The following is a 114,997-nucleotide window of genomic DNA, read 5'->3' as shown; positions in this document are numbered from 1 at the left end:
CAGACGCGAGTTCGAGTCGAGCGGGTCCACAGCCGGGTAAATACCAAGCTCGGAAATCGCACGGCTAAGAACGGTCGTTGCGTCAAGGTGGGCAAAGGTCGTGGCAGGTGCCGGGTCGGTCAAGTCGTCCGCAGGCACGTAAACGGCCTGAATGGACGTGATAGACCCCTGCTTGGTCGAGGTAATGCGCTCCTGCATGGCACCCATGTCGGTGGCCAGCGTCGGCTGATAACCCACGGCAGACGGGATACGACCCAACAGCGCCGACACCTCGGACCCTGCTTGTGTAAAGCGGAAGATGTTGTCCACAAAGAACAACACGTCCGACCCGGACTGATCGCGGAACTGCTCGGCCAGCGTCAGGCCGGTCAGGGCCACACGCGCACGCGCCCCCGGAGGCTCGTTCATCTGACCATAGACAAGGGCCACTTGGCTTTCTTCCAGATTATCGGGCTTGATCACGTTGGATTCGATCATCTCGTGATACAGGTCGTTCCCTTCACGGGTCCGCTCACCCACACCGGCAAACACCGAATAGCCCGAGTGCACCTTGGCGATGTTGTTGATCAGTTCCATGATGAGAACCGTCTTGCCCACACCGGCACCGCCGAAGAGGCCAATTTTGCCGCCCTTGGCATAGGGGGCAAGAAGGTCAACAACCTTGATCCCCGTCACGAGGATTTCAGAGGCGGTCGACTGCTCGGAAAACTCCGGCGCAGGCTGGTGGATAGAGCGGTATTCCGTGGCCTTGATCGGCGCGCCCTCGTCCACCGGCTCACCGATGACGTTCAGGATGCGGCCCAAGGTTGCGTTGCCCACCGGCACCGAAATCGGCGCACCGGTATCGCTCACGGCCTGACCGCGCACGAGGCCTTCGGTCGCGTCCATCGCGATGGTGCGCACGGTGTTCTCGCCCAGATGCTGCGCCACTTCGAGGATCAGCTTCTTGCCGTGGTTGTCGGTCTGCAGCGCGTTCAGAATGGCTGGCAGATCGCCGTCAAATTGAACGTCCACAACGGCGCCAATGACCTGCGTCACCTTGCCTTTTGCATTTGCCATGTTTCGTCTCCGGTTCTCTTACAGCGCTTCCGCGCCGGAAATGATTTCAATTAGCTCGTTGGTGATCACGGCCTGACGCGAACGGTTGTATTCAATCGTCAACCTGTCGATCATATCGCCAGCGTTGCGCGTCGCATTGTCCATCGCGGACATACGCGCACCCTGCTCAGAGGCACCATTTTCCAACAGCGCGGCAAAGATCGCGGTCGCCACCCCACGCGGCAAGAGATCGGCAAGGATCGCCTGCTCGTCGGGCTCGTAATCATAGAAGCTGTCGGTATCGACCTTGCCCGCCGTGGTGTCCACGTCGAACGGGATCACCTGCTGCATGCTCGGGATCTGGCTGACCACGTTCTCGAACCGCGAAAAGAAAATCTTCGCGACATCGAACTCGCCCCCGTCGAACCGCTTGAGCACTTCGGCCGCGATGCCTTGGGCATCGGCATACCCAAGGCGCTTGACCTCGCTCATGTCGACGTGACCCACGGAATATTGACCAAAGTCGCGCTTCATCGCGTCACGCCCCTTCTTGCCAACGGTCAAGATCTTGACCGTCTTGCCCTTGGCCAGCAACTCGGCGGCATGGGTTTTGGCCAGCTTGGCGATGTTCGCGTTGAAGCCACCGCAAAGGCCCCTCTCGGCAGTCATCACCACCAAGAGATGCACCTTGTCCTCACCCGTGCCCGCCAAAAGACGCGGCGCATTGGCCGCATCCCCGACAGAGGCCGCAAGCTTGCCCATTACCGCGTTGAAACGCTCGGTATAAGGGCGGGCCTGCTCGGCAGCATCCTGAGCGCGGCGAAGTTTCGCCGCGGCAACCATCTGCATGGCCTTGGTGATCTTGCGGGTCGATTTGACCGACGCGATCCTGTTTTTCAGGTCCTTGAGATTCGGCATTGCCTTATCTCCCCCTTATGCGAAGTCAGCGGCGAATTCGTCCAGCGCAGCTTTGATACGGTCCTCGGCCTCACCCTTGATCTTGGGGTCTTCCTTGGTGATGTATGCCAGCAGATCGGCATGTTTGCCGCGCAGGTGCTTGAGCAGACCTTGCTCATAGCGGCCCACTTGGCTCACCGGGATCTTGTCCAGATAACCCTTGGTGCCCGCATAGATCACACAGACGATCTCGGCATTGGTCAGCGGCGAATACTGCGGCTGCTTCATCAACTCGGTCAGACGCGCACCACGGTTCAGCAACTGCTGCGTTGCCGCGTCAAGGTCGGACCCGAACTGAGCAAAGGCCGCCATCTCGCGATACTGCGCCAGTTCCAGTTTCACCGGACCCGCGACCGACTTCATCGCATTGGTCTGAGCAGAAGAGCCCACACGCGACACCGACAGACCGGTGTTCACAGCCGGACGGATACCCTGATAGAACAGTTCCGTCTCAAGGAAGATCTGGCCGTCGGTGATCGAGATCACGTTGGTCGGAATAAACGCCGACACGTCGCCACCTTGGGTTTCAATGATCGGCAGCGCGGTAAGCGAGCCCGAACCATTGTCACTGTTCAGCTTGGCCGAACGCTCCAGCAGACGGGAGTGAAGATAGAACACGTCCCCCGGATAGGCTTCACGACCGGGCGGACGACGCAGCAAGAGCGACATCTGGCGATAGGCCACGGCCTGCTTGGAAAGGTCATCATACACGATCAGCGCGTGACGGCCATTGTCGCGGAAATGCTCGGCCATCGCGGTTGCGGAATAGGGTGCCAGGAACTGCATCGGCGCGGGGTCCGACGCGGTGGCGGCCACGACGATCGAATACTTGATCGCGCCGCTTTCTTCGAGCTTCTTCACCAGCTGCGCCACGGTCGAGCGCTTCTGGCCCACAGCGACGTAAACGCAATAGAGCTTCTTGCTCTCGTCGTCGCCCGCCGCTTCGTTATAGATCTTTTGGTTCAGGATCGCGTCCAGCGCCACGGCAGTCTTGCCGGTCTGACGGTCACCAATGATCAGCTCGCGCTGACCGCGACCGATCGGGATCATGGCGTCCACGGATTTGAGGCCAGTCGCCATCGGCTCATGCACCGATTTACGCGGGATAATGCCGGGGGCTTTGACGTCAGCCAGACCGCGGCTCTTGGTTTTGATCGGGCCCTTGCCATCCAGCGGGTTGCCCAGACCGTCCACAACGCGGCCCAACAGCTCGTCGCCAATCGGCACGTCCACGATGGACTTGGTGCGCTTGACGGTGTCGCCTTCCTTGATGTCACGGTCCGACCCGAAGATCACGACACCGACGTTGTCACTCTCAAGGTTCAGCGCCATGCCCATGATCGAGCCCGGAAACTCGACAAGCTCGCCAGCCTGAACATTGTCCAGCCCGTGAACCCGTGCGATCCCGTCACCCACCGAGAGAACCCGGCCGATCTCTGCAACTTCGGCGTCTTGGCCAAAGTTCTTGATCTGGTCCTTCAGGATCGCAGAAATCTCTGCTGCTTGGATACCCATTTATCCGACCTCTTTCATTGAATTCTGGAGGGAATCGAGCTTGGAGCGGATCGACGTGTCGATCATCTTCGAGCCCATCTTGACGACTAGACCGCCGATGAGGCTTTCATCAACGGTCGCATTGATCTTGACATCCTTGCCCACGCGCGCCTTCAGCGCTTTGGCCAGCTTGTCGGACTGCGCCTTGGTCAGCGCCTTGGCACTGGTGACGTCGGCGCTTACTTCGCCCTTGTCTTCGGCAATCATAGCGTTGAGCTGCGTAATCAGTTGCGGCAGCACAAACAGCCGCCGCTTCTGGCCCATCAGCGCCAGACCATTCTGCAGCTCGGGCAGCAGCTTCATCTTGGCCGCCACGGCGGACATCGCAGCACCCTGCACATCCCGGCTCAGAACCGGCGAGGCGATCATCGCACGCAGGTCGTCGCTGTCATTCAGCGCCTGTGCCAGATCAGTGAGATTGCTTTCGAGTTTGGCCAAGCCTTTGGCCTCTCTCACAAGCTCGAATATCGCAGTGGCATAGCGCGCGGCAATGCCAGTAGAGATCGAAGCTGGTTCGGACACGTCCACCCTTCCGATAATCTGGCCCCGGTTGGTCAGGCGTGACGCGGGGTCACATCCGGGGACGTTGGCATAGGTTGCGCCCAACGACGCACCCAAATTCGGCTGCGGTGTAGCAGAGCCTTCCCAAGCGGGCAAGCCGCTTGAAAACTATTGTATACTAATGAATACAGCGCAATTTCAAAGACTTAAATCAGGTGCGACCTATTGCGCGCATTTTAATCTTCAAAAAGTTTCACTTTTTACTACGAAATGGCGATTCCCCTCACGAATGCCCCGCCCAAAGCATGGTCAAGCGTTAACGCTATCAGTGTTTTTGAGAGGCGTCGCGCGATTTTTGCGCCATCGGCCAAACGCCGCCAAGGCCGCAATAGGGCCCTTAGCCCAGCGGCGAGACGCCAACCAAATGCGGATGCGCCGCCAAAAGCGCGGCGTATAGAAACAGGCCCAAGATGCCCCGCACCAGCGCCACGCCTCCGCTCTGCGGTGCCATTCCCGCCCGCCGCCGGGCATGGTCCAGCCGCAGCCATTCTGCCCCCATGATCCGCCGCTTGCGCCGGTCGATCAGCACCGCCCCCAAGATGGCAAAGCCTGCGAAACTGCCAAACAGGATCACATGCGCCAGATCCCCATTGGCGAGCAAATGCCCCAAGGCCCAAAGCGCCAGCGCCACCAGCATCGGATGCCGCGTCACCCGCACAATCCCCGGCCGCTCGGGATCGAACCGCGCGTTGTTCGCCCCGCCAAAGGAAAACGGATTGGGCCTGCCAATGGCCAGCGCCAGAATTATGCAGACCGCCAGCATCACGCCCAGCGTCACGTAACCTTGCCACGGCGCCCAATCCCAGAGCGGCACAAACGGCGCGCGCCCCGCCGCACCAATGACCCATGCCAAGACGCCCAGTGACAAAAGCGAATAGCCAAGGGTGAATCCCCTCGGCCCCAACCGCTCCACCAGCCATGCCTTGACCTTGGGGCGCACCGGCACCGAATGGCTCAGGAAAAACCCGCCAAACGCCGCGATGAATTCCGCCCAGCCCATCACGCCGCCGGGATCGTCTTTGCCGGTTTCTGTCGCAGCATCAGCGGCCCGTACAGCACCGCAAACCCGCCAAAGGCCCCGATCCACGCGGCACCCGACAGCGCATGCAACATACCCGCCTCCGCAGGCAAAACCCCCGCCGCCAGTCGTGCCAGCACAGATACCACCAGCGCGAGGTAAATCGCCACCGTGCCGCCCCCTGCCGTCAATGGCCGACCCGTATGGCCCAGTGTCGCCCGCGTCATCACCGCCAGCGTCATCAGCCCTGCCGCCCCGGCCATCCACAGGTGTTGCACCGCAGCCATGCCGAATATACCCGAACTCAGCCCCTCAAGCCCAATGGCCAACGCCCCCAGCGGCACAAACGCATAGGCCAGATGCAAAACCCAAACCAACGGCTCTGCCCCGGTGCGATCCCCTGCCCAGCGCGCCAGACGCATCGCGTGGCATGCACCGACCACCACCAGCGCCCCGCCCGTGGCCAATCCATCAGGCCGGGCGACCCACATCCCCAGCGCCCCCAACAGCAGCAAGAGCGCCAGCTTGTCGAACCGCTGCATCGGCGGCACGGGCAGCCGCCCAGGCCCCCGCCGCGCCAGCCAGTTGCGCGTGAACGACGGAATGATCCGCCCGCCAATGACCGCGATCATCATCACCACCGCCGCCAGCCCCACCCGCAGCCCATAGCCCTGCGCGGCATAATTGCCCCGCGCCGCCTCCCAATGAAACAGGCCATTGCCCAGCGCAAAGACCGCCAGCATCACCAGCACAATCAGATTGCGCCAGTTCTTGCCCGCCACGATCTCGCGCAGCATGAATGCGCCCAGAACAACCGGCATCGCCAGATCCATCAGCGCCACCGCCATAGGTGGCACCCCGGCAGACACTAGGACCGCCACGCGCCCCAACAGCCACAGCGCCGCCAAACTCGCCAGCGGCCAGCCGACAATGGGCAAACGCCCCGTCCAATTCGGCACCGCCGTCAGCATGAATCCGGCAATCACCGCCGCCAGATAGCCAAAGAGAAACTCATGCGCATGCCAACTCACCGGGTCAAAGCCTGTCGGCAGGCTCAGCGCCCCCGTCAGCATCAGCACCCAAAGCGCCATGATCCCCGCCGCCCAGAGGCCCGCCCCTAGGAAAAAGGGCCGAAACCCGAAACTCAGGACCGCAGGCCCGCGCCAGCTCCGCATTTGTTCCGCCGTGCTCGTCATCTCTTGTTCCTTTCGGCCCCAAGGCCCGTGTCCGTCACGACCATGTCGAGCGGAATGTCATGCGGCTGCGGATAGATGGTCTCGATCTGCGCCGAGCTCAGCGCAATGCCGATGCTCACCGGGCGTGGGTCAAGCGCCGCCAGCGTGCGATCGAAATAGCCGCCGCCATAGCCCAGCCGGTAACACTCCGCCGTCCAGCCAATCATCGGCGCAAGGGTGATCTCGGGCGTCACCTGCTCCGCCTCGGGCGGCGGCACTGGGATATTCCAATCGCCCCGCACCATCTTGGTCTCTGGCGTCCAGCGACGAAAGACCAGCGGCGCGGCCTTGACCTCGACGATGGGCAACGCAATCCGCACCCCGCTTGAATGCCACTCCGCCATCAGATCACGCAGATCCGGCTCGCCTTTGATGGGCCAGTAGCAGGACAGCACCTTGCCCCGCGCCCCGTTGAACCTCTCTTGCACCACCGTGCGCAGATGATCCGCCAAGCTCCGCCCAACCTCTTGCCGCGCCGTAACACTCAAGGCATCGCGCAAGCGTCTGAGACGCTGACGCTCGGCCTTGCGCCACCGCGCGACATCGCGCGCCTGCGCCGGATCGGTGACAAGAGGGTCGAAATAGGCTGGGTCCACCTCCCCCGCCATACAGGGTGGTGAGGCATATGTGCCCGGCTTCGAGGTATCGGACATATCGCGGTCCTTTCCGTGGTCCGGGACGGGCACGCGGCACCAATCCCGCTTTGCATTCTCGTCTAGCCCTGCTAATAGGTATTGTAAATACCGATTAAAGCGGAACGCCAGCGACCATGCGCCTCACCTCCTTTACCGATTTCGGCCTGCGGATGCTCATGCGGATGGCCAGCGCCCCCGACCGCGCCTTTTCCAGTGCCGAGTTGGCAGCCGAGTTTGACCTCTCGCGCCACCACCTCGCCAAGATCATGCAACGGCTGTCACGGGCTGGCCTGATCGACACAAAGCGTGGCGGCGGCGGCGGTGCGATCCTCGCCCGCCCTCCATCAGAGATTCGTTTGGGGGATGTGATCCGCCACCTCGAATCCGGTCAGGCACTTGTGGTCTGCTTTGGGGCAGATGCGAGTGAATGTTCCCTCGACGGGCGCTGCCGACTCAAGGCGCGTTTGAAGGCGGCAGAGCGCGCCTTTCTCGACGATCTCGATCGCAGCACATTAGCCGACATCGCACTCGACCAGCGGCCACCGATTGCGGATGCCGCGACCTTACATAATCAACCCTGATTCCTTAAGGTCTGTAAGGTCTTAGACCGGCTTGGCCTCTGGCTGCGGGTTCAGCACCGACAGCGGTTTGCGCACTTTGTCCCGCAACCCCGGACCGCTTGGGGCCTGCACCCGTTTGGTGGCCTCAACCATCAGCACCCCGCCCGACACTACGACCGATAGCTTGCCCCCCATCCGCTCCCACATGCCCGCCGTCTTGCGCCAGAACGGGCGCTCTGACGGTGGCTGATAAAGAGCCGTCGCATGGCGCTCGGGCAAAAAGTTCTGCGATTTCAATTGGCTTTCCAGCTGCGTCTGGCTGTAGGGCCGCCCAAATCCAAACGGCGTGCGATCCGATCGCGACCACAGACCAGCCCGGTTCGGCACAATAAACAGCGCCGACCCTCCCGGACCCAAGACCCGCCAGCATTCCTCCAGCACCGCGCCCGGCTGCTCCGAAGTCTCCAGCCCATGCACAACCAAGAGCTTGTCGACATGCCCCGTTTCCACAGGCCAAAACGTCTCTTCACAAAGCACCGAGATGTTCGGCATCCCCTGCGGCCATCCGATAACCCCTTGAGGTGCGGGCATTAATCCAATCACCCGACGCGCATCGGCAAGATAGGGGCGCAGAAACGGCACAGCGAATCCATAGCCCACCACGGTCTGGCCTTGTGCCTCGGGCCAGAACTCCGCAACCTGCGCGCGCAAGGTTTTCTGCACCGCGCGCCCCAATGTGCTGCGGTAGTAAAAATTTCGCAGGTCTTGAACGTCCAGATGCATTGCAGCCCGGCCAAAGATCAGTCACTCTCGACCCTAACACTAACCGGCAATCGGGAAAATACCATGGTTTTGCAAATCCTTACTGTTCCCTGCCTGGCCGACAACTATGCCTATCTCGCGCATGATCCGGCCACGGGGGTGACCGCGGTGATCGACGTGCCAGAGGCCGAACCGATCCTGCAAGCCCTTGATAAAAAAGGTTGGTCCGCCTCTTTGGTGCTGCTTACCCACCACCACGCCGACCATGTTCAGGGCCTTGATGCGTTGCGCGCGCGGCATTCCGTATCGGTGATCGGTGCCGCCGCTGACGCACACCGCCTGCCCCCCCTTGATCATCGCGTCACCGAAGGCGACCTGATCAAGATCGGATCGGAAGAGGGGCGCGTCCTCGATGTCTCTGGCCACACGCTCGGACATATCGCGTTTCACTTCCCCACAAGCGCCGTGGTCTTCACCGCCGACAGCCTGATGGCCATGGGCTGCGGGCGCGTATTCGAAGGCACAATGCCGCAAATGTTTGAAAGCCTTGGGAAACTTGCCAATCTCCCGCCTGAGACGCTGGTTTGTTCCGGTCACGAATACACGCAAAGCAACGCGAAATTCGCACTGACCGTTGACCCCGACAACCCCGCCCTTATATCAAGGGTCAAAGAGATCAGCGCCGCCCGCGCCGCAGGTCGGCCCACTGTCCCCTCAACCCTGGCCGAGGAATTGGCCACTAACCCGTTTCTGCGCGCTGAAAACGCGAGCGTGCAGGCACATTTGGGCATGTCCGGTCGCGCTCCGGTTGATGTCTTTGCCGAAATCCGCGCCCGCAAGGACCGTTTCTGAGCGGGGCGTGATGAAAACAACGCTGGTCACACGAAATGTGAGCCAGTTTGATGAAATAATCCTTGAAGACTGGCCACTATCGACCAAACTTTAAGATTATGAGGCCAAGGTTAGTGGGCAGCCCGCCCCGGCCAAGATCAGAAGGAGCACGACCGTGCCTTCATTCTCGAACACGCTCGAACAGGCAATCCATGCGGCATTGGCTCTTGCCAATGCACGTCAGCACGAATTCGCGACACTCGAGCACCTTCTGCTCGCCCTTGTCGACGAACCCGACGCCGCCCGCGTCTTGAAGGCGTGTAGCGTCAATACAGAGGAATTGCGCACCACTCTGGTGGAATTCATCGATGATGACCTCGCCAATCTGGTGACTGACATCGAAGGGTCAGAGGCGGTGCCAACGGCGGCATTCCAGCGCGTGATCCAGCGCGCGGCAATCCATGTCCAATCTTCGGGCCGCACCGAAGTGACCGGGGCCAACGTGCTCGTCGCGATCTTTGCAGAGCGCGAGTCGAACGCCGCCTATTTCCTGCAAGAACAGGATATGACGCGGTATGATGCGGTGAATTTCATCGCCCATGGCGTGGCCAAGGACCCGGCCTATGGCGAATCTCGCCCCGTTACCGGCGCTTCCAGCCAAGAGGGTGATGGTGCCGCCAAATCGACAGAAACCGATGCGGTCGAGGCGGGCGACTCGGCGCTTGCGAAATACTGTGTCGACCTCAACGAAAAGGCCCGCAAGGGTGACATCGACCCACTGATCGGCCGCGATGCGGAGGTTGAGCGCTGCATTCAGGTGCTCTGCCGCCGCCGCAAGAACAACCCGCTTTTGGTGGGTGATCCTGGCGTAGGCAAAACCGCCATCGCCGAAGGCTTGGCGCATAAGATCGTGCAGGGGGAAACCCCGCGCGTCCTGTCGCGCACCACGATCTATTCGCTTGATATGGGTGCCCTGCTCGCGGGCACACGTTATCGGGGCGATTTCGAAGAGCGCCTCAAAGCGGTCGTGACCGAGCTTGAGAAACACCCCGATGCGGTTCTGTTTATCGACGAGATTCACACAGTGATCGGGGCTGGTGCCACCTCGGGTGGGGCGATGGATGCCTCAAACCTCCTGAAGCCTGCCTTGCAGGGCGGCAAACTGCGTTGCATGGGCTCAACCACCTACAAGGAGTTCCGCCAGCATTTCGAAAAGGATCGCGCGCTTGCCCGCCGGTTCCAGAAAATCGACGTGGCAGAACCGACGGTTGAGGATGCGGTCAAGATCCTTAAAGGTCTCAAACCGTATTTCGAGGATCACCACAGTGTGAAATATACCAATGAGGCGATCCGCTCTGCGGTCGACCTCTCGGCGCGCTACATCAATGATCGCAAACTGCCCGACAAGGCTATCGACGTGATTGACGAGGCCGGAGCCGCCCAGCATTTGCTGGCAGCCTCCAAGCGGCGCAAGAGTATCGGGGTCAAGGAAATCGAAGAGGTGGTGGCCAAGATCGCCCGTATTCCACCGAAAAACGTATCCAAGAACGATGCCGAAGTTCTCAAGGACCTTGAAGGCACGCTCAAGCGTGTGGTTTTTGGCCAGGACGCAGCTATCGAGGCACTCAGCTCTGCGATCAAACTGGCACGTGCTGGCCTGCGCGAGCCGGAAAAACCGATTGGCAACTACTTGTTTGCCGGCCCAACTGGCGTGGGCAAAACCGAGGTGGCCAAGCAATTGGCCGATACCCTGGGCGTGGAACTCTTGCGGTTCGATATGTCGGAATACATGGAGAAACACGCGGTTTCGCGCCTGATCGGGGCACCTCCGGGCTATGTCGGCTTTGATCAAGGCGGCCTGCTGACCGACGGTGTCGATCAACATCCGCATTGCGTTCTCTTGCTCGACGAGATCGAAAAGGCACATCCCGATGTCTTCAACATCCTGTTGCAGGTGATGGACCACGGCACGCTGACCGATCACAATGGCCGCAAGGTGGACTTCCGCAATGTGGTTCTGATCATGACCTCGAACGCAGGGGCTGCAGAACAGGCGAAATCCGCCATCGGCTTTGGCCGTGACCGGCGCGAGGGCGAGGATACAGCCGCCATCGAGCGCACGTTTACGCCCGAATTCCGCAATCGCCTGGATGCTGTTATCTCGTTCGGCGCACTGCCGAAGTCGGTGATCCTCAAAGTGGTCGAGAAATTCGTGTTGCAGCTTGAGGCCCAGTTGATGGATCGCGATGTGACCATCGAACTGACACAGGCGGCGGCGGAATGGCTGGCGGACAAAGGGTATGACGACAAGATGGGCGCACGCCCCTTGGCCCGTGTCATTCAGGAGCACATCAAGAAGCCGCTGGCCGAGGAGCTACTGTTTGGCAAGCTTCTCAAGGGCGGTGTGGTGACCGTTGGAGTCAAAGACAACAAGATCGACCTCGTGGTCGAAGGCCCTGTGACGCGCCGCCTTACCGGCAAGAAAAAGCCACCCTTGCTGACCGCCGAATGACGGCTAGGCTTGGAACGGCAGTTGCGATCCTGACACTGGCGGTGGCCCTTCCGGCCACCGCCCAACCACCCAAGTTGAGCCTGCCGCTAGACTGCGACATCGGGCGAACGTGCTATATTGAAGATTACGTTGATACCGATCCGGGACCCGGCCAACGTGACTACACCTGTGGCATCAAAAGCCGGGATGATCATCGCGGCATTGATTTCATGCTTTTATCCTTCGACGACATGGAGGCAGGCGTCAATGTGCTGGCGGCCGCCTCGGGCACCGTTGCCGCCACGCGCGACGGCATGGCCGACACCCCTGTGACAGCCGAAACCCGCGATGCCATCCGAGGGCAGGAATGCGGCAATGCGGTGCGCGTTGATCATGGCGACGGCTGGCAAACGCTCTATTGCCACATGAAACAAGGCTCTCTCAGCGTTCGTAAAGGCGACATGGTAAAGGCAGGAGATGTGCTGGGTCAGGTGGGTCTTAGCGGGTTAACCAATGCCCCCCATGTGCATTTGGGTGTCTTGCGGGACGGGCAGATTGTCGATCCCTTTGCGCCCGACGCGCGTGATACTTGCGGTGCGCCCCTCGATCAGAGCCTGTGGGAAATCGCGCTGCCCTATGATCCCGCCGGGCTGTTCACCGCCGGCTTCTCGACCGCTGTACCAGAGTTTGAGGCGGTGCGCTCTGGCGCTGCGCGTGCCAGCACCGCGCAACCCGATCAGCCAATAGTCCTTTATGGCCATGTCTTTTATGCGCAACCGGGCGACCTTTTAACTCTGACCGCAGAGGGACCGCAGGGCGAGATTTTCACCCACGAGATCACGCTCGACGCCCCGCAAGCCCAACTCTTTCGTGCCTTTGGGCGCAAGGCGCCGGAGGGCGGATGGGAGCCGGGCGATTATCGTGGCTATGTGCGCCTGACGCGCGGCGAGACGATTCTTGCAGTTCGGCACGCTGATATCACCATCGCACCCTAACGCGCAGGTTATCGGGTTGTCAGCTTCAACTCGATGCGCCGGTTTTGTGCCCGAGCGGCGGGCGTATCCTCTGGATTGACAGGCTGAAACTCGCCATAGCCATTGGCCGAGAGCCGCCCTGCCGGAAAACCAAGAGCCCCCGTAAGGTAACGTACAACCGAAAGCGCGCGCGCTTGGCTTAGCGCCCAGTTATCGGCAAACCGCGCGCCCTCGATGATCGGCACATTATCCGTATGCCCATCGACCTGAAGCACCCAGTCGATCCCCTCGGGAATATCTCCAATCACATTGCGCAGGATGCCTGCAACCTTGGCAATCTCGCTTTGCCCTGCGGCTGACAAATCCGCCTCACCCGGAGCAAAGAGCACCTCGGACGAGAACACGAACCGGTCGCCTACGATTTGAACGCCCTGCTGCTGACCCAACACATCACGCAGGCGGCCAAAGAATTCCGAGCGGTATTTTTCCAGATCCTCTTTCTCGGCTTCCAGAAGACGTGCGCGCTCTTCTTCCGCGATCCGCCGCCGCCGCTCTTCGGCGGCCACACGGGCGAGGGCGGTGTTCAACTCATTGCCAAGCGACTGCAACTGCACTTCGGTCTCCGCCTCACGGGCCTTGGATTCGTCCAACAGCGCCTGAAGACCTGAAAGTTGTTGGCGCAGGGCGGCCACCTGCTGATTGAGCAAAGCCTGCTGCTTTTGTGCCTCGGTGGCCTGCGCCGCCTCTTCGGATAGCTTCGAGCGCGCCTCGGCCAATAGCGCAGCGCGTGTTTCGGCCTCAGTCATCTGCGTGGCAGCGGCAGCTTCGGCGGCGCGTTGCGCGGCAAGGGCGGCCACCAATTGATCCCGCACAGCCTGCGCCTCTTGCGCGCTTTGCGCCGCCACATCGCGGGTCTCGTCCAACTCGCCACGCAGCCGCGCGATATCCGCCTCTTGTGCTGCGGCACCCTGCTCCGCATCCAAGAGCGCCTGTGCCAATTGGCTGTTCAAATCCGCCCGCGCCGTTTCCGCCGCCGCAAGTAGCGTCAGCGTTTCCTCGGCGCGCTTGCGTTGTTCTTCCAGTGCCAGCGTCATCGCGGTCAGTTCCGCATCCGCCTCTGTTAAACGCGCACGCAGAGCTTCGGCTGCAGCGGCCTCAGCCAAACGCGCCTGTTCTTCGGCGCTCAACCTCTGTTCAAGAACAGCCTGCGTCTGAGCCGCATCGGCGTTGCGCTGCCGCAGGTCCGCCGCGAGCGCCTCAAGCGCCTCACGCCGGGCGGCAGCTAGGCGCGCGGCCTCTGCCTGAGCATCCACCTCGTCGCGCAAGCCCGCAAGAGCCAGTTGCAACTGCTCTTGCTCGCTCAGCAACTCTGCCCGCGCGGTCTCAAGATCGGAGATACGCCCCTGTGCAGTCTCGCGTTCCGCCAAAAGGCCCGCGACCTGTTCCTCAAAGCTGGCAATGCGCCCCTGCGCCACTCGCAGCGCTTCGGCCTGTGCAGCCTCTCGGGTGCGGGCGTCGTCAAGCGTTGCGGTCAAGGTGCCAACCCGGCTTTCCAACCCCGCGCTGCGATCCTGTTCCAGTCCAAGCGCCAGCGACAGCGCCGCCACCTCCGCCGAGAGCGCATCAAGTTTTGTCGCTTGGCCGCTGATTTCCTCGCGCAGGACGAATTGCACCATCATGAAGATCGTGAGCACAAACATCAGCACCAGCAAGAGGCCAGTCATGGCATCGACAAAACCTGGCCAAATCGACGATTGCAACCGCGCGCCACTGCGCCGCGAGAGGGCCATGCTCAGCCCTCCTCAGCCTGATCCGGATCGGAGCGTGGCACGACCGGGCGTGTCGGACGCGGCGTAGTCGCCGGGCGCGCCTGCCCCAGAACCCGCGTCAGGGCCGCCAGATCGGTGCGCAATTCGGTCATGGTTTCCTGTCGTCCGGCGCTGATTTCTTCAAGAATACGCAGCATCTGCACATCGATTGACCGAAGTCGCATCCGGCTTTCCGCATCAATCCCCTCATGTGGGGTCGTTTCGCGCGCCTCAAGTGTGGCAATCAATCGTTCCTGCCCCTCAGCCAGACGCAAAAGTGCCAATTGCACGGGGTTCTGATCGCTCATCCGATGGGTCAGACGCTCGATGGAATCCGCCAAAACCCCAAGTTTCTGATCGACCATCGCGCGGCTCATGTCTGACTGACTGAGCATGGATTGCAGCGCATCCATCTGCTCGGCCATGTGATCGAGCAGATGCGTCACAGCGCCACCGCCCCCGTCACCACCCTCGCCGTCACTACTGGCAAAACCCACCCGCGTGATCGTGGACATCCATTCCTCAAGCTCGCGGTAGAACCGATTTTGCCCGTGCCCGGCAAATAGCTCCAGCAACCCCACCACCAGCGATCCAGCAAGCCCCAGAAGCGACGAGGAAAAGGCCACACCCATGCCACCCAATTGCGCCTCAAGACCGCTCATTAAGCGATTGAAAACGGCAATGCCTTCTTCTCCCTCTTGCGGGGCAAGGCTGCGGATCGTGTCGACAACAGCAGGCACCGTTGTCGCCAAGCCATAAAACGTGCCCAAAAGTCCCAGGAAAATCAAGAGGCTGACGATGTAGCGGGTGATCTCGCGCGCCTCGTCGATCCGTTGCGCGACCGAGTCTAGGATCGAGCGTGCCGAGGTAGAGGCGATCTGCATCCGCTTGCCACGCGAGCGCAGCAATGTGGCCAAGGGCGCCAGCATCGAGGGCGGCTGCGTCATCTCATGCCCGGGCAGTTGCGCAGCAAAGCCATCGATCCAGCGGGCAGAACCGATCAGTTGTAGCACCTGCCAAAAGGTGGCGATCACCCCCAGCACGAAGACAAAGAAAATGAACCCGTTGAGCCAGAGATTGGCCTCGAACACCGGCAGCACTCTGGGAAGCGCCAGGAAAGCACCAAGAGCGGTTAGCCCGAGCACCACCAGCATCAAAAATATCTGGCGGTAGGGATATGAAAACTGCGGCTCGACCTCACGGTCCGGCTGGTCCATCTGGACGCTCCCGACACTTGGATTTCTTGGCCCAACCCTACGCGGCTTGAACGCCTAAGCCAAGGATTTATCCACAGATATGGCGTACCCGCCGCACCAGCCAGTCTAGCTCTTTGTCATGGATGCCCAACTGGCGCAAATGATCGGCAGTGTTGTAGAGATATTCGGTATTGGGGCCGCGCCCCCCCACCGCGCGGGCGATGATGCCCGCCTGCTCCTCAAGATCAAGGCCGCCGCAATACTGGACGTGATCAGGGTCGATCACATAGGTCACAGCCTCGACCCGGCGCCCATCGGTTAGATCAATCTCCAGCATCCGCTCCAGATAGGCCGAGGAAATCAGCTCGCGTTCGCGCAAATAGGCCAGCACGTCTTCGGCCTCTGCTGGATCGGCCCGGAGCGCGACCCCCTGACAGAGCGCGCCGGGGCTGGCATCGAGCGCCAGCACCAGACCGGGCAGGTCATCGGTTCCACGATGGTGAATGCTGCGCATACAAAAGCTGCGATGATAATCAGGCAGACGGGCAATCACGCGCTCTACCGCGTCAAAGCCGGGGTTCCACACCAACGATCCGTATCCGAAAACCCACATCGCCTTTGCCTCTGTTCCTTGCGTCCTACCCCCTATAAACAGCTCTTGATAGGCATGAAAGGGGCGCGCATCATGAGATTTCTGCTTGCCGTGATCGTGATCGCCGCATCGGGCTGGTCCGGTTATTGGTTTATCGGGCAAAGCGGGTTGAACCGTGGATTTGCCGCTTGGTTCGAATCCCGGCGCGCCGACGGTTGGGTTGCCGAAGCCTCGGACATTGCGGTGCAGGGGTTTCCAAACCGCTTTGACACGGGCTTCACGGACCTTGTGCTCGCCGATCCCGAGACGGGGCTGGCGTGGGAGGCGGAGTTCTTTCAGATCCTGGCGCTCAGCTATCAGCCAAATCATCTGATCGCTGTTTGGCCAGATCAGCAGTTGATCGCCACACCACAGGAGAAGTTCTTGGTCGAGAGCGAGGATATGCGCGCCAGCCTGCGGATTGCGCCCGACACGCGTTTGGCCCCGGAACGCGCCACGCTGACGGCGGAATTCCTGCAAATCACCCCCGAGGCCCGGCCGGACGAGGCGACCGCTCTGACCAGTCTGACATTGGCTGCCGAACGCCAACAAGAGACAGAGTACCGTCTGGGCCTATCGGCCGAAGGTCTGACGCTCGCCGCACCCTGGCAGGCGCGACTTGATCCGCAAGGCCGCCTGCCCCGCCAGATTTCCGGGCTGCATGCGGATTTGACGGTGCGTTTTGACCGGGTCTGGGACCGCAGCGCGGTTGAGGATGCCCGGCCACAGCCGACCGAGATCAAAGTAAAGCTGGCGGATGCCAAATGGGGACAGTTGCATCTGCAGGCGGCAGGTGAGGTGACAGTAACGCCTGAAGGCTGGCCAGAGGGCGAGATCACGCTCAAGGCGCGCAACTGGCGCGACATGCTGCGCATCGCCGCTGAAACCGGTGCGGTGCCTGAGAGCATGCTTGGGACGCTGGAAAACGGATTTTCCCTTATGGCGCAAATGTCGGGCAATCCCGAAACGCTGGATGTACCGCTGACGTTTCGCAACGGTCGTATCCAGCTTGGCCCTATCCCGATAGGCCCTGCGCCAGTTCTGCGACTGAGATAGGATCAAACGCCGTCGCGCAGAGCAACAAACGCGGGCCAAGCATCCGGGTCCGCCACGGTCTTATCCCGGCAGAAGGGATTGCAAAAGCCAAAGATCCGGCCTTCGCTTTCCATGAGGTCGGTCACCGGATCGCCGGAATAAGGGCAAGCCATGTTCTCAGGCGTGCCCTCGGCCACAGCGCGTGCCGGTCGCGGCACCGGCCCGGGCCAAGGCACTGTGGCATAGGGTTTGGCATAGCGGGCAAGCGTCGCACCGCGCACCAGCCCCATCGCCCGCCAACGGCGGAACGCGGGGTCGGCCAGATGAGCGGCGACATAGGCACGGGCATCTTCGGACACCGAAAGGCCGTAGCCCGCAATCCGTGCTGCCACTGGGGCAAAGAACGCATCTGCCGCACTATAATCACCACAAAGCCAAGGGCCGGTCGGCGCGCAGGTGGCGCGGGCGTGCTGCCATAAGGTTTCGATCCGCGCCAGATCAGCCAGCACCGCCGCCGAAGGTGTCACGCCGGAATAGGCAGTGCGCAGGTTCATCGGGCAGTCGCCGCGCAGCGCGCCAAAGCCCGCGTGCATTTCGGCTACAAGCGTTCGCGCCGTGGCGCGGGCACGCGCATCCTTGGGCCATATCCCCGCCTCGGGATGGCGGCTGGCCAGTTCCTCGGCCATGGCGAAACTGTCTGACACCGCCACACCTTCGGGGGTGACCAGCACAGGCACTGTGCGCGCCGGGGCCAGATCCGCCAATTGCTGCGCCACGCTTGCTTCGGCATCAAAATCGAGCAAGCGCACGCGATACGGCACTCCAAAGCGCGCCAGCAAGAGCCACCCGCGCAGGGACCAAGAGGAATAGGCGTAATCGCCAAGGATGAGATCATAGGTCATGGCGCGATGCTATCTCTGGCTGTGGCTGGTTCCTAGCGCGATTTTGTGCGTCTCGACATCACGGATGATGATTGATCACCTCTGCGCGCCAGCCCCCATTAAGCCAGTGCAGCTCCGTCACTGAAAGGTTGTCGATCCGATGCCCAAATGCTTCATAGGCCGTGACGCCAAGCGCCGCTTGGACTTGGGTCAGGATTGCGCCCATATGAGCCACGGCTACGATGTCGCGCCCCGGATAGGCCATGCGCAGCCGCTCTGCGGCCCGAGAGACACGCGCCGATACCTCATGCCAGCTTTCGCCTCCGGGCGCGCGGATATCGCCCGGTTGCTCCCAGAAGGCGCGCAAAAGGGGTTGGTCGGGCACCGTGTCAAAGGCCTGTAACTCCCAGGCACCAAAGTGGATTTCGCGCAGGTCAGCATCATCGGGCAGCCTTTCACGCCCACCTGAAATGGCGTCAGCGGTTGTGCGCGCACGGCTCAGGTCCGACGAAATCACTATGGCATTGCTGGGCAAATGCGAAGCCACCCGTGCCAGCCGCGCCGCATCGCTCAAATCTGCAGGGATATCCGACCAACCTACCATGGATTTGGCATGGGTGGGGCCGTGGCGCACCCAGAAAAAGCGGCTCAAGGCAGCGTGCCCTTGAGCACCTGCGGCAGGCCCGCAATAACATGCACCACCAGTTCAGACCGCGCTGCCAAAACCTGATTGACCCGCCCCTGCGCGTCGCGGAATCGGCGGGCAAGCGCGTTATCCGGAACGACCGACAGGCCCACCTCGTTCGAGACCATAACAACCGGCGCAACACAGGCATCCAGCGCCGCGAGAAGCGCCGATTGAGCCGCCTCAAGATCATGTTCCGCCAAGAGGTGATTGCTGAGCCACATCGTGATACAATCGAGCAACACGATATCGTCCGCCGCCGCCTGTTGAAGCGCGGGCGCCAGATCAAGTGGCGCCTCGATCGTGCGCCAATCCGGGCCGCGCATCACCCGATGACGCACCAACTTGGCCTGCATTTCGTCGTCAAAGGCCTGTGCCGTCGCAAGATAAACGCGGTTACGGCCCGTGCCGGTGACAAGCGCCTCGGCAAAGCCCGACTTGCCCGAAGCGGCCCCACCTAGAACAAGGCTCAGTCGTGGATGGTTCGACACGCGCACTCCTTTTTTTAATCCGGTCACGCCTGCGCTGCGTAGCACTTTGCGACAAGAGGAAAAAGGGCGCAACGAAGTCACGCCGCCGATAGGGGGAAATCCGATGCCACTCGACGCACCGCAGCAAAGGTCCATGTCTCGCACCGCCATGAAAGCGGAAATGCTGGATGCCGAAACCGAATTGGCGCTCGCCTACGCCTGGCGCGATCAGCGCGACGAAGAGGCTTTGCATCGCCTCATCAACGCCTACATGCGGCTCGCGATTTCCATGGCGTCGAAATTCCGCCGCTACGGTGCGCCGATGAATGACCTCATCCAAGAGGCTGGCCTCGGCTTGATGAAGGCTGCTGACAAATTTGACCCTGATCGCGGCGTACGCTTTTCGACCTATGCGGTCTGGTGGATCAAGGCCAGCATTCAGGACTATGTGATGCGCAATTGGTCGATGGTGCGCACCGGATCAACCTCATCGCAAAAGTCGTTGTTTTTCAATATGCGCCGGGTGCAAGCGCGGCTGGAACGTGAGGCGCTTGCCAGTGGCGAGCAGCTTGACGGCTATCAATTGCGCGAAATGATTGCGCATGAGGTGGGTGTTCCGCTGCGCGATGTTGAGATGATGGAAGGTCGGCTCTCGGGGTCTGATTTTTCATTGAACGCAACGCAATCGTCAGAGGATGAAGGCCGCCAGTGGATCGACACGCTTGAGGATGACGGCGCGCGCGGTGATGAGATCGTGGAACGCGACCACGACATGCATGCCCTGCGCACATGGTTGGCCGATGCGCTGTCTCGATTGAACGACCGCGAACGCTTTATCGTGCGCGAACGCAAGCTGCGCGATGATCCACGCACCCTCGAAAGCCTTGGTGAGGAATTGAACCTTAGCAAAGAGCGCGTGCGACAGCTTGAGGCAGCAGCCTTCCAGAAAATGCGCAAACATCTTGAAAAGCATGGGGGCGAGGTGCAAAACCTGCTCGCATGATCCTGCGCGCGCTTGCTCTCTTTACTGGCCTCTTGATAGCCGGACCCGCCCTATCGCAGGATGTGGCGATCTTGGGCGAGGTGCATGACAACCCCGCGCATCATGCCGAACAGGCAGCGCGGGTGCTTGAAATGCAACCCAAGGCAATCGTGTTCGAGATGCTGACCGCAGAGCAGGCATCAAAGGTGACACCCGAGCTGCGCGGGGATCAAGCAAAATTGGCCGAAGCCCTTGCATGGGATGAAAGCGGCTGGCCCGATTTTGCCATGTATTATCCCATCTTCCGCGCCGCACCAGAGGCGCGGATCTATGGCGCGCAGGTCCCTCGTGAGGCCGCAAGATCGGCGCTGTCCACCGGGCCTGCCGCCTCTTTTGGCCCAGAGGCCGCACGCTACGGCCTTGACCGCGACCTGCCCCCAGAGGAACAGACCGCGCGGGAAACACTCCAGATGGAGGCGCATTGCAACGCCCTGCCCCCAGAGATGCTGCCCGGTATGGTTGCCATCCAACGCCTGCGCGATGCGGTTTTAGCCCGTACAACGATAGAGGCGCTCGAGGCAACCGGCGGCCCAGTGGCGGTGATCACCGGCAATGGCCACGCTCGCCGCGATTGGGGCGTGCCCGCCTATCTGACCAAGGTCGCGCCCGATCTTGACATCTGGGTTTTGGGCCAAACCGAAGATGACAGCCCGCTTGACGGTGGGTTTGACATGGTCACAAGCGCGCCTGCGGTCGAGCGGCCCGATCCCTGCGCGGCCTTTCAGTGATCTGCCGCACCCTTGCGCGGCCCCTGCCCCGGCCCTAGTGTCAGGGCACATGTCACAGGGAACCCCCATGCTCGGCTCGAAACGCATTCTTTTGATCATCGGCGGCGGTATCGCGGCCTACAAGACGCTTGACCTCATCCGGCGTCTGCGCGAACGCGGGGCCATGGTAACGCCGGTGCTGACGCGCGCCGGAGCGGAATTCGTGACACCTTTGTCAGTCTCGGCCTTGGCTGGGCGCAAAGTCTTCTCAGACCTGTTCGACCTCACCGATGAGGCAGAGATGGGCCATATCCAACTTAGCCGCTCTGCCGATCTGATCGTGGTGGCCCCGGCCACCGCTGACCTCATGGCCAAAATGGCGACGGGGCGGGCGGATGATCTTGCCTCGACGGTTCTACTCGCCACGGATACGCCCGTGCTGATTGCCCCTGCAATGAACGTGCGGATGTGGCAACACCCTGCCACAGAGCGCAATATCGCCACGCTCAAAGGGGATGGCATTGCCTTTGTTGGCCCCAATGCGGGCGATATGGCCTGCGGTGAGCACGGTCCGGGCCGCATGGCCGAAGTGCCGGAAATCCTAAGCGCTATCGAGACAGCGCTTGGCATCGGCCTCTTGCGCGGACGCCGCGTGCTTGTAACCTCCGGCCCCACGCATGAGCCCATCGACCCGGTGCGTTATATCGCCAACCGCTCGTCAGGGGCGCAGGGCACGGCAATTGCCGGCGCGTTGGCCGCGCTCGGGGCGCAGGTGATCTTTGTCACTGGCCCAAGCACGGTGCCGCCACCCGATGGGGTAACAGTGATCCGCGTCGAGACAGCGCAAGAGATGCTAGCGGCGGTTGAACAGGCCCTGCCGGTCGACGCCGCTATTTGTGCCGCTGCTGTCGCGGATTGGCGCGTGACCAGTGCCAGCGAGAGCAAAATCAAGAAAACCAAGGGCGGTCTGCCGGTGCTGGAATTTGCCGAGAACCCCGACATTCTGGCGACGCTCAGTCAAAGAGCGGAAAGCAGACCTCGGCTGGTCGTGGGCTTTGCCGCGGAAACCGATGACGTCATCGACAACGCCACCGCCAAACGGGTGCGCAAAGACTGTGATTGGATCGTCGCCAATGATGTGCGCCCCTCTACGGGCATCATGGGCGGCACCGAGAATGCCGTGACGCTGATCACCGCAGACGGGGCCGAGGAATGGCCGCGCATGGGAAAGCATCAGGTGGCAGAGTTGCTGGCTGCTCGGATTGCAACGGTGCTGACCTGAAATCATGCGTATTTTCAAAACGATGAAGAGGGGCCCATGCTGACCGTCGCGGTTCAATGGGAGGAGGGCGCCGACCGGGCCCTTGGCCTGCCTACCTATGAAACCGCCGGCGCGGCGGGGGCCGATCTGCGCGCGAATTTCCCGGATCGCGGGGCAGTTACCCTTGCACCCGGCGCGCGGGTGCTGGTGCCCACGGGGCTGCGACTGGCCATTCCAACGGGGTATGAGGTGCAGCTGCGGCCCCGCTCTGGCCTTGCCCTGAAACACGGGATCACACTCCCCAATAGCCCCGGCACCATCGACAGCGATTATCGCGGGCCGTTGGGCGTGATTGTACTGAATGCCGGAACAGAAGCCTTTGAAATCACACATGGAATGCGGATCGCTCAGATGGTGGTGGCCCCTGTTCTGCAGGCGCGGTTTGACCTGGTCGAAACGCTTGAGCCGACAGCGCGCGGCGCGGGTGGGTTCGGCTCGACGGGGGTTGAGTGATGCTGTTGGTGGGGGTCATGGCGGCGGTGCTCTGGGGCATCGGTGCTGCATTGGGAACACCGCGGCGGCTTCGGTGGGGGATGATCGCAGGGCTATGGGCGGGGGTCGTTCTGGCGCATTTCGTACTGCCTGCTGGCCACCCGCTACGCATGGCCACGGGAGAGAGCCCGGCGCTCTGGCTGATGATCGGCGGGGCGGTGGCAATCGGGCTGGTGTACCGCCAAGGATTGCGGCGCTTGCGCGCCCGCTCAGTGCGGGGCGAAACACCACCAAATGCAGCTAAGCCCTTGTTTTCAGAGACAGAGCTTGGACGCTATGCGCGTCACATCGTGCTCAGGGAAATTGGTGGGCCGGGGCAAAAATCGCTCAAACAGGCCCGCGTTCTGGTGATTGGCGCGGGCGGTCTTGGCTCTCCGGCGCTGCTCTATCTGGCGGCGGCGGGTGTGGGCACCATTGGGGTCATCGACGATGACACGGTAGACAATTCCAACTTGCAGCGGCAGGTGATCCACCGCGATGCAGACATTGGTCTACCCAAAGTGCAATCGGCCATGGCGGCGATGCAGGCGCAAAATCCGCATGTCGTGGTGCGCCCATATCAGCGGCGGCTAACGCCCGAGATTGCCGCAGACCTCTTTGCGGACTATGATCTGATCCTTGACGGAACTGACAATTTCACCACGCGCTACCTCGCCAATGCAGCTGCGGTCAAGACATCTAAGCCACTGATTTCCGGCGCTTTGTCGCAATGGGAAGGACAGTTGAGCGTGTTCGATCCGGCCAATGGCACCCCCTGCTATCAATGCATTTTCCCAGAGGCCCCTGCCCCCGGTCTTGCCCCCTCTTGTTCTGAGGCGGGCGTATTGGGGCCCCTGCCCGGCGTAGTCGGTGCGATGATGGCAGCAGAGGCTATCAAGGTGATCACCGGCGCGGGGCAGGCGCTGCGCGGCGAGATGCTGATCTATGACGCGCTTTATGGCGAAAGCCGCAAGATCGGGCTAAGCCGCCGAGAAAATTGCCCCATATGTGGGGGAAGAGGAGAGAAGAATGACCAACATGTTGCTGGCTGATTGGAATACGGCGTTTGATCTCGCCCCGTTCGATGCGATTTCAGACGCGGATTTTGCGCCCGCGTTCGACACCGCCCTCGCCCAAGCGCGCACCGAGGTGATGGCCATCGCGGAAAACTCGGCCCCTCCCAGCTTTGCCAATACGATTGAGGCGCTAGAAGCGTCAGGAAAGGGATTGGACCGCGTGCTGTCGGTGTTTTACACATTGGCGGGCGCGGACAGCAATCCCAAGCGGCAGGAATTGCAGCGCGAATTTGCCCCAAAGCTCGCAGCTTATTCGTCGGAACTCTATGGAAAAAAAGCGCTTTTTTCGCGGATTGAGAGCCTTTGGGCGGCGCGGGATACGCTCGATCTGACACCGGAAGAAGCGCGTTTGCTGATGCTGACCCACCGGGGATTTCGCCGCTCTGGCGCGGCATTGACCGGGGATGAAGAAGCCCGGATGCGCCAAATCATGGCGCGGTTGGCGGAATTGGGAACCGCCTTCACGCAGAACCTTCTGGCGGATGAGGTCGGGTGGCATATGGAATTGTCGGAGGCGGATCTGGAGGGATTGCCCGACTTTCTGGTCGATGCCGCCCGTTTGGCGGGGCGTGAAAAGGGGTTAGAGCAGCCGGTGATCACCTTGTCCCGGTCGTTGATCGTGCCGTTCCTGCAATTTTCGCCGCGCCGCGACTTGCGGAAAAAGGCATATGAATCATGGGTTTCGCGCGGTGCCATGGGCGGTGAGACCGACAATCGCGAGGTGGCCACCGAGATTTTGCGCCTGCGCGCAGAGCGGGCCGCGTTGTTGGGCTATGAAAGCTTTGCCGCCTACAAGCTGGAAACCGAGATGGCCAAGACGCCGGAGGCGGTGCGCGACCTGTTGATGGCGGTTTGGGAACCGGCCAAGGCGCAGGTGAAACGGGACGCGGCGCGGCTTACGGAAATGATGCAAGCCGATGGAATCAATGGAGAATTAGAGCCGTGGGATTGGCGTTACTATGCCGAGAAACGGCGGCAGGCCGAGCATGATCTGGAGGAGGCGGCGCTCAAACCCTATCTGTCGCTGGAGGGGATGATCGCGGCGGCGTTTGGCTGTGCCAATCGGCTATTCGGGTTGGAGTTTCGCGCGCTGGATGTGGCCCTCTACCACCCCGATTGTCGGGCTTGGGAGGTGACGCGCAATGGCAGCCATGTAGCTGTTTTCATTGGAGATTACTTTGCGCGCGGGTCCAAGAGATCGGGCGCTTGGTGTTCTGCGATGCGCGGTCAGGCTAAGCGGCCAGCGGTTCAGGGCCCGGTGGTGATCAATGTGTGCAACTTCGCAAAGGGTGATCCGGCGCTTTTGAGTTATGACGATGCGCGCACGCTCTTTCACGAGTTTGGGCATGCGCTGCACCAGATGCTGTCAGATGTAAATTATGAAAGCATTTCAGGGACTTCCGTGGCTCGGGACTTTGTTGAACTGCCCTCACAGCTCTATGAGCATTGGCTGGAAGTGCCCGAGGTGCTGGAGCGCTATGCGACGCATGTGACGACGGGCGAGGCTATGCCTCGGGAATTGTTGGAGAAATTGCTGAAGGCGGCGAATTTTGATCAAGGGTTTCAGACGGTGGAATATGTCGCCTCTGCCCTTGTCGATCTGGCCTTTCATGAGGGCGAAGCGCCCGCCGACATCATGACCAAGCAATTGGAAATATTGGATAATCTTGGAATGCCAAGAGCCATAACCATGCGCCATGCCAGCCCGCATTTCGCGCATGTGTTCTCTGGGGATGGCTATTCCAGCGGCTATTACAGCTATATGTGGTCCGAGGTGATGGATGCGGATGCCTTTGCCAGTTTCGAGGAAGCGGGCGGGGCGTTTGATGTGGAGCGGGCCAAGGCCTTGGAATCGCACATTCTTTCGCGCGGCGGGTCAGAAGATGCTGAAACGCTCTATCTAAAATTCCGCGGGCGTATGCCGGGGGTGGCGGCGCTGCTCAAAGGACGCGGGCTTGCGGCGTGAGCGGTGTAAGCTCTGTAAGGTTTGACAGGTGATTATGTAAGGTCAAAGCGGGGATTGGGGGCGCTGCCCCCGTCCCGGATAAAATCCGGGACTCCCCCGAGGTATTTCGGGCCAGATGAACCCCGGTTTTAGATCGTCTGATCGTAGTCGCCCACGCCGGGCTCGGTGCGGATGACGGCATCAAGATCGGCGAAGATGGCGCGCATTTCGGCGTCGCTCACGCTGCTTTCGCAGACGACAACAAGGTTGGGCGTGTTGGAGGAGGCGCGCACAAGGCCCCAAGAGCCGTTATCGAGAATGACGCGGGCGCCATTGACGGTCACGACCTCTTTGATGGTGCGCCCGGCGAGCGGTTCGCCTGCGGCATGGCGCGCGACAAGGCGCGCGACGATGCGATCCAGTACGGCGTATTTCTCGGTATCGGCGCAATAGGGCGACATGGTCGGGGTCGAGTAGGTCACGGGCAGCGCGCGGCGCAGGTCGGACATCGACATATCTGGGTTGCGGTCCATCAGTTTACAAATCTCGACGGCGACGCGCATGCCGCAATCGTAGCCGCGCCCGATGGGTTCGGCGAGAAAGTAATGGCCGGACTTCTCAAAGCCTGCGAGCGCGCCCAATTGCTTGACCCGGCGTTTCATATGGCTATGGCCGGTTTTCCAGTAATCGGCGGTGACGCCGTTCTTTATGAGTTCAGGGTCAGACGCAAAAAGGCCGGTGGATTTCACATCGGCCACGAAAGTGGCGTTGGGGTAAATCTTGGACAGGTCGCGCGCCATGATGACGCCCACCTTGTCGGCAAAGATTTCCTCGCCCTCGTCATCCACAACGCCGCAGCGGTCGCCGTCGCCATCAAAGCCAAGCGCGAAATCGGCCCCCGTGGCGCGCACGGTTTCGGCCATGTCATGCAGCATTTCCATGGCTTCGGGATTGGGATTGTAATGCGGAAAGGTGTAATCGAGCGTGTTGTGGGAGGGGATCACCTCGACCCCCAAGCGTTCGAACAATTCAGGCGCAAAGGCGGAGGCGGTGCCGTTGCCGGTGGCGCAGACGACGCGGAGTTTGCGGGTCATGCGGAAATCACCCACGAGATCGTCAAGATAGGCCTCGCGCACGCCGGGGACAAAGTCGTATGCGCCGCCGGGGCGCGGCTCGCCGCGACCCTCAAGCACGATATCGCGCAGTTCGGCCATTTCATCCGGGCCATGGGTTAGCGGGCGGTCAAAGCCCATCTTGACCCCGGTCCAGCCGTTTGGATTATGCGAGGCGGTGACCATGGCGACGGCGGGCACATCGAGGTGGAATTGCGCAAAATAGGCCATGGGCGAAAGGCAGGGGCCGATATCCTTGACCTGAATTCCGGCCTGCATAAGGCCAAGGATCAGCGCGTTCTTGATCGAAAGCGAGTAGTCACGATAGTCATTGCCAACCGCGATCACCGGCGAAATGCCGCGCGCGTGCATTTGCGTGCCAAGACCGAGACCAAGCGCGGTAATGCCCGGCAGATTGATCTGGTCGGGATATTTCCAACGCGCGTCATATTCGCGAAAGCCGGTAGGGGCGATCATCGGGTCGCGCAGAAATTCCCACGTGTTTGGCGTGACGGTTGGCAAGGGTTTGGTCATGAAAGCACTTTGTCGGTCAGAGGTGGATCGGATTGGCCTTGGCCAGACGGTCGAACTGCATCAGCGTGTCGATGAGGGCTGACATTTGCGTGAGCGGGATCATGTTGGGCCCATCAGAGGGCGCGTTATCCGGGTCTTCGTGGGTTTCGATGAACACACAGGCCACGCCCAAGGCGACCGCCGCGCGGGCCATGACGGGGGCGAATTCGCGCTGCCCGCCGCTGCTGCCGCCGCGCCCGCCGGGCTGTTGCACCGAATGGGTGGCATCCATCACCACCGGATAGCCGGTTGCGGCCATCTGCGGCAGGCTGCGCATATCGGCGACAAGCGTGTTATAGCCAAAAGACGTGCCGCGTTCGGTCAGTAGGATGCGGGTGTTGCCGGTGCTTTCGATCTTGGAGATGACATTGGGCATGTCCCAAGGGGCGAGAAATTGGCCCTTTTTCACATTGATCACCGCGCCGGTTTCGCCCGCTGCGATCAAAAGATCGGTCTGGCGGCAGAGAAAGGCGGGGATTTGCAGCACATCGGCCACCTCGGCCACCGGCGCGCATTGGTCGGCGGTGTGGATATCGGTCAGCACCGGCAGGCCAAGCGTATCCTTGACCGATTGCAGCACTTTGAGACCTTCATCGACCCCAAGACCGCGCTTGCCCGAAAGCGAGGTGCGGTTCGCCTTGTCAAAGCTGCCCTTGAAGATCAGCCCCGCGCCGTGGGCGGCGCAGGCCTCTTGCAGGGTGCCCGCGATCATCTGGGCGTGATCGGCGGATTCGAGCTGGCAAGGCCCGGCGATGAGGGTCAGGGGGCGGTCATTGCCGATGGCCCACCCGTTGAGGTCGATATGTTTCATATCAGGAAGACACCTGTTCACGCAGAATGGACGCTGTAAGCGAGATGAGCAGGTAGATACCAGAAAAGATCAGGAAGGCCAGTATCGTATTCTCAAAGGCGCGCGGATAGGAGGAATCTTGCGATGCGAGGGGCCGCACGCTGACTGTCAGATAGCGAACCTGCTTGTTGGCCTCGATCTCGGATTGGCGTTTCGCCTCGAGTGCGGATTGCAGCACGAGATCGGCGGTGGCGAGGTCGGCCTGTGCCATCTGAATGGCGGCAGTTTTGGAGGCGAGCGAGCTTTCGCCGGCGGTGGCCTCGGTCAGGCGGCTTTTCTGGCGGGCAAGTTCGGCGCTGAGAATCTCGATCTCGCTCTGGAGTGCCTCGACGCGCGCGGGATTTGGGCGGGCGTTGTTGAGCTGGATATTAAGCGCCAGTTCCTTTTCCTGAAGCTGGAGTTCGACAGTGTTCACGAGGCTGCGGATACTGGCAATCTCGCCCTCGGGATCGAGGATGCTGCCCTCTTGCAGGGCCACCAGCATTTGCTGAGCGGCGCGGCGGTCGGCCTTGGCCTGCTCGAGGCTGTCGGCGGCGGTGCTGACCGCATCGTCGCGTTTCTGGCGGCTGAGGTCGTCCACCCGTTCTTCGGCATATTTTATGAGCCGTTCCGAGAACGTGGCGCTGAGGGTTGGATCGGCGGTCGAAACCTCCATCCGGATGACACCTTCGGTCGGGTCGTACCCGAGTTTCACGTATTTGCGGTAGAGTTTATAGGCGGTTTCGTGGCTGGCATCGGGATCAAGCCGTTGGAGCGGGTCGATCAAGGGATCGCTGAAATGCGCGCGAAAGCCGAGTTCCTCGTCAAGGCGCAGCATGGCGTCTTTGGATTCCAGATATTCTTGGGTTGCGATGGCATCCTGACCTGTGGCGAATTGGCTGGGGATGAGGCCACCAAGACCACCGCCCGTGCTGCTGCCGCCATCCGCCGAGAGGATCAGAAAGGCGGATTTGGTCGCATACATCGGCGTGGCGATCACGTAGAAATAATAGCCAACCACGATGGTTGGCAGCAGAACAAACGCCGCAAGGCGCGAGAAGAGCAACAAAAGGCGACGGCGGCGGCGGCGGCCAATATCGCGCTGAATCTCTTGAATTTCCTTGGCGCGGCGGTCGGCCGGGCTGACCTCGGTCGAGGGGAGGGTTTGGCGCGCGACGGGCACGGTTTGCGGCAATTGCACCCGGCCTTCGGGCGGGGGTGTGGCCGCAGAGGTGCGAGCGGTGGGCGGCGGCGGTGGCGGGGTGGCGCCCCCATCGCTGGCCACAAGTTCGAGGATATTGGCGCGCTGGAACGGGTCGATGCCGCGCGCGCGCAAGAGCCGCACGGCGTCGAAATCCGATGTCGGGGCAAGCCCGTATTTTTGCGCCAGACGCCGGGCCATGCGCAATTCGCGCCCAGTCAGACCCTCGCGGCGGATATCGTCGATATTCTGGCTGGTCGCGGTTTCGCGCGCCGAAGATACCAGCCCCTCCTGCAGGGGTGGGGGTGTCTCTGCGACGGGTGCCGCAGGGGCTGCGTCAGCGGAGGTGGCAACGCGCGGCGCGAGGGGATCGGCAGTCCGGCGGATGCGGAATTTTCTAGCCTTGGGTTTCGTAGTCATAAAGCTCTTTTGCCTCTTCCAAGGTGTCGAACATATACAGTTTACCGCCCATCAGCACTGCGGCGGACCGGGCGAATTTCTCCAACACCTTGGGATCGTGCGAGACGATGATCACGGTGGTGGTGCGCAGGCGTTCCTGAAGGATATCGCCAGCTTTGCGGTTGAACTCGACATCGGTCGAGCCGGGCATGCCCTCGTCGATCAGATAGATATCGAAATCGAGGGCCAGCATGAGCGCGAAGCTGAACCGCGCGCGCATGCCCGAAGAATAGGTGCCGAGCGGTTGGTCGAAATATTCGCCCAAGCCACAGAGCCAGCGGCAATACGCCTCGATGTAATCAGGATCGAGACCGTAGAGCCGCGCGATATAGCGCGAGTTATCCAGCGCCGAGAGGCGATTGATAACGCCCCCCATGAAGCCCAGAGGAAAGGAGATGCGGCAGCCACGACGGATCACACCCTCGTCCGGTTTTTCCAGCCCAGCCATCATGTTGATCAGCGTCGTCTTGCCGGTGCCATTGGGCGCGAGGATCCCAAGGCTATGGCCAAGCTCAACGCGGAACGACACCCGGTCGAGGATGACTTTGCGCTGTGTGCCTGTCCAAAAGGACTTGCTGACGTTCTCAAACTCGAGCATTCAATCGCCCCGGTAAACCTGCTCTCCCCGACTATAACGGGATAGTCTTAAGGTCGGCTTAGCCTGCTTTTTATTATTATTGCCGATCTGGGAACAATTTGCCACGGCAACAAGGCAAGATTGTGATCAAATGCCAAGATTTCATGGCAATTTCCGGACAGGCGTTGCGAGTGGGTGACGCCGCGCGCATCAAGCGACGGGTCAAGAGGTCTCGGAGATTGCCCCAGCCGCCGCGCTGCGCTAGGGACGGAACCAGGACGCAGCACGAGTAAGACCCATGAGCCGGATTTGCCATATCGAGTTGGACGATGCCAACCTTCCGCCGCCCACGCCCGAAATCGAGCAGGAGCGTAAGGTGGCGATGTATGACCTTATTGAGGAAAACAGTTTTGCGCTGCCCATGCGCGAAGACCGGGCTGTGCCCGAGGGGCCCTATCGACTGGGGCTGGCGATCCGCGAGAAGCGGCTGGTGTTTGACATCCGCACTGACACGGACGAACCCGCAGCCGAGTTTCATCTGTCGCTGAGCCCGTTTCGGCAAGTGGTCAAGGATTACTGGGCCATCTGCGAAAGCTATTTCGACGCGGTCAAGAACATGCCCCCCAGCCAGATCGAAACGATCGACATGGCCCGGCGCGGGATTCACAACGAGGGCGCGCGGGTGTTGGCCGAACGCTTGGAGGGCAAGGCCGAGATCGACAACGACACCGCGCGGCGCCTGTTTACGCTGATCTGCGTGCTGCATTTCGGGGGCTGACGAATGCACGAACCGCTGCCGCAGTCGGTGCTGTTCTGTTGCGATCACAACGCTGTCCGCTCGCCCATGGCCGAGGGGATCATGAAAAAGTTCTATGGCTCTGAGACCTATGTGCAATCGGTCGGCGTCAAGAATGACATGGAGATCGACGGGTTCAGTATCGCTGTCTGCCGCGAGATGGGGGTGGAGCTAGAGCGGCACCGCAGCCGCAGCTTTGACCAGATGGAGCAATGGGGCGACGATCTATCGTCGTTTGACCTGATTGTGGCACTTAGCCCGGCCAGCCAGCGGCGGGCGCTGGAACTGACACGTTTTTTTCATCTCGATGTCGTTTATTGGCCGATCATGGACCCGACCGGCCTTGCACAGACGCGCGAGGCGCGGTTGGATAGCTATCGTCAGACCCGAGACCAGATCATCGGGCATTTGCAAGACCGTTGGGGACCCCCCCGGGAGGATTTATGAACGAGACCGTCAAAGCCTATTTCGATGCCTTCAACCGGGGCGATGTGCCCGCGATGCTGGCCTGTCTGAGCGATGATGTGCGCCATCATGTGAACGAGGGGCAGGTGCGGACGGGCAAGGACCTGTTTCGTGACTTTTGCGACCATATGAGCCGGTGTTACCGCGAAGAGTTGACCGATATGGTGATCTTTGACGCCAAGGGCGGCACACGGGCGGCGGCGGAATTCGTGGTCAATGGCACCTATCTGGAAACCGATGCGGGCCTGCCAGAGGCACACGGCCAGACCTATATCCTGCCCGCCGGGTCGTTTTTCACGCTCAAGGATGGGCTGATCACCCGCGTCGTGACCTATTACAACCTTGCAGATTGGGTGAAACAGGTTTCGGCATGATCCGGGTCGCGCGGCTGACGGGGGCGGCGCTGAGTGAGGCGCTGCCGGATGTGGCGCGCCTGCGGATCGAGGTGTTTCGCGCCTACCCCTATCTCTATGACGGCGATGCCGCCTATGAAGAGCGGTATTTGCAGGTTTACCGCGACAGTGCCGATGCCATTCTGGTGGGGGCCTATGAGGGCGACCGGCTGATTGGTGCCGCCACGGGCGCGCCGATGGAAGATCATGCAGGCGATTTCGGCGCGGCCTTTGCCGAGAGCGGCATCGCCTTGGAACGGATCTTTTACTGCGCCGAAAGCGTGCTATTGCCCAGCTATCGCGGGCAGGGCATTGGCCATCGGTTTTTCGATCTGCGAGAGGCGCAGGCGCGAGAGTTGGGGCGCGAATATGCGGCGTTCTGTTCGGTTGTGCGGCCCAAGGATCATCCGGCGCGTCCCGAGGGATATCAGCCGCTTGACGCTTTTTGGCGCAAACGGGGCTATGCCCCGCTGTCAGGAGCGATTGCCACATTCAACTGGCGGGAGATTGGCGCAGAAAGCGAGAGCGCGCATGATCTGCAAGTCTGGATGCGCGCGCTCTGAGCCCGCCGCATCTGCGGCCATGGGATTTGCGCCACGCTTGGCGGAAAAAGCGAAAGTTTCGCTGGTCATTCCACGGATTGCTTTGCTACTCAGAACGTGCCGGGGGGCGCAGAATGGGGAACGTGACGGATGACACGGATTTTCACCATCGCCCTTGGCGTGAGCCTGAGCGCGATACTGAGCCTGACGGCCCTGACCACAAGTGCCGCGGCGCAATCCGAGGGGCGTCAACGTCTGGGCTATGGCCTGCTGTTCACCAATGACGTTCTGGGCGACACGGATGATCGTTGGCGCACGGGCTCTATCACGTCGAGCCGGGTTTGGGGGCCGACATGGCAGGGCCAAGCGCCTTCGGGCATCGGACAGCTGCTGGAATTCCGGTTTCACGGCGAGGTTATCGCGCCCGAAAACCTGAGCCGCCCCGCCGCGCTGGATCGGCCCTATGTGGGCGCGCTTGGCTTTGGCCTGCATACGCATTTTCAGAGAGCACAGGTGGATTACGCGCTTGGGGCGGATCTGATCGTGACCGGGCCGCAGACGCAGCTTGATGATTTTCAAGACTTTTTGCACGGCTTTCTGGGCGGGCGCGACGTTGGCAACCGGGTTAGGCGGAATCAGATCGACGATGGGATCCGCCCTTCGGGTGTGTTTGAGGCGAGCCGTGAGTTCGAGCTTGGGTTCGCGCGGCTGCGCCCCTTTGCCGAGGCGCGGCTTGGGGTTGAGGATCTGATCCGGGCCGGGGCAGACATCACCTTTGGTGACATTGGGCGCGGCGAATTGCTGGTGCGGGATGCCGTGACCGGCCATCGTTACCGCGTGGTGCGCACCGAACAGGCGGGCACGGCGTTTCTTTTGGGCGCGGATATCGCCTATGTCGATGACAGTGATTACCTGCCCGCGCGCAGCGGTGTTACCCTGACCGAGGATCGCACCCGCGTACGGGCGGGCATCCATTGGGAAAACCACAACGGCGCGTCGCTATTCTATGGCATGACATGGCTGAGCGAGGAATTCGACGAGCAGCGCGAAGGCCAATTTCTGGGCGCTGTGCAGTTCCGGCTTCGGTTTTGACAAAAATGCAATCAAGGGCTTTTCAGACTGATTCGCCTTTGCTACCTTAACGATAATAATAAGCGATAAAAAAAAGAAACGAAGAGGCAGGCAGTCAGGGTTATGGGGACGGGCTTTCGAGGCACGTTCGTTATTTCCTGGTCGCAAACAGAACTGGATGGGATGTCGACTGCACCGGTGCAGTCGCTTTCGGTAGGACAAACATGGTCCTGGCGGGGCGATGCGGTGCGGGTCGACGGGCCAAATCAACTGTTGCGCCTGGAAGGGGCGAATGGGGAAACCGTGAACCGCAAACGTGCGGCACGGATGGTGCGGCGTCTGGTGGGCGCGGCGATGAACAACACGCGCGAATTGATCCCGGCGGAGATGGAAGAACCGCTGATGGATCTGGGCTTTGTCGTTACCGACGGCACGCGCAGTTACACGGTCACGATCATCGAAGTGGGCAGCGAGGCGGCACCGCTTTTGATGTTTCATGACGAGATTCCGCCGCGAGGGCGCGAGATGTGGATCGTGCATCACTCGCTTGAGGGGATGCGCGGGGCGTCAACCGGACCGGCAAGCGGGGGGGTGATCTGTTTCACCCCCGGCACGCGGATCGAGACGCCCGAGGGCCCGCGTCTTGTCGAGGAGTTGCGCGAGGGCGACCACGTGCAGACCCGCGACAATGGGGCCGAGGAAATCCAATGGATCGGCAGTCGCCGGATGAGCGGCGCGCGGCTTTTTGCCATGCCCAAGCTACGGCCGATCCGGTTGCGGGCCGGCGCGCTTGGGATTGGGCGGCCGGATGCCGAATTGCTGGTCAGCCCCGAGCACCGGATGCTGGTGCGGGGCGATGTGGCGCGCGCGCTTTTCAACACGCCCGAGGTGCTGGTGATGGCACGGGACCTGATCAACAATGACACGGTGGCGGTCGATCTGGCATCGCGCGAGGTGACCTATATCCATCTGCTTTTACCCCGCCATCAGATCATCTGGGCCAATGGCGTGGAAACCGAGAGCTTTCATCCCGCGAGCACGGCGCTGTCGACCTTGGATGAAGGTGACCGCGCGCGGCTATTGGCGATCAATCCCAATCTCGAATATGAGCCCAACCATTATGGGGGCTATGCCCGGCGCTGTCTGAGCGGATCGGAGGCGGCGATCCTTGCGCATGAGGCGGCCTGAGGGGCGGGGGCGCTGCCCCCGGACCCCCGAGGTATTTTTGGCCAGATGAACGCGCGGGCGCAGCTTTGGCTGCGTTCCGACCTTTACCCCGGGCATGGGTGGTTTATGACGGGCAATAGCTCAAGCCTGAACCGGAGATCCCGACGTGACCCCCAAAACTGTCCCTGATGTCATCTTTCATACCCGCGTGCGCAATCCGGCGCTGGAGGGCGACAACCCGTTTGAATGGAAGGATGTGAGCACTGCCGATATTTTTGCAGGCAAGCGTGTGGTTGTCTTTGGCCTGCCCGGCGCGTTCACGCCCGCCTGTTCCGAAAGCCACCTGCCCGGCTATGAGCGGCTCTATGACGATTTTCTGGCCGCGGGGATTGACCGGGTGATCTGCACTGCGGTCAACGATGCCTTTGTCATGTTTCAATGGGGCAAGGCGCAGGGGATCGAAAAGACCATGATGCTGCCGGATGGCAATGGCGATTTCGCCGCAGGCCTTGGCATGTTGGTCGATCGCTCGCGGCAGGGGATGGGCAAGCGCAGCTGGCGCTATTCCATGCTGGTGGAGGATGGCAGCATCACCGCGCTTTTTGCCGAGCCGGGGTTGCAGGACAATCCGGCGGGCGTGCCGGTCAAGCTGTCGGATGCCGAGACGCTGTTGGCGCATATCCGGCAGGCGGGGTGAGGCGGGCTTTGGACGCGCAAGACCCCTGTTGACACCCGCTGGGGCGCCTGTATAAGCGCGGCTTCATTGGTGTTGGTGGACCCTGCAAGGGGAGACCTGTCGGCTGACCGGAACGTGCCGGGACGCAGAGGACAACGCCCTTCGATTCAAGTGAAGGAGATCAGCCGTGACCAAACGCACGTCTGCCAAGTACAAAATTGACCGCCGGATGGGTGAAAACATCTGGGGCCGCCCGAAATCCCCCGTCAACAAGCGTGAATATGGCCCCGGCCAGCACGGTCAGCGCCGCAAGGCAAAGATTTCTGACTTTGGCCTGCAGCTGCGCGCCAAGCAGAAACTGAAGGGCTATTACGGCGACCTGACCGAAAAGCAGTTCCGTCGCATCTATGCCGAGGCCGAGCGTCTTAAGGGCGACACCGGCGAGAACCTGATCGGCCTTCTGGAGCGTCGTCTGGATGCCGTGGTTTACCGCGCCAAATTCGTTGTGACCATGTTTGCTGCGCGCCAGTTCGTGAACCATGGCCATGTCACCGTGAATGGCCAGCGGGTCAACATCCCTTCCTACCGTGTGAAAGAGGGCGATGTGATCGAAGTTCGCGACCGTTCCAAGCAGATGACTGTTCTGCTTGAGGCCGTGCAACTGGCCGAGCGCGATGTGCCCGATTACATCGAGGCGGATCATTCCAAGATGAAGGCCACCTTTGTCCGTCAGCCCGGCCTGTCGGATGTGCCTTATCCGGTGATGATGGAACCGAACCTCGTGATCGAATTCTACGCGCAGAACTAAGCGTTCTGAAATTCAGCGAAGAGGCCGCGACGGGGAACCGCCGCGGCCTTTTTCTTTTGGTGCTGGTCAAGCCGGGGCACCAAAGCTAGAACCTCTGACGACAGACGGGGAATGACATGACCAAGATCACGCCGCAGCCGGGCATCATGGAAATCGCGCTTTACAAGAGCGGGGAGGCCGTGATCGCGGGCAAATCCGAGACGCTGAAACTCTCGGCGAATGAGAGCCCCTATGGGGCCTCGGACAAGGCCAAGGCGGCCTTTGCCCGCTCTGCCGCGACGTTGCACCGCTATCCCGGCACCGACCATGCCGACTTGCGCGCCGCGATTGCCGAGGTGCATGGGCTGGACCCCGCGCGCGTGATCTGTGGCGTGGGATCGGATGAGGTGTTGCAATTCGTGGCCCAAGCCTATGCCGGGACGGGCGACGAGGTGATCCATACCGAGCACGGCTTTGCCATGTATCCCATTCTGGCGCATGCGGTTGGTGCCACGCCGGTCTGTGTGGCCGAGCGGGACCGTGTGGTGGATGTGGACGCGATCCTGAGCGCCTGCACGGCGCGGACGCGGATTGTCTTTATCGCCAATCCCGGCAATCCCACGGGCACGATCCTGCCCGAGGCGGAGTTGGCGCGGTTGGCAGAGGGCCTGCCCGAGAGCGCCATTCTGGTGCTGGACGGGGCCTATACCGAGTTTGCCGATGGGTATGACGGTGGTGTGGCCCTTGTTGAGGCGCGCGAGAATGTCATCATGACGCGCACCTTTTCCAAGGCCTATGGTCTGGGCGGGCTGCGGATCGGTTGGGGCTATGCGCAGGGGGCGATGATCGAAGTGCTGAACCGTATCCGGCAGCCCTTTAACCTGTCGCCCACGCAATTGGCAACCGCAGAGGCGGCGATGCGCGATCAGGAGTGGTTGACCAAAGTGGTCAGCGACACCGCGCGCAATCGCGCATGGTTGACCGAGGCGCTGCGAGAAACCGGCGTCGAGGTGGACGAGAGCCATGCCAATTTCGTATTGGCGCGGTTTGGGTCCGAAGACGAGGCGGCGGCCTGTGATGCGGCCTTGCGCGCCGATGGGATCATCGTGCGCCGGGTGGGCGGCTATGGCTTTCCCAATGGGTTGCGGATCACGGTGGGCGAGGAATCCGCCTGTCGCCGGGTGGCGCATGTCATTGGCCTGTTCAAGGGGGTTCGCTGATGGCGCATATCTATGACCGGGTGGCGCTGATCGGTCTGGGGCTGATTGCATCGTCGATGGCGCATGCGATGCGCCGCGCGGGCGTTGTGGGCGAGATCACCGGCTATGCGCGCTCTGACCAGACGCGGGAGGTGGCGCGCGAGATCGGGCTGTGTGATCGCGTCTGCGAGAGCGCGGCAGAGGCGGCGACGGGTGCCGATCTGGTGGTGCTTTGCGTGCCGGTGGGCGCGATGGGGGCGGTGGCCGCTGACATCGCGGGGGCGCTCAAGCCCGGTGCCACGGTCAGCGATGTGGGATCGGTGAAGAAGGCGGTGATCGAGGCGGTAGCGCCCCATATCCCGGCTGGCGTGCATTTCGTGCCTGCGCATCCCTTGGCAGGGACCGAGCATTCGGGGCCGCGCGCGGGCTTTGCCGAGCTGTTCGACAATCGCTGGTGCCTGATTGTGCCGCAGGCGGGCAGTGACCGGGCGGCGGTGGAGCGGCTGGAGGCGTTCTGGCAGGCGCTTGGATCGAACACCGATGAGATGGACGCCGAGCATCACGATCTGGTTCTGGCTGTGACAAGCCATGCGCCGCATCTGATTGCCTATACGATGGTCGGCGTGGCCGACGATTTGCGCCGCGTGACGGACAGTGAAGTTATCAAGTATTCCGCTGCCGGTTTTCGGGATTTCACCCGGATCGCCGCGTCTGATCCGACCATGTGGCGCGATGTATTTCTCAACAACAAGGAGGCGACATTGGAAATTCTGGGCCGCTTTACCGAGGAGTTGTTTGCGCTGCAACGCGCCATTCGCATTGGCGACGGGGCGCATCTGCATGCCTATTTCACCCGCACCCGCGCCATTCGGCGGGGCATCATCGAAGCCGGGCAGGACACCGCCGCGCCGGATTTTGGCCGGGTCAAGAAGGCATGAGGCGGGCGGTTCTGGGCATGGCGATGGGGCTCAGCCTGATCGCCTCGGGTTGCGGGCGCAGCGACAATGACGAGGTCAGCCGGGGCGGCGGGCTTTGTGGTGATCCGGGGCTGATCGGGTCTGTCTCGGGGTTCAAACCTCATGAGGTGAATGGCTGTGGCATCGAGCGCGCGGTGCGGCTTGAATCTGTGCATGGCGTGCGGCTGAGCCAAGCGGCGACGCTGGATTGCCCGACGGCGCGGGCGTTGGGAAAATGGGTGGACCGGAGCGCCAAGCCGGCGGTCGGGCGCATGGGCGGCGGTTTGACGGGGCTACAGGTGCCCGCGCATTACGTCTGCCGCACGCGCAACAGCCAGCCCGGCGCACGCATTTCTGAACATGGGCGCGGAAAGGCTATCGACGTATCGGCGTTGCTGCTGAAGGATGGCACGGAAATTTCGGTGTTGCGGGATTGGAATAGCGGACATAAGGGCCGCATTCTCAAGCGCGTGCATGGCGAGGCCTGCGGAACATTCGGCACGGTGCTGGGGCCGAATTCGGACCGGCACCATCTGGACCATCTGCATTTCGACACGGCCAAACATGGCAACGGGCCCTATTGCCGGTAACGGTCAGGTAAGGATTACGCGTGCGGTGCGGCGGCGCAACAAGAGCGCATCCTTGATCCGGCCTTTGAGACCCCGCGGCGGCAATATCTCGCGATCCTGTTCGAACACTGCGCCATTGAGCGTGGGGTCATACCAGAGCGCAAGCGCGGCCCCCCAGCGCGCCGCCTGCGCCGGGTCAAGACCATGGGGCACGCCCATGCGGGTGGCGAGCATGCCGGGCATCCAGTCGGTCAGGACAATCCCCGGAAAGCGGTCGGCAAGATCCGCCACCAGCGCGCGCGTCAGGATGCGCCCTGCCCCTTTGGACACCGCATAGGCCGAGGAGGCGGGCAAAGGCCACAGATCGGCAAAGGTCGAGACGTTGAGGATGCGGCCAAAGCCGGTCTCGACCATGCTGTCCAAGGCAAGCCGGGTAGAGGCCATGGTGCCACCCAGATTGATCGCCATGGTTTGCGCGAAACTCTCGGGTGTTTCATCCAGAAAATCACGGCGCGGATAGATGGCGGCGTTGTTGATCAGCAATGTCACCGGCGCGATTTGGATGATCTGGGCAAAGGCCGCGCGCAGCGCCTGCGGGTCTGCGACATCGGCGATGAGGGGCGTGATCCGACCGCTTGGGTCCATCGCGGCGGTCTCGGCAATCCCCTCGGGCGCGCGGCCAAGGGCCACGACGCGCTGACCGCGTGCCGCGAGTTCGAGCGCCAGAGCGCGCCCTAGCCCGCCGCCTGCGCCGGTGACAACCGCCATGCCATCCGAGAGCCTCATATCTCTGCCTTTCTACGCTGCGCGATCCCCTCGGCCACGCGCAACGCGTTGGCGGCGATGGTCAGGCTTGGGTTGACCCCCATAGACGAGGGCATGAAGGACGCATCCACGACATAGAGATTGTCCACCCCATGCGCACGGCACTCGGGGTCAAGAACGCTGGTCGCGGGATCGGTGCCGTAGCGCAGCGTGCCGCAGGGATGACCAAAGTTCAACTCTGGCGTATGGGTGAGAAAGAGCCGCCGATGCCCGCGCAGCCCCGCGCGCAGGGCGCGACGAAAGGCGCGGCGGCGGCTGAGCAATTCGGGGTGAAGCGTATAGCTGATGTCGATGGCATCGGGGGCTGTGTGGTCATAGGTGACGCGGTTCTCGGGGTATCCCAGATCCTCCATCAGCCCGACAAAGACCTGCGCCCGCCCAAGGATGCGCGCCGCGAGCGCCGCAGGCAGGCGGGTGAGGTGGCGCAAGGGACGGATGTGGCGTAGCGCGGAGCGGTCGAACATGCCGTTCAAAGTATGCACAATCTCGCCATAGCCCGCCGCGATGCCCATGGCCTGCACCGTGCCAAAGCGCTGCCCGTCGCGGTGGTAGAAGTCGCGGAGCGAGATCGTTTTGGTCGGGCCGGATTGAGGCGTACCGCGCGGCGGCCAGAGGGCAAAAATCTCGTTGAGGTGGAACATGAGGTTGCGGCCCACGAGGCCCGAGCCATTGGCGCAGCCGTCGGGCCAGACCTCGGAGGCGGAGGCCAGAAGCAAGCGGGGCGAGCCAAGCGCGCCTGCGGCCAACACGATCCGGGGGGCGGTGAGCGTGAAGGTTTCGCCGTCGCGTGTAACCTCGATATGAGTGACGGTGTGGGCCGTGCCGCAGAGGCGGCGCACGGTGCAACGATCGAGAAGAGCCGCGTTGCCAGTGGCAAGGGCCGGTTCCACCCCGGCAGAGCGGCCATCCATCTTGCAGGGTTTGGGGCATTTGACGCCCAGACACTCATGGCAATCGGCCAGGTGGCGGATCGCGGAATGGAGGCGGTAGGGATGCAGCCCCGCCGATTGCAGGCTGCGCATGAGCGCGGCATCCGTGGCAGAGAAGAGCGGCGGGCGGTGCAGGGGCATGACCGGCTCCGGCGAGAGCGGATCGGGATCGCCGCAGATATGCAGTAGGGTTTCAGCCTCGGCATACCAATCGCGCATCGCGTCAAAACCGCCGGGCCAGCCGCCGGTGGGGTGCGGGCGGGTCTCTGTCGCCTCTAGATCATGGCGCTCGGGGCGTTCCAGCGTGGCGGCGTAGAACACCGAGGACCCGCCCACCCCGGCCCCGATGGGACCGAAGAATTCCGATGCGCGGCCATTGATCTGTGCGCGGATAGGCCCCGGCCAATAGCCCCGCAATTGGCGGGCGGTGGGATCGAAGATTTCGGGATTGAGCCCCTGACGCTCGGATCGGTGGCCTTGGGGCCCCTTTTCGACGAAAAGCACCTTGAGGCCGCGTTCGGCCAGCCTGCGCCCGATCAGGCCGCCACCCATGCCGGTGCCGATAACGATCACGTCCCATTTGCCCTCTTGGATCGCGGCGGTCATTGCGGGGCCTCGAAAACGGGGGCGAACAGATCGCTGAGCGCGATGGCGGCGCGGTTGGTGAGGTGGTTGTTGTCGAAATAGAACGCTTGGCCCGCCTGCATCACGCCGCAGGTGCGGGCATCGCAGAGGCGCTGCCACGGGTCAATGAGGGTGATCGCGCCAGACTGCGCCAAGGCCATCAGCGGCGTCTCGGCATGGGCGGCGCGCGCAAGGGCCGTGGCGCGGGGCACGGTGAGGCGGGTTGTGTCGTCCACGCCCATGCGGCCATGCACGAGCGCGCGGGCCACGGCGCGGGAATCGTACTCTGGCACCTCGGGCGGTTGGCGCAGGATGTGGATACGGGGGAATTGCGGGGCGAGTTCAGCAAGGGTCCGGGTGAGGGCGGCATTGAAAAGCGTGTGTTGCGGGCCTTGGGGCAAGAGGCTGCCCGGTTCGGGCGTGAGGGTGATGCGGTTGTGGGCGTCCAGCCCGACGCCCTGCCCTTCGGCGTAATAGGACCAGCGGCCTATCAGAAGCAGGGTGTGCAAGCTCTCAATTTGGGCCAAACCACTGCGGATGGTCTGATTGGCGCGGGTGCAGGCGGCATCCTGCGCCGGGGTGGCGGCGGTTTCCGTCTTGGCCACGTCAAAGAGCGGCGGGCAGCCCGCGTGCCACAGGATCAGCGCGGGGCGATTGGCGGCGAAGGCGGCGGCCTCTAGCCCCTCTTTCATGGCGCGCAGGTGGCTATCGCCCCAGATCAGCACTTGCGGTGGCCCATCGGGGCCGATGGGGCAGGTTTCAACGCCCGCGAGCGGGCCGGTGGCGGGGATGGTGCAGCGTGACCAGTCCTGATTGAAATCACCAGAGGCGGCGATATGCGTGCGCAATTCGGGGGCAAAGCGCGTGGGCAATCCATCACCGCGCCAAAGGAGCAGGCCCACCGCCAAGAGAGCCAGCGACGCGAGCGCCGTGCCCGAGACAAGCGCGCGGGTGCCACCCTGTGTCTGGCGCACGGGGCGTTCAACATAGCGCCACGAGAGGAAGGAAAGGGCAAAGGCGAGCGCAAGCCAAAGGGCCGCTTCGATCGGGCCGGAGTAGCCATCGCGCCAATAGGACGAGAGAACGAAAACCGGCCAATGCCAGAGATAGAGCGAATAGGAGATGAGGCCGATGAAAACCGGCGCAGGGTGCATCAGCGCGCGGTTGACGGGGTTGGTATCGCGGCCATTCCCGAGGATGAGCAGCGTGCCTGCGACGGGCAAGAGCGCTTGCCAGCCGGGGAATCCCTCGGCCCGGATCAGGGTAATGCTGGCGAGGATCAGCGCCAGACCAGCCCAGGAAAGCGCGGGGTGAAGGGCGAAACGCCAGCCTCGTTCTTGGCCCGCGATGGCCAGCAAGACGCCCGCCAGCAATTCCCACGCGCGGAAGGGAAAGAGGTAAAACGCCGCCGTGGGCGAGCGCGGCGTGAGCCAGAGGCAAGCGGCGAGCGAGAGCACGGCGAGGACCGCAAGGATCGTCGGCAGGGCGGGCCGCCAGCGGGCGAGGGCCAAAAGAAGGAACGGCAGAACGATGTAGAACTGTTCCTCAACCGCCAGCGACCATGTGTGCAACAGCGGCTTTTCCTCGGACGCGCCGTCGAAATAGCCCGCTTCGCGGTAGAAATGGATGTTGGAGAGATAGACGGTGGCGGCGATGAGGGACTTGCCGAATTCACGGTATTCGAACGGCAAAAGAATGAGCCAGCCCATCACCAATGTGGCCGCCGCCATGGCGAAATAGGCAGGGGCCAAGCGGCGCAGGCGGCGCAGGTAAAAGCGGGCAAGGCGGATGCGGCCCGTTTCCCTCAGGTCCGACCAGAGGATGCCACCGATCAGAAAGCCAGAGATGACAAAGAAGATATCGACCCCGACAAAGCCGCCGGGGATGCCCGGCATCCCGAAGTGATAGAGCACGACCGACAGCACCGCGATGGCGCGCAGCCCGTCGATTTCGGGGCGATAGGCGGCGGCGCTCATGCGGCAAAGACCTCTGGCAACGGGGCCTTGGCCAGCAGGGCATCATAGACGGCGCGAACTTGGCCGGCCTTGGCGGCCCACGTGGCCTGTTCCAGCACCCAAGCGCGGCCCGCCTGCCCCATGGCGGCGAGGGCGGCGCGGTCTTGGGAGAGGTTTTGCAGGGCCGCGGCAAAGCCTGCGATGATCTCGGCCCGGCTGCCCAAGGGCACCTTGACCCCGCGCGATGCGGTGACCAATTCGCCGGGGCCTGCGTAATCGACGATCAGGGGCGGCACGGCCAGGGCCATCGCCTCGAGCACCACGCCGCCGCCGAATTCGCGGATCGAGGGAAAGGCGAAGAGATGACAGGTGGCCAGCACGTCCTGCACATGGGCATGTTCGAGCCAGCCGTGAAAGGTGATGTGCGCGGCCACGCCCAAGGCGTCGGCCTGCGCGCACAAGGCGGGCATCATGGGCCCGTCACCCACCAGATCAAGATGCAGGCGCCCCGCGCGCAGCAGAGGGGCTGCAGCCTCGATCAACATATCGGGGCCTTTGTAGGGCACCAGCCGCCCAACGAAAGCCGCGCGCAGGGGACCATCGGGTGTCGGTGTGGCGATGCGGGAAAAGCGGGCCGGGTCGATGGCGTTTTCGGGCAGATAGACGGTTTTGGCGCGGGCAAAACCGGGCAATTCGCCCATCGTGTGGCGTGAGCCTGCGAGGATCGCAGCGGCGTGGCGCAGGGTCGCGGTGCGGCCCGGCAGCGCCTTGTAGGCGCTGCGCAGATAGCTGAGGTATTCACGCTCGCGCCGCCGCTCGGCGTCAAAGCCTGCAGGCCATGGCACGCCGCCATTGAGCGGCCCAAGGACGAAGGGCACACCCGCGCGGGCGCATTTGCCAGAAAGGGACGAGGAAATCGTCGGGCTGAGGGGGGTGATGCGGTGGACGATGTCATAGCGCCCGGCGCGGATCGCCTCGCCGAACTGTCGCCAGACCAGATGCTCGAACCATGGATAGCTGAGGGCGTTGATCAGTTGCAGCGTGGTCCAGCCCTTGCCCTGCCCCATGCGCAACCGCTCGCCCAAGGCCCAGAGCGGGCGCGCGAGCGCTTCGGAGTCGATGGCGGTGAAATCCACGCCTTCGGTCAGCCCCGCGCGCAAAAACGCATCGCGGTTGCGGATTTGGGTGACGATATGCACCTCGGCCACCTCGCGCAGGGCGGTGGCCAGTGACCAGCCGACCAGCGGCACGCTGACCCATTCGGGATTGGCGGCCTCGGCGATGGCCAGCACGCGGGGGCGGGTCATGGGGCCTGTCTCACATGATCGGGCGCCAGCCCAGAGGGCGGCGGCGGGATGTCTCGGGGCGCTGATGGCGCGCGGCCTCGGCCAGCCCAAGCACGGCCCCGGCAAAGAGCCATGTAAGCGGCGTGAGCGTGGCATTGGGCAGCATGTCAATCAGGTTGATCGCCAGCAAAAGCGCGACGGGGCCAATCAGGCGCATATGCGCGGCATCGCCCAGACGGCGGGCATAGACCCAAAGCATCAGGACCGGCAGGGCTACAAGGCCGAATTCGGCCAGATATCCGACCCATCCGAAGATGCCGATCAGGATGATCCAGCGCCCGTCAGTTACGGTTTCGATCACGCCGGTGATGGGATTGAGGATATGGTTGCGCCCCCAGCTGCCCCAGCCCAAAAGCGGCTTTTCCAGAGCGCGCTCCATCAGGATATCCTCGTTATCCAAGCGGAAGCGCAGCGAATTGGCGCGGTCGGGATCGACCTTGGCGGCCTGTTCAAGAATCCAGTCGACCGGGATCAGGCCTGCGCCCTTGAGCACCGGATAGGCAATCGCCACCACCGCCATGACCCCTGCGATGCGGATTTGCATCCGCGTGGGCAGGAAGAGTGCCAGCGGTGCCAGGTAGACGCCATACATGAGCGAGCCCAGCGATTTGCAAAGCACCAGCACAGCCCCAAGGTAGAGCGCCGCCAAAAGATAGAAGATGCGCCGCCGCACATCGGCCTCGCGCGCCAGAGCGATGGCGCAGGTTATGGCCATGACAGTGAAAAAGGCAACCCAGAGACCGTGATACATGAAAACGATGGGGCGGAACCCGCCCGAGCGCATCATCTGTTCGAAACTGTGTTGGAAATAGCCGTAGATCCAGATGTTAAGCTGCGGTGAAAGGCGCACCTCAAGAAGCATCGGCAGGGAATAGATCAGCCCGCCCAGCATCAGCGCCATGACCAATTCGCGCAAGCCTTTGGGCGTGGCCAGATGCTGCCGGGCCAAAAGAAACGGCAAGAGCAGGATGGATTGCAAAAGGACAAGGGCCACCATGTCCTTGAGGCCCAGTGCGGGCAGGCCGATGCGCCCGTAGAACACCGGTTCGCCATTAGTAAGGACCGTGGCAATGGGGCTGAAGATGAAGAGCGCGATGAGGACGCGGGCAGGCAAGCTCTGCGGCAAGAGCGGCGCGCGGGACTTGGCGTGGATGAGGCAAATGACGAAAGTGGCAACGCTGGGCAGCGATTCCTTGGTCAGGGGCGGCATGAGCGGGAAATCAAAGGCGGCAGGCGGCGGCGGCAGGAACATATAGGCCCCCAAGAGGGACCAGATCAGCGCGCGCTCAATGGGCCAGCGCCGGAACATCACCAGCGTGATCAGCGGCCAAGCGGCCAGCATCAGATAGGCCAAGGCATTGGGCATGACGCGCCGGGCACCTCTTTGACTGTTTCGCCAGTCTTGCCGCAGGGCGCGGCGCGGCCCGGAAAGGCCGGATGGCAGGGTCAGCCTAAGTGCCAAGACCCCTAAATTTCAACAAATTCAAACCGTCGGATCGGGATTTTGGCCGCAAGGTGCATCAATGTGCCAGTCCGGGGCAGATTGTCCCGTGCGCGAGGATCTCCGCACAGGCCATGGGCGCAAGCGCCTAGCAGCCCGTTCCAGTCAGCACCACGCGGAACGTACAGAGCATCACCCGCAGATCGGTCCAGAAAGACAGATCCCGCAAGTATTTCCGATCGAATTCCGAGCGTTCGGCAAAGCTGCTCTCGTTCCGCACGGAAATCTGCCAAAAGCCTGTGATACCGGGGCGCAGCGCGTAATAGTCGCGGCCGGGATAGAGCGGCGTTTGGCAGGGCATCATCGGGCGCGGGCCGACGATGGACATATCCCCAATCAGCACGTTCCAAAGCTGCGGCAACTCGTCAAGCGAGCTTTTGCGGATGAGGCGACCGATGCGGGTGATGCGCGGATCATGGCGCAGCTTTTGATGCTCGTCCCATTCCAGCCGGCGCGCAGGATTGGCGGCAAGATAGCTTTCAAGCTGAGCATCGGCGTTCAGCACCATGCTGCGCAGCTTCCACATCCGGAAGATGCGGCCATTCTTGCCAACCCGGTTCTGCGCGTAAAAGGGCGAGGCCCCATCGCGCGCAATCAAGACGCTGAGCACAGCCACGACCAAGATCACGGCCGGAGCCGCAAGCAGGACGATGACGATGTCCAGAACGCGTTTAAAAAAATTTCCGTAGACCTGAATCGATTTCAATCCGACAGCCGGATTTTGAATCAAATTCGCGTCCTCTCGGTGCAAAGGCACCGAAACCGATCGCAAAGACATGGCAGCACTCCCCAGAATCTCGAAACCCCAAAACCGTTTACACACACTCTGCCCGGCCCGTTGTCACGGGATGCGCCGGTCGTCTGGCACGTCTCCGCAATTATGTCCGAAAGATGGCGTAACTGTCGCCAGAGTTCGGCAGGCTTAGGCACACGTAATGCGTCACTTTTCGCATATGACTTCGGTCGGGCAACTTACCCCAAGGATACAACCGGCCAATGCCCCCACTGCCTGTCGTTTCCAGATTTACTAAGTATTAAGCTAACTTAAACGTTGATGCACCGTGCCCAGAACCAAGTCAATAACCCCAAAAAAATACAACTTAGGGGTGTTTTACCCTTCCAACACTTCCGTTCAAAAGCGACAGGCCATCCGGTAACAGCCCTTGTTTTGCCGCAATGCGCCTGAGCCAATTTGTCCGTCTGCGACCAGATCACGCCACATTTTCACCACAAACTGTCCCGCCAAATGGTCATCAGATCACCGGTCACATGCGGGGCAGCACGCCGAATTGTATCGCCTCTCGAAACAACCACTCGATACCCGGCGCATTGCCTATGGGATAGGGGGAAAAATAACGTATTGGTTGCCAAGTCCGGGAAGCGACGCAGCGTAATGTTGCGCCTTGGGAAACAGGGCAAGGGCCGGGGCGCAAACCAAGGCGCGCGCACGCTGCGCCAGCAAGTGCGACGCAGGTTTGCCACAATTCGGACACGTTTAAGGAGAGCTGGACAGTATCCTTTTGCGGGCTAAAACAGCCGCGCGGCGGGAAATTGCGGCGAATCACTCGGCCCGAACGGGGCAAAACCGCTGGAATCCGCATTAAAATGCCGCCCGGCAGGACCGGACGGCGATTGTGGCAGAATTAGGACCTAGGGTCAGGCGCGCACGAGCGCCTCATAGGCCTGAGAAACGTCGCGCGTCATCGCGCCCACTTCAAAGGTGTAATCGCCGATCTGACCCACGGGCGTCACCTCGGCGGCAGAGCCGGTCAGCCAGCACTGTTCAAACCCTTCGAGTTCCTCGGGCATGATATGGCGCTCATGCACCTTGATCTGGCGATCCTTGAGCATACCGATCACGGTCTGGCGCGTGAGACCATTAAGGATGGCATCCGCCAGCGGCGTATGCACTTCGCCATCCTTGACGAAAAAGATATTGGCCCCCGTCGCCTCGGCCACATAGCCGCGATAGTCGAGGAACATGGCATCCGAACAGCCCTTGGCCTCGGCGGCATGTTTGGACATGGTGCAGATCATATAGAGACCGGCGGCCTTGGCGGCGACGGGAATGGTCTCGGGGCTGGGGCGCTTCCATTTGGCGATGTCGAGCTTGGCGCCCTTCATTTTGGCGTCGCCATAATAGTTGCCCCATTCCCACGCGGTCACGGCCATGCGGATCGGGTTGCGCGCGGCGGCAACGCCCATATCGGGGCCAGCCCCCCGGAACGCGACAACGCGCACATAGGCATCGGTCAGGTTATTGGCCTCGAGCACGGCGCGTTTGGCGGCCTCGATCTCGTCCACCGTATAGGGGATCGCCATATCCATCAGCTCGCCGGATTTCAGCAGGCGTTCGGAATGGGCACGGCTTTTGAAGACTTTGCCGCCATAGCAGCGCTCGCCCTCAAAGACGGAGCTGGCATAATGCAGCGCGTGTGTCAGGATATGCACATTGGCATCCCGCCACTCCACCATTTTGCCATCCATCCAGATTTTGCCGTCCCGATCGTCATAGCCAGACATTTCCGCTTCCTCTTCACCATGTTTGCATTTATTGCGCTGTATATGTCCGCCTCGGACATAATATTGCGCAAAAACTGAGATTCGGTAGCAGTTTGATCTTGGAATGTCAACAAAGCTGACTTAATGTGAAATATGTAGCTCGTAAATTGTGAACGGAGCCTAGGCATGGCCGAAATGCATGGCGGCGAAAACCTGTTGTTTCTAACGGACGAGCAATTGCGGCAGGGTATTGAGGCGATGTTTTTCGCCTATCGTGGGTTCACGGCTGACCCGGATCGTATTCTGGCGACTATGGCCTATGGCCGGGCGCATCACCGGGCCATTCATTTCATCGCCCGCAGCCCCGGCACCACGGTGAATAACCTGCTGGCCATTCTTGGCGTGACCAAGCAATCGCTGAACCGCGTGCTGCGGACCTTGATCGAAGACGGGCTAGTCGAAAGCAGGGTCGGCACCGCAGACAAGCGCGAGCGGCATCTGACGCTGACCGAAGCGGGGGCCGCATTGGAACGCAAGCTGTCGGATGCGCAGCGCGCGCGCATGCGTGCCGCCTATCGCGCGGCGGGGCCACAGGCCGTGGCCGGGTTTCGTCAGGTTCTGGAGGCGATGATGGAGCCTGAATTGCGCCGCCGCTATCACGCCATTCGGGAGAGTGACACATGAACGAGCCCGCCCCCCATCTGCTGATCGTCGATGACGACGAGCGCATTCGCGGCCTCTTGCGCAAATTTTTGATGCGGCACGGTTTCCTGGTCTCGATCGCGCGCGATGCGGGCCACGCGCGGCGGGTGCTGGCGGGGCTGGATTTCGACCTGATCGTGATGGATGTGATGATGCCCGGCGAAAGCGGTGTCGAGTTGACGCGCGCGCTGCGGGCCACCCACAAGACGCCGATCCTGCTTTTGACGGCCAAGGGCGAAACCCCCGACCGGATCGAAGGGTTGGAGGCGGGTGCAGATGATTACCTGCCCAAGCCGTTCGAGCCCAAAGAGCTCTTGCTGCGGATCAATGCAATCCTGCGGCGGATGCCCGAGCCGGAACAAGAGCCGGCGCAACCCAAGGTCGTGCATCTGGGGCCGGTGCGCTATGACATCGAGCGCGCGGAACTAAGCCGGGCAGGCAAGCCTGTGCGCCTGACCGCGACCGAAGTGCAACTGATGCGGATCTTTGCCGAGAACCTGCGCAAGCCGGTCAGCCGCGCCAAGCTGGTCGAGGATCTGGGCCGCGCGGGCGGGCAGGCGCAAGAGCGCGCCGTGGATGTGCAGATCACCCGCCTGCGCCGCAAGATCGAGAGCGACCCCAAGCAGCCGCGCTATCTGCAAACCGTGCGCGGCGAGGGCTATATGCTCGCGTCGGATTAAACGACAGCGCAGACTGGGGGCGCTGCCCCCGCCCCGGACCCTGTCCGGGGCCCCCCCGAGGTATTTCGGGCCAGATGAAGCCGGAACCGCATGGCATTGCCGGATCGCCGCGCGTGACGCTCGCCGGCGCAACGACCATGAAATCCGGCAGTTTTGGTGGGAACCAGCGTCAAACCATGATCGATTCGCGCCTAGAGCGAGAATTTTTTAGCGCAAGACTTGTAGACCCTTGCCCCAATACGGGTTGGACGTCGCCCTGACACTGGCGCAATGCCGCTGCTGGATGGGCAACCCGCCGCCGAAATCAGCGCCATTTGGGCCGTTTCAGCCCCGAACAAGAGCCAAAACACGGCGCGCGCAGAAAACTGCCGATCCTCAGGCGAAAACACGTCACCACGGCGCGCCACCCGATTTGCACGATTGCGTGACTGCCCGTACCCCGATGGCGCGATGCCGGAACACATAGGTGATCGTAAGTGCCAATCAGGGCAAATCGGGAGACTGAAATGGACTCACAGTTGTATGCTGACGGTATTCGTTTTGTACATATTCTTGCTGTTTGCGCAGGGCTTGGGACGTCGATTCTTGCAGATATCCACGCAGCCAGCCGTTTAAGACAACGGATAGATGACGAGTTTCTTGAGCTGCTGCATCGGTACCACCAGGTCGTCGTGGCCGCGCTTGTCGTGATGTGGGCGAGTGGTCTGGTGATCATCGGGATGAAAACCGGATTTGACGCGGCTCAGATGACGCCAAAGCTGGTGGGGAAAGTCATCACCGTGACGCTGCTCACGATCAATGCGTGGTTCATCGCCGCCAAGGTCATGCCGATCTTGAAGAATGCAATCGGCCAGACGATCCTTGATCTGTCACGGCGACAGCGGTTTGGAATGGGACTGATCGGAGGGATCTCTACCGCCAGTTGGATGCTTGCTCTGGCGATGGGTGTCAGCAAGTTCCTCGCTGCAAGCCCGGCGGAAACCTTTGTCTATCTTATGCCTATAGCCTATGCCGCCTGCGTGCTTGGAGCGCTCTGCGTGCTTGTGACCCCCGGACCATCGGGAGTGAGACAGTATCAGCCTGCCTGATACGTCCAGAAAGGGGCCGTTCATGCGGCCCCTTTGACTCTGCTCTTGTCCTTGCCTGAGACCCCATTCGGGTTTATGTGCAGGGTATGCAACGGTTCGTCTTTTTCAACATAACCGACCACGCGCGGCTACCGGCCCGCTTTTTTGGCATGACCTGCACCGTCCTCGCACGTGCGTGAGGGCCGGCGCTGACCGCGCATGCCCACTCCCCCCTTTATTGATCGAAACCAAACACGAAAAGAGAGAGCCATGTCTGCTCCGCGTACACTCTATGACAAGATATGGGATGCCCATGTGGCCCATGAGGCCGAAGATGGCACGTGCCTTTTGTACATCGACCGCCACCTCGTGCATGAGGTGACAAGCCCGCAGGCCTTTGAAGGGCTGCGGATGGCGGGCCGCACGGTGCATGCCCCCGACAAGACCATTGCCGTGCCGGATCACAACGTGCCCACCACGCTGGACCGCGCCAATGCCGCCACCATGACCGAGGACAGCCGTATTCAAGTTGAGGCGCTGGACAAGAATGCGCGCGATTTCGGCATTCATTATTATCCGGTGTCGGATGTGCGCCAAGGGATCGTGCATATCGTGGGGCCGGAACAAGGCTGGACCCTGCCCGGCATGACCGTGGTGTGCGGCGACAGCCACACCGCGACGCATGGGGCCTTTGGCGCGCTGGCGCATGGCATCGGCACCTCTGAGGTCGAGCATGTGTTGGCCACCCAGACGCTGATCCAGCGCAAGGGCAAGAATATGAAAGTCGAGATCACCGGCAAGCTGCGCCCCGGTGTGACCGCCAAGGACATCACCCTGTCGGTGATCGGGGCCACCGGAACCGCAGGCGGCACCGGCTATGTGATCGAATATTGCGGCGAGGCCATTCGCGATCTGAGCATGGAAGGCCGTATGACGGTCTGCAACATGGCGATCGAGGGCGGCGCGCGCGCAGGCCTGATCGCGCCGGATGACAAGACCTATGACTATGTCAAAGGTCGCCCGCATGCCCCCAAGGGCGCGCAGTGGGAGGCCGCGCTTAACTGGTGGAAAACGCTCTATTCCGATGATGACGCGCATTGGGACAAGGTGGTCACGCTGAAGGGCGAGGATATTGCCCCCGTCGTCACATGGGGCACCAGCCCCGAGGACGTGTTGCCGATCACCGCAAGCGTGCCTGCGCCGGAGGATTTCAAGGGCGGCAAGGTTGAAGCCGCGCGCCGATCGTTGGAGTATATGGGCCTCAAGCCCGGTCAGAAGCTGAGCGATGTCGAGATCGACACCGTCTTTATCGGGTCTTGCACCAATGGCCGGATCGAGGATCTGCGTGCTGCGGCGGCAATCCTGAAGGGCAAGAAAATCGCTGTGAAGCGGGCGATGGTTGTGCCCGGTTCTGGCCTTGTGCGCGCGCAGGCCGAGGAAGAGGGGCTGGCGGATATTTTCATCGAGGCCGGGTTTGAATGGCGGCTTGCGGGCTGTTCCATGTGTCTGGCGATGAACCCCGATCAGTTGTCACCGGGCGAGCGCTGCGCGGCCACGTCGAACCGCAACTTTGAGGGGCGTCAGGGGCGCGGCGGACGCACCCACCTGATGTCACCGGCCATGGCGGCAGCGGCGGCAGTGACAGGGCGGCTTACAGATGTGCGGGAGATGATGTGATGGAAAAATTCGAAAAACTGAGCGGTATCGCCGCCCCCCTGCCCTTGATCAATATCGACACCGATATGATCATCCCCAAGCAGTTCCTCAAAACGATCAAGCGGTCGGGCTTGGGTGTGAACCTGTTTGACGAGATGCGCTATGATGATGACGGCAAGGAAATCCCCGATTTCGTGCTGAACAAGCCGCAGTATCGCGACGCGCAGATTCTGGTTGCGGGCGATAATTTCGGCTGTGGGTCGAGCCGCGAACATGCGCCTTGGGCGATCAAGGATTTCGGCATCCGCTGCGTCATCGCGCCAAGCTATGCCGATATTTTCTACAACAACTGTTTCAAGAACGGCATCCTGCCGATTGCCCTGCCGCAAGAGCAGGTGGATGTGCTGATGAAAGAGGCCGAAAAGGGCGCCAATGCGCGGATCGAGATTGATCTGGAGGCGCAGACGGTGTCGACATCGGAGGGGGTCGTGTTCTCTTTCGAGGTGGATGCGTTCCAGAAGCATTGCCTGCTGGAAGGGCTGGACGATATCGGCCTGACGCTGGAAAAGGCCGCAGCCATCGAGAGTTTCGAGGCGCAGGCGGCGCAGGCGCGTCCCTGGGTCTGAACCGGATCAAAAACACATAAAAAGACGCCGCAGAGCACTCTGCGGCGTTTTGTTTTGGCTATGCGTCTTGTGCCCCGCACAGCCCATTCCACAAGATGCAGTATTTACAGTCCCTTACGCCACAAAGCTGAACCAAGTTTGATGCAATCCTGCACCACTTACACCCTCAATCGGCCCTAAATCTTTTGTCTGATTAACCAAGGACTTGTGGTGATAAGTGAAAGAAGGCAAAAATTGGGCGAGATTGAGGCAGCCCGCCGTAAAGTGTGGGATCAAGTTGGCACAAGGGCGCGGCACCGCATCGCGACCGACCAAGTTGAAGGGGAAAGGGCAGTGTTTTCACTGGTTCCAGGTGCGCTCGCGCGCGCCATATTGATTGCGATGCTGGTCGCCACGCCCTCGCTGGTCGTGCCGTCCACAGGTGCGGATACCGCACAGATCGTAATCGTGCTCTCGATCCTTGCAGGGTTCATGACCTTTATCGAATATTACGGCAAATATCCCAGCATCATCGAATTCCGTTTTGCCCCGCCCTTCAACCGCGCCAAGTTTTTCGCGCTGACCATCATCCTTGTCTCACTGGCGATGATCGTGCGGGGCACCACCCACCCGACCGAAGCGACCGAATGGTTGACACACCTGGGCCGGGGTCTGGGTGAGGCGATTGATTTTCCCTATTCGCCCGTGCGTCTGGTGGTTCTGATGATGCCCGCCGATGCCGATGCCGCATTGATTGACATGGTGCGGATCGCCTCGGGGATTTCCTATACCGTGTCGCTGGTGATGATCCTCTATTTCGTGACGCTGGTGCGATTTCTGGGCTGGCCTGCGCGCTCGGGCGCGTTCAATGTCTGGATCAACCTGCCGCTCTTTGATCCCACGGGGGGCGGCGATGTGCTGCACCGTTTGCGCCGGGATGCCGGTCTTAATGTTGTATTAGGATCTTTGCTGCCATTCTTGATTCCAGCAGCGGTGCGCGCGGCCTCGGATTTGATTGATCCGATTTCGATCGCGCAACCGCAAACCTTGATCTGGACGATGGCCGCATGGGCGTTTCTTCCTGCCAGTATGTTGATGCGTGGTATCGCGATGGGTCGGATTGCCGACATGATCGAGGACAAGCGCCGCCGCGCCTATGCCGAAGGCGACGCATTGACAGCCAAGGGGCTGCAAGGCGCCTGATCGCGGGGCTTTGCGCGCTTCTTCTTTGCGCTTTGCCCGCATATGCAGACAGGCTGCGTCTGGCGAGTTGGAATGTGGATCTGGAGCGCGCGGGGCCGGGGCTGCTGTTGCGGGATTTGCGGCGGGGCGAGGATGCGCAGATTGCCGCAATCCTGCATGTGCTGGCGCAAAAACAGCCCGATATTCTGGTCTTGCAGGGGGTGGATTACGACCTTGACCTGCTTGCGCTGAGCGCGCTGCGCGACCGTATTTCCGAAGGGGGCGGGCCGCGTTACGATCACCTCTTTGCCCGTACCCCCAATGCCGGTCTCGCCACCGGGCTCGATATGGATGGCGACGGGCGGCGCGGCGGGCCGCGCGACGCCCAGGGCTATGGTGATTTCACCGGTCAGGGGGGCATGGCGATTTTGTCGCGCTATCCTGTGGATCAGTCGGGCGCGCAGGATTTCAGTGCAGTCCTCTGGCGCGACCTGCCCGGCGCGCTGTTGCCCCTGCGGGACGGCCAACCCTTCCCGTCAGAGGCGGCGCAGGCGGTGCAGCGCCTCGCGTCGCGCGGGCAGTGGGTGGTGCCGGTGCTGCTGCCCTCTGGGCCGCTTCAGGTGATGACCTTTCACGCCACACCGCCGGTGTTTGACGGGCCAGAGGATCGGAACGGGCGGCGCAACCATGATGAACTCCGGTTCTGGCAGCTTTATCTGGATGGGGCGTTCGGGCCGCCGCCACAGGGATGGTTCGTGCTCATGGGCCATGCCAATCTTGACCCGGAGGCGGGTGGCGGGCGGCCAGAGGCCCTGCGTGCGCTGCTGGCCGATCCGCGCCTGCAAGACCCCCGCCCACTGCGCCCCGGAGCGGTGGAACCACCGCTTGCCACCGTTCACTGGCCGCCCCCCGGCCCCGGCACGCGGCGGGTGTCCTATATCCTGCCCGCCGCCGATCTGAGCGTCACGGGTGCCGGCGTGCATTGGCCGCCCGAGGGCACGCCAGAGGGGGATTTGGCCGCCACCGCCAGCCGTCATCGGCTGGTCTGGGTCGATCTGAGCCTGCCATGACATCGGGGTTTCTTGACCATTGCGGGGCTTGCGTATAGGCCAACGGGCAACATCAAACGCAAGCCAAGGAAACGCCCAATGAGCAACCCATCGCTTCTTATTCTGCCCGGTGACGGGATCGGCCCCGAGGTCATGGCCGAGGTGGTCAAGATCATCGACTGGTACGGGGCTAAGCGAGGGATGGCGTTTGACGTGTCCGAGGATCTTGTGGGCGGTGCCGCCTATGACAAGCACGGCACGCCGCTGCATGACGACACGATGGCAAAGGCACAAGAGGTCGATGCCGTGCTGTTGGGGGCCGTCGGTGGGCCGAAATATGACAACCTCGATTTCAGCGTCAAGCCTGAGCGCGGCCTGTTGCGCCTGCGCAAGGAAATGGACCTATTTGCCAACCTGCGCCCGGCGCAATGCTTTGACGCGCTGGCGGATTTTTCGAGCCTCAAGCGCGATGTGGTGGCCGGTCTCGACATCATGATCGTGCGGGAATTGACCTCTGGCATCTATTTCGGCGAGCCGCGCGGCATTTTCACCGAAGGCAATGAGCGGGTCGGCATCAACACGCAGCGCTATACCGAGAGCGAGATTGACCGCGTGGCGCGCGCGGCCTTTGAATTGGCGCGCAAGCGGGGCAACCGTGTCTGTTCGATGGAAAAGGCCAATGTGATGGAATCGGGCGTGCTGTGGCGCGAGGTTGTGCAAAAGGTGCATGACGCCGATTACCCTGATGTCGAGCTGAGCCACATGTATGCGGACGCAGGCGCCATGCAGCTTTGCCGCTGGCCCAAGCAGTTCGATGTGATCGTGACCGACAACCTCTTTGGGGATCTCTTGTCGGATGCGGCGGCGATGCTGACGGGATCGCTGGGCATGCTGCCGTCGGCTTCGCTTGGCTTGCCGATGGCCAATGGCCGGCCCAAGGCGCTTTATGAGCCGGTGCATGGCTCTGCCCCCGATATTGCCGGTCAGGGCAAGGCCAACCCGATTGCCTGTATCCTCAGCTTTGCCATGGCGCTGCGCTATTCGTTTGACCAAGGGGCCGAGGCGACGCGGCTGGAGAAGGCTGTGGAGCAGGTGCTGGCGGACGGTCTGCGCACCGCTGATCTCTTGGGTGAGGATGGTGTGACGCCGGTGTCGACCACTGAGATGGGCGATGCGATTGTGGCGGCGCTTGACGCGAGCCTCTGAGGCGAACGCAGGTTCAACACGGAAAGGCCCGCCACTTGTGCGGGCCTTTTTTGTTGGGGGTGCACGGCGTAGGTTTGGCTGAGTGCAGGTGGCCATGGCCACAAGGGATGAGCCGCGCATTGACGATTGAGGCCAGCGTCACCCAATACAAATGCCGCCGGAGAAGACCCCGGCGGCTTGCACTCGTGACCTGCGAACCTTTAGAAAAACCCGAGCTTGTTGGGGTTGTAGCTGACCAGCATGTTCTTGGTCTGCTGGTAATGATCCAGCATCATCTTGTGATTTTCGCGCCCGATGCCCGACTGCTTGTAGCCGCCAAAGGCCGCATGGGCCGGGTAGGCGTGATAGTTGTTGACCCAGACGCGGCCCGCCTCGACAGCGCGGCCAAAGCGATAGGCGCGGGTGCCATCGCGGGTCCAGACACCGGCGCCAAGGCCATACATCGTGTCATTGGCAATGGCGAGCGCCTCGGCCTCGTCCTTGAAGGTGGTCACGGACACGACCGGACCAAAGATTTCCTCTTGGAACACGCGCATCTTGTTGTGCCCCTTGAGGATGGTCGGCTGGATGTAATAGCCGCCCGCAATCTCGCCGTTAAAGCGCGCGGCGTCGCCGCCCACCAGCACCTCGGCCCCCTCTTCCACGCCGATGGTGAAATAGGACATGATCTTGTCAAACTGCTGCTGGCTGGCCTGTGCGCCGACCATGGTCGCCATCTCGCGCGGGTCACCCTGCTGGATCGCCTTCACGCGGGCGATGCAACGCGCGATGAACTCCTCGTAGATGTCTTCCTGGATCAGTGCGCGGGATGGGCAGGTGCAAACCTCGCCCTGGTTAAAGGCAAAAAGAACAAAGCCTTCGACCGCCTTGTCGAGAAAGGCGTCATCGGCGGCCATCACATCCGAAAAGAAGATATTGGGGGATTTGCCGCCCAGCTCCAGCGTCACGGGAATGAGGTTTTCGGTTGCGGCCTGCATGATCTTGCGGCCCGTCGCGGTCGAGCCGGTAAAGGCAATCTTGGCGATACGGGTGGATTTGGCGAGCGGCGCGCCCACCTCTGCCCCCATGCCGTTGACGATGTTGAGCACACCGGCAGGCAGCAGATCAGCGATGAGTTCGACCAGAACCATGATCGCGGCGGGGGTCTGTTCGGCGGGTTTCAGCACGATGCAATTGCCAGCGGCCAAGGCCGGGGCCAATTTCCATGCCGCCATCAGGATCGAGAAGTTCCACGGGATGATCTGGCCCACGACGCCCAAGGGTTCGTGAAAATGATAGGCGACCGTGTCATGGTCGATCTCGGACATGGTGCCCTCTTGCCCGCGCAAGACGCCTGCGAAATAGCGGAAATGGTCGATGGCGAGTGGGATATCGGCATGGGTCGTCTCGCGGATGGGCTTGCCATTGTCCCAGGTTTCGGCCTGCGCCAGAAGGTCAAGATTGGCCTCGAGCACATCGGCGATTTTGAGCAGGGTGTTGGAACGATCCGCAGCAGAGATACGGCCCCACGCCTCGCGCGCGGCATGGGCGGCATCAAGTGCGCGTTCCACATCCATCGCGTCAGAGCGCGCAACTTCGCAGATCACTTCGCCGGTGATGGGCGTGATATTGTCGAAATAACGGCCATTGACGGGGGGCACGAATGTGCCGCCGATGAAATTGTCATAGCGGGTTTTGAAGGGCGAAGCATAGCTGCCCGCGACTTGGGTCATCTCATTCATTGGGGGTCCTCCGGTTACGCCCGGTCCTCCGCCGGGAATGACCAGAGCATGCGCCCTACCCCGGCTTGCGTCACCGGGGGGACGGGGCACCGGGATGCCCATCTGTCTCAGGACTGAGACACCTCAGTGCAGGTTTTCACCGATCCCCAGCCGTTTCATCCGGCGATAGAGCGTGGCGCGCCCGATCCCAAGCGCGCGCGCCGCCTCGGACACATTGCCAGAGGTACGGGCAAGGGCGCGAATCACCGCTGCCCGCTCGGCCCGCTCAAAGCCGCTTGGGCCCTCGTCGCGGCCAAAGATATCAGAGGCGGGGATGGGTCGGATCGGGCCGATGGCCCCCAGATTGAACGCCTTGCGCGCGGCGCGGGTGGCCCCCACGACGATGTCATCGGCATCGACCGCGAGCAGCATCGCGGCCTCGGTCTCGTCATGGTCGGCGTAAAGGATGCGGGCGCGCGGATGGGCGGCACGGAAATTGTCAGCCTCGATCTGGCGGGCGGTCTGGGCCACCATCGCGGCGATGAGGCGGTTAAACGCCTCGGTCTGGTCGGAACGGGCAGAAGAGACATCGAGCGCACCGATGATACGCCCATCCGCGCCATAGATCGGCGCGTCCATACAGCTCATGGCGGTGTTTCGCGCCAGAAAATGCTCATCGCGGTGGATGATGACGCGGCGATCCTCGGCGAGACAGGTGCCGATGCCGTTGGTGCCCTCGGACGCCTCGGACCAGTCAGCCCCCTGCCAGAGGCCCCAATCCTGAAAGATCGCGGCATCCCCTTGCGCACAGCGCTGATCGAGAACGACGCCCTCGGCATCGGTCAAAAGCACAGCGCAGCCCGAATGGCCAACAAGGCCAAAAAGCTGGTCGAGTTTGGGGGCGGCGACCTGCAGGAATTGCGCCTGCGCGCCTTGGCGCGTCGCCAGATCGCTGGCCTCGACACGCCCCGGCGCGCGGCGTTCGGCCGGGTCCAGACCATGCTTGAGCATCGAGCGCCGCCACGACGCCGCGATCCGCGACCGTGCGGGCGCAGTGGCGGAGTGTGAGTCCTCAAGAACCTTGTCGATATGGGTGCGGCGGTGGGTGATCTGGCAGGCTCCGGTGATATCCGTTGTGGTGGAATAGCCCTTTAGACGCCGCAGGTCCCTGCCCTGTCAATCCGACCTTCGGACCAGTCAGGCAGGGCGGGCGAAAGACCGTGAAACCCCTTGCAATGCCCCGCCACGCGGTATAATCGCCTGTCTCACGGTCGGGCTGTAGCGCAGCCTGGTAGCGCACCTGCTTCGGGAGCAGGGGGTCGGAGGTTCGAATCCTCTCAGCCCGACCAGTGATAGTCCCCAAACGATAGCCGCATGAAAAAGGCCCCTTTCGGGGCCTTTGGTTTGTTTGCTTTGGTCCGCGTTTCGCCGGATCACTAGGGGGCAGCCTGCGCCGCCCCCCCGTGCCCATTATCAGAGGAACGTAAAGCTGTCGAGCGTCAGATCCGCTGCCAGCACGTCCACGAAGAGGACGCCGTTATCATTGACGGTGAACTGCGCACCTTGGTCCGTATCGACAATGCCAAGGGCGTCAAGGTAGCCCTGAAGGCCGTTGCCGCCGTTGTCGAGGCCATCAACGCGGATAAAGACGGTATCTACACCCGCCTCGAAATCGGTGATGTTTTCGAAACTGCCCGCGACAAATTCGTTGAACACGAAGACATCTGCGCCCTCGCCGCCCGACATGATGTCGTTGCCAGCACCGCCATTGATCGTGTCATCCCCTGCGCCGCCGAGGATGAAGTCATTCCGCCCGCCACCAGCGATAAAGTCATTCCCGTCACTGCCGAAGAGATCGTCATCGCCTTCGCCGCCGCCGATCACGTCATCGCCCGCGCCGCCCTCGATCGTATCCCGGCCTGCGCCGCCGCCAATCACGTCATCGCCAGCGCCCGCGTCAATGCTGTCGCTGCCAAAGCTGCCAGAGATCGAGTCATTGTCCGCACCACCGTTGAGCGTGTCATCGCCAGCACCGCCGCTGATCAGGTCATTGCCATCACCGCCTTCGACGATGTCATTGCCTTGGCCCGCGCCGATCACGTCATCGCCAGCACCGCCGTCGATCGTATCATCGCCCAAGCCGCCGCCGATGCGGTCATTGCCAGCCTCACCGAGCACGACATCATTGCCAGCGCTGGCCGCCAGAACGTCATCGCCAGAGCCGCCTTCGATCGTGTCATCTCCGGCGCCGCCGGCAACGCTGTCATTGCCAGCGCCCGCCAGTGCAAGCTCGCCAGCATCGGACAATGTGGTCAGAGACGACCCGCCGTTCGAGAAGAGAGCACTCCAACGCTCTTGGGCGCTGGCCGCAACCTGCTCGCCCACTTGGAGACCGAACAAGTTACCGTCCTGAATATGGATGCCCCCAAAGATACGCGATTGTCCCGCCTCTTGGGCTGCCTCGCTCAGGGTGTTCCAACGCAGAACAATGGGATCACCGCCGTCGGCGCGATCTTCGAAGGTCAGCTCGGAGGTGATGAATTCGCCAATCAGGTCCGCACCTGCGACACCGTCGAGATCATAGTTGCTGACGCTGGTGCCATCGTAATAGACATCGCTGCCCAGATAGGCGGCCAAGGTCCGCGCGGCGGCTGTCGAGAAGGTCGAGTGGCCCGAGACGAATTCGGGGAACGGCGGTGTGGGCGCCGTTACGTTCTGATACGGCAGCCATTCCTGACCAAGGATGGTTTGTGTGCCCTGGTTCGGACCACCCCATGCCTGAACTTCCTGATCAAAGAACAGATCCCTGATCGCGGAATAGGGGCGGATATAGGTATAGGTATATTTCGCCTCCCATGTCGCGATCCCGGCATCAAAAATGGCCGTGCTGAGCGCAAAGAACATCTCAGCGTCCTGCGCATTGCCATGGCCATCGCGCAGTGCAAGATCCTGTGCAATCTGGAACCAGTGACCCGGAGGGGTTTCGCCGCGCGGGCCATTCGCCCAGTATTCGGCAATCAGCTTTTGCTCGTCGGTCAGGTTGGCAGAGATTTCAAGCACCTCGGTGACCTGATCGCGATAGGCCTGATCGCCTGTCGTCACATTGCCAAGCCCGTCGACATATTCGGAAAAGTCGCCCAATTGCGGCGGTGCAGGCGGACGGAACTGATCGTTCGAGTCGAGCGCAAAGCTGTCAACGCCGCCCCAATGCGGGGTCAGCGCGCGTTGATCCTTGAACGTGCTGGGATCGTCATTGTCGAAAATCGGAATGCCATTGTCATCGGTCAGCGTGCCATTGGGCTCGCGCAGCGGCTGCCATTGGTTGGGATCGAAATTCTCGCCACCGGGCGCGCGATCCGAGGTCGGATCGGCCTCGTTCACCGGCACGAAACCTGTGGTATCGGCAAATCCGTTCGCCGCGTTCGAGCCGTCATTGGCGCGGGCGGCAAAGACGTTTTGCGCGGCCAGATTGCCAAGACCGGCCGCGGTGTCCGGATCGGTCGAGACATTGGCGGGATCATAGCCCAATTCGACAAGTAAGGCCTCGAAATCAGCAGCGCGGGCCGGATGAAGCTGGCTCATCACCGTGAAAGCGGCATAGCTGATCGCTTCGGCGAGGTTGGCATCGTTATTCTCAAGCGAGGTTTCGATGTCAGAGTAGTGACCAGAGGCCGACGGTGCCAAGGCAGCGTAGGCGTCATAAATCGCAGCATTTGCAAGGTGCAGTTGGTAGGTGGTCGGTGTCGGGGCTGGTCCCCCTTCGCGGATTACTTGAAGCTGAAGCTCATTCCACTGAGCGACGACAGATTGTTGAATAGGTTCCATGAATTGTTCCTGTTGGTCAAAAGGGAGCCATCACTGTTCACATAAATTGACGGTGGGTAACGTTTGCGTGTAAATCCGATCCAGATCAAGACCTTTGTAATAAGGGTCCTGTAGCGAGGCAGAATGCCCTCGATTTCAGCCGTGACGTTGCACAGTCGCTGAGCAGCCACCCCCTATAACGAGCAGTCACCGCGCGACATATGATGTAAAGTTGTGGGGGCACGCATCCCTGCCAGAGAGAGTCGCAATGCCCCTCAGGCTGAGGCGCGCTCGACCCCTTCTTCGATGGCGGCGCGCAGTTTGCGTTCAAGCGCGGCGCGCTTGCTGTCTGAGTGGAATTTCAGCCCGAACATATCCTTGACATAAAACGTATCGACCACCTGTTCGCCAAAGGTCGCGATCACGGCAGAGGCGATATAGACGTTGTTGGCGGCCAAGGTCCGCGTAAGATCGTAGAGCAGGCCGGGGCGGTCGCGGGTATCCACCTCGATGATCGTATAGATTTCAGAGCCATCGTTATCAAAGGTGATATGGGTGGGCACGCGAAAGGCGCGCTCGCGCTTCTTGAGCTTGTCGCGGGATTTGATTGCCTCGCGGGGAACCACCTCGCCTTTGAGGGTCTTTTGGATCATGTTGCGCAGGCGCGGCAGGCGGTCGGCCTCAAAGGGGTGCCCATCGGCGTCCTGTATCCAGAAGACCGCAGTGGCAAAGCCATCCTTGGACGTATAGGTGCGCGCGTCCACCACATTGGCCCCGACCAGCGCCAAGGCCCCTGCCAGACGCGAAAAGATACCCGGATGATCGGCCAGCGCGAAACAGGCGCGGGTGGCATCGCGATCCTCGTCAATCGCCAGATCAATGGCAATCTCATCCTCGGTCAGATTGTGCAGCAGGCGGGCAAAGACCACATGCGCGGTAACATGCAGCCCCTGCCAATAGGGCGGATAATGGCGCGAGGTCTCATGCTTGAGGTCCTTGGCATCCCAATCCGGCAGCGCCTCGCGCAGGTTGCGCTTGGCATCCGAGCCGCGCTGTTCGCGGTTGAGATCCTCAAGCCCGCCTTCCATGGCGCGGCGGGTCTGGCGGTAAAGGGCGCGCAAGAGCGACGCCTTCCAATTGTTCCAGGTGCCGGGGCCAACGCCACGAATATCGCAGACCGTGAGCAAGAGCAGCAGGTCAAGCCGTTCGCGGGTTTGCACCGCCTTGGCAAAATCGCGAACGGTGCGGGGATCGGCGATATCGCGTTTCTGCGCCATGTCAGACATCAAAAGGTGATAGCGCACCAGCCATTCGACGGTATCCACCTCGCGCGGTTTCAGCCCCAGACGGGGCCCGACACGGCGGGCGATGCGCGCGCCAAGGATGGCGTGATCCTCTTCGCGGCCCTTGCCGATGTCATGCAGGAGGAGCGCCACATAGAGCACGCGGCGGTTGATCCCCTCTTTGAGAATTGACGAGGACACCGGCAATTCCTCGATCAGCTCGCGCCGCTCGATCTGGGCCAAGTGGCTGATACATTGGATGATATGCTCATCCACCGTGTAATGGTGATACATATTGAACTGCATCATCGCGACGATGGGTTCAAATTCCGGGATAAAGGCCGAGAGCACGCCCAATTCGTTCATACGCCTGAGCGCGCGTTCCGGGTTGCCATGTTTCAGCAGCAGGTCGAGAAAAAGCTTTTGCGCTGCCGGGTCATTGCGCATGCTCTCGTCGATCAGCCGGATATTGGCCGAAACCAGCAGCATCGCATCGGGATGGATCAAGAGGCCGGTGCGCAACGCCTCTTCGAACAGGCGCAAAAGATTGAGCGGGTCGGTGAGAAAGCTTTTGGGATCGGCGATACCAAGGCGGCCGTGCACCTCGACATAGCCCTCTTTCAGGGTCTTGCGGCGGCGCAGAAGGCGTTGCAAGAGCGGCTCAGACTTGATCTGCGTCGCCTCAAGCTTGGTCAGGAAAATCCGCGTGAGATCGCCGACGGCAGTGGCGTGGCGAAAATAGTCCTGCATGAAGATTTCCACCCCACGCCGGGCGGCGGTATCCTTGTAGCCCATGCGCTGCGCCACCTCGACCTGCATGTCAAAGGTGAGCTGGTCATTGGGCCGCCCGATGATCAGATGCAGATGGCACCGCACCGCCCAAAGAAAATTCTCAGCCTTGGAAAAGGTGGCGAATTCCTCGGGCGTGAACATGCCCAAGGCCACCAGTTCGCTTACGTCACGAACACGGTGCAGGTATTTGGCGATCCAGAACAGCGATTGCAGGTCGCGCAATCCGCCCTTGCCCTCTTTGACATTGGGCTCGACCATATAGCGCTCGCCCTGCTTTTCATGGCGCGCGTCGCGTTCCGCGAGCTTGGCCTCGGTAAAGGCGCGCTCAGAGCCTTTGAAGAGGTCATTCCAGAGGCGCTGGTTGAGCTTTTCGGCCAGATCCCCCTCGCCCGCGAGAAAGCGGTTTTCGAGGAGCGCTGTGCGGATCGTGTAATCCTCGCCACCAAGGCGCAAACAATCGCGGATGGTCCGGCTGGAATGCCCGACCTTGAGCCGCAGATCCCACAGCATGTAGAGCATGGATTCAATCACGCTCTCGGCCCAGGGGGTGATCTTGTAGGGCGTGAGGAACAACAGATCGACATCGGAATGCGGTGCCATCTCGCCGCGACCATAGCCGCCCACGGCAAAGACGGCGATGCGCTCGGCCTCGGTCGGGTTGGGCAGCGGGTGCATGACACGGGTGGCCACATCAAGCGTGGTCAGGATCACACAATCCGTGAGCCAGCAATAGGAGCGGGTGGCGGGGCGCGCGGCAAAGGGCTGTGCCGCCAGCCCCTCAGCGATCGCATCGCGACCTTGGGTGATCCGTGTGCTGAGACAGGCCACAACCCCACGCCGAAGCGCGCCCATGTCTGGCCCCGCCTCGGCCACGGCCCGCGCGATCTCGGCCGCAACGGCGGGAATGTCGAAAATCGTTTCGGCAGGACAGATCAGATCATCCCGCGCCGTGATGAGTTGAATCATGTCCGACGTTTCGCACCCTCGTCAGAGGTTGGTGCCATGATGCGCGTTGGGATCAAAATCCGGCCCCGCCAAAGCTTTGGGGGGCGGGGGACAGGATCGTCACGCGCCGGTCGCGGATCGTGGCCACGGCCAGACCGCGCTCGTTGCTGCCATCGGGGCGGAACCGGAAAACACCGCTGACGCCCTGAAACCCGGCCGATTGGGTTAGCGCCGCTCGGCCCAAAGCCTCGCGGCTGCCGGATTTGACCAAGGCCCCGACCGCAGCAATGCCATCATAGGACAGGCTTGCAATGGGATGGGGGACATTGCCATAGGCGGCGCTGAATCGCTGGGTGAACTGGCTTGCACGGGCCGGGTCCGGTAGGGCGAACCATCCGCCCTGCACCCCCGGCAGATCAAGCGTCTGCGGCGGGGTATCCCAACGCGACAGGCCAATATACTGCACCCGGTCCGGGCCAAGCCCGTTTTCAGGCAACATTTGGGTAAAGAGCGGCAGGGCACCCGCGGAATTCGCCGTGAGGAAAATCGCATCGGCAGCGTTGGTTTCGGCGGCAGTCTTGATCTTGGGGATGGCGTCAATCACGCCCTCTTGCGAGAATTCATAGCCCACGCTGCCTGCCAAGGTCGCGCCATTGTCGCGCACCGCCTGCTCAATGGCTGTGCGGCCAAGCTGACCCGCGAGATTGTCGGAATAGACCGCCATGATGCGGGATTTCTGTTGCCGGGTGGCAAAATCCGCAAGCCGGTTGGCCGTATTCTGAAAGGTCTGCCCAAGGATGAAAAGATTTCCGCCCGCAATGGTCGGATTGTTGGAAAAGGCCAGCACGTTGATGTTGCGCGGGGCCATGGCGACCGCCACGGCATTGGCCGATTCGGCATGGAGCGGCCCGATGATGATCCGCGCGCCGTCAGCGGCGGCATTGAGCGCGGCCTGCTGCGCCTGTCCAGCCTGACCAGCGGTGCCATAGACGCGCAGGTCGATCTGCACGCCTGCAAGGTCCGCAACCGCCAACCGCGCCGCGTTTTCAAGATCGCGCGCCAACTGCGCCTCTTGCGCATCCGCACTGCCATGCGGCACGAGCAAGGCCACCGGCACCGGCCCCGAAGGTGCCGTGCCACCACCACCGGGCGCGGCCACCGACACAGGCTGACAGGCGGCCAAGACGAGTGCTGCAAGCATCAGGAAAGGCCGAAGCGCCAGGGTGGCGACCGACTTGCGGATGATGTGTAAAACGGCGAACATGCGTATCTCTCACTCCCTTGTTGCGCTTTGCCCTTGGCCAGACGCGATTGCGGACAATCATAACGGTCATATGGAGCGGGTCCAGTGGTGAATCCCAAACAGCAGAAACTGGCCGGTGGTCTCTACCTCATCGCCACCCCAATCGGCACCGCGCGCGACATTACGCTGCGCGCGCTCGACATCCTCGCCTCGGCGGATGTGCTGGTGGCCGAAGATACGCGCAGCCTGCGGCGGCTGATGGAGATTCACGGCGTGCGGCTCGATGATCGCCCGCTCTGGCCCTATCACGACCACAACGGCGGGCAGATGCGGCCAAGGATTCTGGCGGCGCTTGAGGCTGGGCAATCGGTGGTCTACGCCTCAGAGGCGGGGACGCCAATGGTGGCAGACCCCGGATTCGATCTGGGCCGCGCGGCGGTCGCGGCGGGGTTTGACCTTGTCTCGGCCCCCGGCCCTTCGGCAGTGATCACGGCGCTGACGCTGGCGGGCCTGCCCACGGATCGCTTTCTCTTTGCCGGGTTCCTGCCCAACACCGCCTCCAAGCGCAAGACGGTGCTCAAGGAGCTGGCAAGCGTGCCCGCAACGCTGGTGTTTTACGAATCGCCCAAGCGGGTGGCGGCGATGCTGCGCGATGCGGCCGACGTGTTGGGCGGTGCGCGCGCCGCGGCGGTCTGCCGCGAGTTGACCAAGAAATTCGAGGAGGTCCGGCGCGGCACGCTCAGTGAATTGGCCCTGATCTGGGCGGATGCGCCGCCAAAAGGCGAAATTGTCGTGATTATTGATCGTGGCGGTTCGGAGAAAATTAAGGAAGTTGATTTAGACCGTATGGTGCTTGATGCGCTCAAGGGGCACTCTGTGCGCGATGCGGCGGATCTGGTGGCGGCGGACACGGGCATGCCCCGGCGCGAGATTTATCAACGGGCGCTCTCTTTGGCAAAGAGCGGAGATTCAGAGGCGGATTGAGAGATGCGGCAACTGGCATTTGATTTTGAGGCGATTGGCGGGGCGGCGATTGTGGTGGCCCCGCTTGTCTTGCGCCGTCAGGATCGGGGGCGGCGCGCCTATCTCTCGGGTCGGGCGGCGGAGGCCGGTGTTTTGCGCGCCTACGAACGGCGGGGCGTGACAGCATTGCACCAACGCTGGCGCGGGCAAAGTGGCGAGATCGACATGATCCTGCGCGCGCCCGATACGTATGTCTTCTGCGAGGTCAAGCAGGCGGCCAGCTTTGATCTGGCCATCGAGCGGCTGCACCAAGGCCAGATGCGGCGCATTCACGCCGCCGCGTCGGAATATCTGGGCCTTTTGCCCGAGGGGCAATTGGCCTCTGTTCGTTTTGATCTGGGGATCGTGGATGGCCGGGGCAATGTGCGCATTCTTGAGAATGCCTTTGGTCATTTCTGAATTGCGCGCCCCGCGCTCTTGCCGCATGTAGGCAGGAGACGGTGAAAAGGGGCAGGATATGAAAATCGCCTTTCAGATGGACCCGATCGGGCCGATCAATATCAACGGAGACAGCACCTTTCGCATCGCGGAAGAGGCGCAGGCGCGCGGCTATGAGCTGTTTTACTACACGCCCGACCGGCTGGCCTATGACGAGGGGCGGGTGACGGCGCGGGGCTGGCCCCTGACCGTGCAACGGGTGCAGGGCGATCATTTTCGGCTGGGCGCAGAGCAAACAGTCGATCTGAGCACCTTCGATGTGGTCTGGCTGCGCCAAGACCCGCCGTTCGATATGTTCTACATCACCACAACCCATATCCTGCAACGGCTGAGCCCCGGCACACTGGTGGCAAATGATCCGTTCTGGGTGCGCAACTATCCTGAAAAGCTGCTGATTCTCGATTTCCCGCAACTCATGCCGCCCACGGCGATTGCCCGCGATCTCGAGACGATCCGCGCCTTTCGCGCACGGCATGGCGATGTGATCCTCAAGCCGCTTTACGGCAACGGCGGCGCGGGCGTGTTCCACCTGCCCGAGAGCGACCGCAACCTTGCCAGCCTGCATGAGATGTTCACCGGATTCAGCCGCGAGCCGCTCATCGTGCAAAAATACCTGCCCGCCGTCAGCAAGGGCGACAAACGGGTGATTCTGGTCGATGGCGAACCCATCGGGGCCATCAACCGCGTGCCCGCGCAGGGCGAGACGCGCTCGAACATGCATGTGGGCGGGCGCGCGGAAAAGGTCGAGCTGACCGCCCGCGACCGCGAGATTTGCGCCACCATCGGGCCGCTTTTGCGCGAGAAGGGGCAGATATTCGTCGGCATCGACGTGATCGGCGACTATCTCACCGAGATCAACGTGACCTCGCCCACCGGCCTGCAAGAGCTGGAGCGGTTTGACGGCACCAATGGTGCCGGGCTGATCTGGGATGCGATCGCGACACGGCGGGGATGAGCTGGCAACTGCGCCTCTTGAACCGCCAGTTGCGCTGGTTCGAGAAGCCGGCGCTGGCGCGCCATGACAAGGACCGCCTCCGGCGGTCCTTTGCGTTCAAATCGCGGCTTTATTTTCATGCCCCCTTTGGCAGTTCCTTTCAGCGTGACACCCTTGATGGGGTGCCGGTGCAATGGGCGCGGGCCCGCGCTGCGCGACCTGCGCCCGTGATCCTCTATTTCCATGGCGGGGCCTATGTCTTTGGCACCTCGACCACGCATCGGGCGATGCTGGCCAAGCTCTCGGCGCTGACCGGGCTGCCCGCCTGTTTGCCCGATTACCGGCTGGCCCCCGAGCATCCTTTTCCGGCGCAGATCGCGGATGCGCTGGCCGCATACCGCGCGCTGAGGGCCAAGCAGGAGGTGATCATCGGTGGCGATAGCGCGGGCGGCGGGCTGGCGCTTGCGCTCTTGCATGAAATCCTTGCACAGGGTCTTGCCCCGCCCTTGGGCGTCTTTGCCTTTTCGCCCCTTACCGATGTGACCTATTCCGGCGCGTCCGTCACCGAGAATGCCGCGCGCGATTGCGTGCTGTCGGCCAGCCGGGTCGGCGAGATGCTGGAGATGTTCTTGCGCGGGCAAGACCCGCGCGACCCGCGCGCCTCGCCGCTTTTTGGTGTGTTCAGCGGCGCGCCGCCCGTGTGGATGACCGTGGGCGACACCGAGATCCTGCGCGATGATACGCTGCGGATGCAGGCCGCGCTGGTGGCGCAGGGGGTGCAGTGCACACTCACCGTCGCGCCCGATCATCCGCATGTCTGGCCCATCTTTCACAATGTCCTGCCCGAGGCGGGCAGCACCCTGCGCGATCTGGCCGCCTGGATCAGCTCTCTTTGACCCCGGCGATGCGAAAACTGACCGCTTCGGCCACATGCGGCAGGCGCACCTGATCAGAGCCGTCAAGATCGGCGATGGTGCGCGCCACCCGCAACACCCGGTGATAGCCCCGCGCCGTAAGCCCGAAGCGGCTGGCAACGCGCGTGACAAGGGCGCGCCCCTCGGCGTCCGGCGTGGCGACATCATCGAGCACCGCCCCTTCGGCATCGGCGTTAAGGCGCATATGGGCATGGCCCGCATAGCGCGCAGCCTGCACTGCGCGCGCGGCGGCCACGCGCCCTGCGACCGTGGCCGAGACATCTCCGGATGCGGGCAAATCAAGGTCGCTAAAGGCCACGGGCGGCACCTCGATCCGCAGATCAAAGCGGTCCATCAGCGGGCCGGAAATGCGGCCAATATACTCCTCGCCGCAGTTGGGCGCGCGCGAACAGGCGCGGGCGGGATCAGAGAGATAGCCGCATTTGCACGGGTTGGCCGCCGCCACCAGCATGAACCGGCAGGGATATTTCACATGCGCATTGGCGCGGGCGACCATAACCTCGCCGGTCTCGATCGGTTGGCGCAGGGTTTCCAGCACGGTGCGGGGAAATTCGGGAAACTCATCCATGAAGAGCACACCATTATGCGCAAGGCTGATCTCGCCCGGCTTGGCACTGCGCCCGCCGCCGACGATGGCGGCCATCGAGGCGGTGTGATGCGGCTCGCGGAAGGGGCGCGCGCGGTTGATCCCCCCCTCTGACAAAAGGCCCGCAAGCGAATGGATCATCGAGGTTTCCAGCGCCTCGGGGGCCGACAGCGGTGGCAGGATACCGGGCAGACGCGCGGCCAGCATGGATTTGCCAGATCCCGGCGTGCCGATCATCATCAGGTGATGCCGCCCAGCGGCGGCAATTTCCAGCGCGCGTTTGGCGCGTTCCTGCCCTTTGACGTCGCGCAGGTCGCGGCCCTGTGGCGGTGCGATCACCTCGCCGGGGTCCGAGGCGGGGATCGGGGCCTGTCCGGTATAGTGGCGCACCACATCCGAGAGCGAGGCAGCGGCGATCACCTGCACCGCACCGACCCAAGCCGCCTCAGGGCCGCAGGATTTGGGGCAAAGCAGGATACGGTGTTCCTCGGCGGCGGCCATGGCGGCGGGCAACGCGCCGATCACCGCGATCAGCGTGCCATCAAGGGATAACTCGCCCAGTGCCGTTGTCCCCTCGGCCGCATCATGCGGGATGATTTCGAGCGCCGCCAAAAGGGCGAGCGCGATGGGCAGGTCAAAATGACTGCCCTCTTTCGGCATATCGGCGGGCGAGAGATTGATGGTGATGCGCCGCGACGGCAGGGCGATGGCCATCGCCGAGAGTGCCGCGCGCACCCGGTCGCGCGCCTCGGACACCGCCTTGTCGGGCAGGCCCACGAGGGAAAAGGCGGGGACACCGGGCGTGATGGCGCATTGCACCTCGACGGTCTTGGCCTCGACCCCTTCAAAGGCCACGGTATAGGCGCGCGCGACCATTTGGTTCCCTATGCTTCTAACAAGGTTAATGCGTAGCGCGGCAGAGGTTTAAGAATGGTTAACGCTGGCTGCCCTTTGAAACCGGGCGAATTCGGTCTCGCACCTGCGCGGCATCTCTCTTATAACCCCTGCGAAACAGTCTGGGAGTCGCTGCCATGACCGGAGAATTGTCGCCGATTGACAAGGCCAAATTCGTTGCCGCCAAGCGGTCGGTGGATTTCGTCGAGGACGGGATGCGCGTGGGCCTTGGCACCGGATCAACCGCCGCGTGGATGGTCCGCTGTCTGGGAGAGTTGGTGCGCGAGGGCGGCTTGCGCATACGGGGCGTGCCGACATCGACGCGCACGGCGGAACTGGCGCGTGAGGTGGGGATCGAGGTTATCAGCCTGGATGAGGCGAAATGGCTCGACCTTACAATTGACGGGGCCGATGAATTTGACAGCAATCTCAATCTGATCAAGGGCGGCGGCGGCGCGCTCTTGCAAGAAAAGATCGTGGCGACAGCCTCTGACCAGATGATCGTGATCGCCGATGTCGGCAAGGAGGTCGAGACGCTGGGCGCCTTCCCCCTGCCGGTCGAGGTGATCCCCTTTGGCTGGCAGACGACGAAATCGCTGGTCGAGGAACTCTTGATCAATATGGATGTGCTGGGGCGCGATGCCACGCTGCGGATGAATGGCGCACGGCCCTTCATCACCGATGAGGGCAATTATATTCTCGATCTGCATCTGGGGCGGATTGGGGCCGCGCATCAACTCTCGATGGCGCTCAATCAGATGCCGGGGGTGGTTGAAAACGGGCTTTTCCTCGATATCTGCGATGTGGTCATTCTTGGCTATGGCGATGGCCGTGTGGAAACCCGCGACATCAACGAAGGCACCGTGGAGGAAGACCGGCTCGATTTTGTCGAGACCGACAATCTCTTTCGTGATCTGACGGATTGAGGGGACGATGATGAGCGAATTCGACTACGATCTTTTCGTGATCGGCGGCGGGTCTGGCGGCGTGCGCGCGGCGCGGGTGGCGGCACAGGGTGGCGCGCGCGTCGCCTTGGCCGAAGAGGATCGCTATGGCGGCACCTGCGTTATTCGCGGCTGTGTGCCCAAGAAACTGATGGTCTTTGCCTCGGAATATCGTGGGGCCATGGCTGATGCGCAGGCCTATGGCTGGACAGTGCATGCGGGCGGGTTCGATTGGGTCACCTTCCGCGACAAGCTGCATACCGAGTTGGACCGGCTCGAAGGGGTCTATCGCGGTATTCTGAAAAACAACGGGGTCGAGACTTATGATAGCCGGGCGCGCCTTGTTGATCCGCATACGGTGGAACTGGCCGACGGCACGCGGCGGAGCGCCAAACATATCCTCATCGCCACCGGCGGGCGGCCCGTGAAACCCGATCTGCCGGGGGCGGAGCATGCGATCACCAGCAATGAGATCTTTCATCTAGAGCGGCTGCCCAAGTCGATCCTGATCGTCGGCGGCGGCTATATCGCGTGCGAATTCGCCTGCATCCTCAACGGTTTGGGGGTCAAGGTCACGCAGTTCTATCGCGGCGCGCAAATTCTGCGCGGCTTTGACGAAGAGGCGCGCGGGCTGGTCTCGGACGAGATGATCGCCTCGGGGATCACCCTGCATCTGGGCACCAATATCGAGACGATGGAAAAGGTCGACGGCGGCTATCGCGTGACCGGCACCAATGGCAGCGAGGCGGTGTTTGAACAGGTGATGTTCGCAACCGGGCGCGCGCCCAACACGGAAAATCTGGGGCTTGAGGCCGCAGGCGTGTCCGTGGGCCGCAAAGGCGAGATTGTCGTGGATGCCTATAGCCAGACCGGCGTGCCCTCGGTCTATGCGATTGGCGATGTGACCGACCGTGTGAACCTCACGCCGGTGGCCATCCGCGAGGGCATGGCCTTTGTGGAAACGGTGTTCAACGGCAACCCGACGCCGGTGGACCATGATCTGATCCCCACCGCGATTTTCACCCAACCCGAGATGGGCACCGTGGGCCTGAGCGAAGAGGCCGCGCGCGAGCAAGAGCCGATCGAGGTCTATGCCACCTCGTTCCGGCCCATGCAGACGGCCTTTGCCGGGCGACCCGACCGGGTGTTGATGAAACTGATCGTAAGCCAGGCCACCCGCAAGGTGCTGGGGTGTCATATCGTCGCTCCGGGTGCGGGCGAGATGATCCAAATGGCGGGGATCGCCGTCAAGATGGGCGCGACAAAAGAAGACTTCGACCGCACCGTAGCGGTGCATCCGACCATGTCGGAAGAGCTTGTAACGATGAAAACGCCTGTGCGCACCGCTTGATTTTTCGCCTGTGCTGCACAGGTTGTGAAACGGGCCGGGAACGGCAGGACAACAAGGGAAGACAAACGTATGGCTGGAAACTCTGGCGGCCCATGGGGCGGCGGCGGAAATTCGGGCGGCGGCGGCGATGACCGCGACCGCAATGGTGGGGGTGGCAGGCGTCCCCCAGAGGGAGGACCGCAGCTGCCCGAAATCGACGAGTTGGTGCGCAAGGGTCAGGATCAGCTTCGGGTTCTCATGGGGGGGCGCGGCGGCGGCAACAAGGGTGGCGGCACCGGTGGCGAAGGCGGGCCACAGTTCGGCAAGGGCACCATTGGCCTTGCGGCCTTGGGTGCAGTCGCGCTCTGGGTGTTTGCCAGCGTCTACACGGTCAAGCCCGAAGAGCAATCGGTCGAGCTCTTCTTGGGGGCCTATTACAAGACAGGCAATCCCGGTCTGAATTTTGCCCCATGGCCCATTGTGACGGCTGAAATCGTGAATGTGACCTCGGAACGGACCGAGGATATCGGTCGCAGCACCGGCGGGCGTGAAGGCGGGCTGATGCTGACCACCGATGCCAATATCGTCGATATCGGCTTTCAGGTGGTTTGGAACATTTCCGATCCCGCCAAGCTGCTCTTTAACATCCGCGATCCGCAACTGACGGTGCAGGCGGTGTCGGAATCCGTGATGCGCGAGATCATCGCTGCGTCCAATCTGGCCCCCATCCTCAACCGGGATCGTGGGATCATCGCAGACACAGCGATGCGCAACATCCAAGAGGCGCTTGATGAATATGACAGCGGGATTCAGGTGGTGCGGGTCAACCTCGACAAGGCCGATCCGCCGCGCGAAGTGATCGACAGCTTCCGCGAAGTGCAGGCTGCTGAACAGGAACGCGACCGTTTGCAACGGCAGGCGGATGCCTATGCCAACCGGGCGCTGGCAGAAGCGCGCGGTCAAGCCGCCCAGATCCTAGAGGATTCAGAGGGCTACCGCGCCCGCGTCGTCAACGAGGCACAGGGTGACGCGAGCCGCTTCACCTCGGTTCTCGAAGAATACGCCAAGGCACCGGATGTGACGCGCAAACGTCTTTATATCGAGACAATGGAGCGGGTTCTTGGCGGGATCGACAAGACCATTCTCGACAGTTCCATCGTCGGCAGCGAAGGCGGCAACGGGGTTGTGCCCTATCTGCCGCTGAACGAACTGCGCCGCTCTACGACAGAACAGGGGAACTAAGATCATGACCAAATTTCTAATCCCTCTTGTGGTCGTTCTGGGCTTTTTGGGTCTCTCTTCGGTCTTTGTGGTCGATGAGCGCGAAAAGGTTCTGGTGCTGCAATTCGGCCAGATCAAATCCGTCAAGGAAGAACCGGGCCTCTCCTTCAAGATCCCCTTCATTCAGGAGGTGGTGCGCTATGATGACCGCATCCTGTCGCTCGATACCGACACCATCGAGGTGACGCCGTCGGATGACCGCCGTCTTGTGGTCGATGCCTTTGCGCGTTACCGCATCCGCGACGCGGTGCAGTTCCGTCAGGCCGTCGGCGTGGGCGGGGTGCGTCTGGCCGAGGATCGTCTGTCGTCCATTCTCAACGCGCAGATCCGCGAAGTTCTGGGTGCCGATCAGGTGACGTCCGATACGATCCTGTCCGAAGATCGCCGCGAATTGATGCGCCGCATCCAGCGGCAGGCACAGACCAGTGCGGCGGGCCTTGGCCTTGACGTGGTGGATGTGCGGCTCAAGCAGACCAACCTGCCCGAGCAGAACCTCGAGGCAACGTTTGCCCGGATGCGCGCCGAGCGCGAGCGGGAAGCCGCCGATGAGATCGCCCGTGGTAACGAGGCCGCACAGCGCGTGCGCGCCCTTGCCGACCGGACCGTGACCGAGACGCTCTCGGATGCCGAGCGTGAAGCGCAGGTGATCCGAGGCGAGGCCGACGCCGAACGCAACGCGATCTTTGCCGAGGCTTTCGGTGCCGACCCCGAGTTCTTTGCCTTCTACCGCTCGCTCGAAGCCTATGAAAAGGCGCTGCAAGGCAACAATTCTTCGATGGTAATGACACCGGACAGCGAATTCTTTGACTATCTCAAGTCGGGAAGCGCGCCATAATGCTCGAAACCGCGCTTCTTGCGTTGGGACTGGTGCTGATTGTGGAGGGGCTGGTCTATGCACTGGCCCCTTCGCTTATTGAACAGATGCTTGTGGCTCTGTCGGCGCTGCCCGTCGAGGCGCGGCGCCTCATGGGGGCGATTGCGCTGGTGCTGGGGCTGATCCTTGTGTGGGCGGCCAAGACGCTTGGCGCTTGATCTTGGGCCGCCAAAGCGGTCACATGGATGTGAATTGATCCCGCAAACTTTGCGATCCGGCAAAGACCACCTACATTCAAGTGCAAGAGGGCGCGCGTGCCGCCCGATGCACGAACCAAAGGAGACATTGGTGTGAACACCCAAACGATTTCCACAACACGATCCCTGCCCACCGGCCTGCGGGCTCTTTGGGTCATGGCCCTGATGGTTGGGCTGTTGATCGCTCAGGCAATGGCCGCCTCAGCACGGCCCGACAGCTTTGCCGATCTTGCGGACAAAATCAGCCCGGCGGTGGTGAACATCACAACGTCAACCGTGGTCGAACGGGGCACCGGCCCCTCGCCCATCGTGCCCGAAGGCTCGCCTTTCGAAGACTTCTTCGAGCAGTTCCGCGACCGTCTGGGCGAAGGTGACCGGCCACAGCGTTCCTCAGCGCTTGGGTCCGGCTTTGTGATTTCCGAAGATGGATTTGTGGTCACGAACAACCACGTGATCGAAAGCGCGGATGAAATCATCATCGAATTCTTTTCCGGTGAAACCCTTGCCGCCGAGGTGATCGGCACCGACCCCAAGACCGATATCGCCCTGCTCAAGGTCAAGGCGGATAAACCGCTGCCCTTCGTCAGCTTTGGCGACAGTGACACCGCCCGCGTGGGCGATTGGGTGCTGGCCATGGGCAACCCGCTTGGTCAGGGATTCTCGCTGTCTGCGGGCATCGTTTCGGCGCGCAACCGCGCGCTCAGCGGCACCTATGACGACTTTATTCAGACCGACGCGGCCATCAACCGGGGCAACTCGGGCGGGCCGCTCTTTAATCTCGACGGTCAGGTCGTGGGCGTGAACACTGCCATCCTCAGCCCCACCGGCGGCTCGATCGGTATCGGTTTCTCCATGGCCTCGAATGTGGTCAAGCGCGTGGTCGATCAGTTGCAGGAGTTCGGGGAAACACGGCGCGGCTGGTTGGGCGTACGGATTCAGGACGTCACAGCCGATGTGGCCGAGGCGATGGGGCTTGAGAAAGCCGCCGGTGCTCTTGTGACGGATGTACCCGAAGGCCCCGCAGCCGATGCCGGCATGCTGGCCGGTGACGTGATCACGTCCTTTGACGGGCAGGATGTGTCCGACACCCGCAGCCTTGTGCGCACCGTGGGCAATACCGAGGTGGGCAAGACCGTGCGCGTCGTGGTCTTCCGCGAGGGTAAGACAACCACGCTCAAGATCACATTGGGCCGCCGCGAAGAGGCCGAAGGTGCCATTCCCGTGGCCCAGCCCGGCGAGGAGGCCACCCCCGAGGCACCCGTAGAAAAGACCATTTTGGGCCTCACGCTGACCCCGCTCAGTGACGAGCTGCGCGCGCAGCTTGAGCTGGATAATTCGGCAACGGGCCTTGTCGTGGTGAATATCGACGAGTTGTCCGAGGCCTATGAAAAAGGTCTGCGGGCGGGTGATGTGATCACCGAGGCTGGACAGCAAAAAGTGGCCAGCATCTCTGATCTTGACGACCGCATCGCCGAGGCAAAAGAGGCCGGGCGCAAATCCCTGCTGATGCTGGTGCGCAGCGGTGGCGATCCGCGGTTCGTGGCGCTTTCGATCGAAGATAACAAGTAAACGCCCCTGACCAAGGGCCGCAAAGGCACCCCGATCCGGGGTGCCTTTTTCATTGCGCCGGGCGCATATCGTCTGGCCGCGCCCAGCCTGCGCTTGGCATGATGCTTGCACCTTCTGGAGTGACCCCCAGACGGAGCCCGGCATGATCGCCCCGGTATTGACCAGCCTTCCCAACCCCGCTGCCACGGCCCCCGGCCGTGCCGCTGCGGCGCTTGGCCAAGGCGCTGGCGTGCCAAACCAAGGCTTCTCTGCCCTTTTGGACGCAGCACAGGCCCCGGCGCAGCTTTCCACCCCCAACCTCGGGCCGATCACGCCGGGCCCCACGCCTGCTGTCGCAGCGCCCGTGCCCACAGCGCCTATGCCCACGCCCGTGGCAAATCCTGCGGGCGTGCAAATCGGCGATTTCCAACCGCCTCGGATCATCACCGAGGCCGTCCCACCCCAACCGGACAGCGCCCCCGAGGCGCAGATCACGCCCGAGGATATACCCCTGTCCGAAGCCGCCTCTGCGCAGGGGTCAACGGATCATCTGCCCATCGCCACGCCAGCCCCCGAAGCGGGCGCAGTCCCGCCCGTTGCAGCGCAGGTCGCACAAGCGGCCTCGGAGCCCGACATCGCCCACACATCGGAGCCCACCGAGAGCATGGAGCCCCCGGAAACCGCCGAAGCTCTGCCACTCGCCGCCTCTGCCTTGCCCATCGCGGCCCCCCTCATGCCCGCGCCGCCGACCACAGCGCCCGCAGGCAGCACCGCACCCGCCACAGCCGCGCTCAGCGCCGATCCCGCCCCGCTTGCCCCCGCTGAACCCAGCGGAGCCGCGCCCATGGCCACAGCAGAAGCCACGCCCATGGCCGCCCCACCCCGCCGCCCGCTCCGCTGCGCGCGTATCCGCGCTACGCGGGCGGCGGGGGCCCTCCTATGGACAACCACGACAAACCCCCGCCAGGAGAACAAAAACAGCTTGATTGTCGGGATAACATCGAACCATGTATGCACCGCGATGAAATCATCGACCGTGCCGCCCCATTTCTTCACTGAGGACAGGGCGTGGTGGTAGGGATGTGCCATCGTCGCCCCCTCAGAAATCGTGCGTGTAGAGTTCGGACGAGGTGAAGCGCTCGTTGAACTCGAGATGGATGCAGCGGGCCGCAGCGTCGAAGCAGAACTCGCCGTAAGCGCCGTCGTTGTTTTCCCAACCGCCATGGGTGTCGGAGAGGAAGTCGTAGGTGAGCTGCTCGACGACATCCTCCAGCGAGAGCTGCCGTATTTCGACCTCAGGGTCGTCCCAGGTCAGAGCAGCGTAGTCGATCTCGGTCGTGGGGAACTCAACGGCGGTCTTGCCGGACCACGCCCCGATGCTTTCGATCTGGCCGCTGTCACCGGCACCGTCGAAGGTCACGGTGACATGGGTAATCCCGGCGGCCATGAGGCCATCGAACAGGCGGTCCTTGTTGCCGGGGCGTAGAGCGAGGGTCCGGGCGGTGCGTTCGGCATGCGCGGCAAGGATCGCCCCGAAATCGACGGTGGATGGTCGCAGCGGGGCGGCCAGAGTGGGTTCAGTCTGGGTCATGGATATCTCCGTTCAGTGAGGACAGGTCAGACCCCCGGGTGGCGCACTCCTCTGCCCCCCGAAGGCTCAAACCCCTCTCATCCCTCCTCTGTCTCTCGGGCGTCACGCCGCGATCTGCAGCGCGCGGGCGGCAAAGGCGCGCCAGAGCGGATCGACAAGGCGGGCATCCAGCAGATCAGCACGGTGACGCAGCCGCTGCGCCAGTTCAGGCTCATGCCAGTCAGTGGCACGGCCAGCCTGGCCGCGCAGCTGAACCGCCTCGGTCACAATGGCCCGCGCCTCAGGAGCGTTGGCGACAGGGTGGCACCAAGCCACAGCGCCATGACTGGCGGCCCCGGCAAGAACCAGGCGCTGGTGGCAATCAAGGATGGCCAGAAGCTGCGGCGCTGGATCGAGGCCGTTGTCCGCCACAAGTTCAAACGCCCCCTGCATGGCATCGGCCAGCGTCGCAAAACGCTCAACGACCACGGGGGCAGCGGTGCCCGACATCAGGGCTGCAGGCGTCCGGTGCATCCGCGTCAGCGCGAAGGGCAGGCAGGGATCAGAAGCGACAGTCCCACCATTTGCGACAGGACCCATCGGGCGCGGGCTCGGTTGGAGCGGCAGGGGAAGATCAAACATGGCAATATCTCCAACGGCGCGGGAAGCCACTCTCCCCGCCTCATCCGTCAAAGACCAAACCGCCACCCTCTTCCTCGAAGGGGCGACGGTGATGGATCTGGCCACAGCGTCAGAGCTTGCCGAGGGCCCGCAGGCTCAGCTCCGTCCCGGCGCCAACGATGATGTGGTCATGCAGCGTCAGGCCGAGAAACTTGCAGCCCTTCTGGATCTCCTTGGTCATGCTGAGATCGGCCTCGGACGGCGTGGGATCGCCCGAAGGGTGATTGTGGATCAGGATCAGGGCGCTGGCGTTCAGAATCAGCGCCCGCTTGATCACCTCTCGCGGATAGACCGGCACATGATCGACTGTGCCGGTCGACAAAAGCTCATCGGCGATGATGCGGTTCTTGCGGTCGAGGTAGAGGACATGGAAGCGCTCGATGGGGCCGCGAACGCTGAACGCGCAATAGTCCATCAGCGCGTGCCAGCTGCCGATCACCGGATTCTTGCTAAGGTAGCGGCCGAGGATCTCGCGGGCCTCGAGGATGACGGTTTCTTCTTGGGGGGTCATGGACGTCTCGCTGAAATGCGCACACCGACGCCCCCTGCCCTTTCGGGGCAAGGCCAACGGCGTGCCTGTTGAGAAATAGCTGCAGCGACCGCCCCGGTGTCGGGCGATCGCTGCATGGGCGCTTGGTCAGCCGACCCGGTCGAGGAGCTTCTTGGCGCGCCCTTCCATGTCGAGACGGGCATCCTGCTGGGTCTTGTCGCGCGCGAGCCGCGTGATGCCCTGCACGAAGTCGAAGATGCTCTCGGGCGGGCGGCCTTCTTCCATCAGCACCTTCTCGATGATCTTGGCGGACTCGGGCCTCGAGAAGCCGCGCTTGCGCAGGAAATCTGCGCGATCCTCATCGCTGCGCGCCACGATCTGCTGCCGCGCGGCCTTGATGCCGTTCACGAACCCCTGCGGCGAGGAATTGGCAAAGCGCGTCAGCGCCGGGGCCGCCTCATGGGCGAAGCGCGAGGCGGCGTATTTCGAGTGGCGGATCTTGATCTCCTGGAAATCCTCGACGCCCCAGAGGTTGCGATTCTGGCACACGGCTCGGAGGTAGAAGCTTGCCATGCCGAGCGTCTTGGCGCCCACCTCGGAGTTCCAGCAGTAGAAGCCCCGGAAGTAGAGATCGGGGGAGCCATCGGGCAGCTTGCCCGCCTCGATCGGGTTGCGATCATCGACCAGGAACAGGAAGACATCGCGGTCCGAGGCATAGAGCGTGGTCGTGTCGCGGCTGATTTCGACATCGGGGTTGTAGACCCCGGTCGACCAGTCGAGCACGCCCGGCACCTTCCAGCGCGTGTCGCCCGTCCCATTGCCCGCGATGCGCTGCACCGCCTCGACCAGCTCGAAATCGTGGATGCGGCCATAGTCGGGGCCGGTCACGGCGCGCAGTTCCGTGCGGCCATCCTCGGTCTCGAAGGTTTTGACCTGCTCGGCGCGGTGGTTGGTCAGGCCGTATTGCAGGTTGATGCCCGCCAGCGGCGCGGGCAACTGCCGCAGGTAGGAGGCCGGCGCGCCGACGATGCTGGCAAGCTGGCCGAAGGCCCAATGCGTGGGTACGACCAGTTCATGCGCTTTCGGTAGCATCAGGTACAACCGCTCGGGGTTGTCGCGCGTGGCTTCGACCCGGATGTCGGCCGTCTGCACCACACGGCTGCGGCTGCGCTCAGACCGGCCCTTCACCTTGGCCCAGAGATCGTCGAGCGACAGATACCGCTCGTCATCGGGCCGGTTGAACCATTCGGACGACACCCGCCCGTTCCGCTCTCCCCGGCTCACATCCACTTTCCAGCCACCAGCCCGCACCGGTGCGACCGGATCCAGAATTTCAACAACGCCCATCGGCTATCTCCCGCGACAGGCGCCGGGAGCCACTCTCCCAGCCCTCAACCCGTCACCGGGAAACCGGCACTCCTCTTACTCTGAGGGACGCGACCGGCGGCACTGCACATCGCCTAGGTGCATGCTTAGCCGCTAAACTGAACGCTGGACGCGCTGGAAGTCGGCGCGTTATCTGCCAGAGCGCAATCACAAGACCCGTTCGTCGCGATAAATTTGAAAGCTGTTCACAATGACCGTAAATCGAAACGAAGCTCGCGGCTTATATCTACGCGCGCTTGACCTAATTTCTCGTCTCAATCTGCGGCTCTTTGCGGTCGAAGAGGCCGACCAACTAGGCCTCATTGAGGCCGATGAGCGGCGTGAAATGCAGGTCATCCTCAATAGCGCAACAGACACGATGAGCGCGCTTGCGCGCGTTGATGCCGTGGCTCAGGCACTGGTTGGGTTGGTCGATGAGGCTATTAGGGATGCGCTGCGTGATCCAACTGCCGTTGTGTCAGTTCCCGTTGATGATACTGAGGAACATGAAGAGGAAGCCTATGTCCATGTGCTCGTATTGCAGTCATTGGCGGCACGGCTCGCCGCAATCTACGGGCTCGATGTTCAAGAACAAGACCATGGACTAACTTCACCGCAGGTTCGGCTCCGGATGATCTGCCAAAACATTGGTGATTCGCTTCTCTTTCTAATGCAGAAAAAGATGATCGAAATTCCAAAGAGCGAGCATCACGTCAAGCATGTCTTATTCGCGTGCATCAAAGCTGCATTTAAAGATGCGCTTCCTGACGGCAAGGTGGCATTTCCTTCAGCCCTGAAGGGACACGTGCCGGACCTTTCAGTGCCCATGATCAAGGCGTGCGTCGAAACCAAGGTGGCGCGATCCCCCTCGGACCTCTCGAATGTTGTCGACGGTCTATTGGCCGATATGAGCACTTAGGGTTCAACTGACTACTCGACCTTTTTCGCTGTAATTTACACTAGCGATAGTAAATTGACGCAGGAGTTGCTCGACCTGGTGCTTGAACAGCGCCAGACGCTGTTGGGTCTCAATCCAAAATATCAATGGAAATGGTTGCTAGTTCGAGGGCCATTAGCTCCGGCGAGTTCTAGGAACGGGACAGCAAAAGCACTGGCATAGATTGTGAGGCTGCTCAGTTTAACAGCTTCGAGCTTGGCGTTGGTCGCCTATTGGCGCATCTACTGCAAGCTGGACGGTGGCTTTGGGGAGCGCTGCCACTGAGCATTTGCTTAGCACCGACAGTGGGCTTAGGGCCGAGATCACCCCGAACCCGGCGGGTTGCCCCGCCGGGCCCGAGGGGGAGACCCCGTTCCTTTCAGAACGGGATCTCGTCGTCGCGGTCGACCAGCTCGGGGTTTTCGGTCTCGGCCGACTTCGGGCGGCTCAGGAAGTCGACCTTCTCGGCGATGATCTCGCAGCCATAGCGGTCGTTCCCCATGCTGTCGATCCACTTGGTGTAGTGGATGCGGCCGTGGACGAGGACCTTCATGCCCTTTTCGCAATGCTCCGCGACCGTCTTGCCGAGACCGTTAAAGCAGGTGATGCGGTGCCATTCGGTGTCCATAACCCGGTAGCCGTTCTCGTCGCGCAGGACGCGACCTTCCGAGAGGCGGGGGCGGGAGGTGGCGAGGCTGAAGTTGGTGATCTTGGTGCCGCCCTGGGTGGTGCGGACTTCGGGGGTCTGACCGATGTTGCCGGCGAGGATGACGATGTTCTGCATGTTAAGCTCCTGTGTGTCCTGTCTTCGGGACCGTCCCTTCGACAAGACCCTGAAAAAGCCCGTCGGGTGACGCGTGCACGGTGGACGGAACGGACGCCGGAAACCCCCAGAGGACCGGGGTGGAGCGGGCAGCCCCAAAGGGGCAACACGGCCCGGACTGACGCGGGGTTGCGCGCAGGCAAGCGAACGGGATTAGGGGATTGTCAGTCGAAGGGATGGCCCAAGAGACAGAGATGCGCGGGGAGCCCATGCCAGACCCTGTCACCTTGCCCATCGGGACGGCCTGACCCCCAATTCAGCACCTCAGCGGCGACGACGACGGCGATCAACAGCCTCCGCCACCCCTGCCCTTGCCTTCCAGGTGTTGCGGCGCCCTGCCGCGACGGGCTATCGATACCGGGAAATTCAGGACACGGATCGCATCAATGGCTGATTACAATCTCGAGGGTCTGTCGCTTACCGAGCTGACGAAAATGCCGCAAGGACGTCGCCAAGGCGATCTCCACCAATGAGGATCGGCAGAAAGCGGAAGCCCGCGCCAAGGTGGAAGCTCTCGCCCGGGATATGGGCTACTCCCTGGCCGAACTCGTCGGCACTGAGACGAAAACCTCGCGCGCGCCTGCCGCGGCGAAATACCGTCACCCTGAAAACCCGGCGCTCACCTGGTCAGGCCGCCGCCACAAACCGCAGTGGTTTGTGAATGCGGTGGCAGCGGGACAGACTGCAGAGGAACTTGCAATCGGTTGAGGGGTTGCGGCGCTGCACCTGACCCCGAGCTACCTTCGGCATACGCGTGCAATTGCTACGACAAATTGGGAAAGCCGCCTCTCGCAAGGCTTCGCCCCTCGGCGCTGCCCACTTGCAAGTCGAAAGCCTTCAGAAGAATGTCGCGATATGGAAAACGAAACCGATCACCCCCGTTTGCGCATCCGCATTGTCTTCGGTGACGAGGAGATGATTGGTCCTGGAAAGGCCGAACTGCTGGAGCGCATCAATCGCGCAGGCTCCATCGCCGCCGCAGGACGCGAGATGGGGATGAGTTACAAGCGTGCCTGGCAGCTCATCGGCACGCTGAATGCGATGTTCCGCGAACCGCTGGTGGACAGCACACGGGGTGGGCCGGGTGGTGGCGGTGCGGTGCTGACGGAGGCCGGGCGCAATGTCTTGGCCCTTTACCGCGCCTTTGAGAGCGACGCCGCTGCGGGCGGTGCCGCAAGGCTAAAAGCACTGCAAGCGCTGCTGAGGGATATTCCCGAAGAAAGATAACGCTTGACCGGTCAGATCGCCTCTGACGATATGTTTCGAGAAACATATCATAAGGGTGCTGCCCATGCCGCTGGTCTTCAGCCGCCGTCCTGTCCTTGCCACTGTGGCCGCACTTAGCCTCGCCTTTGGTCCCGCGCTGGCACAGGACGACGCGCCTGTGATCGCCGCAGCCTCCGACCTGCAATTCGCGGTCGAGGAGATCGCTGCGGCCTTCACCGCCGAGACGGGAATGGAGGTGCGGCTGTCGATGGGCTCAACGGGGAACTTCGCCCGCCAGATCCGCGAAGGCGCGCCGTTCCAGATCTTCATGGCGGCGGATGAACAGTTCATCTTCGATCTGGCGCGTGACAGGTTTGCCCGGGACGAAGGCGATCTCTATGCTATCGGCCGGATCGTCGTGAAGGTGCCGCCCGGATCCACGCTTGCGGCGGATGGCTCGCTGGAAAGCCTGCGGGCCGCCCTGGCCGAGGGGCGGATCACCCGCTTTGCCATCGCCAACCCGGACCATGCCCCCTATGGCCGCCGCGCGAAGGAAGCCCTGGAACATGCGGGCCTCTGGGAGGACATCCAGCCCTTCCTCGTGTTGGGCGAGAATGTCAGCCAGGCCGCGCAGTTTGCCCTGTCCGGCAATGCTGATGGTGGCATCATCGCCTATGCGTTGGCGCTGGCCCCGGAACTGCGTGACTTGGGCACCTCTGACCTGATCCCCGAAGACTTCCACGAACCTCTGCGTCAGCGCATGGCGCTGTTGAACGGCGCGGGGCCGGTGGCCGAGGCCTTCTACGCCTACATGAAGGAGCCGGCAGCGCGCGAGATCATGGAACGCTACGGTTTCGTGCTGCCGGACGGCGCGTGAGTCATGGACTGGACGGCGCTCTGGCTGTCGATGCGGCTGGCGGCGTGGACGGTGGCCATCCTGTTGCCGGTCTCCATCCTGATGGGCCGGTTCCTCGCCTATCGCCAGTTCCGCGCCAAGGGGCTGGTCGAGGCGCTGTTGATGCTGCCCCTTGTACTTCCGCCCACCGTCTTCGGCTTTTACCTGCTGGTTGCGTTTGGGCGAAACTCGCCCATCGGAGCCTTCTGGCAGGAGACGTTCGGCCATCAGCTTGTGTTCAGCTTCGAGGGGCTTGTGGTGGCATCGGTGATCTTCAACTTGCCCTTTGCCATCCAGCCCGCGCAACGCGGGTTCGAGGCGATCCCGGTGGAGGTGCGCGAGGCGGCGAGTTGTTGCGGCATGTCGCCCCTGCGCAGCCTCTGGAAGGTCGAACTGCCGCTGGCCTGGCCGGGCCTGATGACTGCAATGGTGCTGACCTTTGCGCATACGCTGGGTGAATTCGGCATCGTGCTGATGGTCGGCGGGTCAATCCCCGGCGAGACCAAGACCATCGCCATTTCGATCTATGACAAGGTGCAGGGATTCGACGACGGGGCTGCCGCCGCCATGTCGGCGGTGCTGGTGGCGATTTCGCTCTTTACCATCGCGCTGACCTACTGGCTGTCGGCGCGTATGGGGCGGAGGTTGTCCTGATGGCACTGGAGGTGATGGCAAAGGCGGATTTGCCCATTCCGCTCGATATTTCCTTCCGGGTGGAACCGGGGGAACTCTTGGCGCTGGTGGGCCATTCCGGGTCCGGCAAGACGACGCTTCTGCGCACTATCGCGGGCCTATGGCGGCCCGAGGTGGCGCGGGTGACGGTGAACGGCACCGCGTGGCTCGACACCGCCGCGCGGGTCGATCTGCCCACCCACCAGCGGCGCGTTGGCGTGGTGTTTCAGAATTACGCCCTCTTCCCGCATATGATGGCAGTGCAGAATGTCATGGCCGCGATGGATACGCCCGACCGGGATGAGGCCGCGCGCATCCTCGATCTGGTGAACCTGCACGGGCTGGCGGATCGCAAACCGGCGCAGCTTTCGGGCGGGCAGCAACAACGGGTGGCGGTGGCGCAGGCGCTGGCCCGCAGGCCGGAGGCGCTGTTGCTCGATGAGCCGTTTTCGGCGGTGGACCGCGCCACCCGCGAAAAACTCTATGCCGAGATCATCGAATTGCGGGCGTCCCTGGCCATGCCGGTGGTGCTGGTGACCCACGACATGAACGAAGCCCAGCTTCTGGCCGACCGCATGGTGGTGATCGACCAGGGAAGCACCGTGCGCGCAGGCACCACGGCCGAGGTCATGGCCGAACCGGATGCTTTGCGCGCCATGGGCATCCGCGAAGTGGCCGCGATGCTGCCGGCCGTGGTGATCGAGCATTTCTCCGATGGCCTGACCAGGCTGGATGCGGCCACGGGTCCGCTGTTCCTGCCGGGTGTGGACGCAGCACCGGGCACGAGGGTGCGGGTGCGGATCATGGCGCATGAGGTGATCCTGTCGCGCGCCCGGCCAGAGGGGTTGTCGGCGCAGAACATTCTGGCGGGCACCGTGACCAGCGTTGTGCCCGGCGCGGGGCCCGGCGTGATCGTGCATGTCGCCATCGGTGCGGGCGAAATCCTCGCCCGCATCACGCGCCGCGCGGCCGAACAATTGGGTTTGGCACAAGGCGACACGGTGCATGCCATCCTGAAATCCATGTCGATCGCCCGTGATCACGTTGCCCGCGCGCCCGAAAAAGACCAGTCCGAATGACCCGCCCGAGCCGCCCCACGCTGTCATTCGGCATCGGCGCTGCCGTAGGCTGGGCTGGTGGGCTGATCGGCCTCGGCGGGGCCGAATTCCGCCTGCCCGCGCTGGTGGGCACCTTGCGCTTTTCCGCGCGCGAGGCGGTGGCGATCAACCTTTTCGCCAGCTTTATCGTGCTGGCCGCAGCCTTTCCGTTCCGCGCCGCGAATGTCCCGGTGGCCGAAATCGCTCCGCATCTTCCGGCGGTGCTGGGGATGCTGGCCGGTTCGCTCTCGGCGGCGTGGGTTGGCGCGGGATGGCTGCGCCGCACCTCGGACAAGCTGCTGGGGCGGCTGATCCTGATGCTGCTGGTCGCCCTTGGCTGCTTGCTGATCGCCGAAGGGGTTTTTGTGGCCGAACCGACCCGGCTTGTAGGCGAAGGGATTGTCCCAACCGCGCTGGTCGCCGCCGCCTGCGGGGTGGTGATCGGCCTCGTCTCCTCGCTGCTCGGCGTTGCTGGGGGCGAGTTGATCATCCCCGTGTTCATCCTGCTCTTTGGAGTTGACGTGAAGCTCTCAGGGTCGATGTCGATGCTGGTGGGGATACCCACGATCGCAGTCGGGCTATTGCGGCACTTCGGAGAGGGGTCAGTACTACGCGAGCGGCCGGTCTGGAGGACGACCATTTTTCCCATGTGCGTGGGTTCTGTCCTTGGCGCCGTCCTCGGTGCTTTGGCGCTCGGTCTGGTGCCCGGACAATCGCTCAAGATTGGCCTCGGGATCATTCTGATATGGTCTGCGTGGGGTGTCTTCCGGCATCTGCCATCTACAACTTCAGTCACGGATCAATAGTTGATCGCGGGGTTGTTCTCGGGGCGTTCGATAGCCTCTAAAGGCAATGACAGCCCATTGCTGAAAGATCTTAAATAGCCACCTTTCGTTCAACCGGGGCGTGCTTCTATCAGCGTTAGGTCACAGACCGATGTTCCTCAGATCGGCATCGCCGATCACGCGGCTGAAGATGGGCTTGGCGGCGCGACTGCGCCGCGCCCCAGCCCTTGAAAAGTGAGGCCGAAGCCTCACCCGAAGGGATCATACTCCGAGACGATCACGACCTCGTCTCCGTCGATTTCATCGGCGGGGACGGCGCCGAAGGTTCCATCCCCTGCCTGGAAGACGACGATCGAGACCATGAGCGTTGCGGCGAGGGAGGCGGCGAAGGCGTGTGCATCTTTGCGGGACATCTGTTTGGCTCCTGTCTTGGAGGCGGGGGACCATTCCCCGCGCGACAGGACCTCGAAGGCCCGAATTCTGGCTGACATCACCGGGTGCGTTCGGGCAAGCCCCGAATCCACCCGGCGGCACGGGCTCGCCCGTAGTCCGACCCCTTTGAGGGTTGATCTCGAAGACGGGATTCGGGGCAAGGAAGGGAATGGCGAGCGGGGGATAGTGCCCTGACGACTGGAGCCGGTTGTCCCGCCGATGCTTCGAACGCCGCCGTCCTCCCGGGCCGGCTCTTGGTTGAAGACCTCTGTCTTTGGGGATGGATCCTCTGGCGCCCCGCGTCATAGCGGGACGAGGGTGTGGTCGGTGAGAGGCCCGCGCTTGGGCGGACCCCTCGGTTTCAGTTGGGCTCAGGCGGCCAGGTCCGCTCCCCCTGCCCTTTCGCCCTGTTCATCGCCGACGATCTCGAGCCGCGCGTTGCGGTATCCTTCCTTGGCGATCCAGAGCTCGGCCGCAGTGACGGACTCTGCCAGATGCAGCAACTCGGTGTTGCCGCCGAAGTCGAGGAGCACGCGCACCTGCCCGGGCTTCGGTTCCTCAGCCACCTCGAAGACGAGGGCGCTGTCAGCTGAATGGCTGCGCATGATGGTCACGAGGATCACCCCGTCCGAGGAGAAGTTGCCTTCATGCAACGTGAACGACGCGGGAGCCGTCCAGGTCGGATAGGGCCGGGGTGGCTCCTTTTTCACAAGACGGCCCACGCCGTTCGAGCGCTCCCAGGCCGCCAGCTTCTTGGTGAAACGTGCCGGCGGCTTGCGGCTGCCGTCGGTGTAGCGGATCAGCGCCCCGAGGGGGGCTGTGTCGATGATGCTTGTTGCAGACATGATTCCTCATTCCGAATGCGAGAAATCGCATTCATCTTATTGATATTGTTACATTATAGGGTGATAGGGGGCGGAATGCCCGCCCCCTGCTGGATCACGTTACTCTGCGGCCAGCATCGACGCGCCTTCAGCTGGAAGGTCATCCGTCAGGAATGCAGGAAGGTCAGCTTCACTGACGCTATCAGCCACTTCGGCATCCGCCCCTTGCCCTTCGGCACAATCCTCACCGTCCAGCGCCACGAGATCGTTCCGGCGCAGGACCTCGGGCAACCAGCCGCTGCCCTTCAGCAAGCGCTCGGCTTCACTGGCCATCTCGCCTTTCTTCAGGCGATCGAGGAGCTGGGCAGTCCCCTCCCCTTTCGCCTCGCGCACAGCCTCGAGGATGCGGGCCTTGGGCACACGGTTGAGATAGGTGTCGACCGTCGGCTGCCATCCCGCCTCCACCATATCGAGACCTGTGGCGCGCGCCACGAGATCGGAATGCGCCATGCGCCGGGTCAAACCGCCTGCAGAGATGCCTGCTCCATAAGGATTCACCTTCTCATGCAGCGCGTTGACGCCGAAGCTGAGGCAATGCGCCAGCAGCGCCAGACGGCTTCCCTGGTCGAGCACTGTGAGATAGTCCCAGAGCGCTGCATCGTCGCCAAGCGGCAGATCGGCTTCCCATTCCGCGTGACGCTCGTCGACCAGCTTGGCCACCACGCTGTCCTTCAAATCGGGCGCTTGCGCCGACATATAGACCTGACGCACGGAGGCTTCGAGACAGCTTCCCGAAGCAGAGGAGGTGCGGAAGGTATCCGTCACCAGCTTCAGCAGCAGCAGCGTCAGCGCGACATCCGGCGAGCGCCCGATCGCTTCACGCAGCGCCAGCGTCCGGTGGGACGTTAGCTCCATGACCAACCGTTCGGGCAGTGGCTTCAGCGCTCCGTCATCCTCATCCTCCGGCAAGTCAGCTCCGATCGGCTGGCCACCCGACATGATGACGGTTTCGCCATGAGCGGCACTGCCATGGCCATCGTTGAGATCACGATAATGCCCCTGCCCCGCCACCGCAGGATCATTACCATCCTGTACCGCGGTCTCCCCAACGGGCTCATCCTCTGGACGCACATAGCCGCGATAGACTGCCAGCGCGCCATAGCGGTCGAGCGTAACGAACGCCCCTGCCCGTGCAATTTCCAACGGATCGAAGATCAACGGCCGAGTCTCGATCTTTTCCATCTCCGTTTCCAACACGCCAAGCCGCGTGTCGATCTCGTCAGGCAATTCATCCTGACCCGCGTATTCCTCTTCCAACGCCCGATACTCGGCGAGCAGCTTGGCATAAGCCGCGCCTTCGTCATGTGTCATTGGTGCGGGATCGCCGGACAGGGACCGCAGGCCGTGGCTGTAGCCGTAGGGCAGGTCAAGCGCGACGTCGATCCACTTCCAGCCCTCAAGCGCAACCGTCTCAGCCTCGGCCTGGAGTTTTTCCGTCACCAGCCGATCGAGCAGGGCAGGGTCTTCGAGCCAACCGCCGTCATCGCCTTGGAACAGGTCATGCAGCATCGTGCCGCCCGCCGCTTCATAGGCCTCACCACCAACAAATACCGCGCGTCGGTCAGACGCCCGGACCGAGGTCTCGGTCAGCATGCGCCGGATCTGGAATGGCTCCTTGTTCCAGGATGAATGGATCACATCCCAGACCTGAACCTGGCGCGCGTGATCGGGGTTCACGGAGAAGGCCATGAGCTGCTCCAGCGTCATGCCATCCTCGGCATAGATCTCAAGCAGGGCAGGGGCGACGGAAGCGAGTTTCAGGCGCTGCTTCACGACCTGCGGCGTTACGAAGAAGGCGGCAGCAATCTCTGCGTCGGTCTGACCCTTGTCTTGCAGGGACACAAACGCGCGGAACTGGTCGAGCGGGTGCAGCGCGACGCGCTGCATGTTTTCCGCAAGGGAATCGTCCTCGGGCAAGATCGCGGACCCCGCATCCCGCACGATGCAGGGAATGGGCGTGGTCTTCGCCAAACGCTTTTGCTTCACCAGCAGTGACAAGGCTTGAAACCGCCGGCCGCCGGCCGGGATCTCGAACTTGCCGGTCTCGGTGCCATCATCATCCAACACCGGCCGTACGCTCAGGCTCTGCAAGAGGCCGCGGCGAGCGATGTCTTCGGCCAGTTCATCGACAGACACGCCAGCTTTGATGCGCCGCACATTGGACTGGCTCAGCACGAGCTTGTCAAAGGGGATATCCCGGGACGGGGACAGAGTGATTTTCTGGACAGCTTTCGTCATCAGATCTTCTCCACAACGGGCGTCGGAAGCCACTCTCCCGATCTCACTTCCCGTCAACCTCAAACCAACACTTCTTTCCCTCTCGATGTCGTTTGGTCATGCGCCAATGGAAATAGTTCACAGCTGTGAACTTTGCCGAATGGGCGGTTGAGGCCGTGGGTGTTCACAGCTGTGAACATCACGCCGCGCTCCGTCGGCCGATCAGCGCCATGACCATCGGACCGCAAGAGAATTCGCCCGCCGCGGCCTTGGACGTCAGCGCCCGCAAGTAACCACCCGGTGATCTGATGTCGGCAAAACGTTCCAGCATGGCCACGACAACGATCGAGGCTTGCTCTGGTCCCATGCAGCGCTGCGCTTCTTCCCAAGCGGAAACACTGATCCCCATGGCTGGCCGTACATGACAAGCCGCGTCGAACAGCTGGTGCCAATGTCGAACGTCACCCTGATAGAAAGTCTTAAGCGAGGGACAGCTGGCAATCACCAGGTGAAGTGGGATTTTCGGCACCCGCCTCGTGTCAAGCTCTTCAACGTCAGCCACAGGCTCACCCGTATCAACATCAAGCGCGCTGCCCGCCGCCGTCCCGCCTTTTTCTAAGGCAGGTTCAAGATCTATAGATTCTTTATTTGAATTATGATGGTGACGCTCAAAATGGGCGTCATTGGTGTTCATTTCTTCTGCTTCAGGGCCATCAATGACATTGCGTGCCTGATCGAGTAGAGATTCCAGATCAGCTCGATAGACCGAGAGACCCTCGAGCGAAAGCTTGCGTCGAAGCGCGCGGGCCGTAAGGACAGCCTTGTCACGAAGCTTATCCCAGATGCCCAGGCCTGGTTGTATTTCGTCTCCGAACTCCGCGAGGGCAGCGAGATCACGCCGCATGAGGCTTACGACCTCCCTCAAACGCCTGACACGCTCCTCAGCCTCACGCACGGCCTCAGCGGCCCGAGCGATCTCCTCGGATTGGCAGTAGAGAGGGGATAGATCAAAACCGAAGGCCACGCGATCTTCGCCACGCTTGCGCACATACCGCTTCCCGTTAGGGCTATCGCGCCGGATGAGCAAGCCTGCGTCTACCAACCGGGCGAGGTGACGGCGCATCGTCGAGCAAGGCATGCCGTTCAGCCGCTCGCAGATCGCCTTGTTGGATGGGAAGACGACCATTTCGGTGTTCCCGCCAAGCGCATCGTCCGGAAAGAAGCTGAGAAGTCCCTGAAGAACGGTCAGATCGCGCTCGGAAACCCCAAAGGCTGCCTGCGCCTTGGACAATTCGCGCAAGAGCTCCCACTTGTTAACGGGCTTGCCGGGAATAGACGCTTCCGGCCGCTCGACCACACGAAGATGGGCGTGCGAGATAGGCCGCATAAACGGCGAAATCGGGGTGTACTCCATGATGCATTCACGAAGGCATAGAAAAGCTGTTCCGCGAATCACATATGACTTGCGGTTTGCGCGCTGGCCCATTACCTTGAAAGTGCGAAGATCAAAGTTGGGGTCTCGTGGAGCGCAAGCTTTGCGGGACCTTTTCTTTAGCCTGTAACGTGCCTCCTTTTTGTTGCTGCTCTGCCTCTCTTCATGTCTCGCGTCTCCAGCGATCATGAAGATCTTCGAGGACGTCCTGCGCGCGGGCATCAAGCCACTCCGCAAAGGCATCATCCACATCCGTCAGGTCCAAGCGAAGCGCCCGGCCAGATCTCTTGATGGCGCCCACGGGCGTGCCATCAATCACAAGGGCAGTGGTCTTTGATCTCGGCTTCTTGCCGAGCGCCCCGTTCTCCGATCCTTGGCCAACATTCTTTTTGACCTGCCGTGCAACGGCCTCAAAAGCCGCCACCGAAGGATCAACCTGAGTCTCCTCGTCGGCGTGTTCGCTCGCGGCTGCAGTTGCACGAACATCAACAGCAACTCGGCAAAGGTCATCGATACCGATCTGGTTATCGGCAAGTTCCTTCGCCATTGCCTCCCACCTGGGACGGCCGACACCATGAGCTGGTCCGATTGCCTGGGCCAAAGCCGTGCCGATCGCCTTGGCAACTGAGATCGACATCGATACTGCAGAACGAGTCACATTCAACACTTCGGCAATCTGCGCTTGGGAGCCAAAGCCACTATCGAGCAGTTCTTGGGCGAAAAGTGCGCGTTCGATGTAGCTTAGGTCACGTCTGCCGGTGTTTTCCGAAACTTGGGCGCGAAGCGCCGCCGTATCATCCATATTCGCAATGAGCGCGCGGACCTTGCTCACCTTGTCAGAGGCACGGATTGCCTCAAGACGCCTGCGGCCATAGACGAGCAGATAGCGGTTGCTCTCGGTGGGGTGGCGCCGAACGAGGATGGGGACCGTCTGCCCGTTTTGCTCTATCGACACGCGCAGATCGTGGACATCCTTGGGATCGAGGCGATCGGAATACCGCTCGTCTTCGATCTCGGCTGGATCTAGATCCCAAACATGATGCGCATCAACGGCATCACGCGCAGAGCGCAGCGCTCGATTGCTCGACATCATGCTTCCAGCCACAGGCGGCGTCCCCGCTGTTGCGAGACTGTCGAGCATGGACATGCGCTTCTTTTTGCTGTCGGTCATCAGCGCCCCCAAGTCTTTTGTATGAGCTGGGCGATCTCGTCATTGACCGCGTTCAAGCTTTCAATGGCCCGATCATAGGTCGTACGGGTAAAGGCGCTCCGCTCGACCTCGTAGAGCGTTTGCTTGGTCAGTCCCGCGTCAGATATCGCAGTCGATTTGAGCATGGGTGCGTTCAGGACCTTGTCGCCATACATCGTGCGCAAGAACGCAACGATTCGGTTCTGAGGCGCGTCTGTTGGCTCGTAGCGGGTCAACAGATATCGCATCCAGTCATGCGACATGTCGGCCCCACTGTCGGCGATGACGTCCATCAGGTCGGCCGTCATTCTGAGAAACTGGCTCATTGACATCACGTCGAGCATCTCGGGATGGATCGTCACGAGGACGCCCGTCGCGGCCGACAAAGCGGACATGGTCAGGAACCCAAGCTGCGGCGGGCAGTCGATCACGACGACGTCGTACTGCTCATCGACCTGTGCCAGTGCTTCCTTCACCCTGAAAAAGAACAAGCCGGCATTGCCCTTGGCAAGCGCCCGCGGTGTTTCGTGCTCGAACTCCATGAGTTCGAGATTACCGGGAATCAAATCTAGGTTCGGGATGTATGTCTTGCGGATAACCTCTGCGATCGGAACCGGGTCATCATAACGGATCGCATCATAGAGCGTGCCGCCATCCAGCAGGTCAAATTCAGGCTGAACCCCATGCAAGGCTGTCAGTGAGGCCTGCGGATCAAGGTCGATCGCTAGAACACGGTAACCTTTAAGGGCCAACCGTTGAGCGAGATGTGCAGACGAGGTCGTTTTCCCGCTGCCGCCCTTGAAATTCATCACGCCGATGATCTGAAGATGGTCACCTGCGCGGCGACCAGGCAAATAGTCGCCGGGCTTCCGAGCTGTTTTTTCCAACAGAACCCGCAGGTTCTGGATGTCTTCAGCCGAATAGTGCCTGCGGTTCCCCGAAGTGATCTCAGGCGAAGGCCCCTTGCCATCAAGATGCAGCTTTCTGAGGTATGAATCGTTGACACTCAGCAGCGCAGCGGCTTCCCCAGAGGTGAACTTGCGCATAGACTTGGATGCGTCAGGTGGGAAGAGGCTCTCGCGCTGCGAATGCAGTTGTGCCGCCAGCAACGCAGAGTGCTGACGGATCACGGCGTTCAGGTCTTCGTGGGTATCTGCTCTGCTCATCTGCCCTCACTCGTCCGCATCGTGTTCACGGATCGTGGCGTTTAGTCGCCCTTTTCCGTGACTATTGCCCGAGGGATCAGATTCGCGCAAGCTCTTTCTAAATCTGGTGTCATGCGCTGCGTGACGCACAAGAGCAGCTTGGGTTCGATGGCAAGCTTGCCCATGCAACCAGTTTGATATATATTCCAGCACGTATATCCACGCAGGGGGCCACGATGCAGGTCGCAAAATGGGGTAACTCGCTGGCCGTCCGCTTGCCCGCAGAGCTTGTCCGGGAACTTGGCCTCAAGGAAGGCGACCAGATCGATCTGGTCAAGGACGACGGCCAGGTCAGAGTCCGTCGCCTTGCTCGCGCGGACGAGGTGCTGACGGGTCTGCGCCGCTTCCGGGGCAAGCTGCCCGCTGCGGAACGCCTGAGCCGCGACGACGCGCATGAGCGCTGAATTCGCGGACACAAATGTCGTTCTTTACCTGCTCGACGAAGGCCTGAAGGCCGATCGAGCCGAGGCAATCCTGGGACAGGGGCCCCGGATCAGCGTTCAGGTCCTGAACGAGGCGCTGGTGAACTGCCGCCGCAAGGCTGGCCTCAGTTGGGAGGAAGCAGCGGCATTTCTCGAAGGCGTACGCGCCTTGTGTCCCGTCGAAGATCTAACTGTGCAGACCCATGACGTCGGCCGTGCCTTGGCGGAACGCTACGGCTTCTCAATCTACGATGCGATGATCGTGGCCAGCGCTTTGGTCGCGGGATGTACGACGCTGTGGAGCGAGGACATGCAGAATGGCCTGCTTGTGGAAAGCAGGCTGAGGATCGTGAACCCGTTCGCATGAACGGACAGCTTCTGAGCATGGCGCTGGCCGTAGCCTTGTAATCCTTCCATGGCGCAGAGGATTTGCAAGGTTGTTTGGCTACTCAAGCAGCCCCAGCCTCTCGGCCCGCTCCAACAGCATCTTTACCGACGAGGGCTGCCAGCTTGTCCGCCCGCGTGGCGTGCGCTCGCGCATCGCTTGCAGCCGGGTGCAGATCGCCTGAAGCGTGATGTCGGGATCCGCACCCTTGATGCCGGCGACGATGGCGGGCAGACGGTCGTCGGTTTCGCAGCGCCCGGCGCGGGCCAGCACCTCGGCAGGCAGGAAGCCGTCGCGAACATAGGCCTTCACAGCGCGCAAGAGACGGCTTTGGGTCCAGCGACGCGCGTCGGGCAGGGGGCCGTTGATGATGCGCACCACGTCTTCCCAAGCCAGGTCGGGGCGCAACCGGCGCACATGGGGCACCCAGTCCTGTGCCGTCTCGTTTAGCCGTTCCATGTAGCCGTCCTGCCGCGCCAGCCGCACCTTGCGAAGAGCGGCTGGGTCTTTGGCCCGCAGCCCAGGGTTCCCGCCCACGCGGCCCTTTGTGCGCGCGCTGGCGAGGCCGGCCTTGGTGCGTTCCCGGATCAGGGCGCGCTCAAATTCGGCCGCGGCGCCCAGAATCTGAAGCGTGAACTTGCCCTGCGGGCATCCGGTGTCGATCGGGTCCTGGATCGAGCGAAAGAACGCACCCTTGGCCTCCAGCCGCTCGATCACCTCCAGCAGATGCGACAGGGATCGCGCGAGGCGGTCGATGCGCACCACGACCAGCGTGTCGCCTTTGCCGATGCGCTCCAATACCCGCGCAAGCACAGGCCGCGCACGATTGCCGCCCGAGGCCTGTTCTTCATGGATCTCGGCGCAGCCCGCAGATTTCAGGGCCTGCGACTGGGGCAGGGGGGTCTGATCCTCGGTCGAGACCCGAGCATAACCTATCAGGGGCATCAAAACACGCTTTTTACAGTTTTCGGTATCGCTACTAAACGACCGTTTGTAAACGAATGCAATGGCGCTCTCTGTGGCCTTGCTCAACGGAAAACCCTTGGTTTCCATAGGCTGAGCGCGACTAGAGAGCCCTCGCCGACCATCACCCGCGCGTGCTATATANGCCTCAGACTGGGGCAGGGGGGTCTGATCCTCTGTGGATACGCGCGCATAGCCTATCAGGGGCATGAAAATCAGCCGTTTGCAATTTCATATACCGTTATTAAACGACCGTTTGTAAACGAATGCAATGGCGCTCTCTGTGGCCTTGCTCAACGGAAAACCCTTGGTTTCCATAGGCTGAGCGCGACTAGAGAGCCCTCGCCGACCATCACCCGCGCGTGCTATATAAGGAGCGCGGGCGTACTCTGACAAAACCCTTGGGTAACGTGCAGAATTCCAGTATTTTGCACATATGAAGCCTCAAGCGCCTGCGTTGCATGATGAATCGGACGTTCTCTTCCTCGACGCTGAGGAGGTGGAACAGTCGTCTGAGGACGATCTTTGGTTGTCGCGTTTAGTTCCCGATTTCAATTGAAGCAGTAAGCTGAAACTGAAGCGCTGGAATTTCACCTTAGCGCTTCACCAATGGGTCAAGAATCCTGAGCTTCACAGCCCTGCGGCTTTGGTCAGGTTCACCCGGAACCTGTCGCGCCTGCGCTGATAGCGCCGGGTCATCTCGGCCGACGCATGTCCGAGTTGCTTTTGAACATAGCGCTCATCAACCTCTGCCGACGAGGCGAGCCCGGCACGCAAGGAATGCCCCGAGAACATTGCCAACCGTTTGGCTTCCGGCAAATCGGATCTGATGCCACTCTTCATAACGGTTGCCTTGATCAGTCGCGCTATGTGCTTGTCGGAAAGGCGGGACTCGAGGGCACGCTTGCCGTCCCGCGAGGTGCGCACGAAGACCGGCCCAAAGTCGATCTTCGCAAAGTGTAGCCATTGCTCAAGCGCGTGGACGGGACAGGTCTGGCCGCTTGAGCCACGCCCGACCTCAACCTCGCGCCATCCGGTCTTGGCATTGAGGGTGAGCAGGGCGCCGCCGTCGAAGACCTCAACCCAGCCACCCGAGTCCGGCGTGTCGTCCTTGTTGACGTCGAGGCTGACAATCTCGGAACGCCGCAATCCGCCCGCATAGCCCAAGAGCAAGATTGCCCGATCCCGCAGCCCACGGAGGTCGAAGGGCAGGGAGGCAACCATCGCGAGGATGTCCTCGGCCAGGATTGCCTCCTTCTGGACCGGCGGACGCGCATGCCTGCGTTTGATCCCGGCCAGCACAGTCGCGATGTGACGGTTCTTGCGATCAAGGGTGACCCCGCGCTGCGCATAGGTCCACCCAAGCCCCGACAGGCGCCGTTCAATGGTTGAAACCGAGAGGGCAGGGGAGGGCCCCGACCCGGACGCCAGATCCGCAAGGTAGAGCCCGATCATCTCCGGAGAAGGGGGCAGGGTGTCTGCGCCCTTCATCCGGCACCAGCGCGCAAAATGCGCCCAGTCCTTCGTATAAGCCTTCAATGTATTTTCGGAAGCTGCGGCGCGCGCATAATCCCGCGCCGTATCGACCAAGCGATCTAGATTGCCGGAGCCAGCCACATGGGAGGGTAGAGCAATAGAAGTTTCTTCGTCGTTCATGGCTGGGCCTCTCTCTCGACGTTTGTGTTCTCTAGGCAAGCGCGATCACACTCAGATCGGTGATGACGCGCGCCGGCGGACCGAAGCCGCCGGTTATTGCTTACAGTCTCATGAATTCCGACTCGTCCAGTCTCATCAATACCGCTCCAGAATCTCATGAACCCCGGTTCGTTTTTCGGGGAAGTGCTTGAATCTCGTGAATTCCGGTCATCCGACAACAGATTTCTCGGGGTTTTCTGACATGGCGCTGAGCATATTCTTTTATGTCCGATAATGCAAACTTATCGGACATCCAACGAGCAAGGTCGCACGGATGCGCGTCTGCGGGTGATTTTCGACAACGGGACCGAGAGCAACATGCTGATGCGCTCGCTTCAGCGCGCGTTGAACAAGGACGACGCCGGACGGCGGATCACCGATCCTTCGGCAGGGCCACTTTTTTCCGATCAGACACTCGACGGTGATGAGGCGAGCGGGATCATTTATGTTCTTCGCAGCAAATCCGATCATCCACTCGTCACGGCAAACCGGGAACTCGTGCATAAGATCGGCGTCACCAATATGAGCGTTGATAAGCGGATTGCTGGCGCGCACTTGCAGCCGACGTTTCTGATGGCGAACGTCGAGGTGGTTGCGACTTATGAACTCTACAACATCAACCGAACAAAACTGGAGAACCTGATCCATCGCATTTTCGAACCCGCACGGCTCGAGATCGAAATCATGGATCGCTTTGGAAGGCCTGTGGTCCCACGAGAATGGTTCCTCGTACCCATCTTCGTCATCAACGACGCTGTTGAAAAGATCAGGGATGGCACAATAACGAGCTATCGCTATGATCCCCGCGCTGCCGAACTCAAACGGATTTCGGGGGAGATGCCGCAATAGATGCTGCGTGACACTCTATGGCACCTCGACCAGCGGGATGCATGGATCGGAGAAGGATTGCGCTTGAACTCGCGGAATATGGTCGAGCGCCATCACGTTCACCGGCACCCCAGCGTACCGCCAACCTTCTATCTTGCGCCTTTTGTTTTCTAACAAGAGTCGCAGTCGGGGGTAGCGCGCACCCGCGTACATGATAGATTCGCATAATGAAGTTTATGTTATTTAATCCGGCTAATACCTACCTTCGCTTATGGATTTGACAAGGCGCACGTCTCAGAGAAAGCGTAATTTCGCTGCGCATGCGTGTACGGATGCTTAAGCGCGCGTTGCGGCCTTTCAAGATGAATTGCTGACCTTCATTGGTAATGGTCTTGATCCGGTAAGAGAGTCTGCTAATCGTTCCGACTTCGAGCCATAATCCAAACTTCTGTCCCATAGCTGACCGCCACGCCATGTGAAGTGGCGATCAAAGCAAGTGACTTAGGTGGTTAGACCTACGAATGGCGCTCAAACACAATGGTCTCTCCACCATGCAGTACAAGTAGCGTTTCGAAAGCATCGCGCTGGTCCCCCATCTCCATGCCGGGCGAGCCGATCGGCATTCCGGGAACGGTCAGGCCAACGGCATCTGGACGCTCAGCCAACAGGCGTTGGATGTCAGCCGCCGGGACATGGCCCTCGATGACGTACCCTTCTATGAACCCTGTGTGACAGGAGCTAAGCTCGGGTGTTATCCCTGCATTGTCCTTGGCGGCCCACAAGGCATCTTGCGTGATGTCTTGCGCATCGACGTTAATCCCGGCGGATTCAACGTGGGCGATCCATGCCGAGCAGCATCCGCAAGTCGGGGATTTGAGCACTTTCATGCTTGGCGTTGCGGCAAAGACCGGACCAGCGGCAAGTGCTGAGCCAGCGGCGATCATTAGGAAGTTTCTACGGTTCATTGGATTTCTCCTTTAGTGTTTTATTCTGGCGCTAATCGGTTCAAGCCACGCGCAGCCATGTCATCATTCCGCCTGCAGAATGCTCCAGCATGTGGCAATGCAAAAGCCAATCTCCGGGATTGTCGGCAACAAAGGCGATCTGCGCGGTCTCGCCTCGGTCTATAAGAAGCGTGTCACGCAGCGGACCTGCCGTCCCATTCGTGGCGATCTGGCGGAAGTGATGACCATGAAGATGCATCGCGTGGGGCCAGGCCGTATCGTTGGTGATGTCGATCCAAACGGTTTCGCCCCGATCAGCCGCAACCAAAGGCTCATCCGGCATGTCGGCCATGCCGTTGAAGGCCCAGACTTTACCGGCGCCGGCCATCTCGCGCATGCCCATCATCTGTCCGCCCATCATGGCACCACCCATACGTCCCATGGCCCCGCCTTCCATCAGAAGGGCTGCCCTTCTGGCAGTCTCCAAAGGGCCAAGCTGCGGCACCGGGTTGGGTGGCAGGGGTGACGGAGCGTCCAGACGTTCGGATCGGGCAACCGCTGTGACGTCAAATGTCGCGATTGCATAACCGCCGTCACGCTCAAAGCTGATAAGGAAAGCTTCCTCGCCAACGCTCGCCGTCACGTCAACAATGATATCCGCCCGTTGCGCCGGCGCCAGTGTCAGGCGATCCAACGGTTGTGGCGCATCAAGCGGCATGCCGTCCAGAGCAACAATCCATCCGGCAAAACCTTGAGCCTCAAGCGAGAAAATCCGCGCATTTGCGGTGTTCACAAGACGCAAACGATGACGACTGTGCTGCTGAACAGGTTTCCGCCAGTCGCCCAATCCGTTCACAGTGATCCAGTTCCCAATCCGACCGGCATGCGCCCAATCGTGCATATCACCGAAACCGCCCGCGATCTGGGCATCCTCCGCGAGACGCCAGTCATCAATTAAAAGCACCTCATCGTTATCGACTTCGGGGCCTCCCTCGGCCTCTTCGACGACCAGCGCCCCGGATAGCCCCCGCGCCATCTGCTCATAAGACCGATTGTGGGGATGATACCAATAAGTTCCGGCATCTGGCACAACGAAGTCATAGAGAAATGTCGCTCCAGGTTCGACGACGTCTTGTGTCAGACCGGGGACGCCATCCATCGCGTTGTCGATGCGGATCCCATGCCAGTGGATGGTGCTCGGCTGCGGGAGTTCATTTTGAAATCGGCGCGTCATTCGGGCGCCTTGCGGCAGCCTGATCATAGGACCCGGAACCGCTCCGTTGTAGCCCCACACCTGTGTTTCAGGGTAGTTCGCGGGCGCAAGTTGAAGCACGCCTTCACGCGCGATCAGGTCTGGCGGCGTTCCAGCCTGTAGAGCTGTCGAACGAAAGCCAGTTGCCGCCAATGCCGCAACCATCCCACCTCCAAACCTCCGACGTGTGATCGTTTTCATAAGAAACCCCCTCTGTTCGTTTCTGTGGTCTGACCGCTGGCGGCCGCACTACCGATTTGGTTTGTCGCTTCGGGCGCGCTGATCGTGGTCAAGATTGCTGTTGTCATAAGGATCAATGCCACAAGCACCGATTCCATTTGAATGCTCCGACGCAGATGCGCGCTGGCACCCGGCTCTTGCCGAAGCAAGGCAGGCGTCAGGCGCAACTTGTTCCATGCGGCAAAGCCAATGATGCCGAGAAAAACGCCCAGCTTGATTGCAAAAAACTGCCCGTAGGAGGTAAAAAACGCATCTAGTACGTTGCCAGTTAGCAGCCATAGGGTAACTCCCCCCGCCAAGGTCAACGCACCAACGACCCAGATGGCAATCCGGCCAAAATCGTGGCTGACCTGCCCGGCGACACTGGCCGTGTCCGCCCCCGAAAGGCGGTAGAGCGGCGTGAAGGCCCCAATCCAGAACGCCAAGCCCAGGATATGGAGCGAGATGAGTGCGGCAAGCAAAAAGCGTGGTTCTTCCAGCGCATGGCCGCGAAATACGAAAGATGCCGCCACGACAAGGACACCGAAGACCGCGAGCGGTCGCCCGAGACGTGCGGGCAGCAGGATCGCACAAATCAAGGCCAGTCCGACAAGCCGCAAAGCGATGCTGGAGCCCAGGGGGCTTTCCGAAACCATCGTCAGCATCATCGGATCAGCTGCGCCTTGCCATGTGCCGCCCATCAGAAAACTCGCACGCAGCGGAAGTCGCATTAGGGACAAAAGAGCTGCCCCAATGGCGCAGAGGACCGACAACCGGCGAAGCGCTTGCACTTCGGGTGCGGGAAGACGGCGGAGCGTAAGCATACTCAATATGCTGCCCATCGCGATCAAGGCCGTCGCGTAGACAAGCGCCTTTACACAAATGGACAGCCAAGTGAGCAAATCAGCCGAAGCGAGGGCGCTCAGCATCGGGTCTCAATTCGAGATTTCAAAACTGAACGTTCCCTGCATTGGATGACCATCGGCTGCCAATCCTCGCCAGTCGACCTTGTATTGCCCAGCCGGCAGCGCGGGCGGCGCGGCACTGAATTCACTGACAGGCTGCATATTGTCGCTGCGCGTCACATCATGCGCAGCCCCGTCCTGATCGGTGAGAGAGATCAGAGTGACGCGCATTGGCATGTCAAAGCGCATTGAAATTGTCGGTGGAGATGTCTCCAGAACAGCCCCATCTGTAGGCTCTGTTGCCTCTTTCTTCGAATGCGCATCTGCGCTTGGAAGTGCGAACGCCAGTGAAAGTGCTGCGATCACGGCAAGGTAAATGGCAGGTTTCATATTTTTCTCCTGAGCCCCGGGTTCGAAAAACGCTGACCGGAAACAAGGTCTCCGGCCAGCCGTCGCCGCCTTATTCAGGCATCATCGCGCCAATTGCATACATGCCGTCGTCGCCCTTGATCAGCATCAGCGTGACGGAATCTCCGGCCGCAATTTCGCCCATCATTTCCGCGTCGGGCATCATCGCCAAATCCATCGTCATGGCGGGCCAGCCGATTTCAGGGATGGGTTCGTGACTAACATTGGCAGTGCCTTCGCCGATGGAATTCACCACCGCCCTGGTATGCACAGCACCTTCCATCATTTCGTCACTCATCGGCATGTTCGAATGGTCCATGTCCGAGTGGTTCATGTCCGAGTGGTTCATTTGCGCAAACGCCAGTGGCGCGCTCAGAACGAGAACAGAGAGGGCAAGAGAGAGAGTTTTCATCGGTAGTCCTTTCAGGTTGGGGTGATTGGCAGGTCCTATTCTGCCGGTACAGGTGCTGCGGCGTCTTGAGCTGGTTGCAGCAATTCTTTGTTGACCCGTTTGAGGGCCAGCCTTTTCCAGATCACGAAGATCGACGGAATGACAAAGAGCGTCAGAAGGGTCGCGGTCGCCATGCCACCGATCATCGGAGCCGCAATCCGCTGCATGATCTCGGAACCAGTTCCGGTGCCGTACATGATCGGAATGAGTGCTGCGAAGATCGTTGCAACTGTCATGACTTTGGGACGGACGCGCAGGAGCGCGCCTTCAAAAACAACCTCTTCCACATCTAGCGAGGTCATTTCGCGCCGCTCAGTCGCGGCTTCTTTCTTGCGTTTTTCCCATGCCAGATTGAGATACAGCAGCATCACGATGGCCGTTTCGACCGCCACGCCAGCCAGCGCGATAAAGCCCACCAGAACCGCAACCGAGATATCAAAGCTGAGATACCACAAGAACCAGACGCCTCCGGCCAAGGCGACGGGTAACGCGGCAAGAATAATCCCCACTTCGATCACCCGATTGAAGGCCATGAACAGCATCAGGGTGATAATTAGAAGTGTTGCCGGGGCTACGAGCTTGAGCCGTTCCTGCATGCGTTCGATATATTCGTACTGGCCGGACCATGTTATCGAATAACCCGTTGGCAGTGTGACCTGATCGGCGACAAGCGCACGGGCTTCATTTACATATCCCCCCAGATCACGCCCCGCGATGTCGATAAAGACAAAGCCTGTGCGTCGGGCGTTCTCAGAGCGGATCATGGCAGGTCCATCGACAACCTTGATTTCGGCAAGGCTGCCGAGCGGAATGTGCGCTCCCGATGGGGTTACCACGGGCAGATCGCGCAACCGTTCGGGGCTGTTGCGCCATTCTTGGGGGTAACGCAGATTAATGGGGAAACGCTCCAGCCCTTCGACCGACTCCGACACCTGCATGCCGCCGATGGCAGTCTGCACAACATCCTGAATGTCGCGGACAGACATCATGTAGCGGGCAGCGGCATCGCGATCGACGTTGATCTCAACAAAACGCCCGCCAATGGGGCGTTCAGCGTAGGCCGATGCCGTACCATCAATGTCGGCCACCACGCGCTCTACCTCGATCCCGATCTGTTCGATCACACTGAGGTCTGCGCCGGATATCTTGACGCCCACGGGTGTCTTTATGCCGGTCGCCAGCATGTCGATCCGGTTCTTGATCGGTTGAATCCAGACATTGGTAACGCCGGGGATCTGTACCACACGATCAAGCTCGTTGCGGATCATCTCCATCGTCATGCCGGGGCGCCACTCGTCCTCGGGTCTGAGCTGAATGGTGGTCTCGATCATCGTCAACGGCGCGGGATCGGTGGCGGTGTCCGCCCGGCCCAGCTTGCCATGCACGGTCAGAACCTCGGGCACCGTCGCAATCAGGCGGTCCGTCTGTTGCAAGACCTCGCGCGCCTTGCCGATAGACACACCGGGATAGAGCGATGGCATATAGAGGAAATCGCCCTCGTTCAGTTCGGGCATGAATTCGGTTCCGATACGCTGAAGCGGCCACATCATCGAGGCGACAAGTGCGCCCGCCAGCAGCGTCGTGGCCCATGGCCACGCCACGGCGGCGTCCAAAAACGGGCGGTAAATCCAGATCACGATCCGGTTCAGCGGGTTCTTTCGTTCAGGCAGAATGCGCCCGCGCACGAAGTATCCCATCAACACCGGCACCAGCGTGATCGACAGGATCGCAGCGGCGGCCATTGCGTAGGTCTTGGTGAAGGCAAGCGGTTTGAAGAGCCGCCCTTCCTGGCTTTCCAACACGAACACCGGCAGGAAGCTGACCGTGATGATCGCAAGCGAATAGAATAGGGCGGGCCCAACCTCTGAGGCACATTCACTGACGATGCGCCAACGATTTTCGTTCGTCAGTTTCTCCTTTTCGATCCGCCGGTGCATCGCCTCGATCATGACGATCGCGGCGTCCACCATGGCGCCGATGGCAATGGCAATGCCGCCCAGCGACATGATATTGGCGTTCACCCCTTGCAGCTTCATGATGATAAAGGCCGCAAAGATGCCAAGCGGGAGCGACAGCAGGATCACCAACGATGACCGGATGTGCAAAAGGAAAGCCGCACAGACCAAAATGACGACGATGAATTCCTCGGTCAGTTTCTTTTGCAGGTTCTCGATTGCGCGCTCGATCACGCCTGCGCGGTTGTAGGTGGTGACGATCTCGACCCCTTCGGGCAGGCTGGAGCGTAGCTCTTCGATGCGGGTTTCCACGGCCTTGATCGTGGCCAGCGCATTGCCGCCCCAGCGCAGGATCACCACGCCGCCGACGGCGTCACCCTCGCCGTTGAACTCGCCCACACCACGTCGCATTTCAGGACCAAGGCGAATGTCGGCGACATCGGCCAAAGTGATTGCCGCACCGCGCGCATTCACCATCAACGGCGCCTTGGCCAGATCGGCCAGTTCATCGACGTAGCCCGTGGAGCGGACCATGAATTCGGCCTCGCCCATCTCGATCACGCTACCGCCTGTCTCGCGGTTGGCGCCCTGAATGGCGTTGCGGATCTGGGCAAGTGTCACGTCATAGGCGCGCAGCTTGTTGGGATCGACGACGACTTGGTATTGCTTGACCATGCCACCGATGGTGGCGACCTCGGACACGCCGTCGACAGTTTGCAGCTCGTACTTCAGGAACCAGTCCTGAAGCGTGCGCAACTCGGCCAGATCATGGCCACCGGTGCGGTCGATGAGCGCGTATTGGTAGATCCAACCCACGCCCGTCGCATCCGGTCCAAGCTGGGGTGAGACACCCTCGGGCAGATCGGCAGCGATCTGGCCAAGGTATTCCAAAACCCGCGTGCGCGCCCAATAAAGATCGGTTCCGTCCTCGAAAACCACATAGACATAGCTGTCGCCGAAGAATGAAAACCCGCGCACGTCGCTCGCCCCCGGCACGGCAAGCATGGCAGTTGCAATCGGATAGGTGATCTGGTCTTCGACCACCTGCGGCGCCTGCCCCGGATAGGGCGTTTTGACGATCACCTGCACATCCGACAGGTCCGGAATGGCGTCGACGGGGGTTTCCCGGATCGCCCAGATGCCTGCAACGGCGATCATGACCGCGAGGGCCAGAATGATCACGCGATTCGCGATCGAAGCGCGAATGATGGCCGGGATCATTGGATCACCTCGGGTGCCGCAGCCACGCCAACAAGCGTCAATGAGAAGTCCGCGTTGCGCTTGAGCAGAAGCGTAACCTCATCTCCCTCCGGCAGGCGCGAGACATCAACTGACGGATCAATGGCGAAGTCCATCGTCATCCCCGGCATCCCGATCTCCATCATCGGGCCGTGGGTGATGTTGGCCATACCCGCCGCTGCATCAAGGGCGTTGATCGTGCCTGACACTTCCATCGGCGGGACAATCGGTTCGGCCGAGGCAAGGATCATTGTCATGCCATCCGGGCGGGCGAAGGTCAGGGTCATCTCCTGCCCGGTGATCAACGCCCCAGGATCAAGCCCCGCGTCCATGGCGAAGCCCATGGTCATGCCGGGCATCCCGATCTCGACAATTGGTCCGTGCGCGATGGTGGCCATGCGGGTCTCTTGATCAACGCTCTCGATGGTTCCAGACACCACAATCGGCGGGACCGCGGCATCTTCTGTTGCCGCTTCCACCGGTTCGGGTGTGCTCATCTGGTTTTTGCTCATCATCCCGTCGCCGCGCACTGCGACGATTGTGAAGAGCCCATCCTCCCCTTTGGACAGATCGAACTCGACGGGCTCATCGAGCGGCACCTCTGCCACGTCGAACCCTGCGACTGGCATGTCCATCTGCATGGAAGGCCACCCCAATTCCGGGATCGGATCATGAGATAGCGTCAGTTTGCCATCCGCCGTGACGGCCATGACAGTTCCTGTGCCTGTTGCGGCAATGCCATCATCGCTGCCAAGCTCGATCAGGCTGAGCAACCCGTCCGCACCGCGTGCCGCGCGGAACGCCACCTGCTGACCCGGTTCCAACCGACCCAGCGGAATATCGGCGCGCAGCGGAAAATCCGATGTCATCGCAGGCCAATCCAGCGCGTCTAGTGCCGCATGTCTGATCGTGGCGCTGCGGTTATCGATGTCGAGCGCAATCAACTCGCCCGTCCCGCGCGCGGGAGCCTCATCAGTCGGTGCCATGCGCATCAGACCGGCGCTCAACGCGCTCTCGCTGTCGATCAGAAACTGAGCGGAGGCCACGACTTCTTCACCGGGTGCCAGGCCCTGAACAACTTCCGTCCGGCCGCCCCCGCCGAAATTGTCCCGCAAGCCCGTTGTGATCAGGCGGGGCTTAAACGTGCCCTCTCCGGTTTTCAAAATGACGCGTTCGGCAGCGCCTGTGCGAATGATCGCCTCGGTCGGAACCGTCAGCGCCATGCGGGTCTCGTTCGGGATCAAGCTGACATTGCCGAACATGTTGGGCCTGAGCAGCCCTTCGGAATTGTCGAACCGCAGGCGCACGGGCAGCGTGCGGGTCTCGGCATCAAGCTCGGGATAGACGTAATCGACCACGCCCTCGAAGGTGCGTCCGTGCAAGTGCTCGAACCGCGCGACCGCGCGCATATCATCCGTCATGCGCGCGATGTCTCGTTCGAAGACATCGACGATCAGCCAGACGGCACTGAGGTCGGTCAAAGAGACGGCGCGAACACCAGGTTGCAGGAACATCCCATCTGCTGCCTCGAGGGAGATGACCACCCCGTCCTGCGGGGCCAAAACCTCAATGTTACGCGCAAGCACACCTTCGGCTTCGATCCGGGCGATCTGGTCGTCCGACATGCCGAGGCTCCGCAAACTGCTGCGGGCGGCTTCGAGGATGCGGGGGTCGCCATCTTCAACCGCGCGCACCAGATCGCTGCTGGCAGAGCCGATCTGGGGCGAGAACATTTCGAAAAGGACGTCGCCCTTGCGCACCGGATCACCGACGGCGCGGACGTTCAACGCCTCGATCCAGCCCTCGACGCGGGTGTGCACATGGCTTGTCAGGTGTTCGTCATAGCCCACAAAACCCACCGTCTCGATCCGCTGCGAAATCTCGGCGGTCTGCGCAATCGCGGTGCGGACACCGATCGCATTGATCTCGGCCGCTGACAGCGTCACCTCGGACGGATCGCCGGAGGGCTCCTCACCTGCAAAGACTGGCACCAAATCCATTCCCATGGGGGATTTGCCGGGACCCGGCTGCCGGAAATTGGCATCCATCGGAGCAACCCAATAGAGGATTTCTGGCCCCGTCGACCCGGCCATGTCCGAAGGATTGAAGTACAGTCTTTCCAGATAGATGCCACCAGCAACCCCGGCGGCAAGCGCCAGAATGCTCAGGGCTGAATATCGTCCACGCATTGTTGCCTCGACCCCAGTTCCGACAACGGAACTGTTTCTAATCAATTGCAGTCGCGCAGTCGCAGGATGCGGCCACGGTTCGGAAATCAATCAGAGGTTTCTTGGGGGTCGATCTTTTGAGGAGCTGACGCTGGAAGTCATAAGCCTGCCGCAATCCAGCAATGTGGCATCGGGCAAAAGCATGCCCGCAGCGAGGATTTCCGATGACGGGAACGTCATGTGAAAGCAGCACATTGAAAGCACGCAGTGCGCACACTTCTCCTGTGACACACCATTTTCTTGGGCGGTTTCGGCAGTGTACGCCATCTTTGCCAAGTGCATCGGACAGTCACTCTCTGCACCCGACATGACTTGGTGGTGCGCCTGACTATCGAACATAGAGGCAGCGGCATGTGCAGAAGGCGATATGAGCTGAAAAACGAACACCAAGATCAGGAGCAAAAGCCCCATCGGTCGCAAAACCGACCCGATCCCGAATCTTTCATTCAGCCATGTCATGCAGAGGTCATCCAGTGTTCACGACCGAAATGCAAGTCAGATCAGCGTGAACGGGCTGATCAGCGAAGATCTGCGAACGCCAAGGCCTTGCAAATAAAAGCTGATTGATCGTTCACACGAAACGCTTTCAAGGTCTGCCGCATCCAACTTGTCATCGATTTCCTTTTTTGTTTGGAACCTTCCACCGTAGGAATGTTGTTTGTTTTCAAAGGCTGCAATTTGGAGAATGACAATGAGTTACTCGCGATTTCTAGCAATGATCGTCACATCGACGGTCGTAATGTTCGGGTTAATGTATCTGAATACATACGCGTTGGGACACATCCAGTTCAGCGAAACACGGACGTATATGGCGCTTTATATGGGTGCGGTGATGGCAGTCATAATGCTGCTTTTCATGTGGGGCATGTATAAAAAGAAAGCGTTCAACTACGCCATCATCGGATCGAGCGTGGTTGTCTTTGCCGTATCGCTCTTCTTACTGCGATCACAGACAACCGTTCAGGATGTGTCTTGGATGCGGGCGATGATTCCGCACCACTCCATTGCGATCTTGACCAGTGAGCGCGCGGAAATCTCTGACCCACGAGTGCAGCGACTTGCCCAAGACATCGTTGAAGCGCAACGCCTCGAGATTGCGGAAATGAATGCCTTGATCGCTGACCTTCAGGGAGGACCGCCCGCGACGCCGGAAATAGATGGGCGATAAGGCGGCCTTGACCTTCCAGTCACTGGAAGGACTATGTTGCGTCTATGGAGGACCTGAGAATGTCGGAGACAGCACTCGCAGAGAAAATCATCACGCGCGATCCCGTATGCGGAATGACAGTCGACGCGGACGCGGACAAACCGCGTCTGGAGCATGATGGGCATGTCTATCATTTCTGCCACGACGGATGCAGGGACAAGTTCGTCAAAGATCCCGAGGCGTATATCGAGGCGACCGATCCCGTTTGTGGGATGACCGTCACGCGGGCGACAGCGCAGTTTCTGTCAAAACATGCGGGTGATCGTTTCTATTTCTGCTCGGAACGCTGCCAGCACAAGTTCGATGAAGCTCCCAACGACTATCTGGGGGATCGTGCCGAGAGTGAGCCGATGCCGGAAGGCACCATGTACACCTGCCCGATGGACCCTCAGATAGTTCAGGAAGGCCCGGGTGACTGTCCGATATGCGGCATGGCACTCGAGCCGATGATGCCCACAGCTGATGCAGGACCAAACCCCGAATTGGTCGACTTTCGACGCAGGCTCTGGATCGGAGGACCATTGGCGCTGGCCGTCCTGGCGCTTGAAATGGGCGGGATGATCGGCATTCCGTGGGCTGGGTGGTTCGGCGCTGAAACCGTCCGCTGGCTTCAGTTCCTGCTCGCTTCACCGGTTGTCCTCTGGATCGCGCTCCCATTCTTCAAGCGTGGCTGGTCGTCGATCGTGACCGGCAATCTCAACATGTGGACGCTGATCGCGATTGGCACAGGGGCCGCCTATGTCTTCAGTATCGTTTCTCTCCTTGCACCGGGTATTTTCCCGGCCAATCTATCCGGCGATCACGGTCCGCCTCTCTACTTCGAGGCTGCGGCAGTGATCCTTATCCTTGTCTTGGTCGGGCAGGTGATGGAGTTGACGGCCAGAGAACGGACCGGTGACGCGATCCGCGCACTCATGGATTTGGCTCCCAAGACGGCGCGACGCGTAACGGATGCTGGCGACGAAGATGTAGCACTTGATGACGTGGTCACAGGCGACAAGCTACGGGTGCGGCCCGGTGAAGCTGTGCCCGTGGATGGTATTGTACACGAAGGCCGATCATCAGTTGATGAAAGCATGCTCACCGGGGAACCTGTGCCGGTCGAGAAGGCTGCGGGAGACGCGGTCACGGGCGGTACCCTGAACAAGACCGGCTCGTTCGTGATGACAGCGGAGGCCGTTGGCAGCGATACGGTGCTTTCAAGGATCGTTGCGATGGTTGCGAGTGCTCAGCGTTCGCGCGCGCCGATCCAGGCGATGGCAGACCGAGTGGCAGGCTACTTCGTGCCGATCGTCATCGGCATTGCAGTGCTGGCCTTCGTTGTGTGGATGGTCTTCGGCCCAACACCAGCACTTGGCTATGCAGTTGTCGCTGCCGTCAGCGTTCTGATCATCGCTTGCCCCTGTGCCCTCGGGCTAGCCACACCGATGTCGATTATGGTGGCAACTGGACGGGGCGCTCAGGCAGGTGTCCTGATCCGAGACGCAGAGGCGCTGGAACGATTTGCAAAGGTTGATGTTCTCGTGCTCGACAAGACAGGCACGTTGACGGAAGGAAAGCCGACTCTGACAGATGTTGTCGCCTTGGGCGATCAGACAGAGGAAGAGGTGTTGGGTTATGCAGCGGCTCTTGAACGCGGATCAGAGCACCCTCTTGCCGAGGCTATCCTGAAAGGCGCTGAGGACCGCGGGGCCAATAAGCTGGACCTTGCGGATTTCAGTGCGGTCACTGGCAAAGGTGTCCGCGGCAGAATTGACGAAACCGAAGTCGCCCTTGGCAATACGGCACTGATGGAAGACCTTCGGGTCGACATCTCTGCTGTCAAAGACCAACTGGCTGCCTTTCAGAACAGCGGAAAAACCGCCATGCTCCTGGCTGCAGACGCTAAACTTGCCGGAATTGTCGCAGTTGCCGATCGGATCAAAGACACGACACCTGCGGCCATTCGTGATCTGCATGCGGCCGGTCTCAAGATCATCATGGCGACCGGAGACAGCCAAGGCACTGCCGACGCCGTCGCACGAGACCTCTCGATAGACGAAGTGCGTGCCGATGTCTCGCCCGCAGACAAGGCGGATCTGATCTCGGAACTGAAAGCGAAGGGATATTCGGTTGCCATGGCTGGGGATGGCGTGAACGACGCGCCCGCCCTTGCGGCGGCGGATGTCGGCATCGCAATGGGCACAGGCGCGGATGTTGCGGTGGAGAGCGCTGGCGTCACCCTGCTGAAGGGCGACCTCGGCGGCATCGTGCGTGCGCGGGTTCTGGCGCAAGCCACGATGCGCAATATCCGCCAGAACCTGTTTTTCGCTTTCATCTACAACACGGCGGGCGTCCCGATTGCAGCGGGCATCCTGTTCCCAGTTTTTGGCGTGCTTCTGTCACCCATGATTGCTGCGGCGGCAATGAGCCTGTCGTCGGTATCCGTGATCGGCAACTCGCTGAGACTGCGGGGTATCAAATTATGAAGCTGGTCGTCTCAATCGGAATCGCGACTGCACTGGCGGGTATGGTTGCATTCTTTTTCTTTGACGCAGGTCCGAAGACCTCTGTCACCAGTGGAGACTATCTGCCGAACCTTGCGCGCGGTGAAGCGGTCTATGCGGAGGCATGTGCTTCATGTCATGGCGCAAATCTAGAAGGGCAACCGAATTGGAAATCGCCGGGACCAGATGGACGTCTACCTGCACCACCGCATGACGAAACCGGTCACACATGGCACCATCCAGATCGATTGCTGCTTCAAATCACCGCTTTGGGCACTGCAGCCGTGGTCGGAAATGGATATGAAAGCAACATGCCTGGTTTTGGCGAAATGTACTCAGAAGATGAGCTTCAAGACGTGCTGGCATGGATCAAAACCCAATGGCCCGATCGTGAGCGCGGCCACCAAGCGCAAGTCACCGCGCAGGACAGCAAAAGCAATTGACGTGCGTTGACCGCCAGAATCGTATTGCAAGACTAAGCCGCTATGAGACAAGGCGCACACGCCCGCGTGCCGGCCTGATCACCCGCCCTTGTTTCTCAAGTCTGGCGAGTGCCCTGTAAAGTGCCGGTGCAGTCACATCCAAATCCTGCGCCAATGAAAGAAGCGGAACGTCTTCGGGCAAATCATCATTCTCATCCACCACCTCAATAAGCCTCGCGATAATGCCCTCGGTCAAAGGCTTGGTTGCCCTCAGTTCGAGCAATCGCCGGGACTGCATCAGCGACTTTGACAAATAAGCAGCAAAGCGCTGTGCGAGGTCAGGTGACGTCGCCAAAGCATCCAGAACGGCCTTCCGAGGCAATAGATCGACTGCGGCTGGTGCGCGTGCGACAGCGTCGCAATGGCAGGATTCAGCAAAAAGGGATGCTTCAGCGAAGGTTTCGCCCTGCCCTGCCGCGTGAATGCGTATCGAACGCCCCGTCTCGGACCACCTGACCAGATCAATCCGGCCTTCATGCACCTTCATGAAACCCGGGCTCGTTTCTCCTTGGCGAAATAGGACTTCACCAGCGTTCAGCATCACCCGCCTTGCTTTGGCCGGTGCGCAATTATGGTTCAGTTCAGCAAAAAAATCGACAGTCGACATGACCATAATCATATTCGCATAGAGCGCTCGACGCTACCTATCATCCCAACCAAGAAAGGAAACTCCTGTGAAAGTTCTTTACCTCCCTTGCCTTATCCTGACTTGGACGCTTGCGACGGCGAGTACGACGTCAGCCCAGCACAGTGATCATCAAAATCATGGAAGCATGCATTCGACCACGACCATGCCAACGGAACCGGGCGATGCCTCTTTTGCCGCAATTAGCGAGATTGTGAAAATATTGGCGCAAGACCCGGACACCGATTGGGAGCGCGTTGATATCGACGCCTTGCGCGTTCACTTGGTCGACATGACCCAGCTAATTCTGGGCGCGAGCGTTGAAACGGAAGAGATACCGAATGGCCTTCGAATGACAATATCGCAGTCGGGCCGTCCGGGGGAAGCCGCATCCCGCATGGTCCCCGCGCATGGTCCCGTGCTTGCGAGTGAAACCGGTTGGTCATCGACTGTCGTTTCCAAGGCCCCATCGGAAGGTTTCTTCGTAGAACCACGCTAAGGGGGAACTTTCAGAGAACATCTTCACGTTCCCCAGTCTCTGGCTGGCCTGATGTTCAGCGGTCGCGCAATTTTGCGGTCAGCGGCTCT

107 protein-coding genes, 1 tRNA gene and 1 pseudogene (1 of these 109 cut by a window edge) are annotated in these 114,997 nt (G+C 61.4%); 56 read left to right on the top strand and 53 right to left on the bottom strand.

Going from position 1 to position 114,997, the window contains the following annotated elements; genetic code table 11:
- From atpD to GC127_RS01820, 7 genes are all read right to left on the bottom strand, one after another.
- Positions 1-1,059: the 5' portion of a F0F1 ATP synthase subunit beta gene (gene atpD, locus GC127_RS01850; protein WP_008280720.1), read on the bottom strand. 366 nt of this gene lie to the left of the window's left edge; 1,059 of the gene's 1,425 nt are visible here — the first part of the coding sequence; its start codon is at positions 1,057-1,059; its stop codon lies off the left edge, out of view.
- An 18-nt stretch (positions 1,060-1,077) separates the two neighbouring features.
- The gene (locus tag GC127_RS01845; RefSeq protein WP_008280721.1) at positions 1,078-1,956 is read right to left on the bottom strand and encodes a F0F1 ATP synthase subunit gamma; all 879 of its coding nucleotides are present in this window, start codon (positions 1,954-1,956) and stop codon (positions 1,078-1,080) included.
- 15 nt (positions 1,957-1,971) lie between these two features.
- Positions 1,972-3,510 (bottom strand): F0F1 ATP synthase subunit alpha, encoded by a 1,539-nt coding sequence (atpA, locus tag GC127_RS01840; protein WP_151976176.1) that lies wholly within the window; start codon positions 3,508-3,510, stop codon positions 1,972-1,974.
- Positions 3,511-4,077 (bottom strand): F0F1 ATP synthase subunit delta, encoded by a 567-nt coding sequence (locus tag GC127_RS01835; RefSeq protein ID WP_198133580.1) that lies wholly within the window; start codon positions 4,075-4,077, stop codon positions 3,511-3,513.
- 370 nt (positions 4,078-4,447) lie between these two features.
- Complete coding sequence (locus GC127_RS01830) at positions 4,448-5,110, bottom strand: NnrU family protein (protein ID WP_151976292.1); 663 nt, start codon at positions 5,108-5,110, stop codon at positions 4,448-4,450.
- The gene (locus GC127_RS01825) at positions 5,110-6,324 is read right to left on the bottom strand and encodes an NnrS family protein (RefSeq protein WP_151976177.1); all 1,215 of its coding nucleotides are present in this window, start codon (positions 6,322-6,324) and stop codon (positions 5,110-5,112) included. Before GC127_RS01825 ends, GC127_RS01830 begins: the two co-directional genes overlap by 1 nt.
- Positions 6,321-7,016: a 5-formyltetrahydrofolate cyclo-ligase gene (locus GC127_RS01820; RefSeq protein ID WP_198385581.1), complete on the bottom strand. Its 696-nt coding sequence runs from the start codon at positions 7,014-7,016 to the stop codon at positions 6,321-6,323. The genes GC127_RS01825 and GC127_RS01820 overlap by 4 nt, the downstream gene beginning before the upstream one ends.
- A 116-nt stretch (positions 7,017-7,132) precedes the next feature.
- On the opposite strand from GC127_RS01820, the gene GC127_RS01815 reads away from it, so the two are divergent.
- Positions 7,133-7,579 (top strand): Rrf2 family transcriptional regulator, encoded by a 447-nt coding sequence (locus GC127_RS01815; RefSeq protein WP_151976178.1) that lies wholly within the window; start codon positions 7,133-7,135, stop codon positions 7,577-7,579.
- Between the two features lie 21 nt (positions 7,580-7,600).
- Here GC127_RS01815 and GC127_RS01810 read toward each other — a convergent pair whose 3' ends face one another.
- Positions 7,601-8,341: a methyltransferase domain-containing protein gene (locus tag GC127_RS01810; RefSeq protein WP_008280729.1), complete on the bottom strand. Its 741-nt coding sequence runs from the start codon at positions 8,339-8,341 to the stop codon at positions 7,601-7,603.
- Positions 8,342-8,404: 63 nt separating this feature from the next.
- Here GC127_RS01810 and gloB point away from each other — a divergent pair, with 63 nt between their 5' ends.
- The 3 genes from gloB (at position 8,405) to GC127_RS01795 (ending at position 12,637) form a co-directional block, all read left to right on the top strand.
- Entirely contained in the window at positions 8,405-9,172 is a 768-nt protein-coding gene (gloB, locus tag GC127_RS01805) for a hydroxyacylglutathione hydrolase (protein WP_037297486.1), read from the top strand.
- Positions 9,173-9,326: 154 nt separating this feature from the next.
- Positions 9,327-11,663 carry an ATP-dependent Clp protease ATP-binding subunit ClpA gene (gene clpA, locus GC127_RS01800; RefSeq protein ID WP_037297487.1) on the top strand — a complete coding sequence of 779 codons (2,337 nt, stop codon included), beginning with the start codon at positions 9,327-9,329 and terminating at the stop codon, positions 11,661-11,663.
- Positions 11,660-12,637, top strand: coding sequence for a M23 family metallopeptidase (locus tag GC127_RS01795; RefSeq protein ID WP_151976179.1), 978 nt, complete (start codon positions 11,660-11,662; stop codon positions 12,635-12,637). The genes clpA and GC127_RS01795 overlap by 4 nt, the downstream gene beginning before the upstream one ends.
- Positions 12,638-12,645: 8 nt before the next feature.
- Here GC127_RS01795 and GC127_RS01790 read toward each other — a convergent pair whose 3' ends face one another.
- From GC127_RS01790 to GC127_RS01780, 3 genes are all read right to left on the bottom strand, one after another.
- Positions 12,646-14,406 (bottom strand): peptidoglycan -binding protein, encoded by a 1,761-nt coding sequence (locus GC127_RS01790; protein WP_151976180.1) that lies wholly within the window; start codon positions 14,404-14,406, stop codon positions 12,646-12,648.
- 2 nt (positions 14,407-14,408) lie between these two features.
- Positions 14,409-15,641 carry a hypothetical protein gene (locus GC127_RS01785; RefSeq protein ID WP_008280734.1) on the bottom strand — a complete coding sequence of 411 codons (1,233 nt, stop codon included), beginning with the start codon at positions 15,639-15,641 and terminating at the stop codon, positions 14,409-14,411.
- 67 nt (positions 15,642-15,708) lie between these two features.
- Entirely contained in the window at positions 15,709-16,233 is a 525-nt protein-coding gene (locus GC127_RS01780) for a gamma-glutamylcyclotransferase (RefSeq protein ID WP_008280735.1), read from the bottom strand.
- A gap of 72 nt (positions 16,234-16,305) precedes the next feature.
- Between GC127_RS01780 and GC127_RS01775 the strand changes: the two genes are divergently transcribed.
- Positions 16,306-17,307 carry a DUF2125 domain-containing protein gene (locus GC127_RS01775; protein ID WP_254699964.1) on the top strand — a complete coding sequence of 334 codons (1,002 nt, stop codon included), beginning with the start codon at positions 16,306-16,308 and terminating at the stop codon, positions 17,305-17,307.
- A 2-nt stretch (positions 17,308-17,309) separates the two neighbouring features.
- Here GC127_RS01775 and GC127_RS01770 read toward each other — a convergent pair whose 3' ends face one another.
- The 3 genes from GC127_RS01770 to cobU are packed head-to-tail and all read right to left on the bottom strand — an operon-like array spanning position 17,310 to position 19,349.
- Positions 17,310-18,188 carry a glutathione S-transferase gene (locus tag GC127_RS01770; protein ID WP_151976182.1) on the bottom strand — a complete coding sequence of 293 codons (879 nt, stop codon included), beginning with the start codon at positions 18,186-18,188 and terminating at the stop codon, positions 17,310-17,312.
- A 58-nt stretch (positions 18,189-18,246) separates the two neighbouring features.
- Entirely contained in the window at positions 18,247-18,819 is a 573-nt protein-coding gene (locus GC127_RS01765) for a histidine phosphatase family protein (protein ID WP_151976183.1), read from the bottom strand.
- On the bottom strand, positions 18,816-19,349 hold the full coding sequence (gene cobU, locus GC127_RS01760; protein WP_151976294.1) for a bifunctional adenosylcobinamide kinase/adenosylcobinamide-phosphate guanylyltransferase: 534 nt from the start codon (positions 19,347-19,349) through the stop codon (positions 18,816-18,818). The genes GC127_RS01765 and cobU overlap by 4 nt, the downstream gene beginning before the upstream one ends.
- Positions 19,350-19,446: 97 nt before the next feature.
- Between cobU and GC127_RS01755 the strand changes: the two genes are divergently transcribed.
- From GC127_RS01755 to GC127_RS01730, 6 genes are all read left to right on the top strand, one after another.
- A complete protein-coding gene (locus GC127_RS01755; protein WP_151976184.1) occupies positions 19,447-20,325 on the top strand; it encodes an RNA polymerase factor sigma-32 in 879 nt (292 codons plus the stop codon).
- Positions 20,322-21,092, top strand: coding sequence for a ChaN family lipoprotein (locus tag GC127_RS01750; protein WP_151976185.1), 771 nt, complete (start codon positions 20,322-20,324; stop codon positions 21,090-21,092). Before GC127_RS01755 ends, GC127_RS01750 begins: the two co-directional genes overlap by 4 nt.
- Before the next feature lie 67 nt (positions 21,093-21,159).
- Positions 21,160-22,353, top strand: a complete 1,194-nt coding sequence (gene coaBC, locus GC127_RS01745; protein ID WP_151976186.1) for a bifunctional phosphopantothenoylcysteine decarboxylase/phosphopantothenate--cysteine ligase CoaBC — start codon at positions 21,160-21,162, stop codon at positions 22,351-22,353.
- Positions 22,354-22,389: 36 nt separating this feature from the next.
- Positions 22,390-22,845, top strand: a complete 456-nt coding sequence (dut, locus tag GC127_RS01740) for a dUTP diphosphatase (RefSeq protein ID WP_151976187.1) — start codon at positions 22,390-22,392, stop codon at positions 22,843-22,845.
- A complete protein-coding gene (locus GC127_RS01735; protein ID WP_151976188.1) occupies positions 22,845-23,915 on the top strand; it encodes a HesA/MoeB/ThiF family protein in 1,071 nt (356 codons plus the stop codon). Before dut ends, GC127_RS01735 begins: the two co-directional genes overlap by 1 nt.
- Positions 23,893-25,905 (top strand): M3 family metallopeptidase, encoded by a 2,013-nt coding sequence (locus GC127_RS01730; RefSeq protein ID WP_151976189.1) that lies wholly within the window; start codon positions 23,893-23,895, stop codon positions 25,903-25,905. Before GC127_RS01735 ends, GC127_RS01730 begins: the two co-directional genes overlap by 23 nt.
- A gap of 128 nt (positions 25,906-26,033) precedes the next feature.
- Here GC127_RS01730 and GC127_RS01725 read toward each other — a convergent pair whose 3' ends face one another.
- The 4 genes from GC127_RS01725 to GC127_RS01710 are packed head-to-tail and all read right to left on the bottom strand — an operon-like array spanning position 26,034 to position 30,656.
- Complete coding sequence (locus tag GC127_RS01725) at positions 26,034-27,530, bottom strand: phosphomannomutase/phosphoglucomutase (protein WP_151976190.1); 1,497 nt, start codon at positions 27,528-27,530, stop codon at positions 26,034-26,036.
- Positions 27,531-27,546: 16 nt separating this feature from the next.
- The gene (kdsA, locus tag GC127_RS01720) at positions 27,547-28,380 is read right to left on the bottom strand and encodes a 3-deoxy-8-phosphooctulonate synthase (protein ID WP_008280747.1); all 834 of its coding nucleotides are present in this window, start codon (positions 28,378-28,380) and stop codon (positions 27,547-27,549) included.
- Position 28,381: 1 nt separating this feature from the next.
- Positions 28,382-30,019, bottom strand: a complete 1,638-nt coding sequence (locus GC127_RS01715) for a capsule biosynthesis protein (RefSeq protein WP_151976191.1) — start codon at positions 30,017-30,019, stop codon at positions 28,382-28,384.
- Positions 29,997-30,656 (bottom strand): ABC transporter ATP-binding protein, encoded by a 660-nt coding sequence (locus tag GC127_RS01710; RefSeq protein ID WP_008280749.1) that lies wholly within the window; start codon positions 30,654-30,656, stop codon positions 29,997-29,999. Before GC127_RS01710 ends, GC127_RS01715 begins: the two co-directional genes overlap by 23 nt.
- A 277-nt stretch (positions 30,657-30,933) precedes the next feature.
- On the opposite strand from GC127_RS01710, the gene GC127_RS01705 reads away from it, so the two are divergent.
- From GC127_RS01705 to GC127_RS01655, 11 genes are all read left to right on the top strand, one after another.
- Positions 30,934-31,413, top strand: coding sequence for a UPF0262 family protein (locus tag GC127_RS01705; RefSeq protein ID WP_008280750.1), 480 nt, complete (start codon positions 30,934-30,936; stop codon positions 31,411-31,413).
- 3 nt (positions 31,414-31,416) lie between these two features.
- On the top strand, positions 31,417-31,878 hold the full coding sequence (locus GC127_RS01700) for a low molecular weight phosphatase family protein (RefSeq protein WP_008280751.1): 462 nt from the start codon (positions 31,417-31,419) through the stop codon (positions 31,876-31,878).
- Complete coding sequence (locus GC127_RS01695) at positions 31,875-32,270, top strand: ketosteroid isomerase-related protein (RefSeq protein WP_008280752.1); 396 nt, start codon at positions 31,875-31,877, stop codon at positions 32,268-32,270. The genes GC127_RS01700 and GC127_RS01695 overlap by 4 nt, the downstream gene beginning before the upstream one ends.
- The gene (locus GC127_RS01690; RefSeq protein ID WP_151976192.1) at positions 32,267-32,851 is read left to right on the top strand and encodes a GNAT family N-acetyltransferase; all 585 of its coding nucleotides are present in this window, start codon (positions 32,267-32,269) and stop codon (positions 32,849-32,851) included. Before GC127_RS01695 ends, GC127_RS01690 begins: the two co-directional genes overlap by 4 nt.
- 129 nt (positions 32,852-32,980) lie before the next feature.
- Positions 32,981-33,922, top strand: coding sequence for a lipid A-modifier LpxR family protein (locus GC127_RS01685; protein ID WP_151976193.1), 942 nt, complete (start codon positions 32,981-32,983; stop codon positions 33,920-33,922).
- Positions 33,923-34,024: 102 nt separating this feature from the next.
- Positions 34,025-35,089 carry a Hint domain-containing protein gene (locus GC127_RS01680; protein WP_037297493.1) on the top strand — a complete coding sequence of 355 codons (1,065 nt, stop codon included), beginning with the start codon at positions 34,025-34,027 and terminating at the stop codon, positions 35,087-35,089.
- A gap of 145 nt (positions 35,090-35,234) precedes the next feature.
- A complete protein-coding gene (locus GC127_RS01675) occupies positions 35,235-35,765 on the top strand; it encodes a peroxiredoxin (RefSeq protein WP_081506774.1) in 531 nt (176 codons plus the stop codon).
- Between the two features lie 166 nt (positions 35,766-35,931).
- Positions 35,932-36,552 (top strand): 30S ribosomal protein S4, encoded by a 621-nt coding sequence (rpsD, locus tag GC127_RS01670; protein WP_008280757.1) that lies wholly within the window; start codon positions 35,932-35,934, stop codon positions 36,550-36,552.
- A 116-nt stretch (positions 36,553-36,668) separates the two neighbouring features.
- Positions 36,669-37,751 (top strand): histidinol-phosphate transaminase, encoded by a 1,083-nt coding sequence (gene hisC / locus GC127_RS01665; RefSeq protein ID WP_151976194.1) that lies wholly within the window; start codon positions 36,669-36,671, stop codon positions 37,749-37,751.
- Positions 37,751-38,668: a prephenate/arogenate dehydrogenase family protein gene (locus tag GC127_RS01660; protein ID WP_008280759.1), complete on the top strand. Its 918-nt coding sequence runs from the start codon at positions 37,751-37,753 to the stop codon at positions 38,666-38,668. Before hisC ends, GC127_RS01660 begins: the two co-directional genes overlap by 1 nt.
- Positions 38,665-39,276 (top strand): extensin family protein, encoded by a 612-nt coding sequence (locus tag GC127_RS01655; protein ID WP_008280760.1) that lies wholly within the window; start codon positions 38,665-38,667, stop codon positions 39,274-39,276. Before GC127_RS01660 ends, GC127_RS01655 begins: the two co-directional genes overlap by 4 nt.
- Positions 39,277-39,279: 3 nt before the next feature.
- Here the strand turns inward: GC127_RS01655 and GC127_RS01650 are convergent, their stop codons facing one another.
- From GC127_RS01650 to GC127_RS01620, 7 genes are all read right to left on the bottom strand, one after another.
- The gene (locus GC127_RS01650) at positions 39,280-40,041 is read right to left on the bottom strand and encodes an SDR family oxidoreductase (RefSeq protein WP_151976195.1); all 762 of its coding nucleotides are present in this window, start codon (positions 40,039-40,041) and stop codon (positions 39,280-39,282) included.
- Positions 40,038-41,615 (bottom strand): GMC oxidoreductase, encoded by a 1,578-nt coding sequence (locus tag GC127_RS01645; RefSeq protein ID WP_151976196.1) that lies wholly within the window; start codon positions 41,613-41,615, stop codon positions 40,038-40,040. Before GC127_RS01645 ends, GC127_RS01650 begins: the two co-directional genes overlap by 4 nt.
- Positions 41,612-43,609 (bottom strand): acyltransferase family protein, encoded by a 1,998-nt coding sequence (locus GC127_RS01640; protein ID WP_151976197.1) that lies wholly within the window; start codon positions 43,607-43,609, stop codon positions 41,612-41,614. The genes GC127_RS01645 and GC127_RS01640 overlap by 4 nt, the downstream gene beginning before the upstream one ends.
- The gene (locus GC127_RS01635) at positions 43,606-44,895 is read right to left on the bottom strand and encodes a glycosyltransferase family 4 protein (protein ID WP_151976198.1); all 1,290 of its coding nucleotides are present in this window, start codon (positions 44,893-44,895) and stop codon (positions 43,606-43,608) included. Before GC127_RS01635 ends, GC127_RS01640 begins: the two co-directional genes overlap by 4 nt.
- Positions 44,896-44,905: 10 nt before the next feature.
- Complete coding sequence (locus GC127_RS01630) at positions 44,906-46,300, bottom strand: hypothetical protein (RefSeq protein WP_151976199.1); 1,395 nt, start codon at positions 46,298-46,300, stop codon at positions 44,906-44,908.
- A 223-nt stretch (positions 46,301-46,523) separates the two neighbouring features.
- The gene (locus GC127_RS01625) at positions 46,524-47,141 is read right to left on the bottom strand and encodes a sugar transferase (protein ID WP_308341288.1); all 618 of its coding nucleotides are present in this window, start codon (positions 47,139-47,141) and stop codon (positions 46,524-46,526) included.
- 950 nt (positions 47,142-48,091) lie between these two features.
- Positions 48,092-48,958 carry a branched-chain amino acid aminotransferase gene (locus GC127_RS01620; protein WP_008279017.1) on the bottom strand — a complete coding sequence of 289 codons (867 nt, stop codon included), beginning with the start codon at positions 48,956-48,958 and terminating at the stop codon, positions 48,092-48,094.
- A 165-nt stretch (positions 48,959-49,123) separates the two neighbouring features.
- Here GC127_RS01620 and GC127_RS01615 point away from each other — a divergent pair, with 165 nt between their 5' ends.
- The 8 genes from GC127_RS01615 to leuB all read left to right on the top strand — a co-directional run bounded on the left by GC127_RS01615 (position 49,124) and on the right by leuB (position 57,084).
- A complete protein-coding gene (locus GC127_RS01615) occupies positions 49,124-49,621 on the top strand; it encodes a MarR family winged helix-turn-helix transcriptional regulator (protein WP_008279018.1) in 498 nt (165 codons plus the stop codon).
- Positions 49,618-50,319, top strand: a complete 702-nt coding sequence (locus tag GC127_RS01610; RefSeq protein WP_151976200.1) for a response regulator — start codon at positions 49,618-49,620, stop codon at positions 50,317-50,319. Before GC127_RS01615 ends, GC127_RS01610 begins: the two co-directional genes overlap by 4 nt.
- Positions 50,320-50,837: 518 nt before the next feature.
- Positions 50,838-51,407, top strand: a complete 570-nt coding sequence (locus tag GC127_RS01605) for a hypothetical protein (RefSeq protein WP_151976201.1) — start codon at positions 50,838-50,840, stop codon at positions 51,405-51,407.
- A gap of 249 nt (positions 51,408-51,656) precedes the next feature.
- Entirely contained in the window at positions 51,657-53,063 is a 1,407-nt protein-coding gene (leuC, locus tag GC127_RS01600) for a 3-isopropylmalate dehydratase large subunit (protein WP_008279021.1), read from the top strand.
- Positions 53,063-53,668, top strand: coding sequence for a 3-isopropylmalate dehydratase small subunit (gene leuD / locus GC127_RS01595; protein WP_008279022.1), 606 nt, complete (start codon positions 53,063-53,065; stop codon positions 53,666-53,668). The genes leuC and leuD overlap by 1 nt, the downstream gene beginning before the upstream one ends.
- A gap of 333 nt (positions 53,669-54,001) precedes the next feature.
- Complete coding sequence (locus tag GC127_RS01590) at positions 54,002-54,850, top strand: hypothetical protein (protein ID WP_037296889.1); 849 nt, start codon at positions 54,002-54,004, stop codon at positions 54,848-54,850.
- 74 nt (positions 54,851-54,924) lie between these two features.
- On the top strand, positions 54,925-55,899 hold the full coding sequence (locus GC127_RS01585; protein WP_151976202.1) for an endonuclease/exonuclease/phosphatase family protein: 975 nt from the start codon (positions 54,925-54,927) through the stop codon (positions 55,897-55,899).
- Positions 55,900-55,977: 78 nt separating this feature from the next.
- Entirely contained in the window at positions 55,978-57,084 is a 1,107-nt protein-coding gene (gene leuB, locus GC127_RS01580; RefSeq protein WP_081506785.1) for a 3-isopropylmalate dehydrogenase, read from the top strand.
- A gap of 200 nt (positions 57,085-57,284) precedes the next feature.
- Here the strand turns inward: leuB and GC127_RS01575 are convergent, their stop codons facing one another.
- Positions 57,285-58,805 (bottom strand): aldehyde dehydrogenase family protein, encoded by a 1,521-nt coding sequence (locus tag GC127_RS01575; RefSeq protein WP_151976203.1) that lies wholly within the window; start codon positions 58,803-58,805, stop codon positions 57,285-57,287.
- Between the two features lie 123 nt (positions 58,806-58,928).
- Positions 58,929-59,795, bottom strand: coding sequence for a GAF domain-containing protein (locus tag GC127_RS01570; protein ID WP_008279028.1), 867 nt, complete (start codon positions 59,793-59,795; stop codon positions 58,929-58,931).
- 261 nt (positions 59,796-60,056) lie between these two features.
- On the opposite strand from GC127_RS01570, the gene GC127_RS01565 reads away from it, so the two are divergent.
- A tRNA-Pro gene (locus tag GC127_RS01565) sits at positions 60,057-60,133 on the top strand.
- Between the two features lie 124 nt (positions 60,134-60,257).
- Here the strand turns inward: GC127_RS01565 and GC127_RS01560 are convergent.
- The 3 genes from GC127_RS01560 to GC127_RS01550 all read right to left on the bottom strand — a co-directional run bounded on the left by GC127_RS01560 (position 60,258) and on the right by GC127_RS01550 (position 66,872).
- Positions 60,258-62,609: a DUF6851 domain-containing protein gene (locus GC127_RS01560; RefSeq protein WP_151976205.1), complete on the bottom strand. Its 2,352-nt coding sequence runs from the start codon at positions 62,607-62,609 to the stop codon at positions 60,258-60,260.
- Between the two features lie 254 nt (positions 62,610-62,863).
- Entirely contained in the window at positions 62,864-65,629 is a 2,766-nt protein-coding gene (locus tag GC127_RS01555) for a [protein-PII] uridylyltransferase (RefSeq protein WP_151976207.1), read from the bottom strand.
- Between the two features lie 52 nt (positions 65,630-65,681).
- A complete protein-coding gene (locus GC127_RS01550) occupies positions 65,682-66,872 on the bottom strand; it encodes a penicillin-binding protein activator (RefSeq protein WP_151976209.1) in 1,191 nt (396 codons plus the stop codon).
- Between the two features lie 84 nt (positions 66,873-66,956).
- Here GC127_RS01550 and rsmI point away from each other — a divergent pair, with 84 nt between their 5' ends.
- The 4 genes from rsmI to GC127_RS01530 are packed head-to-tail and all read left to right on the top strand — an operon-like array spanning position 66,957 to position 70,142.
- Positions 66,957-67,835 (top strand): 16S rRNA (cytidine(1402)-2'-O)-methyltransferase, encoded by an 879-nt coding sequence (rsmI, locus tag GC127_RS01545; protein ID WP_254699965.1) that lies wholly within the window; start codon positions 66,957-66,959, stop codon positions 67,833-67,835.
- 3 nt (positions 67,836-67,838) lie between these two features.
- Positions 67,839-68,273, top strand: a complete 435-nt coding sequence (locus GC127_RS01540; protein ID WP_008279033.1) for a YraN family protein — start codon at positions 67,839-67,841, stop codon at positions 68,271-68,273.
- A gap of 58 nt (positions 68,274-68,331) precedes the next feature.
- Positions 68,332-69,267 carry a glutathione synthase gene (gshB, locus tag GC127_RS01535; RefSeq protein WP_081506790.1) on the top strand — a complete coding sequence of 312 codons (936 nt, stop codon included), beginning with the start codon at positions 68,332-68,334 and terminating at the stop codon, positions 69,265-69,267.
- Entirely contained in the window at positions 69,264-70,142 is an 879-nt protein-coding gene (locus tag GC127_RS01530) for an alpha/beta hydrolase fold domain-containing protein (RefSeq protein ID WP_151976211.1), read from the top strand. Before gshB ends, GC127_RS01530 begins: the two co-directional genes overlap by 4 nt.
- On the opposite strand, the gene GC127_RS01525 is transcribed toward GC127_RS01530, so the two are convergent.
- On the bottom strand, positions 70,129-71,643 hold the full coding sequence (locus GC127_RS01525; protein ID WP_008279036.1) for a YifB family Mg chelatase-like AAA ATPase: 1,515 nt from the start codon (positions 71,641-71,643) through the stop codon (positions 70,129-70,131). The genes GC127_RS01530 and GC127_RS01525 overlap by 14 nt on opposite strands.
- Before the next feature lie 155 nt (positions 71,644-71,798).
- On the opposite strand from GC127_RS01525, the gene rpiA reads away from it, so the two are divergent.
- From rpiA to GC127_RS22670, 7 genes are all read left to right on the top strand, one after another.
- Positions 71,799-72,587: a ribose-5-phosphate isomerase RpiA gene (gene rpiA, locus GC127_RS01520; RefSeq protein WP_008279037.1), complete on the top strand. Its 789-nt coding sequence runs from the start codon at positions 71,799-71,801 to the stop codon at positions 72,585-72,587.
- Between the two features lie 7 nt (positions 72,588-72,594).
- Entirely contained in the window at positions 72,595-73,956 is a 1,362-nt protein-coding gene (gor, locus tag GC127_RS01515; RefSeq protein WP_199861159.1) for a glutathione-disulfide reductase, read from the top strand.
- A gap of 69 nt (positions 73,957-74,025) precedes the next feature.
- On the top strand, positions 74,026-75,177 hold the full coding sequence (hflK, locus tag GC127_RS01510; RefSeq protein WP_081506793.1) for an FtsH protease activity modulator HflK: 1,152 nt from the start codon (positions 74,026-74,028) through the stop codon (positions 75,175-75,177).
- A gap of 4 nt (positions 75,178-75,181) precedes the next feature.
- A complete protein-coding gene (gene hflC / locus GC127_RS01505) occupies positions 75,182-76,051 on the top strand; it encodes a protease modulator HflC (protein ID WP_008279040.1) in 870 nt (289 codons plus the stop codon).
- Positions 76,051-76,248 (top strand): DUF2065 domain-containing protein, encoded by a 198-nt coding sequence (locus GC127_RS01500; protein WP_008279041.1) that lies wholly within the window; start codon positions 76,051-76,053, stop codon positions 76,246-76,248. Before hflC ends, GC127_RS01500 begins: the two co-directional genes overlap by 1 nt.
- Positions 76,249-76,443: 195 nt before the next feature.
- Entirely contained in the window at positions 76,444-77,856 is a 1,413-nt protein-coding gene (locus GC127_RS01495; protein WP_008279042.1) for a Do family serine endopeptidase, read from the top strand.
- A gap of 142 nt (positions 77,857-77,998) precedes the next feature.
- Positions 77,999-78,913 (top strand): hypothetical protein, encoded by a 915-nt coding sequence (locus tag GC127_RS22670; protein WP_199861949.1) that lies wholly within the window; start codon positions 77,999-78,001, stop codon positions 78,911-78,913.
- 21 nt (positions 78,914-78,934) lie between these two features.
- Here the strand turns inward: GC127_RS22670 and GC127_RS01485 are convergent, their stop codons facing one another.
- From GC127_RS01485 to GC127_RS01470, 4 genes are all read right to left on the bottom strand, one after another.
- Positions 78,935-79,426: a DUF6878 family protein gene (locus GC127_RS01485; RefSeq protein ID WP_151976217.1), complete on the bottom strand. Its 492-nt coding sequence runs from the start codon at positions 79,424-79,426 to the stop codon at positions 78,935-78,937.
- A 102-nt stretch (positions 79,427-79,528) separates the two neighbouring features.
- Positions 79,529-80,047, bottom strand: a complete 519-nt coding sequence (locus tag GC127_RS01480; RefSeq protein WP_151976219.1) for a DNA repair protein RadC — start codon at positions 80,045-80,047, stop codon at positions 79,529-79,531.
- A 109-nt stretch (positions 80,048-80,156) separates the two neighbouring features.
- A complete protein-coding gene (locus tag GC127_RS01475; RefSeq protein WP_151976221.1) occupies positions 80,157-80,597 on the bottom strand; it encodes a RadC family protein in 441 nt (146 codons plus the stop codon).
- 126 nt (positions 80,598-80,723) lie between these two features.
- Positions 80,724-81,923 (bottom strand): DUF932 domain-containing protein, encoded by a 1,200-nt coding sequence (locus GC127_RS01470; RefSeq protein ID WP_151976223.1) that lies wholly within the window; start codon positions 81,921-81,923, stop codon positions 80,724-80,726.
- A 229-nt stretch (positions 81,924-82,152) separates the two neighbouring features.
- Between GC127_RS01470 and GC127_RS01465 the strand changes: the two genes are divergently transcribed.
- Positions 82,153-82,860 carry a hypothetical protein gene (locus GC127_RS01465; RefSeq protein ID WP_151976225.1) on the top strand — a complete coding sequence of 236 codons (708 nt, stop codon included), beginning with the start codon at positions 82,153-82,155 and terminating at the stop codon, positions 82,858-82,860.
- Positions 82,861-83,257: 397 nt separating this feature from the next.
- On the opposite strand, the gene GC127_RS01460 is transcribed toward GC127_RS01465, so the two are convergent.
- Positions 83,258-83,662, bottom strand: coding sequence for a single-stranded DNA-binding protein (locus GC127_RS01460; RefSeq protein ID WP_009820080.1), 405 nt, complete (start codon positions 83,660-83,662; stop codon positions 83,258-83,260).
- A gap of 425 nt (positions 83,663-84,087) precedes the next feature.
- Here GC127_RS01460 and GC127_RS01455 point away from each other — a divergent pair.
- The 6 genes and pseudogenes from GC127_RS01455 (at position 84,088) to GC127_RS01430 (ending at position 88,377) form a co-directional block, all read left to right on the top strand.
- Positions 84,088-84,409: pseudogene (locus tag GC127_RS01455) on the top strand (H-NS family nucleoid-associated regulatory protein).
- 147 nt (positions 84,410-84,556) lie between these two features.
- A complete protein-coding gene (locus GC127_RS01450) occupies positions 84,557-84,928 on the top strand; it encodes a winged helix-turn-helix domain-containing protein (protein ID WP_151976227.1) in 372 nt (123 codons plus the stop codon).
- Positions 84,929-84,992: 64 nt separating this feature from the next.
- Positions 84,993-85,784, top strand: coding sequence for a molybdate ABC transporter substrate-binding protein (modA, locus tag GC127_RS01445; protein WP_151976229.1), 792 nt, complete (start codon positions 84,993-84,995; stop codon positions 85,782-85,784).
- Positions 85,785-85,787: 3 nt separating this feature from the next.
- Complete coding sequence (gene modB, locus GC127_RS01440) at positions 85,788-86,456, top strand: molybdate ABC transporter permease subunit (protein ID WP_151976231.1); 669 nt, start codon at positions 85,788-85,790, stop codon at positions 86,454-86,456.
- On the top strand, positions 86,456-87,553 hold the full coding sequence (gene modC / locus GC127_RS01435; RefSeq protein WP_151976233.1) for a molybdenum ABC transporter ATP-binding protein: 1,098 nt from the start codon (positions 86,456-86,458) through the stop codon (positions 87,551-87,553). Before modB ends, modC begins: the two co-directional genes overlap by 1 nt.
- The gene (locus GC127_RS01430) at positions 87,550-88,377 is read left to right on the top strand and encodes a sulfite exporter TauE/SafE family protein (protein ID WP_151976235.1); all 828 of its coding nucleotides are present in this window, start codon (positions 87,550-87,552) and stop codon (positions 88,375-88,377) included. Before modC ends, GC127_RS01430 begins: the two co-directional genes overlap by 4 nt.
- 227 nt (positions 88,378-88,604) lie before the next feature.
- Here the strand turns inward: GC127_RS01430 and GC127_RS22665 are convergent, their stop codons facing one another.
- The 6 genes from GC127_RS22665 to repA form a co-directional block, all read right to left on the bottom strand.
- A complete protein-coding gene (locus GC127_RS22665) occupies positions 88,605-88,769 on the bottom strand; it encodes a hypothetical protein (RefSeq protein ID WP_007803240.1) in 165 nt (54 codons plus the stop codon).
- A gap of 390 nt (positions 88,770-89,159) precedes the next feature.
- Entirely contained in the window at positions 89,160-89,633 is a 474-nt protein-coding gene (locus GC127_RS01425) for a hypothetical protein (RefSeq protein WP_151976237.1), read from the bottom strand.
- 99 nt (positions 89,634-89,732) lie between these two features.
- Positions 89,733-91,910, bottom strand: coding sequence for a ParB/RepB/Spo0J family partition protein (locus GC127_RS01420; RefSeq protein WP_151976239.1), 2,178 nt, complete (start codon positions 91,908-91,910; stop codon positions 89,733-89,735).
- Between the two features lie 178 nt (positions 91,911-92,088).
- A complete protein-coding gene (gene repC / locus GC127_RS01415; RefSeq protein ID WP_151976240.1) occupies positions 92,089-93,303 on the bottom strand; it encodes a plasmid replication protein RepC in 1,215 nt (404 codons plus the stop codon).
- A gap of 181 nt (positions 93,304-93,484) precedes the next feature.
- Positions 93,485-94,492 (bottom strand): plasmid partitioning protein RepB, encoded by a 1,008-nt coding sequence (gene repB, locus GC127_RS01410; protein WP_151976242.1) that lies wholly within the window; start codon positions 94,490-94,492, stop codon positions 93,485-93,487.
- Complete coding sequence (repA, locus tag GC127_RS01405) at positions 94,492-95,676, bottom strand: plasmid partitioning protein RepA (RefSeq protein ID WP_151976244.1); 1,185 nt, start codon at positions 95,674-95,676, stop codon at positions 94,492-94,494. Before repA ends, repB begins: the two co-directional genes overlap by 1 nt.
- 215 nt (positions 95,677-95,891) lie before the next feature.
- On the opposite strand from repA, the gene GC127_RS01400 reads away from it, so the two are divergent.
- Positions 95,892-96,119 (top strand): AbrB/MazE/SpoVT family DNA-binding domain-containing protein, encoded by a 228-nt coding sequence (locus GC127_RS01400; protein ID WP_018065893.1) that lies wholly within the window; start codon positions 95,892-95,894, stop codon positions 96,117-96,119.
- Positions 96,109-96,504 (top strand): PIN domain-containing protein, encoded by a 396-nt coding sequence (locus GC127_RS01395; protein WP_151976246.1) that lies wholly within the window; start codon positions 96,109-96,111, stop codon positions 96,502-96,504. Before GC127_RS01400 ends, GC127_RS01395 begins: the two co-directional genes overlap by 11 nt.
- A gap of 78 nt (positions 96,505-96,582) precedes the next feature.
- On the opposite strand, the gene GC127_RS01390 is transcribed toward GC127_RS01395, so the two are convergent.
- Complete coding sequence (locus GC127_RS01390; RefSeq protein WP_151976248.1) at positions 96,583-97,467, bottom strand: recombinase family protein; 885 nt, start codon at positions 97,465-97,467, stop codon at positions 96,583-96,585.
- 648 nt (positions 97,468-98,115) lie between these two features.
- Positions 98,116-99,141, bottom strand: a complete 1,026-nt coding sequence (locus tag GC127_RS01385; RefSeq protein WP_151976250.1) for a tyrosine-type recombinase/integrase — start codon at positions 99,139-99,141, stop codon at positions 98,116-98,118.
- A 357-nt stretch (positions 99,142-99,498) separates the two neighbouring features.
- Here GC127_RS01385 and GC127_RS01380 point away from each other — a divergent pair, with 357 nt between their 5' ends.
- On the top strand, positions 99,499-100,029 hold the full coding sequence (locus tag GC127_RS01380; protein ID WP_254699966.1) for a GIY-YIG nuclease family protein: 531 nt from the start codon (positions 99,499-99,501) through the stop codon (positions 100,027-100,029).
- A 494-nt stretch (positions 100,030-100,523) separates the two neighbouring features.
- On the opposite strand, the gene GC127_RS01375 is transcribed toward GC127_RS01380, so the two are convergent.
- The 8 genes from GC127_RS01375 to GC127_RS01340 form a co-directional block, all read right to left on the bottom strand.
- Positions 100,524-100,973, bottom strand: a complete 450-nt coding sequence (locus GC127_RS01375) for a DUF411 domain-containing protein (protein WP_151976252.1) — start codon at positions 100,971-100,973, stop codon at positions 100,524-100,526.
- Between the two features lie 40 nt (positions 100,974-101,013).
- Positions 101,014-102,369, bottom strand: a complete 1,356-nt coding sequence (locus GC127_RS01370) for a multicopper oxidase family protein (protein ID WP_368372778.1) — start codon at positions 102,367-102,369, stop codon at positions 101,014-101,016.
- Positions 102,370-102,401: 32 nt separating this feature from the next.
- Positions 102,402-103,352 carry a copper resistance D family protein gene (locus GC127_RS01365; protein ID WP_151976256.1) on the bottom strand — a complete coding sequence of 317 codons (951 nt, stop codon included), beginning with the start codon at positions 103,350-103,352 and terminating at the stop codon, positions 102,402-102,404.
- Positions 103,353-103,358: 6 nt separating this feature from the next.
- The gene (locus GC127_RS01360; RefSeq protein WP_151976258.1) at positions 103,359-103,718 is read right to left on the bottom strand and encodes a copper resistance CopC family protein; all 360 of its coding nucleotides are present in this window, start codon (positions 103,716-103,718) and stop codon (positions 103,359-103,361) included.
- Positions 103,719-103,788: 70 nt separating this feature from the next.
- Entirely contained in the window at positions 103,789-104,148 is a 360-nt protein-coding gene (locus GC127_RS01355; RefSeq protein WP_151976260.1) for a copper-binding protein, read from the bottom strand.
- 35 nt (positions 104,149-104,183) lie between these two features.
- Positions 104,184-107,363: an efflux RND transporter permease subunit gene (locus GC127_RS01350; protein WP_151976262.1), complete on the bottom strand. Its 3,180-nt coding sequence runs from the start codon at positions 107,361-107,363 to the stop codon at positions 104,184-104,186.
- Positions 107,360-109,570 (bottom strand): efflux RND transporter periplasmic adaptor subunit, encoded by a 2,211-nt coding sequence (locus GC127_RS01345; protein ID WP_151976264.1) that lies wholly within the window; start codon positions 109,568-109,570, stop codon positions 107,360-107,362. The genes GC127_RS01350 and GC127_RS01345 overlap by 4 nt, the downstream gene beginning before the upstream one ends.
- Positions 109,571-109,660: 90 nt before the next feature.
- Positions 109,661-110,068 (bottom strand): hypothetical protein, encoded by a 408-nt coding sequence (locus GC127_RS01340; RefSeq protein WP_151976266.1) that lies wholly within the window; start codon positions 110,066-110,068, stop codon positions 109,661-109,663.
- A 232-nt stretch (positions 110,069-110,300) separates the two neighbouring features.
- Between GC127_RS01340 and GC127_RS01335 the strand changes: the two genes are divergently transcribed.
- The 3 genes from GC127_RS01335 to GC127_RS01325 are packed head-to-tail and all read left to right on the top strand — an operon-like array spanning position 110,301 to position 113,745.
- A complete protein-coding gene (locus GC127_RS01335) occupies positions 110,301-110,777 on the top strand; it encodes a DUF305 domain-containing protein (RefSeq protein WP_151976268.1) in 477 nt (158 codons plus the stop codon).
- 59 nt (positions 110,778-110,836) lie between these two features.
- The gene (locus tag GC127_RS01330; RefSeq protein WP_151976270.1) at positions 110,837-113,284 is read left to right on the top strand and encodes a heavy metal translocating P-type ATPase; all 2,448 of its coding nucleotides are present in this window, start codon (positions 110,837-110,839) and stop codon (positions 113,282-113,284) included.
- Complete coding sequence (locus GC127_RS01325; protein WP_151976272.1) at positions 113,281-113,745, top strand: cytochrome c; 465 nt, start codon at positions 113,281-113,283, stop codon at positions 113,743-113,745. Before GC127_RS01330 ends, GC127_RS01325 begins: the two co-directional genes overlap by 4 nt.
- 40 nt (positions 113,746-113,785) lie before the next feature.
- Here GC127_RS01325 and GC127_RS01320 read toward each other — a convergent pair whose 3' ends face one another.
- Positions 113,786-114,391: a Crp/Fnr family transcriptional regulator gene (locus GC127_RS01320; protein ID WP_199861161.1), complete on the bottom strand. Its 606-nt coding sequence runs from the start codon at positions 114,389-114,391 to the stop codon at positions 113,786-113,788.
- 67 nt (positions 114,392-114,458) lie between these two features.
- Between GC127_RS01320 and GC127_RS01315 the strand changes: the two genes are divergently transcribed.
- Positions 114,459-114,908 carry a hypothetical protein gene (locus GC127_RS01315; RefSeq protein ID WP_217524469.1) on the top strand — a complete coding sequence of 150 codons (450 nt, stop codon included), beginning with the start codon at positions 114,459-114,461 and terminating at the stop codon, positions 114,906-114,908.
- Positions 114,909-114,997: the final 89 nt, after the last annotated feature.

Source organism: Roseovarius sp. EC-HK134, assembly GCF_902498815.1.
GTDB classification, from domain to species: Bacteria; Pseudomonadota; Alphaproteobacteria; order Rhodobacterales; family Rhodobacteraceae; genus Roseovarius; species Roseovarius mucosus_A.
Note: the sequence above shows the minus strand (reverse complement) of the source record. Positions and strands in the feature narration are given on the sequence as shown.

Coding starts and splice junctions, on each gene's coding strand:
- modC (WP_151976233.1), top strand. CDS start 86,456: ATGGCACTGGAGGTGATGGCAAAGGCGGATTTGCCCATTCCGCTCGAT.
- gor (WP_199861159.1), top strand. CDS start 72,595: ATGATGAGCGAATTCGACTACGATCTTTTCGTGATCGGCGGCGGGTCT.
- GC127_RS01635 (WP_151976198.1), bottom strand. CDS start 44,895: ATGACCCGCCCCCGCGTGCTGGCCATCGCCGAGGCCGCCAATCCCGAA.
- GC127_RS01735 (WP_151976188.1), top strand. CDS start 22,845: ATGCTGTTGGTGGGGGTCATGGCGGCGGTGCTCTGGGGCATCGGTGCT.
- GC127_RS01685 (WP_151976193.1), top strand. CDS start 32,981: ATGACACGGATTTTCACCATCGCCCTTGGCGTGAGCCTGAGCGCGATA.
- GC127_RS01730 (WP_151976189.1), top strand. CDS start 23,893: ATGACCAACATGTTGCTGGCTGATTGGAATACGGCGTTTGATCTCGCC.
- GC127_RS01825 (WP_151976177.1), bottom strand. CDS start 6,324: ATGACGAGCACGGCGGAACAAATGCGGAGCTGGCGCGGGCCTGCGGTC.
- GC127_RS01320 (WP_199861161.1), bottom strand. CDS start 114,391: ATGTCGACTGTCGATTTTTTTGCTGAACTGAACCATAATTGCGCACCG.
- GC127_RS01395 (WP_151976246.1), top strand. CDS start 96,109: ATGAGCGCTGAATTCGCGGACACAAATGTCGTTCTTTACCTGCTCGAC.
- GC127_RS01570 (WP_008279028.1), bottom strand. CDS start 59,795: ATGCTCAAGCATGGTCTGGACCCGGCCGAACGCCGCGCGCCGGGGCGT.
- GC127_RS01755 (WP_151976184.1), top strand. CDS start 19,447: ATGCCACTCGACGCACCGCAGCAAAGGTCCATGTCTCGCACCGCCATG.
- GC127_RS01380 (WP_254699966.1), top strand. CDS start 99,499: ATGCTGATGCGCTCGCTTCAGCGCGCGTTGAACAAGGACGACGCCGGA.
- GC127_RS01725 (WP_151976190.1), bottom strand. CDS start 27,530: ATGACCAAACCCTTGCCAACCGTCACGCCAAACACGTGGGAATTTCTG.
- dut (WP_151976187.1), top strand. CDS start 22,390: ATGCTGACCGTCGCGGTTCAATGGGAGGAGGGCGCCGACCGGGCCCTT.
- GC127_RS01530 (WP_151976211.1), top strand. CDS start 69,264: ATGAGCTGGCAACTGCGCCTCTTGAACCGCCAGTTGCGCTGGTTCGAG.
- GC127_RS01450 (WP_151976227.1), top strand. CDS start 84,557: ATGGAAAACGAAACCGATCACCCCCGTTTGCGCATCCGCATTGTCTTC.
- GC127_RS01345 (WP_151976264.1), bottom strand. CDS start 109,570: ATGCGTGGACGATATTCAGCCCTGAGCATTCTGGCGCTTGCCGCCGGG.
- GC127_RS01425 (WP_151976237.1), bottom strand. CDS start 89,633: ATGTCTGCAACAAGCATCATCGACACAGCCCCCCTCGGGGCGCTGATC.
- GC127_RS01460 (WP_009820080.1), bottom strand. CDS start 83,662: ATGCAGAACATCGTCATCCTCGCCGGCAACATCGGTCAGACCCCCGAA.
- leuC (WP_008279021.1), top strand. CDS start 51,657: ATGTCTGCTCCGCGTACACTCTATGACAAGATATGGGATGCCCATGTG.
- GC127_RS01430 (WP_151976235.1), top strand. CDS start 87,550: ATGACCCGCCCGAGCCGCCCCACGCTGTCATTCGGCATCGGCGCTGCC.
- GC127_RS01465 (WP_151976225.1), top strand. CDS start 82,153: ATGACCGTAAATCGAAACGAAGCTCGCGGCTTATATCTACGCGCGCTT.
- GC127_RS01390 (WP_151976248.1), bottom strand. CDS start 97,467: ATGCCCCTGATAGGTTATGCTCGGGTCTCGACCGAGGATCAGACCCCC.
- hisC (WP_151976194.1), top strand. CDS start 36,669: ATGACCAAGATCACGCCGCAGCCGGGCATCATGGAAATCGCGCTTTAC.
- rpiA (WP_008279037.1), top strand. CDS start 71,799: ATGACCGGAGAATTGTCGCCGATTGACAAGGCCAAATTCGTTGCCGCC.
- coaBC (WP_151976186.1), top strand. CDS start 21,160: ATGCTCGGCTCGAAACGCATTCTTTTGATCATCGGCGGCGGTATCGCG.
- GC127_RS01780 (WP_008280735.1), bottom strand. CDS start 16,233: ATGTGGGTTTTCGGATACGGATCGTTGGTGTGGAACCCCGGCTTTGAC.
- GC127_RS01640 (WP_151976197.1), bottom strand. CDS start 43,609: ATGAGCGCCGCCGCCTATCGCCCCGAAATCGACGGGCTGCGCGCCATC.
- GC127_RS01645 (WP_151976196.1), bottom strand. CDS start 41,615: ATGACCGCCGCGATCCAAGAGGGCAAATGGGACGTGATCGTTATCGGC.
- GC127_RS01820 (WP_198385581.1), bottom strand. CDS start 7,016: ATGTCCGATACCTCGAAGCCGGGCACATATGCCTCACCACCCTGTATG.
- GC127_RS01715 (WP_151976191.1), bottom strand. CDS start 30,019: ATGACTACGAAACCCAAGGCTAGAAAATTCCGCATCCGCCGGACTGCC.
- GC127_RS01370 (WP_368372778.1), bottom strand. CDS start 102,369: ATGGTTGCGGCATTGGCGGCAACTGGCTTTCGTTCGACAGCTCTACAG.
- GC127_RS01615 (WP_008279018.1), top strand. CDS start 49,124: ATGGCCGAAATGCATGGCGGCGAAAACCTGTTGTTTCTAACGGACGAG.
- GC127_RS01775 (WP_254699964.1), top strand. CDS start 16,306: ATGAGATTTCTGCTTGCCGTGATCGTGATCGCCGCATCGGGCTGGTCC.
- GC127_RS01375 (WP_151976252.1), bottom strand. CDS start 100,973: ATGAACCGTAGAAACTTCCTAATGATCGCCGCTGGCTCAGCACTTGCC.
- GC127_RS01350 (WP_151976262.1), bottom strand. CDS start 107,363: ATGATCCCGGCCATCATTCGCGCTTCGATCGCGAATCGCGTGATCATT.
- GC127_RS01690 (WP_151976192.1), top strand. CDS start 32,267: ATGATCCGGGTCGCGCGGCTGACGGGGGCGGCGCTGAGTGAGGCGCTG.
- GC127_RS01330 (WP_151976270.1), top strand. CDS start 110,837: ATGTCGGAGACAGCACTCGCAGAGAAAATCATCACGCGCGATCCCGTA.
- GC127_RS01700 (WP_008280751.1), top strand. CDS start 31,417: ATGCACGAACCGCTGCCGCAGTCGGTGCTGTTCTGTTGCGATCACAAC.
- GC127_RS01560 (WP_151976205.1), bottom strand. CDS start 62,609: ATGGAACCTATTCAACAATCTGTCGTCGCTCAGTGGAATGAGCTTCAG.
- GC127_RS01495 (WP_008279042.1), top strand. CDS start 76,444: ATGGCCCTGATGGTTGGGCTGTTGATCGCTCAGGCAATGGCCGCCTCA.
- GC127_RS01630 (WP_151976199.1), bottom strand. CDS start 46,300: ATGCCCAATGCCTTGGCCTATCTGATGCTGGCCGCTTGGCCGCTGATC.
- GC127_RS01575 (WP_151976203.1), bottom strand. CDS start 58,805: ATGAATGAGATGACCCAAGTCGCGGGCAGCTATGCTTCGCCCTTCAAA.
- GC127_RS01365 (WP_151976256.1), bottom strand. CDS start 103,352: ATGCTGAGCGCCCTCGCTTCGGCTGATTTGCTCACTTGGCTGTCCATT.
- GC127_RS01620 (WP_008279017.1), bottom strand. CDS start 48,958: ATGTCTGGCTATGACGATCGGGACGGCAAAATCTGGATGGATGGCAAA.
- GC127_RS01475 (WP_151976221.1), bottom strand. CDS start 80,597: ATGACCCCCCAAGAAGAAACCGTCATCCTCGAGGCCCGCGAGATCCTC.
- GC127_RS01480 (WP_151976219.1), bottom strand. CDS start 80,047: ATGTTTGATCTTCCCCTGCCGCTCCAACCGAGCCCGCGCCCGATGGGT.
- repB (WP_151976242.1), bottom strand. CDS start 94,492: ATGACCGACAGCAAAAAGAAGCGCATGTCCATGCTCGACAGTCTCGCA.
- leuD (WP_008279022.1), top strand. CDS start 53,063: ATGGAAAAATTCGAAAAACTGAGCGGTATCGCCGCCCCCCTGCCCTTG.
- GC127_RS01770 (WP_151976182.1), bottom strand. CDS start 18,188: ATGACCTATGATCTCATCCTTGGCGATTACGCCTATTCCTCTTGGTCC.
- GC127_RS01400 (WP_018065893.1), top strand. CDS start 95,892: ATGCAGGTCGCAAAATGGGGTAACTCGCTGGCCGTCCGCTTGCCCGCA.
- GC127_RS01650 (WP_151976195.1), bottom strand. CDS start 40,041: ATGAGGCTCTCGGATGGCATGGCGGTTGTCACCGGCGCAGGCGGCGGG.
- atpA (WP_151976176.1), bottom strand. CDS start 3,510: ATGGGTATCCAAGCAGCAGAGATTTCTGCGATCCTGAAGGACCAGATC.
- GC127_RS22665 (WP_007803240.1), bottom strand. CDS start 88,769: ATGTCCCGCAAAGATGCACACGCCTTCGCCGCCTCCCTCGCCGCAACG.
- modA (WP_151976229.1), top strand. CDS start 84,993: ATGCCGCTGGTCTTCAGCCGCCGTCCTGTCCTTGCCACTGTGGCCGCA.
- GC127_RS01830 (WP_151976292.1), bottom strand. CDS start 5,110: ATGGGCTGGGCGGAATTCATCGCGGCGTTTGGCGGGTTTTTCCTGAGC.
- GC127_RS01655 (WP_008280760.1), top strand. CDS start 38,665: ATGAGGCGGGCGGTTCTGGGCATGGCGATGGGGCTCAGCCTGATCGCC.
- hflK (WP_081506793.1), top strand. CDS start 74,026: ATGGCTGGAAACTCTGGCGGCCCATGGGGCGGCGGCGGAAATTCGGGC.
- GC127_RS01385 (WP_151976250.1), bottom strand. CDS start 99,141: ATGAACGACGAAGAAACTTCTATTGCTCTACCCTCCCATGTGGCTGGC.
- GC127_RS01695 (WP_008280752.1), top strand. CDS start 31,875: ATGAACGAGACCGTCAAAGCCTATTTCGATGCCTTCAACCGGGGCGAT.
- GC127_RS01525 (WP_008279036.1), bottom strand. CDS start 71,643: ATGGTCGCGCGCGCCTATACCGTGGCCTTTGAAGGGGTCGAGGCCAAG.
- GC127_RS01795 (WP_151976179.1), top strand. CDS start 11,660: ATGACGGCTAGGCTTGGAACGGCAGTTGCGATCCTGACACTGGCGGTG.
- GC127_RS01790 (WP_151976180.1), bottom strand. CDS start 14,406: ATGGCCCTCTCGCGGCGCAGTGGCGCGCGGTTGCAATCGTCGATTTGG.
- leuB (WP_081506785.1), top strand. CDS start 55,978: ATGAGCAACCCATCGCTTCTTATTCTGCCCGGTGACGGGATCGGCCCC.
- GC127_RS01420 (WP_151976239.1), bottom strand. CDS start 91,910: ATGACGAAAGCTGTCCAGAAAATCACTCTGTCCCCGTCCCGGGATATC.
- GC127_RS01555 (WP_151976207.1), bottom strand. CDS start 65,629: ATGATTCAACTCATCACGGCGCGGGATGATCTGATCTGTCCTGCCGAA.
- kdsA (WP_008280747.1), bottom strand. CDS start 28,380: ATGAAACATATCGACCTCAACGGGTGGGCCATCGGCAATGACCGCCCC.
- GC127_RS01540 (WP_008279033.1), top strand. CDS start 67,839: ATGCGGCAACTGGCATTTGATTTTGAGGCGATTGGCGGGGCGGCGATT.
- repA (WP_151976244.1), bottom strand. CDS start 95,676: ATGAGCAGAGCAGATACCCACGAAGACCTGAACGCCGTGATCCGTCAG.
- GC127_RS01335 (WP_151976268.1), top strand. CDS start 110,301: ATGAGTTACTCGCGATTTCTAGCAATGATCGTCACATCGACGGTCGTA.
- gshB (WP_081506790.1), top strand. CDS start 68,332: ATGAAAATCGCCTTTCAGATGGACCCGATCGGGCCGATCAATATCAAC.
- GC127_RS01815 (WP_151976178.1), top strand. CDS start 7,133: ATGCGCCTCACCTCCTTTACCGATTTCGGCCTGCGGATGCTCATGCGG.
- GC127_RS01785 (WP_008280734.1), bottom strand. CDS start 15,641: ATGGACCAGCCGGACCGTGAGGTCGAGCCGCAGTTTTCATATCCCTAC.
- GC127_RS01325 (WP_151976272.1), top strand. CDS start 113,281: ATGAAGCTGGTCGTCTCAATCGGAATCGCGACTGCACTGGCGGGTATG.
- GC127_RS01705 (WP_008280750.1), top strand. CDS start 30,934: ATGAGCCGGATTTGCCATATCGAGTTGGACGATGCCAACCTTCCGCCG.
- GC127_RS01810 (WP_008280729.1), bottom strand. CDS start 8,341: ATGCATCTGGACGTTCAAGACCTGCGAAATTTTTACTACCGCAGCACA.
- GC127_RS01470 (WP_151976223.1), bottom strand. CDS start 81,923: ATGGGCGTTGTTGAAATTCTGGATCCGGTCGCACCGGTGCGGGCTGGT.
- GC127_RS01340 (WP_151976266.1), bottom strand. CDS start 110,068: ATGACATGGCTGAATGAAAGATTCGGGATCGGGTCGGTTTTGCGACCG.
- modB (WP_151976231.1), top strand. CDS start 85,788: ATGGACTGGACGGCGCTCTGGCTGTCGATGCGGCTGGCGGCGTGGACG.
- GC127_RS22670 (WP_199861949.1), top strand. CDS start 77,999: ATGATCGCCCCGGTATTGACCAGCCTTCCCAACCCCGCTGCCACGGCC.
- GC127_RS01680 (WP_037297493.1), top strand. CDS start 34,025: ATGGGGACGGGCTTTCGAGGCACGTTCGTTATTTCCTGGTCGCAAACA.
- gloB (WP_037297486.1), top strand. CDS start 8,405: ATGGTTTTGCAAATCCTTACTGTTCCCTGCCTGGCCGACAACTATGCC.
- GC127_RS01550 (WP_151976209.1), bottom strand. CDS start 66,872: ATGTTCGCCGTTTTACACATCATCCGCAAGTCGGTCGCCACCCTGGCG.
- GC127_RS01845 (WP_008280721.1), bottom strand. CDS start 1,956: ATGCCGAATCTCAAGGACCTGAAAAACAGGATCGCGTCGGTCAAATCG.
- GC127_RS01610 (WP_151976200.1), top strand. CDS start 49,618: ATGAACGAGCCCGCCCCCCATCTGCTGATCGTCGATGACGACGAGCGC.
- GC127_RS01710 (WP_008280749.1), bottom strand. CDS start 30,656: ATGCTCGAGTTTGAGAACGTCAGCAAGTCCTTTTGGACAGGCACACAG.
- GC127_RS01500 (WP_008279041.1), top strand. CDS start 76,051: ATGCTCGAAACCGCGCTTCTTGCGTTGGGACTGGTGCTGATTGTGGAG.
- GC127_RS01750 (WP_151976185.1), top strand. CDS start 20,322: ATGATCCTGCGCGCGCTTGCTCTCTTTACTGGCCTCTTGATAGCCGGA.
- hflC (WP_008279040.1), top strand. CDS start 75,182: ATGACCAAATTTCTAATCCCTCTTGTGGTCGTTCTGGGCTTTTTGGGT.
- GC127_RS01360 (WP_151976258.1), bottom strand. CDS start 103,718: ATGAAACCTGCCATTTACCTTGCCGTGATCGCAGCACTTTCACTGGCG.
- repC (WP_151976240.1), bottom strand. CDS start 93,303: ATGGAGTACACCCCGATTTCGCCGTTTATGCGGCCTATCTCGCACGCC.
- GC127_RS01485 (WP_151976217.1), bottom strand. CDS start 79,426: ATGACCCAGACTGAACCCACTCTGGCCGCCCCGCTGCGACCATCCACC.
- GC127_RS01660 (WP_008280759.1), top strand. CDS start 37,751: ATGGCGCATATCTATGACCGGGTGGCGCTGATCGGTCTGGGGCTGATT.
- GC127_RS01355 (WP_151976260.1), bottom strand. CDS start 104,148: ATGAAAACTCTCTCTCTTGCCCTCTCTGTTCTCGTTCTGAGCGCGCCA.